Below are 115,343 nucleotides of genomic sequence, written 5' to 3'. Positions count from 1 at the left end.
CCGAATGGTAGTGTGGAAAATATCGCAGGTATTGTGAATGAAAGAGGAAATGTCCTTGGTATGATGCCTCACCCGGAGCGAGCGGTAAACGAATTGATGGGTGGAAATGATGGCTTAGCGTTATTTCAATCAATCGTCAAACAGTGGAGGGAATCTCATGTCAATCTTGCTTGAACCGAATCCGGAGCAAATAAAGGAACAAAAACTATATGCTCAAATGGGGATGTCTGATGAAGAATTTGAACTGGTAGAAAAAATTCTAGGCAGACTTCCAAATTACACGGAAACAGGATTGTTTTCTGTGATGTGGTCCGAGCATTGCTCCTATAAAAATTCAAAGCCTGTTTTACGTAAGTTTCCAACAAAGGGTCCTCAGGTTCTACAAGGTCCTGGTGAAGGAGCAGGAATTGTTGATATTGGAGATGGTCAAGCGGTTGTTTTTAAAATGGAATCTCATAACCATCCCTCTGCTATCGAACCTTACCAAGGAGCAGCTACTGGAGTAGGAGGAATTATCCGAGATGTATTTTCCATGGGTGCTCGTCCTATTGCATTGTTGAACTCTCTGCGTTTTGGAGAGCTGAAAACTCCTAGAGTAAAGTATTTGTTTGAAGAGGTTGTCGCGGGAATTGCTGGCTATGGGAACTGTATAGGTATTCCTACGGTGGGTGGAGAAATTCAGTTTGATGACTGCTATGAAGGCAATCCATTGGTCAATGCTATGTGTGTTGGGTTGATCAATCATGAGGATATCCAAAGAGGCATAGCAGCCGGTGAAGGGAATATCGTCATGTATGCTGGCGCGAAAACTGGTCGTGATGGAATTCATGGAGCAACATTTGCTTCTGAGGAATTAAATGAAGACTCCGAGCAAAAGCGTCCTGCTGTCCAAGTTGGAGACCCTTTTATGGAAAAGCTTTTATTAGAAGCCTGCCTAGAAGTAATTAAATCAGATGCTATTATTGGTATCCAGGATATGGGTGCTGCTGGTCTTACTTCCTCTTCAGCAGAAATGGCCTCAAAGGCTGGTTATGGAGTAGAGATGAATCTGGATCTGGTTCCACAGCGTGAAACTGGGATGACGCCATATGAAATGATGCTCTCTGAATCTCAGGAGCGTATGCTAATCGTCGTTAAAAAGGGACGTGAAGTTGAAATAGTCGAAATCTTTGAAAAGTACGGACTTGACTGTGTTGCAGTAGGGAAAGTAACAAACGATAAAATGCTTCGACTTCTTCATAAAGGAGATATTGTGGCAGAGGTACCAGCTGATGCCCTTGCTGAAGAGGCACCTGTTTACAACAAGCCAACGAAGGTACCAGCTTACTTTGAAGAATTCCAAGCGATGGAGAATGAAGAGCCTAAGGTCTCTAATTATAAAGAAGCATTACTTCAGCTTCTTCAGCAGCCGACCATTGCATCAAAGGAATGGGTTTACGATCAATATGACTATCAAGTAAGAACTAGTACGGTAGTAACTCCAGGCTCTGATGCCGCAGTAGTACGTGTACGAGGTACAAATAAAGGCTTGGCTATGACAACAGACTGTAATTCTCGTTATATCTATTTAGACCCAGTAACTGGAGGAAAGATAGCAGTTGCTGAGGCAGCTCGTAACGTTGTCTGCTCTGGTGCGAAACCATTAGCGATAACCGATTGCTTAAACTTTGGGAACCCTGAGAATCCAGAAATCTTTTGGCAGTTAGATCAATCTGCAGAAGGAATTTCCGCAGCTTGTCTTGCTTTGGAGTCACCAGTAATCGGAGGAAATGTTTCCTTATACAATGAGCGAAGTGGCAGTGCCGTGTATCCAACTCCAACGATAGGGATGGTTGGACTTGTGGAGGATCTTGCTCATGTTACGACTCAAGTAGTTAAACAGCCTGGAGACGTTATCTACTTGGTTGGGGAAACGAAAACAGAATTTGGTGGCTCAGAGCTACAAAAGCTTCTGGAGAAAAGAATTTACGGAAAAGCTCCTTCCATCGATTTAGAGGTAGAGGCAGCTCGTCAACAAGCTATATTAAAAGCGATTCAAGCAGGAATCGTCCAGTCTGCTCATGACGTAGCAGAAGGTGGACTTGCTGTTGCCCTTGCCGAGAAAACGTTCGGGGCAAAAGGGCTTGGATTAGAAGTGACACTAGAGGGATCAGTAGTTACAGCTTTATTTAGTGAATCTCAATCTCGATTCTTACTAACGGTGAAGCCGGAAGAGGCTATATTATTTGAAGAAATGGTGACGGATGCGGTGAAAATTGGAAGTGTCACTAATACGAGCGAGCTTGTTATTTCTACAACGGACGGGGCTGAATGGATACGTGGTTCTGTAGAAGAATTCCATGCTGCTTGGAAGGGAGCAATACCATGCTTACTGAAATCAGAGGCTTAAATGAGGAATGTGGCGTTTTCGGTATTTGGGGACACCCCCAGCCTGGTGCCATGAGCTATTATGCATTACACGCTTTACAGCATAGAGGGCAAGAGGGTGCTGGTATTGTCGTGACAGATGGAAAGTACCTTCGTGCAGTAAAAGGAGAAGGGCTGGTCAATGATGTATTTTCTAATGGGAAGCTAGAGTTATTGGACGGCCATGCAGCTATTGCACATGTTCGTTATGCAACAGCAGGTGGTTCTGGTATAGAAAACGTACAGCCACTATTATTCAATTCAACTACCGGAAGCTTGGCGATTGCTCATAATGGCAATATCGTGAATGCTACACGCTTAAAGCGAAACTTAGAGCAACAGGGCAGTATTTTTCAAACGACCTCCGATACAGAGGTGTTAGCTCATTTATTAAAAAAGAGCAGACTGCCATCCTTTGAGGAACGTGCGAAGCAGGCACTTCGATTAATTGAAGGAGCATTTGCTTTCTTGATTCTCACAGAGGACGGCATGCTCGTTGCACAGGATCCACAAGGGATGAGACCGTTGTCGCTTGGCAAGCTGGGTGCTGCTTGGGTAGTAGCTTCTGAAACAAGCGCCTTCGATTTAATTGGTGCAGAGCTGATTCGCTCCATTGAACCTGGTGAACTACTAATTATCAATGATGAAGGTTGTCGCTCAGAGCGATATGTTGAGAAAAGGGATCGTGCAATTTGTACGATGGAATATGTCTATTTCTCACGACCAGATTCCGATATCGATGGAATCAATATTCATATGGCTAGAAAGCGTCTGGGAAAACAGCTTGCTAAGGAAATCCACATAGAAGCAGATGTCGTTACTGGAGTACCGGATTCCAGTATCTCAGCAGCCATTGGTTTCTCGGAGGCGACTGGCATTCCGTATGAATTAGGGTTAATTAAAAACCGCTATGTTGGTAGAACATTTATACAGCCTTCTCAGGATTTGCGTGAGAGAGGGGTAAAAATGAAGCTATCGCCAGTTCGTCAGGTAGTAAAAGGGAAGCGAGTGGTAATGGTCGATGACTCGATTGTTCGTGGTACTACTTCCAAACGTATAGTGAACATGCTGAAGGAAGCTGGAGCGAAGGAAGTTCATGTAGTCATAAGCTCATCGCCTCTTAAAAACCCTTGCTTCTATGGTATCGACATTAGTACAGACTCTGAGTTAATCGCAGCAAACCATAATATTGAGGAAATGTGCGAGTTAATAGGAGCAGACTCTCTTTCCTTTCTTTCTGTAGAAGGAATGGTGGAGGCAATCGGAAGACCACAGGGAGAACGAAACTGTGGACATTGCTTGGCATGCTTCACGGGAGAGTATCCGACAGATATATTTCCAGATACAAAATTACCGCATGAAAAAGAGCTTGTTCGATAGGAGGAAGTACGGTGTCAAAGGCATATGAAAAGGCTGGAGTTAACATCGAGGCTGGCTATGAAGCAGTAGAAAGAATGAAAGTGCATGTCGAACGTACGGCAAGAAAAGGAATCATGGGGGCTTTCGGAGGCTTCGGAGGAATGTTTGATTTGTCCTCATTGAATTTTAAAGAACCTGTGTTGATTTCTGGGACAGACGGGGTTGGAACAAAGCTGAAGCTGGCCTTTATGACGGATAAGCATGATACGATAGGCATTGATTGTGTAGCGATGTGTGTGAACGATATTGTTGCCCAAGGAGCAGAGCCTTTATTCTTCTTAGACTATGTGGCAGTTGGGAAGGCTGTCCCTGCACGTATTGAACAAATCGTCAAAGGAGTTGCTGATGGCTGTGTACAATCGGGTGCTGCTTTGATTGGTGGAGAAACAGCTGAAATGCCAGGTCTTTATGAGGAAGATGAGTATGATTTAGCTGGTTTTGCAGTTGGCGCTTGTGAAAAATCAAATATCGTAACAGGTGACCGTATTCAAAAAGGAGATGTCTTGATAGGCCTAGCCTCTAGTGGCATTCACTCCAACGGTTATTCATTGGTTCGCAAAATAGTATTTGAAGAAAATGGCTTAGAAGTAAATTCCATAGTGGATGGATATGAAACATTAGGGGAAATTGGTCAAGCTTTATTAACCCCAACCAAGATCTATGCAAAGCCTGTCATGGCCATGCACCAGGAGCTAGATATACATGGGATGGCACATATCACCGGCGGAGGATTATATGAAAACCTACCTCGTATGATGCCGGACGGCTTAGCGGTAGAAATAGAGCTAGGATCATGGGATGTACTGCCGATTTTTCATTTCTTAAAGGATAAGGGACAGCTGGCGGATAAAGACTTATATAATGTTTTTAATATGGGAATTGGCTTTGTAGTCGCTTTACCAGAAAAAGATGTAGAACGTGCATTAGCAATAGCAGAAGCTCGTGGAGAAAAAGCCTATGAAATCGGTCGAGTGGTAGCTGGTAAGGGTGTATTGTTTAACGGCTCTCATGATGGGAGCTTAGTGAAATGAGTCAGGGACCAAGGTTTGCGGTGTTTGCCTCTGGGAGTGGCAGTAACTTTCAAGCAATAATAGAGGCCATGAATAAGGGAGAGCTAAGTGGGGAGCTAGTACTAGTAGTTTCTGATAAACCAGATGCCTATGTACTGGAACGGGCAAAAACGACTGGAGTAGAAGCGATAGCGATATCTCCGTCCTCCTTTCCTTCCAAGGAAGCATATGAGCAAGGTATCTTAGAACAGCTTCTCGAAAGGGACATTGAGTGGATTGTGCTCGCAGGGTACATGCGATTAATAGGGGAGGTTTTATTAACCACCTATGAAAATCGCATCGTCAATATCCATCCATCCTTGCTACCGGCTTTCCCTGGGAAGGATGCAATTGACCAAGCGCTGAAGCATGGAGTAAAGGTCACTGGGGTTACCGTTCATTTAGTGGATAGCGGGATGGATACAGGACCTATCTTAGCCCAGCAAGCTGTTGAGGTTGTGTTGGATAATAAAGAAGCAACAGAGAAAAGAATTCATGCGGTGGAGCATGAACTGTACGCAAAGACATTACAACATTTGTGGGGTCGTTAGAAAGAGAACATTCATGAGGGACTATGAGGACAAGTGTGTCTTATCTTTTCCCTTTTTTCATTCTTGACCATGTATATGTATTTTGTGTATTTCTAAATTAAAGGAGGAAACAATGGTGTCTAAACGTGCATTGGTTAGTGTGTCAGATAAATCAGGGATTCTTGAGTTTGCAAAAGAGCTGGAGACGCTTGGTTACGAAATATTATCTACAGGCGGGACTGCTTCTTATCTAGAACAGAATGGAGTAGCAATCACACCTGTTGACCAGGTAACAAATTTTCCAGAGATTTTGGATGGTCGAGTAAAAACATTACACCCAATGATTCATGGGGGCTTACTTGCCAAGCATGGTGATCCGTCTCACCAGCAACAGCTTACGGAACATAGCATCACTCCGATTCAACTTGTTTGTGTAAATTTATATCCTTTCCGTGAAACTATTTCAAAGCCAGGAGTTACCGTAGAGGATGCAATCGAAAATATAGATATTGGTGGACCTTCTATGCTTCGCTCAGCTGCTAAAAATCATCAATACGTGACAGTTCTTACGGATAGTAAGGATTACGAGGAAGTTATTGCTCAACTAAAGGAAACAGGGGAAACAACCTTTGAAACTCGACGTAGACTAGCAGCAAAGGTTTTTAGACATACAGCCTCTTATGATGCACTCATAGCAGATTATATGAACAATTTGACTGGGGAAGACTTCCCGGAGCTTTTAACACTTACATATGAACGCAAGCAAGCACTACGCTATGGAGAAAACCCACATCAGCAGGCGGCATTCTACCAAAAGCCACTTGGCTCTGATTTTTCAATTGCCTCTGCTAAGCAGTTGCATGGGAAGGAGCTCTCCTATAACAATATTCAAGATGCAAACGCCGCTATTCAAATGGTGAAGGAATTTGAGTTACCTGCAGCCGTTGCGGTGAAGCATATGAACCCATGTGGCGTAGGAACAGGAAATTCCATCTCTGCTGCTTTCCAAAAGGCATACGAAGCTGACTCTACTTCTATTTTCGGAGGCATTGTGGCACTAAATAGAGAGGTGGATGCTTCAACAGCGAAGCAATTAGCTGGCATCTTTTTAGAAATCATTATTGCTCCTTCCTTCTCAGACGAAGCAATTGCCATGCTTACTGCAAAGAAAAATATTCGTTTATTGACTATCTCTTACGAACAGTCCAAAAAGGATAAATGGAATACTGTTTCTGTGGAAGGTGGCCTGCTTATTCAATCTCCTGATAGTTATGGATTGCAGGAAGCTGAGCTTAAAGTGGTAACAGACCGTGAACCGACAGAGGAAGAGTGGAAAGCAATGACACTGGGATGGAATGTTGTAAAACACGTGAAATCTAATGCCATTGTGGTAGCGACAGAGGATATGACAATTGGCATTGGTGCGGGTCAGATGAACCGAGTTGGCTCTGCAAAGATTGCACTGGAGCAAGCTGGAGAGAAAGCAAAGGGAGCGGCACTAGCTTCAGATGCATTTTTCCCAATGAATGATACCGTAGAAGCAGCTGCAAAGGCAGGTATTACGGCAATTATTCAAACTGGTGGCTCTGTGAAGGATCAAGATTCTATCAACAAAGCAAATGAATATGGAATTGCAATGGTATTTACTGGGGTACGTCATTTTAAACACTAAGGGGGCAAATGTATGAAAGTGCTTGTAGTTGGTAGTGGTGGTCGTGAGCATGCGATTGCTAGGCAATTTAAACATGCTCCTTCTGTAACGGATGTCTATGTTGCCCCAGGAAATATAGGGATGAGGGATGTTGCAAATCTTGTGCCGATCGATGCATTGGCTTTTACAGAGCTAGCAGCCTTTGTGAAGGAGCATGCAATTGATATAACCTTTGTTGGTCCCGAGCAGCCGCTAGCGGAGGGCATTGTGGATTATTTTCAATCTCAGGGATTGACTATCTTTGGCCCAACAAAGGCTGCAGCACAAATTGAAGGCAGTAAATCCTTTGCGAAGGAACTAATGAAAAAATACGGTATACCAACAGCCTCGTACGAAACCTTTACAGAGGTGGCAGCAGCCAAAGCATACATCGAACAGATGGGAGCACCAATAGTAATCAAGGCAGATGGATTAGCTGCTGGAAAGGGAGTAGTTGTTGCCACGACCAAAGAAGAGGCTTTCCATGCGGTGGACGAGATGATTGGTAATCAGCTATTTGGAGAATCCTCCTCTCGAGTGGTAATCGAAGAATTCTTAGACGGGGAAGAATTCTCTTATATGTCTTTTGTACATCAAGGACAGATTTATCCAATGGTTATCGCACAAGATCACAAGCGCGCATACGACGGGGATTTAGGACCGAATACTGGGGGGATGGGAGCTTACTCCCCAGTGCCTCAAATTTCAGATGAAGTGGTGAAAGAAGCTTACGAAACGATTGTAGTCCCTACTGTCCGAGCTATGGAGGAAGAAGGAATTCCATTCACCGGAATATTGTACGCAGGGCTGATTCTAACTTCCGAGGGTCCTAAGGTTATTGAATTTAATGCTCGCTTTGGGGATCCTGAAACGCAAGTAGTATTGCCGCGTATGACAAGTGATTTTGGAGAGTTTATGAAAGCTCTCATGAACGGTGATCCCTTTCAACTTGAGTGGTCAGAGGAAGCAATGCTGGGAGTTGTAATTGCTGCAGAAGGCTATCCGCTGAACCTTAAGAAGGGAGCAGCCCTCCCAGATTTAAGCGGGCTAGACGAGCTAGACATTTTCCATGCAGGGACACAGCTCCAAGGTGAGCAATATATTGCCGAAGGGGGGCGTGTCATTCTAGTTGCCGTAAAAAGCAAAACTCTACTAGAAGCGCAGCAACAAGTTTATAAAGGCTTGGCTACATTAAAATGGGATGGCCTTTTCTATCGTAAAGATATTGGCTGGCGAACGTTTCAATAATAGATTTAAAAAAGGCATCAGCGGTGATGCCTTTTTATATGGATACATAGCTATTTCAAGCGGACCTAGGCTATGCCCTTCCACCAATTTGAATGAGAGTAAGATCTGGCTAACCGAGAATAAATATGGGCCGAACGAGAGTAAACCGGCTATTTGAGAGTAAATCCCGTCCGAACGAGAGTAAGTTCCCGTCGAACGAGAGTAAAGGAAAGCCAACCGAGAGTAATTCCACAACCGATTCAAAGCGGACCTAGGCCATGCCCTTTCACCAATTTAACCGAGAGTAAAGTTGGGCTATCCGAGAATAAAACCCAGCCGACCGAGAGTAAACCGGCTATTTGAGAGTAAATGCCGTCTATCCGAGAGAGAATCCCGGCCGAACGAGAGTAACGGAAAGACAACCGAGAGTAACACCACAACCTGTTTCAAGGGGACCTAAGCCATGCCCTTGCACCAATTTAACCGAGAGTAAAGTTGGGTCATCCGAGAATAAAACCCAGCCTAAAGAGAGTAAACCGGCTATTTGAGAGTAAATGCCGTCTATCCGAGAGAGAATCCCGGCCGAACGAGAGTAACTATCCACCGAACGAGAGTAACGGAAAGCCAACCGAGAGTAACGCCAAAACCAAATTCAAACCTAGGCCGATATACTTCGGAATGAGCACGTTGCTACCCATATAATCATGTATAATAAATTTAGCGAATATTCTATAAGAGGTGAAAAGTATCGTGCTGGTTACAGACTTAGTTGAGCTAGAAGAATCCGGAGTAGACGGCAATGGTTGTTACTGCCTTCGCAGTAAAGCAAAATCTGTTGGATACCAAAACAAAAATAATTGGGTAAAAAGAATGTTTCAGGATGGCCTTAAATATGTAAAACTAATGGAAGATGGAAAACCTCTAGGTTTCATAGAATACATCCCTATTGAGCATTCCACCAGAGTGGTATTTGGAGAGAATTATATAGTTATCCATTGTCTTTGGGTGCAAGTAACAGGAAAAGGACATGCATCCAGACTGATTCAAAAATGTATTCAGGATGCAAAGGAACAAAAGAAGAATGGAATCGTTGTGGTGACAAATTCTACTACCTCTTGGACACCGAGTAAGGAAATCTTCCTGAAAAATGGGTTTCATCAAATAGACCATGCTCCTGGTGATTTTGAGCTGCTAGTATATAAGTTTGGGGAGTCTGAAGATCCCTACTTTCCGACGGATTGGAAAGAGAGATTGCGTCGCTTTGAGAAATTGACGATTTTAAGGACACCGCAGTGCCCATTTTTAGACATAGCAACTGACAATGTCTTAGAAGGGGCTAAAAAACTAGGGATAGCAGCGAGAATCATAGAGATAGAAGATAGAGAGGAATTGCTTAAGCTGTCTCCTACACCGTATGGAGTTTACGGAGTGATTTTTAAGAATAATCTCCTGACCTACCATAGATTAACGGTTCACTCTGCCATGAAAAAGTTAAAGTGGCTGCTGTAAACCTTCACGCTTTCCGTACAGGATAGTACTATCTAACAATTTTACAAATTTGTACATCTTTTGTCTGATATCTTATCAGAATTTACTAAAAATACAATTCAGTGCTTTGCTTTGCTAAAGTACTATGCTACTATTATTTTTATGAATAATAGTAGAAAGGAGTAGAGGCCATATGCATTACCCGCTTTGGAAAATCGAAGAGATTCGAGACCAGCTTGAAGTTATCAATAAATCAAAAGCTCCGGATATCCTCATTAAAAATGCTACATACCTGCATAGCCATTTAAAAAAATGGATAAATGGAAACATATGGATTAAAAAGGATCGTATTGTATATGCAGGCTTAGAAATGCCACTTATAACCGAGCAGACAGAAGTATATGATGCGGCAGGACAAAAGGTTGTACCTGGCTATATCGATCCTCATGTACACCCCTTTCAATTGTATAATCCACAAACTTTTTCTGACTATGCAGCTCAGTTAGGCACGACGACGTTTATTGCTGATAATTTATTTTTATTCTTAATGCTTGAAAACAAGAAAGCGTTTTCAATTATGGATCAGCTTCAACGGTTACCCTTTTCTTTTTACTGGTGGGCTCGCTTTGATTCCCAAACAGAGCTGGAGAACGAGGAACAGCTTTTTAACTCCAAGACAGTTGGAGACTGGATTGAGCGTCCTGATGTGATAATGGGGGGAGAACTGACAGGGTGGCCAAGGCTTCTTTCTGGTGATGACCAGATGCTTTATTGGATGCAACAGGCTAAGAGAAATGGCATGAAAATTGAAGGGCATTTTCCAGGTGCATCTGAAAAAACATTGGCAAAGATGAGATTACTTGGAGCTGATGGTGACCATGAATCGATGACAATCGAGGAAGTAGAAAGAAGAATTTTGCATGGATATGCTGTGACTCTTCGCCACTCTTCTATCAGACCAGATTTACCTAATCTATTGAAAGATATTTTAGAGAAGGATTTACGCATCTTCGATCATGTCATGATGACAACGGATGGTTCTACTCCTTCCTTCCATCAAGATGGCTTGATGGATAAGTGTATCCAAGTTGCATTAGATGCAGGGGTATCTCCAATAGATGCTTATTTGATGGCTTCCTTCAATCCTGCGAAGTATTATAATATATCTAATTTACACGGGGTAATAGCGACTGGTCGATTTGCTAATCTAAATTTCTTGGAAGATGAAAACAATCCTGTTCCAGTTAGTGTGTTGTCTAAAGGAGTTTGGGTAAGGAAGGACGGTAAGAAGCTGAAGTGCTTTGATGAAATAGATTGGTCACATATCCCAAGCTTAAATTTAGACTTTAGCCTAACAGAGGACGATTTTCAGTTTTCTATGCCGTTTGGAATTGAGATGGTGAATGACGTGATTACCAAACCATATTCCATAAACGTAGATACAACGGACAATGAATTATCTACTAATCATGATGAAAGCTTCCTGCTTTTAATAGATAGAAATGGGAAGTGGAAGGTTTCTACATTGATTAAGGGCTTTGCGACCTCCCTTCAAGGCTTTGCATCCTCTTATTCTAATACTGGTGATATATTGCTCATCGGAAAAAATAAGAAGTGTATGCTACATGCATTTGAAAAGATGAAAGAAATGCAAGGTGGAATTGTCATTGTGGAGAACGAACATGTTGTTTGCTCTATTAATCTGCCAATCGGGGGAAGCTTATCGGACAAGTCTATGGAAGATCTCATGCAACAAGAGCTAATATTAAAGAGAGAATTAGCTGCAAGAGGCTTTAAGCATGGAGATGCAATTTATACGCTGCTATTTTTACAATCGACGCACTTGCCATATGTCCGTATTACACAAAGAGGAATATTTGATGTAATGAAGAAACAAGTATTGTTTCCAGCAGTAATGAGGTAGGAGGAAAACCTGTGTTAAAAAAATGGGGAATTGTGTTTGCTGTGAGTCTGCTTTTAGTAGGCTGTTCAAAAGATAAAATAGAAGAAGAAGCTGTGGAAGATGAGTTGGAAGAAGAAATAATAGAAGAGATAGAGGAAGAGAAGCCAGTTGTTTTGCCATACACTGCTCCATTCACTGGGGAAGGCTCAGAGGTTAAATTAACCCAGCGTCCAATTTTAGTGACCATTAATAACCATCCATTGGCTCGTCCTCAATCAGGATTGGAAGAAGCAGATATCATTTATGAGATGCTGGCAGAAGGGAATGTCACTAGATTTCTAGCCCTTTACCAAAGTGAGCTTCCTGCAGAGATTGGTCCTGTAAGGAGTGCTAGAGATTATTTTATTAATATTGCAAAAGGTCTAGATGCCTTTTATGTAGCACATGGGTATAGTCCTGATGCAAAAAGCATGTTAGAGTCTCGTGTAGTTGATCATATAAATGGAATGCAATATGATGGTATTCTATTTAAGCGGTCCTCTGAACGAAAAGCTCCACATAATTCCTATATTACAGGGGAGGATGTACTGGCTGGTGCAGAAAAAGTAGGAGCTTCTATGGAAATCGATAAGATTCCTTCTCTTTCCTTCTATGAATCGCCAGAGGGAGCGAAAATTGGCACTCCTGCTTCTAGTGTGACCATTCGCTATGGTTCTGGTACAAGCTTTGAAAATGAATATATCTATCAAGAAAATGAAGGAATATACCAACGAAAGTCTAATGGTGTTGTAACGGCTGATAAGGATTCTGAAACGCCATTAAAAATATCGAATGTCATTTTTATGGAAATGCCTCATCGGGTAATTGATAATGCAGGAAGACAAGATGTTACCTTAACAGGGGAAGGAAAGGCTTATCTTTTCCAAGCAGGTATTATGAAGGAAATTGAGTGGAAAAATATCGATGGTGTATTAATACCGATGGAAAATGGCGTACCAGCTAAGCTGGTACAGGGGCAAACGTGGATTAGCTTCGTTCCAACCAGTCCTGGCCTTTCCACCATGGTTAAGTATTTGCCATAGAAAGGGATGAAAGAAATGCAGATTGATAAAATAAAGGGGCCTCAAACAGACCAGCTATTTAAAGCAATACTACAACTGAAGGATATAGATGAATGCTACAGATTCTTTGATGATCTCTGTACAATTAGCGAGATTCAATCATTAGCACAACGGTTAGAAGTTGCACACTTGCTTCGTTTGAAAAAAACTTATGAGTCTATAAAAAAAGAAACAGGAGCAAGTACCGCTACCATTTCTCGTGTTAGAAGAGCATTCGACTACGGAAACGAAGGCTATGATGAAATGTTAAGTCGTCTTTATCCAGAAGAGCAAACCTTCCTGTCTAATAAGGAAGAGGAAAGAAAATAATAGCAACTTACTGAACAGCCATGTCTGTTCAGTTTTTTTGTTATAATAAAGTGATATTACAATACTAGACGTAGGTGAAAAAATGGACTATAAAGAATGGCGACATATATTTAAGCTTGACCCAGCAAAGGATATATCTGCGGATGACTTAGAGAAGGTATGTGAATCAGGTACCGATGCCATTATAATTGGTGGCTCTGACGGAGTAACATTAGACAATGTCATTGAGCTACTTATGAGAATTAGACGATATGCAGTGCCGGTTGCACTGGAGGTTTCTACAATAGAGAGTCTTACACCAGGTTTTGATTACTATTTTATTCCAAGTGTATTGAACAGCAATGATACAAAATGGGTGAAGGATCTGCATCATCAGGCGATGAAAGAATACGGCGAGCTGATGAACTGGGAGGAAATTATTCCAGAGGGTTATTGCATATTAAATCCTGCATGTAAAGCAGCGGCTTTAACAAGTGCTCAGCCTGTAAATGCTGTGGAAGACATTGTTGCGTATGCCCAAATGGTAGAGCATATGTTCAAATTTCCTATTTTTTATATGGAGTATAGCGGGAAATATGGGGACGTGGAAGCAGTGAAGGAAGTAAGGAAGCACCTGCAGCATACGAAGCTGTTTTATGGCGGAGGAATCTGTACAGAGGCCCAGGCAAAAGAGATGGCAAAGTATGCAGATACGATTGTTGTAGGAAATCATGTTTATGATAACCTAACAGAGGCACTAAGAACAGTGCAAGCAGTAAAAGGAAAATTGAGTTAGAAGCCATAGAGAGTTATAATGTTAAGAACAAATGTTCTGCAAAAGGAAGTGTTCGTATGGAGATAATTACCAAAAACCTCTTGCAAGGGATGAATCCGGAGCAAGAAAAGGCAATAAAGACAACAGATGGACCATTATTGATTATGGCTGGAGCAGGCTCTGGTAAAACAAGAGTCCTTACTCATCGGATTGCTTATTTGCTTGTTGAAAAGGAAGTTTATCCGTCTAAAATTTTAGCGATAACTTTTACTAACAAGGCTGCACGAGAGATGAGGGAGCGTATAGATAAAATCTTAGGTCCTGGCACGGGTGAAAGTATGTGGGTGTCTACCTTCCACTCTATGTGTGTTCGGATATTAAGAAGAGATATCGACCGCCTTGGTTTTTCTCGCAGCTTTTCTATTTTAGATACTTCAGATCAGCTAACGGTGATAAAAAATATATTAAAAGAACAAAATATAGACCCAAAACGCTATGATCCACGTTCTATGCTAAATGCTATCAGCAGCGCGAAGAACATTTGTATAGACGAGGAAACATATGAAGCCCAAATGAATGAGCATAATCCTTTTGAAAAGACTGTGGCTCAAGTATACAAGGCTTACCAAAAGCGTTTGCGTAAAAATCAATCGTTGGATTTCGACGATTTAATTATGACCACTCTTACTTTGTTTAAGCGTGTCCCAGATGTTTTAGAATACTATCAAAATCGTTTTCAGTACATTCATGTGGATGAGTATCAGGATACGAATAAGGCGCAGTATGAGCTAGTTCAACTATTGGCACAAAAGTTTAAAAACATTTGTGTAGTGGGTGATTCTGACCAATCGATCTATCGATGGCGTGGAGCAGACATTCAAAACATCCTTTCTTTTGAAAAGGACTATCCAGAGGCTGAAGTCATCATGCTAGAGCAAAATTACCGTTCCTCTCAGCGGATACTTCAAGCAGCAAATGATGTCATTTCAAACAACCAAAGTAGATACCCAAAGGTTCTGCGGACTGAAAATATGGAAGGCGAAAAGGTTGAGTTATTTAGAGCGACAGACGAGCAGCAAGAGGCTCAATTTGTAGTTCAAAAAATACAGGAACTAATGGAATTAGAGAATAGAACATTAAATGATTTTGCCATTCTCTATCGCACGAATGCCCAATCGCGTGTGATGGAGGAGGTATTGGTAAAATCTAATATGGCCTATACGATTGTAGGAGGCACGAAGTTCTATGATCGAAAGGAAATTAAGGATTTATTAGCATATCTTCGTTTAATCGCTAACAACGACGATGATCTTTCGCTATCCAGAATTATTAATGAACCTAAGAGAAATATCGGTGCTACATCCTTTGAGCGAATGGCAGTATATGCCTTGGAGCAGGATCGCTCTATATTAGATGCATTGAATGAAGTTGATTTTATGGGCTTGCCTCCAAGGGCTGTTAAATCAGTGGTAGAATTTCATTCTCTTATTAGAAATCTCACACAGATGCAGGAGTTTCTATCTGTAACAGAGATTGTGGAACAGGTGCTGGATAAAACGGGATATCGTGCAATGCTAAAAAATGAGAATACAATTGAAGCGGAAAGTCGATTAGAGAACATTGAGGAGTTTTTATCCGTTACCAAGGCCTTTGAAGAGAAGAGCGAGGATAAATCGCTTGTTGCCTTTTTAACCGACTTGGCTTTAATTTCGGACATCGATAAGCTTGATGAAGACCAGGATGTATCGCAAGGAAACATTATCCTAATGACGATGCATGCTGCTAAGGGTCTAGAATTCCCAGTAGTTTTTATTATCGGAATGGAGGAAAACATTTTCCCGCATTCACGCTCCATTGGAGACAACGAGGAAATGGAAGAGGAAAGACGACTTGCTTACGTGGGAATCACGAGAGCCGAGGAAAGATTATTCCTTACATGCGCACAAGCTCGTACTATCTTCGGGCGAGGAAGCTATAACAGTCCTTCTCGTTTTATAGGTGAGATTTCCGATGACATTATAGAAGTGGTTGGCTGGACAAGAGACTTCCGCAAAAACAAAACGAGAGAGGTCGAATCAGTTTCACCTACTACCTTAAGACGTGCAGTCTCTAGACCTGCTTATCAAACAACTGGTGGCGAGAAGATGGGCTGGAAGGTTGGAGACAAGGCGAAGCACAAGACTTGGGGAGAAGGTATGGTTGTTAGCGTTCGTGGGGAAGGTGAGAATACAGAAGTAGATATCGCTTTTCCGAGCCCTACTGGAATTAAGCGCCTGCTTGCTAAATTTGCACCAATTGAAAAAGTATAATCTTACTTAGCGGAGGAAAGCCCAATGGAGATGAATAAAATAGAACGTGTGAAGGAGCTTCACAAAATACTTCATGAATATGGATATGCTTATTACGTATTAGATGCACCTATCGTGCCTGATGCGGTGTATGACCAATATCTGCAAGAGCTTATTGCTTTAGAAAAGGAAAATCCTGATTTAATTTTCCCAGATTCTCCTACCCAGCGAGTAGGCTTGACCGTAAGTGAGGGTTTTAAAAAAGTAACCCACGCATATCCAATGCTAAGCCTAGCAAATGCCTTTGATGAGGAAGACCTCCGTGACTTTGATAAGCGAATTCACAATATAATTGGTAGGACTCCTACTTATATTTGTGAGCTGAAAATAGATGGCTTGGCTGTTTCTCTTCTTTATGAAAATGGACAGCTTATAAGAGGGGCAACTCGTGGAGATGGAACTACAGGAGAAGATATTACTAGTAATATTAAAACCATTCGAGCTGTTCCTTTACGATTGAAAGATGAGGTCACCATTGAGGCTAGAGGAGAGGCCTACATGCCAAAATCCTCTTTCCTCAAGCTCAATGAGGCTCGTGCAGAACGGGGAGAAGAGCTTTTTGCCAATCCTCGAAATGCAGCTGCTGGTTCCTTAAGACAGCTAGATCCAAAGATTGCTGCAAGCCGGAATCTTTCTGTCTTTATATACGGACGTGGTGGCAATGGAGAAGAGCTAGGCTTAGAAACACACCTAGAGGCTCTAGAATTTATGAAGACGTTAGGTCTACCAACTAATAAAGAAACGAGAAAATGTGAAACAATCGAAGAAGTTTTAGCGTTTATTGAAGAGTGGACTGAAAAGAGAAATGATATCCCGTATGAAATTGATGGTATCGTTATAAAGGTTAATAACTATGCGGAGCAGGAGGAGCTCGGCTTCACAGCGAAGAGCCCACGTTTTGCAATTGCCTATAAGTTTCCGGCTGAAGAAGTTGTCACAACTATATTAGGAGTAGATTTGACAGTAGGTAGAACTGGTGTGGTTACTCCTACTGCACTACTTGAGCCTGCGCAGGTGGCAGGAACTACCGTTCAGCGTGCATCCTTGCATAACGAGGATTACATTAAAGAAAAAGATATCCGGATAGGAGATCGTGTGGTTATTCGAAAGGCTGGCGATATAATTCCAGAGGTTGTGGAGGTTATCACTCAAGAACGTAAGGGCCATGAAGAGCCGTACATTATGCCGACACATTGTCCAGTCTGTGACAGTGAACTTGTCCGCATTGAGGAGGAAGTTGCATTACGCTGTGTGAATCCTCAATGTCCTGCTCAAATAACAGAGGGTATTTACCACTTTGCTTCACGTAATGCAATGAATATTGAAGGTCTGGGTGGAAAGGTCGTAGAGCAATTATATAGAGCGGAGCTTGTGAAGGATGTTTCTGATTTATATAAACTGACGGTAGAAGATCTTATTCAATTAGAGCGAATGGGTACAAAATCTGCAACAAATCTTGTTACGGCAATTCAAGGATCAAAAGAAAACTCGATGGAGCGAGTATTGTTTGGTCTTGGGATTAGACACATTGGAGAAAAGGCAGCGAAAATTCTTGCTGAAAAGTTTCATAGCTTCGATGCTTTGATGGCTGCTAATCGGGAAGAAATTACGGCAATCCATGAAATCGGAGAGAAGATGGCAGATTCTTTAGTGACTTATTTTGAGCAGGAGGAGGTTCGGGAGTTAATAGAACGTCTAAAAGCTGCAGGGTTACCATTAAGATACACAGGAAAAATTATTGATGTATCCGCATTAGAAAATAGCCCATTCGCCGGTAAGACAGTAGTGCTAACTGGAAAGCTGACTCAGCTGACACGAAACGAGGCAAAGGAAAAAATAGAATCATTAGGTGGCAATGTAGCGGGAAGTGTAAGTAAAAAGACAGATTTAGTAATTGCAGGAGAAGACGCTGGTTCAAAGCTTGAGAAAGCCACTAGCCTTGGAATTGAAATCTGGGATGAACAAAAGCTGCTTGACCACTTAGAGGAATAAAAGGAGTTTTTGACATGGTCAAAAAATTTATGGGGATGACATCCCTAGCAACTCTGCTATTCGTAACAGGTTGTACACCTTCTACGGATGAAGGGACAGAGGTACTTCAAACGGAGGAAGAGTCTAGAAAATCAGTCATCATCTCTGATGTGCAAATAGACGATAACTATTACAAAACACTTTTGCCATATGAAGAAAGTGCAAGTAGAGGTTTGGTAGTTTCCAATATGGCAACAAAATATGACATGAAGGAAGTTGAGACCGGCTTACTACGTCTTTCTCAAAACCAGTTTTCTCCAGATAATTACTTCTTTCAAGAGGGTCAATATTTATCAAAGGAGACCATTTCATCTTGGCTAGCAAGAAGTAACCAGACAAAGGACGGTTTAAATCCAGATGATATGGGGCTAACAGGAGAAGAAAAAGCAAAAAAAGCACCTGTATATGTTACCCATATAGTGGAGCAAAACTATTTAGAAAGAGTAGATGATACCGTTCGCCTTGCAGGAATATCTATCGGTGTTTCTTTAAATTCTATTTATTACTATACAAAGGAAGACTACGGTGCAACCTATGAGGAAAAGCTTTCAAATGAACAAATAAAAGAAAATGGCCAGAAGATCGCTAATGAGATTGTAAGCAGAATGAGAGCGATGGAAGGATTAGAGGATATTCCAATCGTTGTAGGGCTCTTCAAACAAAATAGTCGAAATGCAATTGTTCCGGGTACTTATTTTTCTTACGGAGTAGCTACCGGCTCAGGAATCTCCGAGTGGGAAGAGATAGATGAAGAATATGTGCTGTTCCCCACTTCAGATGCGGAAGAAAAATATCGTGATATCAATACAATGTTTAAGCACTTTAAGCAAGACATTGACGAATATTTTTCTAACTACACAAGTGTCATTGGTACGGGATTCTTTAAGGACCAAGGTCTTCAGGAGCTTGCGATTAACATCCCGATACAGTTTTACGGAACCTCAGAAGTAATTAGCTTTACACAATATGTAGCAGGCTTGATCCCAGCTCATTTTAAAAAAGAAATGAATGTAGAAGTTCAAATCAATTCCTTGGATGGAGCAGAAGCACTCCTTATTAAAAAGTCAGGAGAAGAAGAGCCTTTCGTTCATATCTACACCCAGTAGACATGAACAAGGGCGCTCTGTTCAATTAGTGCGAAAAATGATATGATATTTCTTATGTTTATCGAATTCGGAGGTGTAAAAAATGGCAAATATCTCAAAAGAGGAAGTTAAGCACGTAGCACACTTGGCAAGACTAGCAATTACAGAAGAAGAGGCAGAAATGTTTGCGGAGCAGCTGGCGGCGATTACAAAGTTTGCGGATGAATTAAACGAGCTTGACACTACTGACGTTCCACCTACAACTCATGTATTGCCACTAGTGAATGTTCTTCGTGAAGACACACCAGTACCAGGATTAGACAGAGAAAAAATGATGTTAAATGTAAAAGACCAAGAGAATGGTCACGTTAAGGTTCCGAAAATTATTGAATAAATGAGTAAGGAGGGTAACTGATGTCATTATTTAAACACTCAGCAAAAGAGCTTCAAGACTTAATTCAAAAGAAGGAAGTCTCCATTGAAGAGCTTACAGCTGAATCCTTTCAACGCATAGAAAAGCTTGATGGAGATGTACAAGCGTTTTTAGCGTTAAACGAAAATGCAATCGCACAAGCAAAAGAAATGGATCAAGTTCCATTAGAAGAGAGAGGTCCACTATTTGGTCTACCGATTGGTATTAAAGACAATCTAGTGACTGAAGGAATCGAAACAACTTGTGCTAGTAAAATCCTAGAAGGATTCAAACCGATTTATGATGCAACTGTTGTACATAAAGTGAAAGAAGCAGGGCTTATCAATATTGGGAAAATCAATATGGACGAGTTTGCAATGGGCTCATCCAATGAAAACTCTGCATTTAAAGCAACACGTAACCCATGGAATATCAATCATGTACCTGGAGGTTCTTCAGGTGGCTCGGCTGCTGCGGTAGCAGCTGGAGAAGTACCATTCTCCTTAGGCTCGGATACAGGTGGCTCCATTCGTCAGCCAGCTTCCTTCTGTGGAGTAGTGGGGATGAAGCCAACCTATGGCCGTGTTTCTCGCTATGGCTTGGTAGCTTTTGCGTCCTCATTAGACCAAGTTGGGCCAATTACTCGTAACGTAGAAGACAATGCATTATTATTAGAGGCTATTTCTGGCCTGGACCCTTATGATACTACCTCTGCTAATGTAGAAGTACCTAACTTCACAAAAGCATTAACTGGAGATATCAAAGGCTTACGCATTGCTGTTCCAAAAGAATATTTAGGAGAAGGAGTAGGAGAAGCTTCTAAGCAAGCAGTGCTTGATGCTTTAAAGGTATTAGAATCCCTTGGTGCAGTTTGGGAAGAGGTATCCCTACCTCATTCTAAATATGCTCTAGCGACTTATTACCTCCTTTCTTCATCAGAGGCTTCCTCTAACCTTGCACGCTTTGATGGTATCCGTTATGGCTTCCGTGCGGAAAATGTGGAAAACTTGATGGAGCTATATAAGCAAACACGTTCGCAAGGCTTTGGAAATGAAGTGAAACGCCGTATAATGCTTGGAACATATTCTTTAAGTGCAGGCTCATATGATGCTTACTATAAAAAAGCGCAACAAGTACGTACGCTAATTAAACAAGATTTTGATAATGTCCTTGAAAAATACGATGTCATTATCGGACCTACTACACCAACACCAGCATTTAAAATTGGAGAGAATATTAAGGATCCATTAACGATGTATGCAAACGATATCCTGACTATCCCTGTGAACCTTGCAGGTGTACCTGGTATCTCTATTCCTTGCGGATTCTCTAATGGTTTACCATTAGGTCTTCAAATAATCGGTAATTACTTTGATGAGGCTACTATCTATCGAGTTGCGCATGCCTACGAGCAAGCGACTAGCTTCCATAAACAAACTCCTCAAATTTGGGAGGGAATCAAACGATGAATTTTGAAACAATTATTGGTTTAGAGGTTCACGTCGAGCTGAAAACAGAATCCAAAATGTTTTCTCCATCACCAGCTCATTTTGGTGCGGAGCCAAATACAAATACTCATGTAATCGACCTTGGTTACCCAGGTGTTCTGCCAGTTGTAAATAAAACAGCTGTAGAATGGGGAATGAGAGCAGCACTTGCATTAAATATGGACATTGCGCCAATTACGAAATTTGACCGTAAAAACTACTTCTATCCAGACAATCCGAAAGCATATCAAATCTCTCAGTTTGATAAACCAATTGGAGAAAATGGTTGGATTGAAATTGAAGTAGACGGCAAAAAGAAACGAATTGGTATTACACGCCTTCACTTAGAGGAGGATGCTGGTAAACTTTCTCATGCTGGCGACGGTTATTCATTGGTAGACTTCAACCGTCAAGGGACTCCACTTATTGAGATCGTTTCAGAGCCAGATATTCGTACACCTGAGGAAGCTTATGCTTACTTAGAAAAACTGAAATCCATTATCCAATACACAGGTGTATCTGATTGTAAAATGGAAGAGGGTTCATTACGCTGTGACGCAAATATTTCCCTACGTCCTTACGGTCAAGAAAAATTCGGTACTAAAACAGAATTGAAAAACCTTAATTCCTTTAACTATGTTCGCCGTGGATTAGAGCATGAACAAGTACGCCAAGCAGAGGTATTGCTTGCTGGCGGTGTTATTCCACAAGAAACTCGTCGTTTTGATGAGTCTACTGGTAAAACAGTTCTTATGCGTGTCAAAGAGGGTGCGGATGATTACCGCTACTTCCCGGAGCCAGACCTAGTACAAATTGTTATTGATGATGCGTGGAGAGAAAGAGTACGCGCTGAAATTCCTGAGCTGCCAGATGCTCGTAAGAAACGATACATCGAAGAGCTAGGATTGCCTGCTTACGATGCAATGGTCTTAACACTGACAAAAGAAATGTCTGATTTCTTTGAGGAAACAATTGCGTTAGGTGCAGATGTGAAATTAAGCTCTAACTGGTTAATGGGTGAGGTATCAGCCTACTTAAATGCGGAGCAAAAGGAATTAAAGGACATCCAGCTCACTCCAGAAAATCTTGCAGGCATGATCAAGCTAATCACAGATGGTACCATCTCCTCTAAGATTGCGAAAAAAGTATTTAAAGAGCTTGCAGATAATGGTGGAAACGCAGAGGAAGTAGTAAAAGCGAAAGGCCTTGTTCAAATTTCTGACGAAGGTGCACTTCGCGAAATCGTTATTTCTACATTGGATGCTAACCCACAGTCCATCGAGGATTTCAAAAACGGTAAAGACCGTGCAATTGGCTTCCTAGTGGGTCAAATCATGAAAGCAACCAAAGGACAAGCGAATCCACCGCTTGTAAACAAGCTGCTTCAAGAAGAAATCGTAAAAAGATAATAGGGTGAGACCATTCGTCTGAGGACGAATGGTCTTTTTTATGATGGAGGAGATGTCCAAGTCCACTTGGGATTATTGAGGCGTTACTCTCGGATGGCGGGAAGATACTCTCGGATAGTAGAGGTTTACTCTCGTTCAAACGGACGATACTCTCGCATAGACCACTTTTACTCTTGTTCAGGAAGTTTACTCTCGTTCGGTCAGAATTTATTCTCGGATGGGAGTACTTTACTCTCGGTTAGAAAGGTGGGGGCATGTCCAGTGACCACTTGGGATTGATGGTGGCGTTACTCTCGGATAGACTCTTTTACTCTCTTTGAGGCGGACGACACTCTCGGATAGACTTCTTTTATTCTCGTTCAGGTTGTTTACTCTCGTTCGCTTAGAATATATCCCAATAGGGGTATGTTACTCTCAGATGGTTGGATATAAACATTTTTGCATAGTTTAAAATACTTTGATAGATATACTTATAAAGAGCGACATAAGTGCTAGGTAAAAAATCGTGCTCCAATAAGCAGGTGACACTCCGCTTGTAGATAGGTGTAAACCCTAATGAGTAGTTTAAATTAGCTATTTTTTACAATAAATATAGATTGAATATAAAGAAAATTCAATCAAGTTATTGACATTAAAATTCTTATAGATTATATTTTCCATACGGAATAATTTTATTCCAAAAATTTAAAGCTATTACAAAACCAGGTTTTATAATATAAAACGCAGATTTGTAAACTTAGCGTGATTTTATTAAAATTTTTAATGGAATCTTAGTTTTAAAAAAGAAAGCGATTTCATATTATAATGAAACCGCTTACAAATTAATTTTAATAATCAGCTCTAATTCTATAAGCCGTTAAGTAATTTGTTAGAAATCAGCATATAATCGGGCATAATTGGAAGAGTCCAGTTTGGAGACACCAGGATGGATCTGTAGCGGAATGGTAATTATAACCTATCAAAAGTCTGAATATTCTATATTGATATTCTATTAGAGGTGGTGACGTGGATGAAGTAAGCCCAGTTCAAAACTAGAGCAGGACACCTTGAAAGGTCTCTATTGAGCCAATTTTTTTTTGAAGAATATAAAAATGGCATTTTATATTATAAAACAAAGGGGAGTTACAAATGAAAAAAATATGGTTTTTAGGCACAGTATTACTTACAGCTCTTTTACTAATGGCTTGTGGTAACTCAGATTCAGAAACAAAAGCAGATGCTAAAGGCGAAGCAAAGACTTTAAAAATTAGTTTAGGATTAAATGACAAAACACCACTTTATCAGAGTTCGGTTAAATTTAAAGAATTGGTAGAGGAAAGAACGGATTCTTTAAAGGTAGAGGTTTATCATTCTGGGACCATTGCCGATGATCGTTCTGCAATTGAAATGCTACAATTTGGGACATTAGATATTACAATCCCATCAACAGCACCTTTTACAACATTTGTGCCAGAGTATGGAGTATTCGATTTACCCTTCTTATTAACCGATACAGATGTTGTGGATTCTGTATTACAAGGGGATTTCGGAAAAGAATTAGCAGAAAAAGCATCTTCCCAACAAGTATTACAGTTGGCATGGTGGGAAAATGGCTTCCGTCAACTAACCAACAGTAAGAAAGCTATTAAATCAATGGAGGATATGAAAGGTTTAAAAATTCGTACAATGGAAAATGAGATACATTTAGCCGCTTGGAAGGAAATGGGTGCTAACCCTATGCCAATGGCGTTCACAGAGTTGTTTACCGCTATGCAACAAAAAACGATTGATGGACAAGAAAATCCATATCCTACGATTCTATTAGAAAAATATCCAGAAGTACAAAAATATTTAACAGAGACTAATCATATCTATTCCCCATTTATTTTCTTAATCAGCCAAAAAACTTGGGATAATTTAACAGAAGAAGAACAGAAAATTATTGAAGAGGCTGCTTTAGAAGCTGGTGAGCATAATAGAGAATTATCACGTAAAACAGCAACGGAAGCATTAGAAGAGTTAAAAGGACAGATGGAATATACGAAATTAAGCGACACTGAAATCGAAAAATTAAAAGAAACTGTACAACCAGTTATTGAAAAATTTAAATCAAAAATTGGAGAAGAATTTGTTCAAAAATATATCGATGCAATAGAAAGTGCAAAGTAGTTTTCAAAAATGAAAGCTAGTACAAGTTTGCTAGCTTTCATTCACTTAAAATTTGTCTTTATACATAAAGAGAAAGAAGGGAAATAATGACGGTTATTAAATGGCTAGATGAAAATGTTGAACGCCTGTTATTACTTATCTTGCTGATAACTATGAGTGTTGTGACTATACTGCAAGTATTTATGAGGTATGTTCTAGAAAACTCTCTATCTTGGTCTGAGGAACTTGCTCGTTTTTCTTTTATATGGCTGGTATATATCGGAATCAGCTATGGAGTTAAAAAAGCAAGGCATATCCGAGTAGAAGCCTTGTTGGTAGTTTTAAAACCAAGAGGAAAATATGTTATTAATTTAATTGCTAATTTGCTATTTTTATTTTTTGCAGTATTCGCTGTATATTACGGCTTTACAATCTTTGAGGCTATTCATCAAAGTGGGCAAAGAGCTCCTTCTTTAGGTATACCGATGTCGATCATGTATCTAGGAATGCCGATAGGAATGCTATTAACCAGCATACGGCTTATACAAAGAATAGTCCTAGAAACGAAAGCTTTCAGAGAAGGTTATGAGCTTGTCGATACTGATATTCCAAAAATATAGGGGTGATATGAATGGGAGTAATACTGTTTATTTCTTTTGCAATTCTATTAGTTTTAACTGTTCCTATTGGAATAGCCTTAGGTTTATCTTCCATAGTTGCATTATTGGCAAGTGGAACTATTCCACTTGAATTTATTATGAAGGAAATGACAACCTCAACAAATTCGTTTCCTTTACTTGCGATTCCATTCTTTATATTAGCTGGAGAAATAATGGGGAAAGGTGGTATATCTACTCGGCTTATTGCTGTTGCTGAATCTTTAGTTGGATCAGTGACGGGGGGATTAGCTCTTACTGCTATTGTTACATGTATGTTTTTTGCCGCAATATCCGGTTCTGGGCCAGCTACTGTTGCAGCAGTAGGGGGAATTATGATTCCAGCGATGGTGAAAAAAGGTTATGATATTAAATTTTCTACAGCAGTTGTTGCTTCTGCAGGTTCAATAGGTGTAATCATACCTCCCTCTATACCGATGGTTATGTATGGGGTCTCTGGTAGTGTATCGATAGGAGATATGTTTATTGCTGGTATTATACCTGGAATCCTGGTGGGAATTGGTCTTATGATTTACGCATATTATTACTCCAAAAAAGCTGGATATAAAGGTTCAACTGAGAAAGTTTCTTTTAAGAATATTATTAGACAAATTTGGAGAGCGAAATGGTCGTTACTTATTCCGGTAATCATACTTGGAGGTATATACGGTGGTATTTTTACACCTACTGAGGCAGCTGCGATTGCAGTATTTGTAGGGTTTATAATTGGAGCTTTTGTCTATCGAGAATTAAAGTTTAAAGATATTACTGGAGTATTTATAGATTCAGCATTAATGACTGCTACCATTTTGATAATAGTAGGAAGTGCTACTGCTTTTGGAAAATTGTTAGCAATGGAACAAATCCCAAATAAAATAGCTGAAGCAATGCTATCTGTTTCTTCAAACCAGACGGTTATCATTTTGCTAATTATCTTGTTGCTGTTAATAGTTGGATGTTTCATGGATACAATTGCAGCAATTATTATATTAACGCCAATTCTACTGCCAATAGCAGTTCAAGTAGGGTATGATCCAATTCACTTTGGAATAATTATGATTGTTGCTCTAGCTATAGGGTTTATCACTCCTCCAGTGGGTGTAAATCTATTTGTTGGGGCTAGTATTTCCGGACTCTCCCTAGAAGCTCTATCGAAGAAAATAGTTCCATTCATACTAGTGATGACTCTCGTCTTATTAATCATCACGTTTATACCTTATTTATCGTTAGCATTCTTGAATTAAAAAGGGGGAATAGAAAATGCTTTTTCCGTATATTAATAGTCGGATTAATCCTTATAAGACAAATGTTCAAGGCAAAGCGAATGAGCCGATTACAGTTGCAGGGTTACTAGACAATGCTAAAAAGATTTTAGGTCCTTTCTATGAAGGAGGAGCTCCTGATTGGGCATTGGATGAAATAGTCAATCGTCTAGAAAATGATGCTCCCAGAATTGCCATAATTGGTGGTTCGGCTGACCATCCTGCTCACATTATGGATTATATGACTTCGTCCAGAGCAGCTATAAGAATATGGCAAAATGGCGGGGTTCCGTTTTATTTTTCTACTCCTGTAATGTGTGATGGGACAGCTCAATCCAATCAAGGGATGAGTTACTCTCTTCAAAGTAGAAATGCCGTAGCACAAATGATAGTCAATCAATTAGAAGCTCATAGTTATCATGGTGCATTTGTTATTCAAGGATGTGATAAGCAACCACTGGGTGTTGTAAGTGGTTTAGCTCACCTCGATAGACTAAGAAAATTTAGAGGAGATCCTTCTTTTTTTGCTACATTCGCTCCAGCCCATGTCTTAAAAGGAGGAACAATTCCAGAGGATGTAGTAGTTGCATTAAATGAGGTTTATAATAGAGCAGCTTCGATGGGTCATCAAGACATAGGTGATGATCTTAAGGATACGATGAGTTATATTTTGCAATGTTCCTCTAATACCTCGTTCCAAGGAGTTTTTGAAAGAGCGGTAGAAAAAAAGGTAATTACTGAAACGGAGCATAAATATTTTGAAAAGCGTTTAGCTGCAGCAACATGTGACAGCCAGGGTGGAGTTTGTGCCTTTAATGGTACTGGTAACAGCTCAAGACATTTAGTAGCAGGTTTAGGATTAGTACATCCTGATTTAGAGTTATTAGTGGAACCACCTAATCAAAAGCAGATAAATAACGCTATTGATGCAATGGCTACCATGATGAACAAGGAAGAGTTTGGAGTTGCGAGCCTAGTAGAAGCAAATATTAAAAATGCTGTGAGGATACATAGCGCATCTGGTGGATCCACTAACCTCATGATGCATATGGTTGCTGCTATGATTTATGCAGGTTTTAACTTTACATTATTTGATGTAGAAAAAATCTTAAAATCTCAACCTATTCCAGACTTATTTAATTACTCTTTAACAGAGGGAAGAGATATTTTTGCTTTAGCTATGCAGTGCTGTAGTGGTTCAAGTAGAGGGATGGAGACACTATTTTACGAGTTGCTTAACAATGGCATTAATATGAATCAAGATGCATTAACAGTAACAGGAACAACATGGAGAGAAAGACTGAAATATAGTGATAGTTTACCTGCTAGTAATGTAGAGGATAATCCTGTGATTCTAAATAATCCTAGAAGACCCTTTAGCGGTGTCGATGTTTTAAGAGGTAACTTTTTTGAAAGTGCTGTGGTGAAAATTAGTGGTATGCCAACTCCTCAGCTAGATCAATTTGATGACAAGATGGCTTTTGTCCTTTATTTTGATAATGAAGACGAAGCAAATAATTCTCTATTAGATTCAAATTATATTAATAGAATCAAAGAACAGGGATTATTCGAACATTCAAAAATATTGAGCCTAGTAAAATACAATGCTCCCGAAGAATATGATAGCTTGCTAGATAATTCTTATAATGAATTATTCGATTATATTACGAAAAAAGGTATTTTAAAAATTGCTGTTGTAATTGCAGGTCAAGGTCCAGAATCTTTTGGTATGCCAGAAATGTTCACCCCTATGCAGCATATAAACGCAAATAGAACGTTAAAAAGAATATGTACGATTATAAGCGACGGAAGGTATTCAGGTGTTACGTATGGTGCTGCTATAGGGCACATGACTCCTGAGGCATACAAGGGGGGGGGGATTGGCTACTTAAAAACTGGCGACATTCTTCATTTAGAATTACGAAAGAAAGAAATAAATTTGGTGAAATCTCTGAAAGAAGAAGTTGAATATGAAGAAGATATCTTGAAGGATTCCAGCCGTGAAACCTTATTTCTAGAACGAAATGGAAAAATGAAGATGAGACAAAAGCTGGTTGCAGCAGTAAATAGGATGGTTGGTCATACGGATGCCTCTAAAGGAGTAGTTCCTATTCAAGTTTATGAGGAAGCCGATCTAGAATATCATCATTAATTTTTCTACTTAAAAAGGAAGGTAAGAACTATGCCAATAATACAAGCGGTTGCTAGGGCTTTAGAAATACTAGAGATTTTTGATGAAGTAAATAAAGAGGTCTCTATCAAAGAAATTAGCATGAAACTAGATTTAAACAAGAGTACCGTTCACTCTCTTTTGAAAACACTGAAGCAATATGGTTATATTACACAAAATGAAGAAACAAGCGAATATTCCTTAGGCTGGAAGTTGTATGAAAGAGGAAATCTACTAGTAAATCAGATTGATATAAGAAGTATTGCTTCTCGACATCTTGAAAAACTGAATGAACTAACCGGAGAGACTGTCCATTTAGTTACAAGAATGGGGAAAGAGGCAGTTTATATTGATAAAATAAGCGGGCGCAATACGTTAGTGATTTATTCGAGAATCGGTAAGCGTGTTCCTTTGCACTCAAGTGCGGTTGGAAAAGTATTAACCGCTTACCTTCCTCTTTCTAAGTTAGAACAATTAATGAATCAATACGATTTTGAAAAGAGAACGAGAAATACAATTACAAACTATAATGACTATCTAATGGAATTGGAGATTGTACGAGAACAGGGTTATTCCATGGATGTAGAGGAGAATGAAAGTGGGATAATCTGTGTAGCCATGCCGGTGTTTGACTATTCTGGGGAAGTGATCGCTGCCATAAGTGTTTCTACACCTAAAGCGAATTTTTCTAAAACAAAGAAAAAAGATAACCTGCAATATTTAACGGATTGCGTCTCGGCAGTATCTAAGGAATTAGGATATCAGAAATGGGAGGAACGTGTCTAATGCGATTTATTCGTTATATTAATGAAAACGAGGATGTAGTTTCAGCAATAGTAACATCTAATTCAGAAGTTTATAAAATACCATTTAATAATTATGTGGAGTTTTATTATAGTTTGAAAAATCTCAATATCTCGTTAGAAGATTATATAAAGAATGAAGGATTGGTAGCTTTAAAGGGCTCGAATTTTGAAGATCTGAAACTAACAGTACCAATAGAATCGGAAGAAGTTTGGGCTTCTGGAGTTACTTATTTGAAAAGTAAAGATGCTCGAAATTATGAGGCTACCCAAGGGAAGTTTGACGAGGAGACCTTCTACGATAAAGTATACGATGCAGAGAGACCGGAAATATTTCTAAAATCAACTGCTAGAAGACTTGTTGGTCCTGATGACGAAGTATATATAAGAAGAGATTCTAATTGGCAAATTCCAGAGCCTGAGTTGGCGTTAATCATAGGTGAGAACAGTGAGATAATTGGATATACATTGGGAAATGATATGAGTTGTCGTGATATTGAAGGCGAAAATCCTTTATATTTACCACAAGCAAAGATATGGAAGAATTCATGCTCTCTTGGACCTGCAATATTAATCCCGGAGTTCATTGAAGATCCGTATTCTCTAGATATAAACTGTAGAATTTACAGAGAACAAGAATTGCTTTTTGAAGGTTCCGCTTTTGTTAATCAACTAAAGCGGAAATTAGACGATTTAGTACGTTATTTAACATATGATAATGATATATTACCTGGTACTGCACTTATGACTGGAACATGTATTGTCCCACCAAATGAGTTTACTCTTAAAGTTGGAGATCGAATTGAAATTTTCAGTAACAAAATCGGAACGTTACGTAATACGGTGAGCCAGAACTAAAGGAGGATCATTAAATGACAGAATACTCAAATTATATTAATGGAGAGTGGAGAAAGAGTAGCAGTGGAAAAAAGATAGAAAGTATTAATCCAGCTACACGAAAGGTTGTTGGTTATGTTCAATCTTCTACTGCTGAGGAGCTAAATGAAGCTATCAATTCTGCACATAATGCGAAAAAACAGTGGGAAAGCTTAGGTCAATTTCAACGCGGGCAAATCTTGTATAAGGTTGCTGCAAAACTAGAAGAAAACTTAGAGGATATTGCCAAGACGTTGACAGAGGAAATGGGCAAAACCTTTCCTGAAGCTATGGGTGAAACCCAAAGAGGTATCGCAATTCTAAAATATTACGGAGCTGAAGGAAGCCGAAAAGAGGGCGATCTAATTCCAGCTTCTGATAACAAAGCGCTCATGTTCACCAAGAGAATCCCTTTAGGGGTTGTAGGTGTTATTACGCCATGGAACTTTCCAGTTGCAATACCTATTTGGAAGATTGCTCCAGCACTAGTTTATGGTAATACAGTTGTCTTTAAACCGGCATCTGAGGCGGCTGTAACTGCTGCTAAGGTAATCCGGTGTTTTGCAGATGCAGGCTTACCTGCTGGGGTATTAAACTTTATCACTGGAAGTGGGTCATCCATAGGTAATGAGCTAATAAATAGCTCTAGAATTAACGGAATTACTTTCACCGGCTCTAGTAACACAGGGAAATTGGTTGCTGAAGCAGCTGCAAAAAATCTTGTCAAAGTTCAACTAGAAATGGGAGGAAAAAATCCTGTCATCGTTCTTAAGGACGCAGACATTAACAATGCAGTAGAAGCAGTACTAAGTGGAGCTTTTAAATCTACAGGCCAAAAGTGTACAGCTACTAGTAGGGTATTTATAGAGGAAGACATCTACGAAAGTTTTAAAGACCGCTTACTCAGTGAATCAGCAAAAATTACAATTGGTCCTGGTGTAGACAGTAATAGCTGGATGGGGCCATGTGCTAGTGAAAGTCAATATAATACTGTTCTTGATTATATTGATATAGGGAAAAAAGAAGGAGCCGAATTAATATTTGGGGGGCAATCACTTCAATCCGAAGCCCTGCCAGGATATTATGTAGAGCCAACTATTTTTGACAATGTAAAACCTAGCATGAGAATTGCTCAAGAGGAAATCTTCGGACCTGTGATTGCCTTGATTAAAGTGAAATCTAGTAACGAAGCCATTGAGTTAGCGAATGATGTGGAATATGGATTAAGTGCCTCTATATTTACGAAAGACATAGGTGCGGCAATGGACTTTATTGATGGAATAGAAGCAGGATTAGTCCGTATAAATGCTGAAAGCGCAGGAGTAGAATTTCAAGCACCTTTTGGTGGCATGAAGTCCTCTAGTACCGGTAGTAGAGAACAAGGAGAAGCAGCAAAAGAATTTTACACTAGTACTAAAACAGTATTTATTAAACGCGGTTAGGAGTTACATATATGGACGGAATAATTCCACCGATAGTCACTTTATTTAATGAGAATGGTGATATTGATAGCGATTTAAATAAAAAGATGGTTGATCATATTATTGAAAGTGGAGTACATGGAATTCTTCTACTAGGTAGCTCTGGGGAGTTTCCTTTTCTATCATTTGATGAAAAGAAGGCATATATTGCTGAGATGATTTCATACATCAATAACAGAGTACCGGTTATGTGTGGTGTAGGTGGGACGGTTTTACAAGAGATTATAGATTTGGCCAATTATGCAACCAGGTTAGGTGCTAAAGGAGTCATGGTGGTAAACCAATACTATTGGAATATGACGAATGAACAAATGGTTAAATTTTATAGTGAAATATCTAATCATGTTTCCAACGATATTTATTTGTATAATATTCCCCAATTAACAGGGCAGGAAATTCCTGTTGAGGTAATTGCTGAACTAGTAGAAAATTGTCCAAACATAAAAGGGATTAAAGAAACGGTGCCAACAATTGGCCGCATAAGGACTGTGATTGAGCAAATCACAAAAAAGCATCCTGGATTTAAAGTGTACTCTGCTTTCGATGAGCACATGCTTGATACTCAGCTTCTTGGTGCTGCTGGTAGTATCAATGGAACATCGGTATTTCTACCTGAGTTGTCTGTTCAATTGTATAATGCCATTCAAGATAAGGAACTATCTAAAATTCAAGCTATTCATCTAAAAATCTCTAAACTAATGGATATGTACACTTGGCATCCTAGTTTCTTTTTGACTATGAAGGAAGCTGTTCACCTGCGCTGGTTTCCGAATAGAAAAGTGGGTTATCGTCAACCATTCTTTAATTCTAATGATTTAATAAGAAATAAAATGAAAGATTTACTGCAAAATATTTTGGAATCTGAGGAGATAAGATGAACAAATCACAAAAACTATTAGAGAAACTAGGTTATCCCGTAAATGATTACGCAGAATTACCAACATCGGAAAAGCGTTTTTCAGACGGTGCACAATATCGAATAGAACTTCCAAGTGTGGAGGGACCTCTAGCTTTAAAAGAGACACTAAAAGCAATCGATGAATATGGACTTACTATTCATCGAATCTCTCAGGGGAGTGGGATCATGCTACAAACGGATGAAGAAATAAAAGAAATGTGTAAGCTAACTGCTGAGCGAGGGATGGAATTAAGCTTGTTCGTAGGGCCGCGTGGTACTTGGGATATTAGTGCTGGGCCATTGACAACAGCAGGAAAGTCTCAAGCGTTAAGACATGAAGGTGTAAATCAATTGGTATATGCGATGGAAGATTTAATTCGAGGAGCAGATTTGGGGCTAAAAGGTGCATTAATAGCGGATGAAGGTTTGCTATATATGACGAAAAAGATGAAAGAAGAAGGCCTACTACCGAGTGATTTTGTCGTAAAGGTATCTGTTCAAATGGGAGCTTGTAATCCTGTCTCTGTAAAGATTATGGAGGAATTAGGAGCTGATACATATAATGTTCCTTCATCTTTGACGTTGCAAAAACTTGCAGCAATAAGACAAGCTATAGATATTCCTATCGATATTTACATTGAAGTACCTGATAATTTCGGAGGTTTCTTACGCTATTATGAAATACCTGAGATTATTCGAGTGCTCTCTCCGGTTTATATTAAGTTTGGGTTACGTAACCACCTAGATGTATATCCATCGGGGACACAATGGGAATCTACTAACTTGGCTTTGGTTCGAGAAAGAGTGCGTCGTGCATCTATAGGAGTTGAAATGATTAAGCGATATTACCCAGAAGCCAAGAGTTCTGAACTTGGTGCATCAGGTTTAGGGATTGCTGAACTTAGTTAGGAGGAGTGACTGTTGAAATGGAAAGTAGTAATTACAGATTATGAACTTAACCAATTGAACTTTGAAGAAGCTGTATTCGCTGAAAGTGGTTTAGATATTGAGACTATTAAAGCCCAATGTCGGACTGAGGAAGAGGTTATGGAAGCAACAAGGGAAGCAGATGCCATTATCAACCAATATGCCCCTCTTTCCGAAAAGGTGCTAAGAAACCTTAAGAATTGTAAAGTTATCTCTAGATATGGAGTTGGCGTTGACACTATTGATTTGAAGGTTGCAAGGGAACTAGGTATTACAGTGTGCAATGTTCCTGATTACGGAATAGAAGAGGTTTCTAACCATACTGTAGCCTTACTTTTGTCATGGACACGTAAAATTGTCGAGTTAAATAACGCAGTTAAAAATGGCGTTTGGGATTTTAGTGTTGGTACACCAATCTACAGGTTTCAAAATCAAGTACTTGGGATATTGGGCTTCGGAAAAATTCCTAAAAAGGTAGTAGAAAAAGTTTTACCATTGGGTTTTAAAGAAATTCTAGTTTATGATCCATTTATTTCTGCAGAAGAGATGCAAACCTACGGAGTTAGAAAAATGGAGTTAAAGGATATTCTTCAGAATGCTGACATAATATCCATTCACGTTCCTTTGACTGAAAATACCAAACATCTAATTAATTTCGAAGTGCTGGAACAATTAAAAAGTGGAGTGTTTATAATTAACACTGCTCGTGGTCCGATTATACAAACGGAAGCTTTAGTCCATGGAATTAGATCTGGTAAAATAGCGGGAGCTGCTTTAGATGTGATAGAGATAGAACCAATCCCCTTGGACAGTGAGTTGATAACCTTACCTAATCTATATATAACTCCTCATAGTGCTTTTTATTCAGAAGAAGCAGTAGTAGAGCTAAGAACAAAAGCAACTCAAAATGTAGTAGAGGTTCTGAAAGGAATAAAGCCAACATATCAAGTCCAGTAAAGGAAAAACTTTTCGTACTACTAATTTCTAAAGAAAACTAATAGAATTAAATACTAATAGAAATGCAAGTGAGCACTTATAATTATATTTATAAGTGCTTATTATTTTTGTATTACTTTTATGTATAGTTTTCAAGAGTAATGGACACCTATTAGTTTCATCAACTTATTTGAATAACATTTTGAAAGAAAGTATACTTGATAAAAAGGGGGTAGTCAGATTGCAAACAGAACATGCGTATTTTGAAACTGCAAAACCATTGGATCGTTACATGGAGGACATGACTACGAAGAAAGAAGAGTCATTTGCGGTGTACAATAATTTTGATGTGCCGGCTGATGATGAATTTATTGAGATATTAAAAGTGAAGTCACCACATATACTTGTCATAACAGAAGACTGGTGTGGAGATGCCATGATGAATAATGCTATCTTACGTAAGATTGCTGAAGCTGCCGATATCGAGGTTCGGACAGTGCTTCGTGATGAAAATCTTGAGCTGATGGATCGTTATTTGACAAATGGTGGACGCTCAATCCCTATGTATCTATTACTAGACAAGGATGGAGAAGTACTTGCTAAATGGGGACCAAGAGCGGATAGTGTGCAGAGCTTTGTAATGGAAGGAAGAGCATCACTCCCAGCAAAAGAGGATGCAGCCTTTGAGGAAGCTCAAAAGAAATTTTACGATAATTTAATGCTTGAGTTTGTAAAGAATAAAGAATTCCACTTGGCTGTTTATGAAAGTATCCGTAACAGCTGGATGCAGGTTCTACAAAAATAAGAGTCGGCTATCGTCGACTTTTTTGGAATGTTGGAAACCTTCTAGGTGGTTTTACGGTCTTATTAATAGAATGAAATTGTAAAGAAGAAAGGAAATCAGTATGAAGCGTGCGAGGATTATCTACAATCCGACCTCTGGAAGAGAGCTTTTTAAGAAACATTTGCCAGAAGTGTTGGAGGAATTAGAGATTGCAGGTTACGAAACTTCTTGTCATGCAACAATTGGAGAAGGCGATGCAATAAAAGCGGCTGAAAAAGCAGTTGAAAATGGCTTTGATATTATCATCGCAGCTGGCGGAGATGGCACCTTGAACGAAGTGGTTGCTGGGGTAAGTAAGTTTGAAAAAAGACCAAAGATTGGTCTGATTCCTATGGGGACTACAAACGATTTTGCCAGAGCGGTACATATTCCCCGAGATATTGAGGCTGCGGTGGATATAATCATTAAGGGAGACTCTATACCTGTAGATGTCGGTTTAGTAAACGATCGATACTTTATTAACATCGCAGGTGGAGGAAGAATTACGGAGCTTACGTATGAGGTACCAAGTAAGCTTAAAACGATGTTAGGTCAACTTGCATATTACCTAAAAGGAATTGAGATGCTTCCTTCGATTAAAGCCTCTAAGGTACGTATTGAGTATGATGGAGAAGTATTTGAAGATGAGGCAATGATGTTCTTAGTAGGACTCACTAACTCAGTTGGTGGCTTTGAAAAGCTTGCGCCAAATTCAAGTATTAATGATGGGAAGTTTTCTTTATTAATATTGAAAAAGGTTAATGTAGCGGAATTCATTCGATTGGCTACGCTTGCACTTCGAGGAGAGCATTTAGCGGATCCACATGTGATCTATAAAAAAGCAAGCCATATAAAAGTGACGGCAGAAGAAAAAGTCTTGCTTAACTTAGATGGCGAATATGGTGGAGAAATCCCTGCAACTTTTCAAAATCTACATCGACATATTGAGGTTTTTGTTCCAATCAATGATATCCGAGAACAAGATAGACCTTAATCATATTAGCATTTACGATTTTATTGCTAAAAGTCGTAGGTGCTTTTTCTTTTATGCTAGTAAGGTATTACCATGTAAATTAATCATGCTTCAGAATAATAGCTTAACGGAAAAAATATTACCATTTCGTTACAAATTTTTATTTCAATATACAAAATATCTGTTTTATGAGACAATATTTTTGTAACAATTTATGATTTTATGTCAAAAACTTGGAGTGGTCGAATGTTTATAATTATTCGAGTCATTAACGGAACTACCGAGACATTGAAGAATTCAAACAGCCACGAGATGAAGATTTTTGATAACCCATACTCGGCACAGGTGTTTGCAAATCGTTTGAATCAAAACATAGTGCCTACTATGCAGTGGAAGGTTTTAGAGAAGAAAAAACTTAAACAATTTATCCAAGCAGAATAGTCTGCTTGATTTTTTTTGCCTAAAAATCAACTTTCCCCCCCAATTGCCCTATTTTTGATATAATGAATCTCATCATAAGAGAACGGAGAAATTACGTGAATACACCAGTAAAAAAGAATGATCGACTAACAGTTAGAATAGAGGATTTGACACATGACGGTTCTGGCGTGGCAAAAGTAGACGGCTACCCACTATTTATTCATGGTGGCTTGCCGGAAGAAACGGCAGAAATACACGTTCTGAAGACATTAAAAAATTATGGCTTTGCCAAATTAATAAACATTATCGACCCATCTCCCAATCGTGTAGATGCTCCTTGTCCCGTCTTTTACGAATGTGGGGGCTGTCAGCTTCAACACCTATCCTATGAAGGGCAGCTGAAGTACAAGGAAAACATGGTTCGCAATGTCATGCAGCGTCTAGGCAAAATTACAGCTCCAGTACTACCTGTTAAGGGGATGGACAAGCCTTGGGAATACCGAAACAAATCACAGATTCCTTTTGGCATGAGAGACGGAGAAGTGATTGCAGGGTTTTACCAGGCTAAATCACATAAGATTGCCGACACACCAACCTGCCTAATTCAAACTGATGAGGCAGATCAGCTGATGCGAGCAATAAAAGCAAAGGCATTGGAGCTAGATTTAATCCCATATAATGAAGAAACCAAAAAAGGACAGCTTCGCCATCTGATGGTCCGTAAAGGAAGAGCTACGGGCGAAGTAATGGTAGTGCTTATCACTAAGCATCCTCGTCTCTCAAAGAAAGACGAAATCATTCAGCTGATTCGTGAAATCGAGCCCAAGGTGACTTCTATTATGCATAATATTAACCCGAAGAATACGAATGTCATCTTCGGAGATGAGACAAAACTTGTTTGGGGCAAGCCTACCATTGAGGATAAAATCGGAGATGTTCGCTTTGAAATCTCAGCACGTTCCTTTTATCAGGTGAATCCTGAGCAAACCGAGGTGCTGTATAAACAGGCGCTTGACTATGCGCAGCTCACTGGAGATGAAACAGTAATCGACGCATACTGTGGAATTGGCACAATCTCTTTATTCCTTGCACAAAAAGCGAAGCAGGTATTAGGAGTAGAAATCGTACCTCAAGCGATAGAGGATGCAAAACGTAACGCTGAGCTTAACGGCTTTACAAACACTTACTTTGAGGCAGGTCCAGCCGAAGAGGTCATCCCTCGTTGGTACAAGGAAGGAAAGCAGGCAGACGTTTTAGTAGTAGATCCACCACGCAAAGGCTGTGACGAAGCGTTGCTCACAACAATTATTGAGCAGCGGCCAAAACGGGTAGTTTACGTGTCCTGTAATCCAGCAACTCTAGCACGTGATTTACGTATCCTAGAGGATGGCGGATATGAAACGAAGGAAATACAGCCAGTGGACATGTTTCCTCAAAGCACGCACTGCGAAGCGGTAGCGAAACTCTTTTTAAAAGTGTAAAGCCAGAATAAAGTTGTGGTAGAAAGAATAAAGTCATGACGAATTGAAAATAAAGATGTGCAAAAGGCATGAAACCAATTCAGAGCCAGGCAAGAAATAGGAAGGATGGGAACCAAGTTCCCATCCTTTTTCGTGTAATAAAAGAGAAAAAGGAAGGAAGAAAAGCGAGAAAAAACGAGAGGGAGAAAGGCTTGAGGAAAAGCAAGACGGGTTCAAATGAACCCGAAAAAAGAAGGGGGAAAGGGAGGGGGAAGGCAAGAGAAGAGCAGGACTTTATTATGAATAATAATAATGTGATGGCGGAAAAAAGAGAGAAAAAAATCGAGAAAATGACCGATTTGTGCAGGACTTTATTATAATTGGGAACGAAAGAATGCGGGTTCAAGAAGGATTTTTTAGCAGTACATTATTATGCTTGTACAAAAAGCAGAGGCTTAATATTTTGAGTAACCATTTCTTACCTTTAAATAAAACAAAAAATATGATTATTAAATACAAAACTATCATTTGTCCTTACAGGATGAATGGTGGTTTTTTGTTTACTGGAATGAAGTGAGCTAATGTAAAGCTCGGAAATATAGCCATGAATTACTACCAAAAAAATAGGAGATTCCCCTCGAAAGTTATAAAAAAACTGCTATGATAATAGAGTTTGATTTTAATGAGAGAGGAGATCTGTAGTTGAAAAATACAAGAAAAGTAGTGATATTTCTTATAATTTTGTTACTTACCACAAATTTCAACTTGGTGGTATCAGGTGCATCAAACATTAACCCCTTACCATTTGAAGATGCAAAGCTAGGTAGAAATAGTAACGCTTATTTATCTACATATTCAAATATCTCTACCCAAATGAAAAAAGACTTTATTCATAAAATTTCTACTCCTGCAATAGATGCAAGTGAAAAATGGGGAATACCTGCTAGTGCAATTATGGGCATGGCAATTCTGGAGAGTGGTTATGGAACAACAAGAATCGCTATACATGCGAATAATTTTTTCGGGATAAAAGTATGGGGTTATAACCCGAAAAACGCTTGGCAACTGAAAGGGCAACCAGATGAAGATTATGAGCCTGTACCTATTTTGGTGGATTATGGATATGACCGAAAAATATTTGACGAAAGTAAAAGAAGAGATAACTGGTATCGAAAGTTCAATTCTCATAAAGAAGCGATTGATTATTTAGCAGGAAACTTACTATTAAACCAAAGATATAGTTTCGCAAAAACAAACTATCAAGAAAGACTTAAAAAAGGCTGGAGCTTGGATAAAGCAGCGAAAGAATATCTATACGATATTGCCGAAGCCGGATACAATCATTTGGGTGGTGAATACTATCGAAATAAAGTAGGCAAGGTAATAGACGAATGGAATTTAACGCAATATGATAATAAAAAATTCCGAGATGTAGTAGGACATTGGGCAGAAAAAGAAATAATGTTTTTAGCAGAAAAGGGTTGGATTTCTGGCTACCCTGATGGAACATTTAAGCCGAATAAGCCAGTAACAAGAGCCCATGCTGCTAAAATTATCAGTAATTATTTAGGGCTTACTCCAACAAATGAAAAAATTTCATTTAGTGATGTCAATGGCGATCATTGGGCTGTAGATGTAATTCATTTAGTTGCTCAACATAAAATAATGAATGGAACTGGCGATGATCGTTTCGCTCCTAATGCCAATTTAACAAGAGCACAAATAGCACAAATACTTTATAACGCAGGTTTGTATGGCTCTTCTATAAATACACAAATGAATTCATTTATAGATGTAGGTCACAATCATTGGGCATACATAGCAATTGAAACAATGAAACAAGAAGGAATTTTAAATGGCTACTCTGATGGACGATTTGGTCCTAATAATTCCACATCAAGAGCACATATAGCAGCCATTATCTATCGATTACATGAAAAAGGGTTAAGTAAATAAAGTGAAACTTTGCCTTGGTGGGGGGGCTTTCCTCCCCCCACCAAGCATTAGTTGAACCAATCGGGCTTTTAGGGACAGTTGATCTCCCACTTAGCTGTCTCAGTTCTTTTGCCATCTTGAAGTGGGAGTCTTACTGTCCCTTAATGCGGGATAAAAGTATGGTAGTTTAAGAGGCACTTAATGGTGTCTCTATTTTTATGGTAAAAATTAATACTAATTATTATTGAAAATATAATATTTTTAAAAGATTATAGGATATTTCAATTCGTTATTCATTCTTTTCGCTTTACTTTTTATAGCAAAAAAATTTAGTATTTTAACTTCGTTATAATTATATATCCACGTAATTTTATTTATTTTCTATAAATTAACGAACGTTTTATATATATTTTTGTTAAATGTACGTATGTTATTGACAGTGTTAAATCTCGATGTTAATATGACTTTGTAAAAATTAAATACTATTCTCGTATAATGTTGGGGATATGGCCCGAAAGTTTCTACCAAGCTACCATAAATAGCTTGACTACGAGGTTGAGTATATAATCGAGAGAAAACTAATCTTTTTTCGTTATTTACCTTCCTAAAGTCAAGCACCGGTATAACTCGGTGCTTTTTTTAATTTTTACAGAGGATATAAACGAGATTTTATTGGAGGTATAGGTTATGAAAAAACTTAAAAAAATAGCGGTGGTTTTGATCATTGCTTTACTGACTGCTGTAATGGCAGCATGCGGAAATAAGGAAAACGCTGCAGATTCCGAAGCAAGTGGAGATGGGCTAAAAATTGCTATAGTTACAAGTCCTTCTGGCGTTGATGATGGCAACTTTAATGAAGATAACTATAACGGTATTTTGAGCTTTATTGAAAATAACCCAACAGCAACAGTGAAAGCTATCAGAGAAGAAACTGGAGATCCTACTGCAGCTGTTCAAGCTGTTGCAGATATCGTGGCAGATTATGATGTTATCGTGACACCTGGTTTCCAATTTGCCGGAATCTCCAGCATAGCTGTAGAGAATCCAGATAAAGTATTTATCCTGAATGACTCTGACCCAACACCCGTTGGCGATCAAAAAACATTCGATAATGTATACGCAATGAACTTTGCTGAACAAGAAAGCGGCTTTTTTGCAGGAATGGCTGCAGCGCTTGAAACAAAATCCAATAAGGTAGCGGTTGTAAATGGAATTGCTTATCCTTCCAATGTAAACTATCAATTCGGATTTGAATCTGGTGTAAATTATGTGAATAACGTTTATGGAAAAAATGTAGAAGTAGTTGAGTTATCAGGTTATGCAGGGACTGATGTAACAGGTGAAAATGTCGGAGGTAACTATGCAGGATCTTTTGCAGATGAAGCGACTGGCAAAGTAATTGGTAATGCGTTGATCAAACAAGGTGTAGACCGAATCTTTGTAGCTGCAGGTGGTACTGGCAATGGTGTATTCACAGCTGTTAAGGAAGCGAAAGGTGACGTAAAGGTAATTGGCGTTGATGTCGATCAATTTGATGACGGCGTAAACGGTTCTGAAAATATCGTGTTAACGTCCGCGGTAAAATTTATGAGCATGAATATTGAAAAGGCACTGAATAGCGTTGTTGACGGTAGCTTCAAAGGAGGAAACGTAGTCCTTTATGCTGATACAGATTCTACTGGTTTCATAAAAGAGGAGGGCCGTCACCAGTTATCAGAGGATACACTTACTAAAATGAATGAAGCTTACGAATTGGTGAAAGCTGGCACAATCGTACCAGCGTCTAACTTTAATGGTCATAAACCAGAAAAGTTCCCAGGGTTGTAACTTTCCATAATAATAAAACGAACAATTAGAAGTTTATTGCTCCTGAATTAATATCAGGAGCGGTAAGCTTCTAAATTTTTCCTTGCATATTAGCGGTGATAAAGGAGGAGAAAAATGTCTGATTATATTGTAGAAATGAAACATATAACCAAACGATTCCCTGGAATTGTTGCGAATGATGATGTATCCATCGGTATAAAAAAAGGAGAAGTTTTTGCTCTGCTTGGAGAAAATGGGGCAGGTAAGTCGACTTTGATGAGTATGCTTGGCGGCATGTATGAACCGGATGAAGGAGAGATATATATCCGGGGAGAAAAAGTGATTATTAGTTCACCTAACCATGCGGCGAAGCTAAACATAGGAATGGTTCATCAGCATTTTAAATTAGTCCCAGATTATACGATTACAGAAAATATTATTTTAGGTGTTGAACCAATGAAAAAATTTGCGGGTATCTTCCCATATGTAGATATCCGAAATGCCAATCGTAAAATTGAAGAATTGTCTAAAAAGTTTGCTTTGGAAGTTGATCCTAAAAAAAAGATAACGGATTTAACTGTCTCTATGCAGCAACGGGTTGAAATTTTAAAGGTGCTTTATAAGGAAGCAGAAATCCTCATATTTGATGAACCAACTGCAGTTCTAACTCCTCAAGAAATTGAGTTCTTGCTCAACGTTATTCAAGGCTTAAGGGATGCTGGCAAAACAATTATTCTAATTACACATAAGCTTGAAGAAATCAAGAAAGTGGCTGACCGATGCGCAGTATTGAACAAGGGCAGATTAGTTGATGTGCTAGATGTCAAGCAAACATCAATTCATCATATGGCTCGTTTGATGGTGGGCAGAGAGGTAAGCTTTGAAGCGGAAAAAGCTCCTGCTCAGTTTAAAGAGGAAGTATTAAAGGTAGAGCATCTGACTGTTAAAAATGAAGATGGGTTTGAAGTGGTAAAAGACGTATCCTTTACCATACGCGGTGGTGAAATATTTGCCATTGCCGGAGTTGCAGATAATGGTCAAGTGGAAATAGCGGATGCCATAGCTGGATTAAAGAAGGTGAGTAGCGGAAGCATAATTCTTGGTGGCAAGGACATTACGAATGAAACCATCAGAAATAGAACAGAGGATGGAATCTCCTATATACCTGAAGATAGACAAAGTTATGGTCTGTTTTTGGATTTTGATTTATCAACCAATCTGGCTTTAAAGCAGTATTATAAGAATCCTTTTTCTGTTAAAGGTATCTTGAATAAAGAAGAATTTGAGCAATTTGGCTCTCAATTGATAGATAAATATGATATTAGAAGTGGACAAGGTATCAAGACCCAAGTCCGTTCCATGAGTGGAGGCAATCAGCAAAAAGCAATCATTGCTCGTGAAATTGAGCTGCAATCCCCTCTCATGATTTTCGTTCAGCCGACACGAGGTGTGGACATTGGTGCGATTGAAAACATTCACAAAATGATAATTCAGGAACGAGACCGTGGAAAAGCGATTTTACTTATTTCATTGGAGTTGGATGAAATTATGAATGTAGCGGATACCATAGGCGTTATTTACAATGGTCAACTTCAAAAGATTGCTAGTAGAGAATCATTAACGACGAATGAAGTCGGTGAATATATGATGGGGGCAAAGCATGAGTAAAGATAAAAAGAAAAAAAGTTTAAAATATAGTCTTATTCGGCCAATAAGCAATGAGAAATGGCAACATATTTCCATTCCGTTAATCGCCATACTCCTAAGCTTTATTGCTGCAGCTATTGTTATACTTTTGATCGGCAAAAATCCTTTGCAAGCATTTTACAATTTGCTTCAAGGTTCAGGAATCTTGCCTAAGCCTTCTTACGCTGGCTATAAGAGTATGATTACTGACTTTCTGAGCTTATTAAATGCCATGACACCTCTTGTGTTTGCAAGTTTGGCAGTTGCTGTTGCTTATAGAGCAGGTCTCTTCAATATTGGGGTCTCCGGTCAAATGCTCGTCTCTGGTTTTTTGGCTACCATACTTGTTGGCTACAGTGGTTTAGATGCCTACATTGCAAAGCCTCTTGTATTAGTAATCGGGGTAATTGCTGGGGGACTGATGGGAGGACTAGTAGGATGGCTTAAATATAGATTTAATATCAATGAAGTCGTATCTACTATTATGTTGAATTATACGGCCCAATATGTCATTAGCTTTTTTATTCAGATGTATTATATCGACCCTGTCTCCAGACAATCTCAATATATATCAGAAGCAGCTAGATTGACTCTAGTGAATGTCGAGGTAGGAAATTTAAAAATGGACATTCCATTAGGCTTTATTCTAGCAATCCTTACAGCTATTTTAATAAAGTTTGTGATGGACAAAACGGTGGTTGGCTTTGAATTGAAGGCGGTAGGTTCCAACCGAAAAGCTGCAAAATACGCAGGAATCAATGTGGGAAGAAATACAATCTTAGCCATGGTCATTTCAGGAGGACTGGCAGGTCTTGCAGGTGTAACTTATTATCTTGGTTATTATTCTTCCATACAGCCAAAAGTGTTATCAAGTATCGGTTTTGATTCGATTGCTGTATCACTGCTAGGAAATTCTCATCCGATTGGCGTTATTTTTTCATCCTTTTTAGTATCTATCATTGATCAGGGAAGCACATACATGAGTTCACAGGCTGGAATCAGACAAGAAATATCTTCTGTGATTGTTGGATTGATCTTATTGTTCAGTGCATGTGGTGTGTATATGAAATATAAAGTTAGCCAATTGAAGGAAAAAGAAGTGGGGCGAAAGGAGAGTGAAGCATGATGGATACAATAATTATTGATGGTTTATCCTTTGCTCTTCCTCTTTTTATCATTGCAATAGGCGGTATATATAGTGAAAAGAGCGGGATTACTAATCTGGCGTTGGAAGGATTTCAAGGTTTTGGGGCATTCACTGGGGCACTGGCAGCTGTTTTAATAGCAAATTCTTTCGGCATGGATGTTCAAAATCTTTTTTATGTGGCATTACTATTTGCTATGCTTGGCGGGATGGCTTTTTCCGTTATTCATGCCGTTCTAAGTATTAAGTTTAAAGCAGATCAAGTAATCAGTGGTGTTGTGATAAATATTTTAGCGATGGCACTTACGACATTCTTAACGACACAGATTAATATGCTTGTCTTTGGAGCTGCTTCCGACAAATTTCAGCTAGGTGTATCGGAACGTTTCACGATTGAAGGGTTAGCCAATATACCGATAATAGGGGCTATTTTTACAAATGTATATCCATTTGAAGTAATTATCGTAGTGATTGCCATATTTGCCTGGTATCTTTTATATAAAACAAAGTATGGTATGCGCTTAAGAGCTTGTGGCGAAAACCCCCATTCTGTTGATGCCGCAGGTGTAGACGTATCGAAAATAAGGTTTTCGGCAGTTTTAGTATCTGGCCTATTATCAGGTCTGGGTGGTATATGTTTTGCCTATTCTATTTCGGCAAACTTTTCTTCAAGTATCTATATGGGATATGGATTCTTGGCAATTGCTGCATTAATTTTTGGTAATTGGAGGATTCTCCCTACTTTAGCGGCATGCCTTTTATTTGGATTTGCCAAATCAGGAGGAGCTTTTGTAGCTCAGTCAATGGCATTGCCAAGTAGTTTCACCGATCTATTCATGATTCTGCCTTATGTATTGACGTTACTGTTATTAATCTTCTTCTCTAAATCAAACCGTGCTCCAAGGGCATTAGGTGAAATTTATGATAAAGGAAAGAGGTAAATAGGAGTACTAGGCGGCATTTCCAAATAAGATGTAACGACAAAGAACGAATTTCCTATAGGGGAATTCGTTCTTTTCTCTATGACAGTACTTAAGTGAATAAAAGAATAAGGAATAGCAACTCTTATTGCTCTTGGATAAGAACCACTTTGTCATAGCCACATTCTTTACAAACCATGAGGTGTGGGCATATTTGATCTATAGCAGTATTGGGATAACCGTCCCCCATTTTGTTTGTTTCTTCATCATTATAATGACCATATGGATCTAAATAGTCAGACACTTTACCCCCGTCGTCTAAGAGTATATGACACTCTGGACAATCGATTTCCATTGTTTTTAGTGCATTACATAATGGACAAATAGCCATAAACACACCTCTTTTACATAGTAGCTTGCTCGAATATTTATAGAATATGCACTTATTGAATCTAAAGAGTTTGGATGATTTATGCCTGTATAAAAGAAAATAAATGAAACAAACTATCTAGAATTATATATACGATTAAATGAGGTGAACCAATATTTGCACAGGATTAAGTATTCAATCTCAAGAGGGTAAATGGTTTTTTGGAAGAAATATGGATTTAGCCTATTTTTTCAATCAAGCAGTGATGATAATACCAAGGAACTATAAACTTCAAGATAGAGTGTCTGGTAACAGCGTAACAAATAAGCGGGCTATCATTGGGATGGGGACGGTGATAGATAATCATCCCGTTCTAGCCGATGCTATGAATGAAGCTGGTTTAGCTGCTGCGGGATTAAATTTTGAAGGCTATGCGTATTTTGAGAAAGAACCCGTTGAAGGAAAGAATAATATTGCGCCATACGACTTTATCCAATGGGTATTATCAAATCATGAAACAGTGGAAGAAGTGAAACGTGCAATCGAGCAGCTAGAGCTGGTGGATCGTCCAATCAATGAAGACACACCAGTTCCAATGCTTCACTGGATTGTAGTAGATAAGACTGGGCAGTGCATTGTAGTAGAAAAGACAAAGGATGGATTAATTGTGCATGACAATCACCTGGGAGTTCTAACGAACAACCCTAGCTTTGACTGGCATGTAATAAACCTAAATGAATATCTACATGTAACCCCGGTATCTCCAAAAGAAGCAAAATGGGGTGATCAAAAACTAAAGGCGTTAGGCGTCGGAGCAGGAACATTAGGTATACCTGGGGACTTTGCTTCCGTTTCTAGATTTGTGCGAATTGCTTTTATTCGCTCGCATATGCCAAAAGTTGAAGGAGACGAGCAAGCACTCACCCAATTTTTCCACATGCTTGACTATGTGAAAATGGTCAAAGGTGGAGTCCTCACGGATGAAGGAGAAGAGGATTCAACGACCTATTCCTCTTGTATGGATCAAGAAAAAGGTATTTATTATTACAGAACATATGAAAATAATCGCATCAGTGCGATAAATATGCACAAAGAACAGCTTGATGGGGGAGAACTTAAAATGTTTCAATACCTTACTAGCCAAGATATCAATCATCAGAACTAATAGATGTAATGAAAATCCGCCTTAGTTGGATAACCCTAACTAAGACGGATTTATTAATGATAATAGCAATTCTTTTTTGAACTGCTTAATGAGTTAAATTATAGGCAATAAACTGCTGGATATAATTACTCATATTTTCATTATCTGAATCCTCATCCTGCTCTTTTAGAAGATTAATCTCTTTATTTAAAGTAGCCATTCTAACATCTAACGCAGCAGCTTGCTCTGCTACTTCCTTTAATCCTTGTCTAATATTTGGTGGTACCGTCTTGTTATATTTATAGAAAATCTTATGCTCAAGACTAGCCCAAAAATCCATAGCAATTGTGCGCATTTGAACTTCAACAAATACTTCACGTACACAATCTGTTAAATAAACAGGTATTTTAAAAATGAAATGCAGGCTTCGATACCCATTTTCTTTTGGATGTTTAATATAATCCTTTGTCTCGATTACCTTAATATCATGTTGATTGCACAATATATCTGCTATCCGATAAATATCCTCCTCGAACGAACAAATAATACGAATCCCAGCTATGTCACGAATTTTGTCTTCAATTTCTTGCATAGACCATGCTAACTGTTTCCGTTCAATTTTCTGTGCAATACTTCTAGGGGTTTTCAGTCGAGTTGCTATATGCTCTATTGGGCAATAATCATGAATTAATTGAAACTCTTCTAGCAGTATAGAGATTTTCGTTTTAATTTCTTCTAATGCAAACTTATAGCCTAGCATCATTTTAGCAATGTCTTTTCTCCCTGGATTTAGGATTCGCTCCATATGTCTACCTCCGAAAATACAACAAACCACATACAATCAGATGTTTGAATATCATCAGTCGCAAATGCTATTTCTCCCAGAATTATTATAACACTCTAAAACTGAATACTTATGTAATTGAAAAGTCCGCCTTTCCAGAATATTTAGTTGAGACAGGCTGCAGAAACCGGTGCAAGATAAAGTATGTAGAGGATGGTATAATATGGTTGTAATGTTAGATGGTGTTTCTAGCAAAGCAGGTTGCAACATCTTATTTTAACCGCATACAGAGAAGGGGATATAACATGAAGAAAATACTCATGATCATACTGATAATAGTACCACTGCATATGATATATTCAGCAGAGAAAGCTGACGCTCAAACAAAAACAAACTTCTACTATGAAATCTTTATAGGTCCAACCGGGTCAAAAGAAGTGGCAATTAATGGTGCAGATTATAAAAGAGATTTAATCATTCCTGAAACAATTGATGGTTTTCCTGTGACTGAAATATCCAGTGGTGCGTTTTATATCGATACTGAATGGTTTGATTATGACAGACCAGATGCTTATGAAAGAATCGTTTCCACTGTAAAACTCCCGTCTACTCTTCGCCATATTGGGGAACAAGCGTTTTTAGGAAATAGTATCAAGTCCGTTACATTACCCGAAAAATTAGAGTCTATTGGTGATGAAGCATTTGCAGAAAACCTGCTAGAAGAGCTTGTGATACCGGAGAGTGTGACTGCAATAGGTGAAGATATTGCGAGAGGGTACGGGAAAGAAGTTGTAGTCAAATACCCTGCACATCTCGACCGGACACCAGACGATCAAGACGGGGACTTTACTTTTAAAGTGATTGAGAGAAATGGTGTAAGAGAAGCGCAAATTACAGGTTATGAACCTGCTGAACCAACAAAGGTTTTAATAATTCCAAGTGTATTAAAAGGGTTGCCAGTAACAGCAATTGGTCCTTATGCATTTGCAAAAACGGAAAAAGAAGCTCAGGAGCGATTTACGGAGGTGCATTTCCCAGACAGTATTCGCTCAATCGGACCGTATGCATTTTCCTACGCTTTTGTAAAAGCTAGTGCACCGCTTCAGCTTCCTAGTAATCTAGAATACATTAGCAATAATGCGTTTCGCTATAACGGAGCAGCATTTGCCAACTATGCATTAGAGCTACCAGGAAAGCTGAAGAAAATTGATCACAAGGCATTTTTAGGAACACAAATGAAAAGTGTAACGATTCCTAATTCTGTGACTCAATTAGGCTATGAAGTGTTTTCGAGGTCGGAGCTAAAGAGACTCACACTAGGAAGTGGACTGCGCAGTATTCCAGCAAGAGCATTTTCGTCTAACCAATTAACGGAAATTGAGCTACCAGCACAGCTACTTTCAATAGAATTTGGATCATTTGAAAATAACAAATTAAAGAAGCTAATAATCCCAGCGAATATGCAGCAGATAAGGGACAATGCATTTAAAAATAACCAGCTGCAGAGCGTCACATTTCTGGGCAAAGATATACAGCTGTACCCTGGCTCCTTTAGCAACAATAAAATCTCCAAGCTTGTTTTACCTAAGTCTATTAAGAACATCCCAAACTGGGCGTTTGAACAAAATAATCTTACCAATGTTCAATTGCCAAACTCTATTACAAGAATTGGAGAAATGGCGTTTTATGGTAATCAGTTAACAGCTGTTAAGCTTCCTACAACTTTACAAACCGTGGAGTCTGGAGCATTTGCTATGAATAAAATAAGTAGCATCACGTTTCCTAAAAACTTGAAGACCATTGAGTCTGCAGCATTTGCGGATAATGAGTTGACAAAGTTAACCTTCCCAAAAACAGTACAGGAAATTGGCTCAGCTGCTTTTGCAGGTAATAAACTAACCTCTGTTTCGTTAAGATTTGGCTTAAAAAGCATTGGAAGAAATGCATTTGCAGATAACCGATTAGCAAGCATTATGATTCCGAACAGTGTGACGAATATCGAAGCAGAAGCGTTTAATAAAAATAGATTAACAAAGGTTCAGATGTCAAATAAGGTGACGGTTATAAAGCCTGGAACATTTGCGAATAATCGCTTAAAGACATTTACTGTCCCGTCGAACATCACCAAAATCGAAGAAGGTGCATTTTTTAATAATAAGCTTTCGTCATTTGTGATTCCTGCATCCGTCAGAAGCGTACCGTTTGATGCATTCCTTGTAAATCCTTTAAAAACGATTACCCTAAAAGGAAAAAATACAAAAATCATCAAATCAACGTCTATTAAGAACCTTGTATATGACTATCACCGCGGCATTAAACAAAATACATTAGTCAATTTGTATACAACTAAAAACTATTCAAAGGCATGGACAAATTGGAATAAGGTTGAAAAACAACCACGCACGCTTTATGTGAAGTGGAAATAAATAAAAAGAATGGGCGGGTTAGAAAGTGTGTGCTTTCTGACCTGCCCGTTTTATGGAAAACATATGTATAGCAGATAAGTTCGAGATACGAGAGGAGTTTTCAGGAGAACTAGAAGGATGTTGCTGGAGTTCTTATTTATCCTGCTGCTTTTAACCAAGCTTTGCGGATTGCAAAATATCTTCGAACTGCTTCATCCTCATCGATTATTCCACGTTCAAATTGAAGTAAGTCACTCTTTAATTCAATTTCTATATGTTCCAGTTTAATTTTCATTTGTGGCAAGTTAATGCGTTGATTAAAATAGGGCAGGTTATCTAGCAACATGTCTGCAAGCTCAGAAAAAATTAAAAGCAATGCCCAAATTTCTTTATGACCATGATATTTCAACCAAGATGCAATGGCAGAGACGGAAACAAGGGAAACAATGATCTTTAACCACACGGTAATTCTTAATGCTTTTTTAGCTTTTTTATCCGTTTCATGGATTAATGCCTTCATTTCTTCATCTGTTTCCGTGTACATTTTAATAATATCTATATTTGTAATGTCGCCCATTAAAGTCACCTCTGGTATATGTTCTACACATCAAATGTTTTTATACATATAATATAGTGGTGATAATATGAATATAGAGTTGATAGCAGTTGTTCTTGCAGTGGTTGCTTATGCCTTTTCGGAAATCGGAATTGACAATGACCTTCTCGTTATTATTTTGGTTGCAGTTTTACTCTTTGATTTAATTGATCTTGAAGAAACGCTCGAAGGAGAAGAAGGTTAACATGTCAAACTCGAAATCCATTCCTTGCTATACAAAAATTTATAAGTATAGTTTCGGGAATGCGGTGGCAGCTTGTCTTTTGGTTCAATCCTCATAAGCCAATACTAGTGAGGATGGAGAATGTTGAATGAGTGCAAACATCATTTAATATTCTTGCGATAGGGCTGAATAAATGGGAAATCCTTTATGATGGGTTTCCCATTTATTTATTTTAGATAAACCCGCACGTAGGAGATTATCCATCTATAATTAGTTGACGAGAAACATGTGTGAAGATAAATTAAAAAAGCTAGGTTATACTATGAGATGACATTATTTTATCTACTTAATATCCGGAACTTATTGTTTGGATGTTTCTAATAAATGAAACATGGAATTAATTGTTGAGAAGAGAGGACTTGAATAAAAGATGAAAGAAAATTTTTGGGCAGATTTGCCGAAGCCGTTTTTTGTGCTTGCACCAATGGAGGATGTTACAGATGTTGTATTTAGGCATGTTGTAGCAAAAGCGGGTAAACCGGATGTGTTTTTCACAGAGTTTACAAACACAGAGAGCTACTGTCATCCAGAAGGTCAAAAAAGCGTGCGAGGTCGTTTAATTTTCACAGAGGACGAACAACCGATTGTTGCACATATATGGGGGGACAAGCCTGAGTATTTCCGCCAAATGAGTATTGGTATGGCCGAGATGGGCTTTAAAGGAATCGATCTTAATATGGGTTGCCCAGTACCTAATGTAGCATCGAGAGGGAAAGGGAGCGGTCTCATCCTTCGTCCTGATGTAGCTGCTGAAATCATCCAAGCAGCCAAAGCAGGGGGATTGCCAGTAAGTGTAAAGACAAGACTTGGTTATTCGGAAATTGAAGAGTGGAAGGAATGGCTAGCCCATATTTTAAGACAAGATATCGCAAACCTTTCGATTCATTTACGTACAAGAAAAGAAATGAGCCAGGTAGACGCACATTGGGAGTTAATCCCGGAAATTAAAGAATTACGTGATCAAATTGCACCGCAAACATTGCTAACGATCAATGGAGATATTCCGGATAGACAAAAAGGTCTGGAACTTGCGGAGAAATATGGAGTAGACGGTATCATGATTGGTCGAGGTATATTCAAAAATCCTTTTGCCTTTGAAAAAGAACCGAGAGAGCATAGTAGTAAGGAATACTTAGATCTATTAAGATTGCAGCTGGACCTGCATGATCAGTACAAAGAAGAATTACCACGTCCTGTTACTGGCTTGCACCGCTTCTTCAAAATCTATGTAAAAGGATTCCGAGGTGCTGGTGAATTGAGAAATCAATTGATGAACACCAAAACAACGGATGAGGTAAGAGCATTGCTTGACGAATTTGAAGCAAACCATGATTTAAATGAATAGGCTTAACGAAAAGAACGGATTTCTATAAAATGAAATTCGTTTTTTTCTGTTTTATAAATTGTAATTCCGTATAACATTAATAGTACATATATCTAGCAGACAATTTAGGATGGTTAGTCCTAACTTGTCTGCTTTTTTATCATAGCAGGAGTGAACGATCCACTCACGACCGAGAGTAAAGCCGACCCTGGACGAATAGCGGATCTAGGCCATGCCCTCCTCCCAATTTGAATGAGAGTAAATAGTCCACGAATGAGAATAAATCCCGCTCGACCGAGAGTAAATCGGCTAAATGAGAGTAAAGGTGGTCTATCCGAGAATAAATCACTCGCGAACGAGAGTAACTCCCAGCCGACCGAGAATAAACTACCCACGACTGAGAATAAAGCCGACCCTGGAAGAATAGCGGATCCAGACCATGCCCTCCTCCCAATTTGAATGAGAGTAAATCAGCCATGAGTGAGAATAAATCCCGCTCGACCGAGAGTAAACCGGCTAAATGAGAGTAAAGGTGGTCTATCTGAAAGTAAATCATCCATGAGTGAGAGTAACTCCCAGCCAACCGAGAATAAACCACCCGCGACCGAGAGAAAAGCCGACCCTGGAAAGAGTAACCCGCTATCAAAGAAGGAATCCTTATAAACGAGACTATCTATCTCTAGTAAGCTCTTAGATATCAATCGTCTAGTATTTCTTCATTGACATTATACCCTATAGGGTATAATGTGATGGTAAAGATATATTTAACTCTAAATAAATTAGGAGGCTACATGATGAGAAAAGTAGTGATTATTGGAGGAGTTGCAGGAGGTGCTTCTGCAGCTGCACGAATCAGGCGTTTAGATGAGCAAGCAGAAATAGTGATGTTTGAAAAAGGACCACATGTGTCATTCTCCAATTGTTCCTTGCCATTTTATTTAAGTGGAGTCGTACAAGATAGTAAGCGACTATTAATGATGACCCCAGATTCGTTTGAAACGAAGTATAATATTGACGCAAGAGTAAATAGCGAAGTAATCGCGATTAATCGTGATGAAAAGACGGTGACAGTGAAGCATGTACTGACAGGCGAACAAACGACAGAATCATATGACAAGCTTATTTTATCGCCTGGCGCTAGCCCAATAGTGCCAAATCTTCCTGGAACGGATTTACCTCATGTTTTCACTGTTCGTAATGTAGTGGATATCGAGCGTTTACATAATGCTATTGTGGAAAGAAATGCAAAAAGCATAGCGGTGATCGGTGGCGGATTTATCGGTGTGGAAGTAGCGGAAAACTTACGTTTAGCTGGTCGTTCTGTATCATTAGTGGAATTTGCACCGCAAATTTTAACTCCTTTTGATGACGATATGGTGCAAATCTTACATAAGGAAATGGTCGACCAAGGTGTCCAGCTAGTGGTGGAAGACGGCCTAAAAGAAATAACACCAACAAATATCAAGTTAAACTCTGACAACATAATTGAAGCAGATATTGTCGTGTTAGCGATTGGGGTACGCCCTGAAACATCGTTAGCAGCCGAAGCAGGACTAGAGATTGGGGAAACTGGAGCAATAAAGGTCAACCAAAACTATCAAACAACGGACCCTCATATATATGCAGTAGGGGATGCCATTGAAGTGTATCATCGCTTGATGAATAAGCCTACACGTTTAGCTTTAGCTGGTCCAGCTCAGCGTCAAGCACGTGCAACAGCGGATCACATATATGGGATTCCGGCTATAAACAAAGGTGTTATTGGGTCCCTAAGTATTCAAGTGTTTGATTATGCAGCTGCCTCAACAGGCTTGAATGAAAGAACTGCAAAACAAATAGGATTGCCGGTCGATGCGGTGTATGTAATCGCACCAGATAAGGTAGGGTTAATGCCATCAAGTAATCCACTGCACCTCAAACTAATTTATGAAGTGCCAACTGGTCGGATTATTGGGGCACAAGCAATCGGTAAAGGAAATGCAGATAAACGTATTGATGTAATAGCGACACTCATTTCAATGAACGGAACAATAGAAGATTTAAAAGAACTTGAGCTTTCCTATTCACCAATGTTCTCCACTGCAAAAGATGTAGTCAATTTAGCTGCGTTAGTGGCAACAAATATTATGGCAGGACGATTTAAACAAGTACGAGTAAGTGAAGTTCGTTCGTTAGTAGAAGCAGGAGCATTTATTGTAGATGTTCGAGAGCCAAATGAGTTTGCAAATGGAGCGATAAAAGGAGCAGTAAACATTCCGTTAAGTCTGCTGCGCGACCGAATGCATGAGATTCCAAAAGACGTACCTATTTATGTACACTGTCGTTCAGCGCAACGCAGCTATAATGCTGTGATGGCTCTTGTTAATAGTGGCTATGAAAATGTTTATAATATCTCAGGCTCGTTTTTAGGTATTTCTTTATATGAATATTTCCGAGATCAATCATTAAAACGAGAGCCAATCGTGACGCAATATAATTTCAAGTAGTACTTGATGCTGGCAAATGCTCAGGGAAAAGGAGTTTAAGATGAATTATTTAACAATCGGACAACTAAACATTCCAGTAGCTTGGCTGGCATTTTTTATTGCTGTACTTTATAGCGATTTTCGGAGCAGGAAAGCAGATCCTTATACAAATAAAACAATCGAACAGCTGATTCTCCTTTATGTAATTGTCTGGAAGGTTAGTTATCTCCTCTTTTCCTGGTTCGATTTTGTCAAAGCTCCTTTATCACTCCTTTATTTTGATGGTGGTGATAAAGGACATCTATTAGCACTTGCATTGGTTGCGGTCACTTTGTATAAAAAATGGGACACACTTGATTGGCAAATGCTTTGGGAATATTGGGCTCGCTTTATAGCAGTTTACCAAGTAATCAATTATAGCTTTCAAGAACAGTGGATTGTTGCAGTCATATGGGCACTCCTATTCCTAATGGTCGAATGTAGATATAATGGCTGGCTATTATTAGCACAGTGGCTTCCGTTACTTTGGTTAGGTGGCTTCGAATCTGGCTCAACACAAATTCACGCAGGCGTTTTATTGACGATCATATTGAAAATAAAACAGGCACAGCACCTCGCGATTATTGGAGTGTTAAGTTTAGTTGCCGTCATGTTGACTGATATCCCAAAGAAATCGGACTTAAAGGAAAGAGTAGCATTAGAGTTACTTACGGCTACTGGGGATGAGTACCGTCTGGCAGAGCAAGAGCAAACAATAACGGTCGTTAACTTCTTTGCAACTTGGTGTCCTCCTTGTAAGGCAGAAATGCCACATTTACAAAGCTTTGCTGAAGATTTGCCGGGCAATGTTGAATTGATTGGAATTAACTTAGCTGCCCGCGACAATGGAGCGGAGGCATTAACTCAGTTTATGGAAACATATGAAGTCACTTATCCAATTTTATTAGACGAAAAGGATGAGGTAGGCACCGCATTTCAAGTGATGTCTATTCCAACAACTGTGCTCTTAAACGAGGACGGACAGGAGCTAGACAGGATTGTTGGTCCTATAAGTGAACATGCTTTACGTGACTTAGTTGAGCAGTATCAATCCTTGTTAAAATGATTAGGATCATAAGCAAAGTTGCTGTTATTTTAAACAGGCGTCTCTGTGACCATGCCAGGATTAATGCTACATGATATCTTTCAAAGAAAAAGCTGAAGCTCGGCCAAAAACATTCCTTTTTTGAATGGGTATATATCCTTTTTCGATTTACTTATTAAAATTTCAGGTTAGTAGGAAATACTATTGGTTCGTAGCAGCGTCGGCGACTCCAGCGAGAGCAGGGAGCTGGCTTACCTAGCGGAGGGAAAACTAAGAACGTCACATCGTGTGACAACGTTTTCCTGACCAACTTCCTATTGGCCTCCACTCCAAGCGTCCGACGCAGCGGAGAACCTAAGGTTCCATTAAATCTAAGAATCTTAAGTGTTTTTTCCCTAATTGCTCCCCCCTCCTCTTATCTTCAACAAATCTTTCATTTGACACATACCAATGGGGGTAGTAGTATTATAATCAAATAAATAACTACTAATTCACCATTAAGAAATGAATAGGTAGAAAAGAGGTGAGATAATGCAATACGATACAAAAATCACAACAAGGGTAAAAAAGATAGAAGGCCAACTTAGAGGCATCTTGCGTATGATGGAAGAAGAGAAGGATTGTAAAGAAGTCATTACGCAACTAAGTGCTGTTCGCTCTGCTGTTGATCGCACAATCGGTGTTATTGTCACAGATAACTTAGTCGAATGCTTATCAAAAGAAGATGCTAAATCACTGGATAAGAATGCGATGGTAAAGCAAGCAGTAGATCTATTAGTAAAGAGTCGATAAGACTTTTTATTTTTAAACAAAATAATACCCATGGGGGTAAGGAGAAGTTTATGGAGAAGAAAAGAACAACAATCGTTTTATTTAGTGGAGATTATGATAAGGCGATGGCAGCTTACATTATTGCAAATGGTGCAGCAGCTTACGACCATGAGGTAACAATCTTTCACACATTCTGGGGAATCAATGCGTTACGCAAACAAGAGCCAATTGAAGTGAATAAAGGATTTTTAGAAAAGATGTTTGGTAAAATGATGCCACGTGGAGCTGAAAAGCTTGGCTTATCCAAAATGCAAATGTTAGGGATGGGACCAAAGATGATTAAGCATGTGATGAAAAAGCATAATGCTTTAACTCTTACACAGTTAATTGAAATGGCTCAAGAACAAGACATTAAACTAGTAACTTGCACAATGACGATGGATTTGCTTGGAATACAAAATGAAGAGCTTTTAGACGGTGTAGAATATGCTGGCGTAGCTGCTTATTTAGCGGATGCAGAAGACGGCAACGTCAATTTATTCATATAAGAGGTGACATATGGAAACAGCAATTTTAATAGGTGTCCTACTTGCATTTATTGCTTGGCGGATGATTCCGGCAAAAGGTGTGAAACAAATATCAACGACACAGTTAAAAACAATAATAAATGACAAAGAAAAGGTGTTTATTGATGTGCGTACACCTGGGGAATATAAATCGCGTAACGTAAAGCAATTTAAAAATATACCACTCGGTTCTAATTTTTCAAAGCTACCGAGGGATAAAGAAATTGTCGTTATCTGTCAAAGTGGAATGCGTTCCAAACAAGCTTGCAAGCAACTGAAAAAATTAGGCTATGAAAAAGTCACAAATGTCCGTGGCGGTATGAGTGCTTATTAGGAGGAATAAATGATGAAAACAATCTCACCAACAGAAGTAAAGCAAAAATTAGAAGCTGGAGCTGATCTAAATTTAATCGATGTTCGTGAAGTGACAGAAGTGGAAGCGGGGCATATCCCAGGCGTTACAAACATCCCGCTTGGTTTACTTGAATATCGAATGCAAGAGTTGGATAAGAATACTCCGTATATAATGGTATGTCGTTCAGGTGGACGAAGTGGTCAAGCAACAGCTTTTTTAGAAGCACAAGGATTTGATGTAACGAACATGACTGGCGGAATGCTAGAGTGGACTGGGGAAGTAGAATAATTTTTTTACAAACATTTATACCCCTGGTGGTATTGGAGGAGGAAACAGATGATTAAATCAGATGTACAATTAGACGCAAAAGGGCTGGCTTGTCCAATGCCAATAGTAAAAACTAAAAAAGCAATGAACAATCTTACTGAAGGACAAGTTTTAGAGGTTCAAGCAACAGATAAAGGTTCCATAGCAGATTTAGCTGCTTGGTCCAAAGTTGTTGGTCACCAATATATAGGCACAAGAGAAGAAGGTGGGGTACTGTTCCACTATATTCGAAAAAGTAACCAAGAAACAAAGGAAGCAGAAAAAACATTTGAGCATACCGTTTCCAATGAGGATGCCGTAAAAGGGGAAGGCTTGATTTTAGACGTAAGAGAAGTAGCAGAATATGCGTTTGGTCGTATTCCTGGAGCAAAATCGATTCCATTAGGCGAACTAACGGAGCGGCTAAACGAGCTTGATCAAGAAAAGCCTATTTATGTCATCTGCCGTACAGGTACAAGATCAGACCTAGCTGCGAGCCAATTAGTAGAAGCAGGTTTCAAGAATGTTAAAAACGTTTTACCGGGTATGAGTGAGTATAAAGGCGAGCTAGAAAAAGACATGGATTGATATACGAAAGAATTGTATTTATTGGTTCGGGTAGTTACACTATTCGAACCAAAAAAATGAACGAAATTATACCTATGGGGGTACAACAAATGACGGTTACAGCTTGGACTGCAGCTCAGGTTGCACGCAAAGTAATAGATGACAAAGAATTATTTATCTTAGATGTACGTAATACAGATGCATTTGAAGATTGGAAGATTGAAGGACATAGATTTGACTATTTAAATATTCCTTACTTTGATTTATTAGATGGTGTAGAAGAGATTCTACCAAAGATTCCGCCTGATAAAGATGTGCTGGTCGTTTGTGCAAAAGAAGGCTCATCCATTATGGTGGCAGAAATGCTGTCAGAGGCAGGGTACAAAGTAGGTTACCTAGAGGGTGGGATGAAGTCTTGGTCCATGTATCTTGAGCCTATTAAAGTAGGAGATCTTACTGGAGGCGGTGAATTGTATCAATTTGTCCGCTTGGGAAAAGGTTGTCTGTCTTATATGGCTATTAACGGTGATGAAGCAGCAATCATCGATGCTGGAAGGCTTTCAGGTATATTTATCCAATTTACAGAAGATAAAGGCGTAAAGATTAAGCATGTTTTTGATACACACTTACACGCAGATCATATTTCAGGTGGTCGTCATATTGCTAGCCAAACAGGTGCAACGTACTACTTACCACCGAAGGATGCAGAGGAAGTTGTTTTTGAATACACACCTCTAACGGATGGTTTAATCGTAAAACTAGGTGCTTCGCAGATTGAAGTAGGAGCGCTATATTCACCAGGTCATACGATAGGTTCTACCTCATTTGTTATCGATGAAAAGTACTTGCTGACTGGTGATATTTTGTTCGTTGATTCCATCGGCCGTCCTGATTTAGCGGGTCTGGCAGAAGATTGGGTGGGAGACTTGCGAGAGACATTATATAGCCGTTATCGCACATTGGCAGATGATTTAATCGTGCTGCCGGCCCACTTCATGATTATAGAAGAGCTAAATGAAGATGGAACTGTTGCAAAACGATTAGGAGATTTATTTGCTGAAAATCATGGATTGAATGTAGAGGACGAGGAAGTCTTCCGTTCGATGGTAACGGACAACTTACCACCGCAACCAAACGCATATCAAGAAATTCGACTCGTAAACATGGGAAAAGATACACCAAGTGATGAGGAACAAGTAGAAATGGAGATTGGTCCAAATCGCTGTGCGGTAAGGTAATTAATCTATCAGTTTGCTGAAGCTTATCACTCATTAAATGAACCTAAAACGGAAAAGAGGAAACAAATATGAATATCACAAAAACTTTAGATGCAAAGGGCTTAGCTTGTCCAATGCCAATCGTACGCACGAAAAAAACAATCGATTCCATGAATTCTGGGGAAGTGCTTGAAGTATTAGCAACGGACAAAGGAGCTTTAAATGACTTTGCAGCTTGGGCAAAATCTGGCGGTCATACCATCCTCGAACAAAAAGAGGAAGACGGAGTGCTTACCTTCTATATTCAAAAAGCATAATAGCGTAAATAGCGAGTGGAGTAGAGTCCTACTCGCTTTTTTATAAGAAAGAAGGGACACAATATGGATATTTCTATTACATTTATAACTGTTATTTTTGCTCTTGGGTTTATAGGATCCTTTATCTCCGGAATGCTAGGTGTTGGAGGGTCTATCATTAAATACCCAATGTTATTATACATCCCACCAATGTTTGGTTTGGTGGCATTCACTGCCCACGAGGTTTCTGGGATTAGTGCTATTCAAGTATTTTTCGCATCGATTGCAGGGGTGTGGGCATACCGAAAAAGTGGTCTCCTCCATAAAGAACTCATCCTTTATATGGGTGTTTCAATTTTAATAGGGAGTTTTATTGGTAGCTATGGTTCAGGATTTTTATCAGAAGAAGCCGTTAATATCGTATACGGTCTCCTTGCCGTAATTGCCGCGGTGATGATGTTCATCCCGCGTAAAACGGTAGAAGATACAACTGTCGTTACTTTTAATAAATTACTAGCAAGCATATTAGCTTTTATTGTGGGAATTGGTTCAGGTATTGTAGGAGCAGCAGGTGGCTTCTTATTGGTTCCGATTATGCTAACCGTATTAAAAGTTCCTACAAGGGTGACAATTGCTACAAGTTTAGCCATTACGTTTATTTCCTCCATTGGGGGAAGTATAGGGAAAATTATTACAGGTCAAATTGACTATTGGCCAGCATTTATCATGATCATTGCTAGCATCATTGCAGCGCCTCTTGGAGCTAAAGCTGGACAAAAAATGAATGTGAAAATATTGCAATGGCTACTTGCCATTATGATAGCAGCAACAGCAGTAAAAATATGGATAGATATATTATACTAACTAAATGTGAAGTCATTTTCACAATATAGGTGAATAATCGTCAAATATTTATCATTTTGAGCAAGCATTTAGCGTTTATAATGAAAACTGCAGATACTATCATTTTGGAGGAAATTCAATGAAAAAGTTATTGTTTGCAGTACCATTGTCGCTTATGTTATTTGCATGTGGAGATAATGCTGTGCAAGAAGAGTCTAAAGAGGAAGATACGTCTAAGGAAGTAACAGTAGAAAACAAAGATAACAAGTTATCAAAAGCTGAACAAACAGAGTGGACAGCTGATGAGCGCTTACAAGAACCGACAGAAGAAGTAACTTGTTTCATGTGTAACATGAAAGTGTATACGAAGAATCATGAACAAGGAATTTTTTCTGCCCAAGCAATTCGTGAAAATGGAGAGATTGTGTTCTATGATGACATAGGTTGTTTGTTAAATGATGAGTATGTGAATGGAGTAGAAAATGAAAAGTTTGTACGTGACTATCATACATTAAATTGGTTTAACGTAGAGGAAGCGTATGCAGTAAAAACAGATTTGAAATCTCCAATGAACTGGGGATATATATTCTTTAAATTTGAAGAAGATGCAAATACATATATAGCTCAAAACGAAAACGTTGAGATTGTGGCGATAGATGAAATCCGTACACAAGCAATCGAGCGTCATAAGAAAAAACAGATGAATAGTGAAGGTCATAATCATCATTCAGACAAAGATACGATGTCTTCCGATGGTTCACCTGAGTAGGGAAACAAATGAAAAAGTGGAGTATTGCAATTTTATTTGGCTTTCTATTAGGAGGAATTTCCGCTCCAATAATCTTTGAGGCAAGTACGGATCATCATCATCACGAAACACCAACTTTTGTACGTCCAGAAATAAAGAAGAATAACGGCAAAAGTCGGCTGCAAAAATTAATAGACCAGACTGAACCAGGAGGCACGCTTCTCTTAGAAGAGCGTGTGTATCGTGGTTCTATATCTATTACAAAGCCTATTACAATTAAAGGCGTTGATGGGACTGAAATTCATTCCCTAGCTACTGCTTTAACAGTTTCAGATACGAAGGATGTAGTTCTCGAGAATATCAAGTTTCAAGCTGAGGAAAGTGCAATTGTAGTCAACGATGTGAAAGATATAACTTTTAACAATGTGCAAATAGATGATGCAATGTCCGGTATGAAAATAAACAATAGTGAAAACATTCATCTACTAAATGTACAGGTGATGGGCAAAGAGGGTCATTTTTCTACGAAGGATCATGCTGTTGCTGTCTATAACTCAGAAAAAGTTACTGTTACTGACAGCAATATTGATAACACAATGGACGGTATTTATTTAGAGAGTGTAAACGACATTCGCTTGGAGAATAATCACGTTAAAAATAGCCGTTATGCTATGCATATGATGTATAGCAATAATATAGAGCTACTAAATAATGAATTAACGAACAATATGACAGGCTTTATGATTATGATAGCGAATAACGTGCAAATAGAAAGCAATGTAGTAGCTAAGAATAATACACTCAATAGTTTAGGTGTCTATGTCTATGATGTGGAAAGCCTGAAATTTATAAACAATGAGTTACGTGAAAACACGATTGCAATGGATATACAAAATGCGCGTGAAATGGTGGTAGAACAGAACTTGTTTTCAACGAATGGCACCGTCTTGCAAGTAAAGCGCTCAGGAGAATTACTCATCCAGAACAATGAATTTCACGGGAATATTTTAACCGCCCGTACAGACCATCATGGGGTCAAGCTGCAAAGGAATTATTATGATGACTATGATGGAAAGGACTACGATGGGGATTTAATTGGAGATACCAATTATTTAGCGACAAACTCATTTGGACAATGGATGGTGCGAAAGCCTGTCTACCAATATTTTATAGAGTCTCCTAGTGTCGTTACTTTAAACATGTTGGACACAGAAGTAACGGATAACCAAACAAACGTTATTGTAGACGATCAACCTCTCATTCTAAAAAAGCCGTTCGAAATGGATATAGATATTCATATTTGGCAGTTACTAATCAGCAGCGCCGTATTAACAGGTATGTTGACCGTAAGGAGAAGATTGACATGAGATTATATAAGTGGATTGTTTTAGTTGTATCAGTTTTCATTTTATCAGCATGTAGTGAGGAAACTTTTGAACCAAGAGATATTAACCCAGAGGTCGATGTTTGTCATATATGCAATATGAGCATCACGCATGTTGACTATGCCGCGCAAATTGTGTTGAAAAATGGGGATTACGTAGTTTTTGATGATATAGGCTGTTTAATGGAGTATGTGTTAGAGAATGGGGAAGAGAAAGTCGGCGCTGGTTATATACGAGACATGAATTCTTCCCAGTGGTTAAATATTGAAGATGCAGTCTATGTATACTCCAAAGATTATTGGACACCGATGAACTATGGGGTTGTGGCATTTAGCTCTTTAGAGGAAGCAAATGAATATATGGAAGAGCAGCCTGGAGAGCTTGTACCTTATGAAGAGCTACTTACTTTTAATTGGGGAGTACATGAGCACTAATGAACAGTCAAATGATTTTATTAGAATGTAAGCAGCTTTTACGCAGCAGGTGGATACAGATTGTAACGGTTTTATTTTCGGTAGTATTTACAGCGATCTTAATGATTCAGCATATGGCTCTACCAGAAACGAGTGGCTTTACGTGGCAAACTGCATCCTTGATCAATATTTTACTGTTTTTACTACCTTTATTTATGCTGACAATTGGAAGTATGAATATAGCAAGTGACAAAGAAACAGGCTGGTTAGGATTGCTGAGAACCTATCCACTTACAATGGGTCAATATGTGATAACAAAGTATATCTCTCTTTGTTTCGTTTTCGCAGGTATTATTTTGTTTGTATTTGCGGTCGCACTCTTTGTAGGTAGTTTTTTTGGAGGAGTTAAGCTTCCTTTATTTGCAATTGGCATTACGGCACTTATGCTGATCCTTTTTAATGGAGTAAGTATCCTTGTAGGAAGCATGGCGAAAAGTCGATTGCATGCATTAGCAATGGGACTTGGCGTTTGGTCAGTTGTTACGCTGTTATTTTCCTATATTGTGATGGCTATTGGGACAGTTACGTCAGAAAACTTTTTACAAAAGCTTGTTGTTGCCACTATTCATCTTAATCCACTTGAATGGGTACGTTTTGGATATTTTGTGTTCTCCAAGCAAACAGCGGTTTTAGGACCAGCTTTTTATGATATATCGAAGTTTTACTCCTCTGCACCTGGGGTAATCTTTTTTGTTCTTATCTCCATCCTCTGGGTTGTAGGTACGTTACTTGCGGCAACAATTATGTTAAAGATAAGAGGGAAAAAAGCATGACAGTACAATTAAAGCATGTGACAAAGGCGTTTAAAGGAGACAGAGGCGTATTTGATGTAAATATAACCCTAAAGCCAGGTCATATTACGGCGCTTGTAGGGTCCAATGGTGCAGGGAAAAGTACAATTATCAATATTCTAACCAATTCATTAAAACCAGATCATGGGGAGATTCTGCGAGACTCACACGAAGTGCGATTTATGCCAGATGATATTGAATTTCCTAGTACGTTAACAGCAGAGGAGATTATTCAATTTCTAGGAGATTTAAAAAATGTCTCAAGGGAGCAGCAGATTGCATTATTAGAAAAAGTAGGATTAATAGAGGCAAAAAAATTAAAAGTTGGCCAGTTTTCAAAAGGAATGCGACAACGATTAAATCTAGCACAAAGCTTAATGGGGGACAGTCAACTTTATATTTTAGATGAACCTACTAATGGGTTAGATCCTTATTGGATTGCCCGGCTAAAGGCGATGCTAAAGGAAGAACGTAACAACCAGCAGATTGTTCTTTTTTCCACACACTTACTAAGCTTCGCAGAAGAAATTGCCGATCAGGTGATTCTCATCCATCAAGGCCGTATAATAACGGCTGGGGAAATAAAACACTTATTGAAAGAGGGGAATTGTGAGACCCTCGAGGAGCTATGGCTACAAAAGACTGAACAAGAAACGAAAAAATAGCAGGTGAGCATATCGCTAACCTGCTGTTTTTATATAGAGAGAGTAGTTTTTACATTTTTACAGTGCCTTTATCCATGTGGACGCCAAGCTTATCTAAAATAAACGCATAACATTCTGCTTCTTCACGGAGTTGATTAAAGCGTCCTGATGAACCGAAGTGTCCAGCTCCCATATTGGTCTTCAGTACAATGGTGTTGTCATCCGTTTTCATGGAGCGTAATCGAGCCACCCATTTTGCCGGTTCCCAATAAGCAACACGTGGATCATTTAAGCCAGTGGTAATGTACAAATTTGGGTAGTTTTTTGCTTCTACATTATCGTAAGGGCTATAGGACTTCATATAATAATAGTAATCTTTCTCCTTTGGATTTCCCCATTCTTCCCATTCCAATGTAGTAAGAGGAATAGATTCATCCAGCATAGTGGTCACGACATCTACGAAAGGCACTTCAGGAACGATGACTTGAAATAGCTCTCCCGCCATATTTGCTACCGCACCCACAAGCAAGCCTCCCGCACTGCCCCCACGAGCAGCCATTTTGCTAGAAGAGGTATACCCCTGTGCAATCAAGTGCTTTGCTGCTGCAATAAAGTCAGTAAATGTATTGCGTTTTTGTAGCATTTTTCCGTCTTCATACCAGGTACGTCCCATTTCAGAGCCACCGCGCACCTGAGCGGTAACAAAGATAATTCCTTTTTCTAATAAAGGGAGGCGATACGGGCTAAAATATGGGTTACTACTGTAACCGTAAGAGCCGTATGCTGATAAAATGAGCGGTGCTGGACCAGAATCAAGTGCACCTTCTTTATACACAACCATTAAAGGAATGCTTGTCCCATCCTCAGCCTCTGCCCATATCTGTTCCTGCTTGTATTGGGAAGCATCATAATCGCCACTGACTGGAGCAACCTGTAGACGATTTTTCTCGCCAGTGAACAAATTTAGCCCAAAAATAGTTTTGGGAGTAAGTAACGATTCGTACTGGATTAATATCTCTTCTGCATCATAGCTCTGTCCATTTAAAAGAGACAGTGTGTAGAGGGGCTCCTCCCATTCTAATTGCTCCAGTTGACCGTTTCGTAACACCCAAGCCTGTGTTAAGCCGTTCTCTCTTCCCTCGATAAGAAGAGCATTTTTAAATGGATACATGGATTGAAGAAAATGGTTTTCATTATACTCCACCACATTTTCCCGCATAGAAAAATTATTGATTGGACAGCGCTGGAGCTGGAAATTCACAGCATCTTCATTTGTAAGGATAAGGAGATCATCTCCCCAATGCTCGAGGTCGTAAATAATGCCATGACGTCGCTCGTCAAAAAGCTGTATTGGTGATAACGGGGCATCGGCATGTATCAAGCGTACCTCTGTTGTTGTGCTTGAATTAGAATAGACAAATATAAACTTCTCGCTCAGTGATTTAAAGATAATCAAGGAAAACATCACATCTGTTTCCTCATACAGCAACTCATCACTAGCCGCATCACTTCCTATCCGATGACGCCAAAGTCTATATGGTCGTTGAAGCTCGTCCACGGTAACATAAAAAATATAGTCTCCACAGGAACTCCACTCTACACTGCTATACAAATAGACATTTGAAATGGTGTCTGGCAAAAGCTCACCAGACTCTAAGTCTTTTATGTATAACATATAGCGATCAGAGCCATCACGATTCTCTAAATAAGTTAGTTTAGTATGGCTTGTATGTAACCGCCGTTCGGTTACGTTGAGGTAATCATTACCACTAGCCAAATCGTTTACATCAAGAATTATTTCCTCTTCTACTTCTGGTAAAAGTGCTCGACTGCTGGCTTTTTTTCGAGCATAAATGGGATATTGCTTATCTTTGTCCAAACGAGAATAGTAGAAATATGGTCCATGCTGCACCGGAATTTTGGTTTCTGTTTCAGGTACTCGAGCTTTCATGCTCTCAAAAATTTCTTCCGTATGTTTTGCAAGTGGCTTCATCACTTCGTCATAATACTGATTCTCTTCCTCTAAATACTGGATAACCTCTTGATTTGTGCGATCCCTAAGCCAGTAATAATCATCCTCCCGAATATCTCCGTGTATCATATGGGAATAGGGAATACGCTTTGCTACAGGTATTTTCATGAACATTCTCCTTTCTCTAGGGATACTTTCGTGATAATGAAGTAGAAACCCTCTTTTATATCTACATTTATTGGTTCATAAATAAAATTATGGAATTAGACTTACAGCATCCCTTGTCATTGGTTATATGCTGTATGATCCCTATTTGTAAAAATTATCTTACTATTATAATGGATATTCTCTCTCTTTCGTGTATATTAAGAATAAATAACAGAATAGTACGCGATAAAGGCTCACTATTAGAAAGGGATGAACGATGAAAAAAATTATTTTGTCTACAGAGAGTGGAGCAGATTTACCGAAAGACCTAATGGAAAAACATCAAATAAAAGTTGTACCAATGCATGTTGTAATGAATGGGAAGGATTATTTAGATGGAGAGGTTTCTGTAGAGGAAGTTTTTGATTATCATAGTCGCACGAAGAAAATCCCATCAACCACTGCAACTAATGTGCATGAATACCAGGAGTTATTTTCTAGTATTAGAGCGGAGTTTCCCGAAAGTATTATTATTCATATTGGATATACTTCTAAAGCTTCTGCATCCTTTCAAAGCGCCGTAATTGCAGCAGAGGACTTTGACGACATCTATCTTATTGATACATTAAATGTTACGGGAGGTTTAGCTGCCGTTGTGTTGTATGCAGCCTCTATCTTGGAAGAAGAACCTTCTATTGATCACGTTCATTTAATAGAAAAAATAGAAGCTATTGTTCCAAAAACGAGGCTTGCTTTTATCCCAGGGAGTTTGGATTTCCTTAAAGCCGGTGGTCGGGTAAGCAATATTGCTTATATCGGAGGGGCATTGTTAAAAATAAAGCCTTGTATCGAATTAAAGGAAGGAAAATTAGTTTCTACTAAAAAATATCGAGGAAATATGAGTGTGGTTGCTGAAAAACTTTTGCAAGATTATTTAGACCAATACGATATTAATAGAAACCAACTGTATCTAATTTATTCTATCGGACTAGATGAACAAATTAAGAGAAAAATAGAGGAAATGGCTAAGAAGAGTGGTTTCGAAAACATACGATGGATGCAAGCTGGCGCAATGATTTCTACCCATGCTGGTCCTGGTGGGTTCGGAATAGCAGGAATAGAATATTAAAAGTTGTACAGTACAGCTAGGATTTAAATAGAAAAAGAACGTGTTCCTGTAGTCAGGAATACGTTTTTTCCTTTTGCTTTGCTAATAAAAAATAGTGAAATTTTGAAACCTTTTCATGGCAAATGATACTCTAAGTATGTAGAAGGAGGGGAGAAAATGGAGCAGCTTATTACAAAGGCGATACAAGGTGATATAGATGCATTTGATCAGCTATTACAGCTAGAGAAGCCACGACTCTTGGCAAAAGCTTTTAAGCTAACAGGAAACCGTACAGATGCTGAGGATATTGTACAAGAATCAATAATTAAGGCATTTGAATCTGTTCATCAGCTGCGACAGCCTCATTATTTTTCTACCTGGTTATTTAGAATTCTAATACATGAGAGCTATGCTTTCTTTAAAAAGCGAGAACGATCATTAGGAATTGAAGTTAAGCTAAGGAATAATGCAGTGGTAACAGCAAGACCAGACCTATCTTCATTTGACTCCTTATATGAAGCTTTGTCCTCCTTAAAAGATGAGTACCGTACGGCAATCGTTTTGCACTATTTTTATGACTTTTCGATTAGGGAAATTTCATCTATGCTTGATAAACCAAAGAATACTGTAAAGACATATTTATTCAGAGGACGGAGAGAGCTAAAGCAACAGCTACAGCAAAAACTAAATCTCTCGATAACGAGTAAGGAGATGGCAAGTATGCTAAAGGAAGATTTGTCCAAGTTAGCAATCAGCTTTGTAGAGGTTCCAAAGCATCTAGAATTAGTAGTGGAGGATTATCAGTCAGATAGAGCTACTTATATATGGGCAAACAACAATCTGGATGACGGAGCTTCGGTGACTTTGGATTCAAATGGTCGATTAATAGTATTAAATAAGATTCCTTCAAACAAACAAGAAGGAAAAGTAAGCTTTCAAGATCAACAAAATATTGCTGAACAATTTCTGATAGCTCAGCACCCAGAGGCTCTTTCCTATTTAAAGCTAACCTCCTTTATTGAAAAGAAAGAAAGTACCCTATTTTTTTACGGGCAGCTAGTTGGTGGGATTCTGTTAGGAAAATTTCAAACAAGTATTGAGGTGAGTGATAATGGTGAAGTGATATCCTTTTATTACAAAGGCTACACGAAAACACCTCCAAGTATGCCTGATACCTTTATAGAAAAGAATAAAGTTCTGGACCAGATTGTAAAAAAAGAAACATGGCAATTGAAGTCTTACTATTTATCGAAGGATACATATAACGTGGAGAAATCAGCGGTATTCAAAATATATACAAACAGTTCGCTTTCCCAGCTATTTAATGCTAATACTGGCAAGCCAAACTACCTCGAAGATGAATATGATGCTGAAGTGACAACAATTCCTATTTCCAATGTCCAACCAATGAAAATGTCTAAATCTATTAAAGAGATAGTAGGTATTCCTGATTTGATGGTGTTAAAACGTGAACAGGAAACGGACAATGAATATTGGCAGGTATGGGGGGATGAAGAAGAAAATGACACTTCAGACCGCTCGTTTGAAGGATTCTTTCGCAATCAAACAGAAAATACAGTAAAGCTTAAAATGGATAAAGAAACGAAGCGGCTAAAGGAGTTCGTTTGGTTTAAGAGGCGAGAGGGCAATCTCCAGCTAAGCTATGAGCAATGTAAGCAAGTGGCATGTGCTTTTATCGCAACGTATTTTGCGAAATTCTTGCCATATGTACACTTACAGGTAGAAGAGCCATCCTTTAATAATTCAAATAGAGCATTTTTTAGATTTCCATTACATGATAGGAGTGGAATGCCAATAGAAGGAGAGAGCTTTTACATATCGGTGAACCGAACAACGGGTCTTAATGATATGTGTAATGGACCAGCTATACCAATCGAATGCTTGGAAGCCGACTGTAATCAACCTGTTTTACCAATAGAGGAGCTACAACAAGCCTTTGGAAAAATCGACGCCTGCTTAACTTGGTCTGTTAATTATGAAGCTGAAGAGCCCTTTGAAGAATTAAAATATATGGTTTGTCATGCTGAGTCTAAGAGAAGGATTGTAGGTATCAATGCTATTACAGGTGAATTAATTACTTATCAATTTTAAAAACGAATTTTTTTGTTTTTAATGGAATAAGTAATGAAAAGCTGTACATATTAATCAAGAGTTCACTTTGAACCATAGGAGGCGGAACGAATGAGCAAGATGGATTTAGATCCGAAATCTCAGAAAATCCACCATAACTGGACACGGTCGAAGCATCAAAAATCTCAAGTAAATGGGGAAACAGAGGTAACTCTTCATAACCAGTTACTAAGAATTGCTGCGAAAGCTAAACAGTTTTAACTATTGTCTTAAGTGAATCATACCTCCATAAAAGCTTAGACTTTTATGGAGGTATCAATTAGTTAAAGGTTCTACAATTTGTGTGGTATTCTATTGTTAGCAGTGACGAATTCCATTCTTATATAATAAAGCGAAAGTAAAAGATTAAGATCCTGTTCTTACTTTGAATGTTTCATTACATAGCCTAGAATCCAGATTGGGAAAGTGATAATCAAAAATAATGTATAAAGAATTACTCCAACATCGCTTTTTTGTTTTTTCATTAATGTACCGTCCTTTTTATCTACTTTAACTATTTCGATATAATAATATTCTTATAAATTGTCATAAAAGTCTATAGAATTAAGGAATATTATTTTTTTATTTTTATTAGTAAACTTTTGATTATCTTAAGTTGGGCTGTATAGAATTCCAATAACCCATTTCTTGCAGTTACTAAAAAGGAAGATTTTTATAGATTCTTATTTTCATATAGAAACAGTGATGGTATATAAAATGAAGGGAGAGAGAAACATGGATTTAGACTTTTTTTGGCTAGCGATTGGGATTGCTTTAGCCGGATATTTTATAGGTGAGGGCTTAAAGGGCTCAAAAAATCATAAAAGCATCCTAGAGGAGGGAGAGGAATACGATGCCCATGAGCTCATCAGGCAAAGCGATGTCCATTATTTTATGGGGATATCCAAGGAGGATGCAGCAAAACTGATTGAAGAGCACCCAGACATCCCACATATTTTGATAAATAACCATGTTTACTATCCAAAGGCAAAATTGCGAGAGTGGTTACTTGCTTTAAATAAATGAAACAAAGTATGAATTCTCTTAGTAGGATTCATGCTTTTTTATTGTCATAAAAACAGAAAGTCTAAATGCGGTGGTTATCCATTCATATACTACTATATGCGATAGATAGTAGGTGACGAATATGAATAACCGAGATCCAAATACAAGAAATGATAACCCGACAAACCAAAACAATGATCGTACAGAAGGGAGTTCTATGCCAAACTGGGATAATTTAATGTTCAGTGTAACTCCAAATAGTACGACATCATTTACCAGCTCCGGAAATTCAAGAATCGCTGCTATCGCAGGAGGGTGGATGGAGGCTGTTGGTACCATTATCGCTGCTATTGGAAATACTCCATCTTCTATTTTTTCTCAATCAACGTTAAATGGTTTTCGCTTAGTTGGAAATACATTACAGGCGAGTGGAAGCGCTCTAGTAGCAGAAAATCAAGACCTATTGCTCGATGTAGTAGGGGATCTGATACAGGCTGCAGGAAATATAACTGTTATAGCTTCTATATTGGATGAGAACGAGCAATCGAGCCAGGTTTTAGGTACACAGGGAAATCTTCTGCAAATATTAGGTGCAGGCATATCCCTTAATCTGCAGCCAAATCTATCCTTTCCGGAAGTTATGGATAATATCGGCAATATTATTCAAGTAATAGGGAATACGATACAGGTATTTTCGAACACTGACACGGAAGAAGGAGTAACGATGAATGCAGTAGGTTCTTGGGTGCAAGCAGTTGGGGCTGTAATTTCAGCTATTGCAGGTGACTATGAATACTAAAAATGCATAGATTTAAATTATTGTTTTTGCGGAGGACTTGCCTTTTTAAAAGTCTTTAGGGAGAAGTATTATTATTAATTGAGTTACTAAAATAACACTCTCTTTTTATATTGTCTTGATTCTATGATAAGTTTCATATTCCCATGGCTCGTCGTAAGTGGTCTGTCTTCAAATGATTTTGAGGCGGGCCCTTTTTTTCTCTGGAATATTGAATCTCTCATTCACATATCTTAATTGTATGGAAAAAGAGATTTGCATGGAAGGGTGTGAGATTACTAGAAGGAATAAATATTAATTTCCTAGCCAAAAGAGTTAGAACACTACGAATATCTCTCTAAACTCTCGATAATGGAGGATTACTAATGAATGCTACTAAACACAAACAACATGTACAAGCAATAAAGAAAGAACTAGATGCGAAGCCTAGAGGGTTGACAGAGGATGAGGTAAGAGAAAGACAGCGGAAAGACGGATTTAACGAGCTTCAGGATGGAAACAAGAAAAGTGTTGGGCAGATTTTTCTAGAGCAATTTAATGATTTTTTAGTCATCATTTTAATTGTAGCAGCGGTTATTTCAACCTTTTTAGGGGAGATTATGAGCTCCTTTGTCATTCTAATTGTCATTCTCTTAAATGCAGTCTTAGGGACAGTACAGTTTATGAAGGCAGAAAAATCATTAAATAGTCTAAAAGCGATGGCTGCACCTGTTGCGAAGGTAATTAGGGAGGGAGTCATGAAGGAAATTCCTGCTAGAGAGGTAGTAGTAGGAGATATTCTTCAATTAGATACTGGTGACTTTGTGAGTGCAGACGGTGTTCTCATAGAGTCTCATGGCTTGCAAGTAAATGAAAGTCATTTAACAGGTGAATCTGATGCAGTAGATAAGATCACGGATATGAAGGGGGAAAAGATTCACTCTCTTGGTGACCAGAAAAACAAAGTATTCTCAGGTAGCTTTGTGACAAGTGGGCGTGGACGAGCTATTGTAACCTCCATAGGGATGAAAACGGAAATAGGGAAAATTGCAAATCTATTAGAAACTGCCCAAGAAAAGAAGACTCCTCTTCAGTTAAGTCTTGATGATTTCGGGAAAAAGTTGGCGATTGGAATCATCCTTATTTGTGCGTTTATATTCATCTTAGATATAATCCGTGGCAGAGAGCTTGGAGATTCTTTTATGTTTGCGGTATCCTTAGCCGTCGCTGCTATTCCAGAGGCCTTAAGCTCTATCGTAACCATCGTTCTTGCTTTTGGTACACAAAAGATGGCAGAAGAGAATGCAATTGTTCGTAAGCTTCATGCGGTGGAAAGCCTAGGAAGTATTTCTGTGATTTGTTCTGACAAAACCGGAACACTTACGCAAAATAAAATGACTGTCCAAAAAATATTCCTTAATGAGGCTGTTATTTCTCAAGAGGACTGGAAGCTTGGTAATGAACTGCAAAAGACATTTATGCATATGTCATTACTCTGTAATAACTCCATCAAAAACGGAGATAAGGAGATTGGAAGTCCGACTGAGCTTGCATTAGTAAATTGGGGAAGAAAATCTGGAATGGACGAGGAACAGGTAAGAGGAACATTTCCAAGAGTAAAGGAAGTCCCTTTTGATTCTACCCGAAAACTAATGAGTACTGTAAATAAGATCGGTCATCGTTATTTGATGATTACCAAAGGAGCAGTTGATGTATTACTCCCTCGTATAGATAAACTGGAGACTGGACAAGGAGTAGCTTTCATAAGTCAGCAGCAACGCAATCATATTAATCGAGTGAATGACGAATTATCAAGTAAAGGATTACGAGTGTTAGCACTTTCATATAAGGAAGTTAGAGACGGTGAAATAAGCGAGGAAGATGAGAAGGATTTAACCTTTATAGGTCTGATTGCGATGATAGATCCACCTAAAGAAGAGACAAAGCAAGCAGTAGAAGATTGTATTCAAGCAGGAATTCGACCAGTGATGATTACAGGTGATCATAAGATAACTGCAATGGCAATTGCAGAGCAAATAGGAATATTAAAGGATCCTTCTGAAGCGATAGAAGGAAAGGATATTGAAGGATTATCCGATAAGGAATTACGGGAGCTTGTTGGTCGTGTTTCTGTATACGCACGAGTTACACCCGAGCATAAAATTAGAATAGTGAGGGCTTGGCAGGAGAAAGGAAATATTGTAGCGATGACAGGTGATGGTGTAAATGATGCACCAGCGCTGAAGCAAGCTGATGTCGGAGTCGCTATGGGAATTACAGGTACTGAAGTTGCGAAGGATTCCTCATCCATGATTTTAACAGATGATAATTTCTCTACTATTGTTCGAGCAGTTTCGAACGGTAGAAGTATTTATACAAATATAAAAAATGCTATTTTGTTCCTTCTCTCTGGAAATGCAGGGGGGATGTTAGTGGTGCTTTATGCTACTTTATTTGCATTACCAGCACCATTTGCACCGGTACATTTATTGTTTATTAATCTATTAACAGATAGCTTACCTGCTATAGCGATTGGCTTAGAACCGCATAATAAAAAAATAATGAAAGAAAAGCCGAGGAAAATGAATGAACCCTTACTCAACAAGCAGCTTGCTTTACGAGTTGGTTGGGAAGGGCTCGTTATCGCAGCCGTAACTATTCTTGCCTTTCAAATTGGTTTACAAAGTGGAGATGCATTAGTAGCTAGCACCATGGCTTTTGCAACGTTATGTTTATCTAGGCTTCTTCATGGATTCAGTTGTAGAGCGAGAGAATCCGTTTTTGAATTAGGTCTCTTCTCCAATATTGCTGTCATCGGTGCCTTTTTGATTGGTTTCATTTTGTTAAACGTGGTGTTAAGCTTCGAGCTGTTAGAGGTAGCGAGAATTAGCCAATCTCAATTAGTAGTCATTTATGGTCTAGCCATCTTATCCTTTGGTATCATTCAGCTAGAGAAAGTTCTAATAAAAAGAAGAGAAATAAGTGAATAGACTTTAAACAAAGTTGGATGTGGCTTAGCCGTATCCAACTTTTTAACTAGGGTAAATAAAGTGTAGTAGTAAAAAATGGGTATAAAGTATTTGTTGAACAACAAAAATCATATAAATATCTTTTTGTTTACATATATAGCTCTATAAACACAAAATTTTTTTGATACTTTGTGATTATTTGAACATTCTTTCTTGTGTCGATATTCATATTGTGAAAGAAAATATATAGGAGGTAAGACATGAAAATAGCAAACTTAGATAAACAGTTTATAGGTGGAGAATGGGTTGATGGTGGAAGCAGCAATGTACTAAAAAATATTAATCCATATAACGATGAAGTTATCAATACATATAAGCTAGCCAATGTACAAGATATAGACAGTGCTTATCAGTCAGCTCAACAAGCCAAGTTAGAATGGGATAAGGTAAACCCTTATAAAAAGCGTGACATACTGGAAAATGCAGTTCGCTATATTGAGGACAATGAGGAAGAAATTGTCTCCATTATTATGGCTGAATTAGGCGGTACAAGATTAAAAGCAGCATTTGAAATTGGATTAGTCAAAAATATCATCAAAGAAGCTGCAACCTTCCCGCTAAGAATGGAAGGAAAAATTCTCCCATCTACCATTGATGACGTGGAGAATAGACTTTACCGTATTCCAGCAGGAGTAGTGGGAGTCATCAGTCCGTTTAACTTCCCATTCTTCCTTTCTATGAAATCTGTTGCACCAGCTTTAGGAGCAGGAAATGGAGTAGTGTTAAAGCCGCATGAGGATACACCAATCATGGGTGGAACTCTAATTGGGAAAATCTTCGAAGAAGCAGGAGTACCAAAGGGTTTAATAAATGTAGTGGTAACTGATATCAAAGAAATTGGGGATGCATTTGTAGAGCATCCAATTCCAAGAATTATTTCGTTCACTGGCTCTACACAAGTGGGAAGCTATATTGGACAGCTGGCAGTGAAAAACTTCAAAAAGCCATTACTAGAGCTTGGCGGAAACAGTGCATTCATCGTATTAGAGGATGCAGATATTGATTATGCAGTAAATGCAGCAACGTTCAGTAGATTTACACACCAAGGGCAAATCTGTATGTCGGCAAACAGAATTCTTGTACAGAAATCTATTTACAACGAATTCATAGAGAAATATGCGAAAAAGGTTTCTTCTCTAAAAGTAGGAGATCCAACAGATCCAGAGACAATCATTGGTCCAGTAATCAACGATCGACAAGCGAAAAATCTATCAGCATTAATTGAAAAAGGAATCGAGGAAGGTGCGACACCTCTTGTAAAAGGTAACATTAAGGGAAGACTTTTTGAGCCAACAATTCTAGCAGATGTGACGACAGATATGACAGTTGCACAGGACGAGTTATTTGGACCAGTCGTTTGTGTTATTCCCTTTGAAACGGAAGAAGAGGCAATCGACATTGCGAACAATACTCGCTTTGGCTTAAGTGGTGCTGTTCACACATCTAATCTTGAGCGCGGAGTGGAATTAGCAAAAAAAGTTCATACAGGTATGATTCATGTAAATGACTTAACAATAAATGACGAGCCAATCGTTGCATTTGGTGGAGAAAAACAATCTGGTCTGGGACGCTTAAATGGTGAATGGAGTTTAGAGGAATTTACAACGTTAAAGTGGATCTCCGTGAACTATGGGAAAAGAATCTTACCTTACTAAGAGGAAACGAGGGGAATCACTATGTCCGAGCATGAAGTAATCAATGCGTTTGTGAAGGTTGCTCCACTTCTAAATAGTTTAATTCAAGATGATATTACTATCGGAATTTATGATACAGAAAAGTTGATTATTAATATTCCTGCAAAAACCTTTGCTTTAAATGTAACCCCAGGAGATCCGCTGATGGAAGGGGATATTGTCACTAACGCTATCCGAACAAACAGTCAGCTATCTGCGATTCTACCAAAGGAACTGTTTGGGTTCCCGCTCATTGCGCGTGCGATTCCTTTGCATGATGAGGAAGGAAATGTGATAGGTGGGGTAGGAATCGGTACTAGCTTAGAAAGAGCAAATAAGCTATTTGAAATGGCTGAGAGTTTTTCTGCAATTGTAGAGCAAACAGCAGCATCTATTGAAGATATTAGTGACTCGGTTACACGGTTAGCTGACAAAGTAACAGATGTAACTGGACAAATGAAGGATGTTAGCTCTAGCGCAGAGGAAATTAGTGAAATATCTACAGTCGTAAAGGGAATTTCTGAGCAGAGTAACCTGCTTGGTTTAAACGCTGCCATCGAGGCTGCACGTGCAGGTGATGTAGGTAAGGGATTCTCCGTTGTTGCGAATGAAATACGGAAGCTTGCGACGAATTCGAAAGAAAATGTAAATCAAATCAACGGTATTACGAAAAATATTCATGGTCTTCTATTAACGTTAAATGAAGCCTTCTTAGAGATTAACACCTTAACGGATACACAATCTGGCTCTATTCAAGAATTTTCTGCTACCATCCAAGAAATAAGCTATAAAGCACAGGAATTAGCACAGCTAGCAGAAGAATCTCTCTTTGGGGATAAAGGAAAAGAGTAAATGTGGGCTGGATACAAGATTCACGGTTTTATTATATTGTGCATAGAACCTTCTAAATAATCCACACTAAAGTTGCTTTTTAAACTTATCTTTAGGAGGATTCATATGCCAAACAGAAAACCAAATCCAGATGACAGATCAGATAACGCTCAAAAAATAAAAAAAATCATCAAAAATACGGAAGAAAATTTACATGAGGCAGAAATTAGCATGGAGTTTTCCAATCCATCTGAACGCCAGATGATTGAAGAGAAAAATGAGCGACGCAAACAGTCGATGGAATCGTTAAAGGCAGAAATGAAGGATGAGCTTAATAAGTAAGGATATTGCCTAGAGGCTTTCGAGCTTCTAGGCTTTTCTTTTTATCCTTTTTCTATAAATCAGGTGTGTTACAATTTTTTAAATACAATGAACAGTGGAGGTGGTATCATGCAATTGACAATCCGTGCAACCGGGCAAGACGTGCAAATTATTTCATATCTACTTGCAAAGAACCCTAATAATATATATGAGCGAAGCAATAATGGACATTTGGTCAGAATGTTTTTTAGCAAGTTTTTAGAGGAAGAAGTGGAGGTAACTTTTTTTGTGACACCGGATCCTATTGAGCTTTCAAGAAATAACTCTCAAGCTTATGATATTACTTCTTACATCAATGATAGAGAATTTGTGGTGAGCAGTATTTTTTGCACTTTCATACGCTCGGCAATAGGAACAGCTCTAAATGGGAAACCAAAAGAGGAATACGCACAGTGGGTAGGACATTCATTCCCATTAGAATTCGGCTTTGGCCCACTTGCTTCCAACCTCTCTGATCAGCAAATAAAAGATTTGTTTGAGCCACTAGGATACGAGGTTGGAATAACATATGGGAATACAAACTATCAGGTAAATTTAAGAGAAAAAAGCTCAGCAAGATACATTTCTATAAAAGGATTCACCACATTGCAAGATGGGTTAAGGCAGTTATTTGTCTTAATTCCCGTCTTAGATGACTACAAGCACTATTATATTGATGAGAAGGAAGTAGAGAAGATCGAGAGGTATGGAGAAGGCTGGCTTGAAAAACATCCGCTTAGAGAATTTATACTTCGGAAGTCGCTTCGTTTCCAGGAACTATACAACCTTATATCGTTAAATGATTCTAAATCAGTAGAGGAAGAAAATCCGAAAGTCCGCTTGAACGAGCTTCGTTATCAGAAAATAATTGAATGCATTCATGATTTGGATAATAAAGCAACGGTAGTCGACTTGGGAGCTGGCGAAGGGAAGCTATCTGTGCTTTTAGGCTTCGTACCAGGCGTGAAGGAAATCCTTGCTGTGGAGCCTTCCGAATCGGAGAGAATCAAAGCATTAAAACGTTTTGAGGAAGTAAAGGAGATGGAAAATTTCCTTTCTCCAAATGCAATCATGGGTTCTTTATTTTATTATGATGAAAGACTGGTAAATAAAGATGTTATCGTCCTTTGTGAGGTAATCGAGCACATTGACGAGGAGCGCCTTCCGAAGGTTATGAGCACCATATTAAATGAGTATCAGCCAAAGGCATTGATTATCACAACACCAAATAGGGAGTATAACCAGGTGTATGAAATGGAGACAGAGCATCGACATGATGATCATCGTTTTGAATGGAATCGAGAAGAATTCCAATCATGGTGTAAAAAACAAAATCTAGGTGCTTATGAATTATCATTTGAAGGAATAGGTCAAGAGCATAACTTATACGGTCACCCAACACAGCTTTGCTTATTTAAGAGAAAGGAGTGTGAATAATGGATATCAACATACCTTACGGTGGAATTGTTTTATTGATAGGGCCATCTAATAGCGGAAAAACCACGCTTTTGAAGCGCTGGGTACAAGAGAGCCAGATACTGCAGTCTGAGATTGTTAGTTCAGATGACTTTAGAGTCTTGGTTAGTGATAAAGACTTTATTGACTATAACCAACGATCAAAGGAAGAAGCAGATAGTCTTTATGATGAATACTTGCAAATCTCTAAGGAAGCTTTCATGTTAATGGATGATGTAATTGAAAAGAGAGCTAAACTAAATAAAGTCACCTTTGTCGATGCAACTCATCTACATCCTGATGATCGAAAAAGATATAGAGAAATCGCTCGCCGCCAGCATGTACCGATTACAGTTATTATGTTTGATGTAGAGCAAGAGATTTTGCTGCAACGAGATGAAATGCGTGAGAATCCAAGAGGGAAGCGTAGAATCAAACAGCAGTTCCAGACGTTCAAAAGAGAAAAGCGTTTTATTAAGAAGGAAGGATATAAAGCGATTTATATAGTTCGTGAGGAGGAGATAAATCTCAAAAGGATTAGCCAAAATCCATTATATATAGACGTCTCAAATGGGATTGATATTATTGGAGATATCCATGCTTGTTATGATGAAATGATTCAGCTTCTCGATAAGCTAGGATATCGAAAGAATGAAGAAAACTTATATATTCACCCAAAGGGAAGAAAATTTTTATCCCTTGGCGATATTATGAGCCGTGGTCCCAAATCATTAGAAACGGTGCAGTTCTTTTTGCGTCATATTCAAGCGGGGCTAGCCTACATGATTGATAGTAACCATGGGTGGAAAATAGCTAGATGGTTAGATGGCAAGAAGGTTACGTTGAGTCATGGGGATGAAAAGGTTGCAGAGGAATTAGAACGATATGAGGAGAGCGTTGGGGGAGAACAAGCTTCTGAATTGAAGCATCATCTAAAAACTCTTCTGTTAAATGCTCCATCTCATTATGTGTTAACGAAAAACAATGTTCCGACACTGGTATGCACGCATGCAGGAATCAAAGACGAATTCATAGGGAAGCAATCACATGATATCAGTGATTTTTGTCGATACGGGGATACAGCGGGACTTGATGCTAACGGGAAACCGATTCGAAAGGATTGGACAACCGATCATCAAACTAGTCTGATGATCGTCTGGGGTCACGATCCTAAGTTAAAGCCTCTTGTGATAAATAATACGGTGAATATTGACCAAGGTGTAGTGTTTGGTGGAGAGCTGACTGCATACCGTTACCCAGAAAAAGAATTTACATCAGTGAAGGCCCACATGGATTACTCGAATGCAAAGGACAATCCTTTAGTTGAAATGAAACAAAAACGCCTGAATCCCCCTAATATTGCAAAGTTCATAAATGGATTTACTGTGATGACAGAAGAATACGGGGAAATTAAAGTACTGAAGGAATATGCGATTCCAGCTCTTGATACGATATCTCACTATACGATTCCTATAGAAGAGCTAGTATATATCCCACCAACGATGAGTCCAAGCCCCAAACCTTCTGTTTTAGAGGATTATCTAGAGCATCCTCGAGAAGTCATTGACTATTATCGTAGCATGGGTGTCGAGCGGATGGTTGCTGAAAAAAAGCATATGGGCAGCCGTGGGATTCTCCTGCTATTTAAGGATATGCAAGCTGGGCTTCATACTATCGGAAAAGAAACACTTGGCGTCATTTATACAAGAGCTGGTAGACGGTTTTTCTCTTCGGAAGTTGAAATGGAAATTTTACAAAGATTAAACGCAGCTTTGTTAGTCAGTGACTATTTTGAAAAACATCAGACGGAATTCATCCTAATAGATGCAGAAATTATGCCATGGAACTTGAAAGCAAAGGAACTAATTAGCATTCAGTATGCTCATGTGGCGGAGAATGCTATATTGGACCGAACAATTTTAACAGAGAAGCTGAAAAAAGCGGTTGTTAGAAATGAAAGCTTGAAGGGCTGGTTAGAAGAATATGAAGAAAAGCTAGACAATGCACATATTTTTAAGGAGGTCTTCCAAAAATATTGTTGGAATGTCGAGGATATAAATAAAATTCAAATAGCGCCTTTTCATATTTTGGCACATAGTAATCAAACCTTTTTTCACAAGCCGCATACTTGGCATATGCAGATGAATAAAGAGTTAGCCACGCTGGTAGATTTGTTCGTAGAGACAGAATATATGGTAATCGATGATGAGGCAAGTGAAGAAAAAGTGATTAAGTGGTGGACTGACATAACGAGTGACGGACATGAAGGAATAGTAATTAAGCCGGAAAATTATATTACAACCTATAAAGGGAAGCTCGTACAGCCTGCTATAAAGGTGAGAGGGAAAAAATATTTACACATTATATATGGGATGGATTATTTATTACCCGATAATCTTGCTAGATTAAAAAATCGAAACACCACCAAGAAACAAAGGCATGCTTTGAAAGAATTTTCGTTAGGGTTAGAAGGGATTAATCGTTTTGTAAACGAAGAGTCTATTGAGAGAGTACATGAGTGTGTGCTTGCTACGATTGCAATGGAAGCTGATCCGGTAGATCCGAGATTATAAGGTTACAGAAAACTCGTTCAAGTTGAGCGAGTTTTTTGGTGTGTTCAGCCTCGTTGTCACTTAAGGTAGAAAGAAAGTCGACCTCCTCTTCGTCCCCCATCTGCTTGTCGGGACAGCTCCGGAGCTTGTGATTTTCTTTGTGCTAATCTTGATTTAGATGCCATAGTTTGTTTAACGGGATTTGTTTATATGCTATACCAAGTTTATCTTTTAAAAATGTCTCTAGTACATCATCTATTGGTCCGATATAAAAATTAACCACAATATCACAATGAGCTAGTGCAAGATGGTTTGTTGCTTGCTTAGAAAAATCACTTAATAGTTCAATGTGTTGATCCCTTACTAGATTTTCCGAGTAAACGGAGATTCTCACAAAATTTGCTCGTAAGTCCTCTTCCGAGATTGGAAGATATCTTCCAGCATGAAAATCCTTCTGTGTAGGAGGTCGATGTTCATCAAAGATGAACACACGATAAATCACTTTTTCTATATGAATATCCCAAATTTCTAGATTCGTAAAGCGTAGGACACGTTCAAAATAATCAATCATTGCGATCTCCTTTCTCCCTAAATATTTTCATTATAACCGGACGGTCTGCATGAATGTAATGTGTAATTCAGACAGGGAGAAATTTTCCGATATTTCCTCACCTAAAATAAATTTATTCATTCCACTTAAAAGCATAACTCTTAAATCTCTCGAATAGTTTAAGAGAACATATAAAATAGGTGGAATGATAATATGAAAACAATCGTTATTTACTCGTTGAGCCTTATTTATCTTTTATTGTCCTTAAGAATAGATTCGATAGGCATAATGGGAATCTATATTGTCGTTTCTATCTCTCTTTTCTTTTGGGGAAATTATGAAAGGCTTAAGGTAGTGAAGAAAAGAAAAGAAGAAGTAGAGCGGGAAAAAGAAGAAATGCTTAGTGATATTGTACACACACATAGTGTTGTTTCAGGAGACTCTTTACAGGCTTTAATGCTAGATGAAAATTTACATTTATTTTTTTATGCAGAAAAGGAAGAAGAGGATGAGCCTTTTCAAGTTAAGAAGTTTACTTTTCCACAGGTATTAGAGGTGGCCATTTTTGAGGACGGAGAGCTTCTAGCTATTCACCCGAAGGATGGAGTTATTTCAGGTGAAATAGAGATGGATGAAGAAATGGATAAGGAATTGGATGAAGAGTATGAAGAAATAGAGGATGAAGAGGATTCTCCAATACTTAGCCTGCGTATAGCAGTGGATGACTTATCTACGCCAATACTTGAATTTATTTTTGTCGAAGAGGACCCACCTACAGAGGAAGAATACGAAGAAAAGCTAGAAGAATGCAGAGCTTGGTACCAAAAGATGAATGTGATTATACGAAGAAACGAGCGACTTCGTAAAAAATCCTAACCCATAAATCGTTTTATCTCAATCTCAAAGGGAAGTAGAACAAAGAGAACGATTTACTAGGAGGGATTACGTGAGTAAAACAATCTTCATAACAGGGGCAGGCAGTGGACTTGGAAGAGGAGCAGCAATTGGTTTAGCGAAGAAAGGCCATCGATTGATTGCCACTACAGAAACGACATCCCAAAAGACAAGCCTTTTAAGGGAAGCCGACGAGTTAGGCTTAGATATGGAAATATTTAAGCTGGATATACAAAATGCTCGTGATCGAGCTCAAATAGATGAATATAATTTTGATATATTTGTTGCAAACGCTGCTATCAATGAAGGTGGGCCATTAGCTGAGGTCCCGATGGACAGAGTTCGAGAATTATTTGACGTAAATGTATTTTCTACACTTGAAACAGTCCAACACGCAGCACGTAAATTTGTGGAAAAGGGCAAAGGGAAAATCATTTTCATGAGCTCAATGGCTGGGATATCATCAACACCATATGTTGGTCCCTACACAGCGACAAAACATGCAATTGAGGGCATCGCCAAGACATTGCAAGCAGAATTAGAAAAACACGGGGTACAAGTAGCTACGATTAATCCAGGGGCATATAATACTGGCTTTAATGATAGAAGCTCGGAGGAAATATACAAATGGTATGATGAGGGGAAACATTTTACAAGACTTCAGGATATGAAGGAGCAAGAGAAAATGTTGGAGGACCAATACGATCCTCAGGATATGATTGAAAAAATGATTGAAATCATTCCGCTTAATCACCATAAGTTCCGAACTGTATGGCCGGAAGAAATGATTGATCAGCTGAAAGACGCAGAAAAAGAGCGTTGGGACATGGAGATATAATAAAGGTTGGAGAATTTCATATACTTTTTATGCCAAACCGTTCATTGTCGAGGACAGTGACGGTTTGGCATTTTTTATGTGAGCTTAGATAAAAGGAATTTTTTTGTAGCTATCGAATAATGATAGAGAAAGGGGTGGAAAGATGGAACCGAGATTTGAAATGTTTTCAGGAGTACATATGATGATGTTTCTTTTACTCGTAATGCTGGGTATTTTATTGTTTATTTTCAGAAAGAAATTATCAGTTTTCTCCCCTAAGCGACAATTAATCGAACGCTTGGTTGCAGTGTCATTGCTCGTTATGGATTTTTTCTATCATGTTTGGCTTATCCAATCAGATAGGTGGCAGCTAAGCAGTGCTTTACCACTGGAGCTCTGCAGTTTAAGTCTGTTATTAACGATTGTATTGCTATGGACAGGTAACCGTAAAATCTACCCATTTGTTTTCTTTGCTGGAATTGGAGGAGCTCTCCAAGCGGTTGCCACCCCTGTTTTAGATATGGGCTACCCACATTTTCGTTTTTTTCATTTCTTTTTTACGCATTTCGGTATTATACTAACAGCTCTTTATTTTACTTGGGTAAGAGGCTATCGCCCAACCTTTAAAGGTGTTCTATATACTTTGCTTGTTTTAAATGTACTTCTGCCAGTTATTTTATGGATCAATAAGCTGGTAGGGGGGAATTATATGTTCTTACAACGTAAGCCTTCTTCTGGGAGTATTCTAGATTTTCTCGGCCCCTATCCTTGGTATCTTCTTTCTCTAGAAATTATAGCGTTTCTAATCTTTACGATACTTTGGTTAATATTTCGGACATATAAAAAAGATCCTGTATAAGGATCTTTTTATTCTAAAATTTTTTGTTCTTTTTCTAGATGATTGATTTTTTTCGTTAACGGAAGTGCTGCAGAGATGAGTAATAATCCTACTATTAGGTTAAGTGGAGAAATCCAAGCTGATATGTGAGAAAAACCTTGGATGACTAATATTAAGCCAATTAGAATATTTGGGGCTGCGAGACAAAGATATAAAGTACGTAGCCTTGAATAGTGTAAAATCTTCGATTGGATATCGGAGTATATCGTGAAACTGCCTTCCTTTGATTTTTTGCGGAAATAAACCCATTGCTGTAAAGAAGTTGCAACCACTTCTGCACCAGTTTCTTTCATGAACTCTAGGTACTCTTGGCTTCTTTTGTCCTTTATCGGATGCTCCAAATACTCCAAACGATAAATGTATTCCCCTTTAGGTGCTTCTTCAAAAGTATATCGACAAAACTTGAAAGAGGTTAGCGCCCAGCCTTTATCAGACATCTCGTTCAAAAATTTTTCCTCTTTCTCATGATCTACGAACACTTTCCAAACAACCTTTTTCATATAATTTCCCCCTTGTCTAATGTTTGTTTTCCATTTGTTAAAAGCTCGTTTAAACGCTCCATTTCTGAAACGACAATTTCCTTGCCTAATTCCGTAATTTCATAAACTTTCTTTCTGGAGTTTTCCTCTGTTTCTACCGGAACAATCCATTCCTTTTCCAGTAGGGTGTTAATCGCCCCATAGAGTGTTCCGGCTCCCAAGTTTACTCTTCCGTTGCTGAGTTCTGCTATATTTTGAATAATCCCATACCCATGCATGGGCTGATACAAGGATAGCAGTATATAGTAAACTGCTTCTGTTAATGCGGGTTGTTCATTTTTTGACATGTCATTTCACTCTTTTCTATATCGTTTGTTGATGTATCGTATATCGTTATATCGTCTACCGATATAAATAGTATATGCTGGAATTATTAGGAGGTCAATTAAAAAATAAAAAATTTTTAAAAAATGAAAACCTTTTTGTTGGAATTATGGTCTAATATATATGAAAGAAAGGATGAGACAATTTATGAAGAAAACCAATAAAGGAATTTCGGCTAAGATATCCCTTTTTATACTGGCCCTTGTGGTTTCTACTTTAGTGTTAGGAGCTTGCTCAGATGACGCTAAAACAGAAGAAGTGAACGACTCGGGAGAAATGATGGTGATGGTGAAACAGTTTGATCTTCAGTCAAATAGTTTAATTGTGGACGAAGTAGAGTGGATTGAGGAAAATGACAAAGATAGAATAAAAGAACTAGGCTTGGATGTAGAAAAAGATCTACCGACAGGTTATGTTGTTTATAATGAAACAGACAAAGCGGAAAATATACAGTTGTCAGAAGAAGCAGAGTATTTTTTAGTTGACTATGAGAACTTATCTTCCCCGAAAAAAGTAGAGGAAAAAGAATTTATTTCTCACGTAATGGCTGTTCCAGGCCCCTATGAGGTAACAATGAAAGACGGGAAGATCATAAAGATAGTAGAAAAATATCTTCCTTAATCTAGAAAGTAACGTGTCTGATTGATTCCAAAAAGCAATGGGGTACGACGATTGGGGAAAACTATTCCTTTTGTCTTATGCTCTAATCTTGTTAAAAATTTAGTAATCAAATTTTTAGTTTTAGTAGTAAACAATAATTGGTTCGTAAGAGGTTAGGACAGAAGGAATTCTTAAAGGTAAGAGAATAGAACAAAACCATTTGATTTGTTACACATTCTTTGTACGAGATTCTTATTAAAATTTATTCGTTGGAAGCTAGCACTAATGGTTCGGAACAGCGTCGGTGACTCCTGCGGGAACGCACGAGGGAGAGACTACAGGCTCGAGCCGTGCCCGCGGAAAGCATCCGACGCAGTGAAGAACCACACTTTGTAAAAGTAAGAAAGCACTTACGATTTTATCAAAAATATAAAATCGCAAGGTGCGGGTGCTGTCCTATTGTTTTGTCCCATGCTCATTTCTTTTATATGACCTGCTTTTATTTCCAATCAAATTTTATGGATTTCGCTTTTAAGATGTAGGTCCAAACAAGGATTGTTATGGATATAAAAATTAACATAGTAATCGCTAATCCACCTGTATAACTGCTCCATGCTAAAGAACCAACAATCATACCGATACTACCTAAAACGGCAAACCCAAAATTCATTACGGATGATGCTGCTCCGACATCTGTCTTCGTAGCAGATAGTAATAAATCTGAAATCAATGGTCGGAAATAAGAGGTTACGATTGAGTAAATAACGTAGGACAACAAGAAGATAACTGGGCCAGTTTTTCCTACTGTTAAAATTAATACAGCAGAAATAAGTGACAATATAATTCCTATATTAATAACCTTCTTCACAGAACCTGCTCCAAATCGCATATACATAATCGGTCCCAGAATAGAGGCAGCGGCATTCATAGCGAAAAACAGACTGAATGTTGTTTCTGTCACACCAAAGCCATCTATATAAATATAAGAGGCTAGCGCTAAGTATGCCATGAATGGTGCAGCTATAAATGCCCCTACTAATAACAAACTTAAAAAGTTAGGGTTTTTTGCCACTTTTCTTAATCCTAAAATAGATTGAATGGTACCACCTTGGTTACGTTCTTTCACTGGTAACGTTTCCTGTAATAAGATTGCCCCTACAAGCGAAATTCCTGTTAAAATTGCTAAAGCAATAAATGTCATTTTCCAATCAGCCACATTCAAAATCAATGCTCCTAAAAGAGGCGCAAGCATAGGTGCAGTTAAAGCAAGGGCTTGTGTAATAGACAGTGCCTTTGACATTGCTTTTCCTTCAAAGCTATCTTTTATCAATGCTGTTGCTATCGCTACCATCCCACCAGAACCAAATGCAGAGACGGCACGTGCAAGAATGAGTAATGTGATATTTGGAGCGAATGCACAAGCAGCACTAAAAACTAAGGAGATAGAAATACTAGTGATCAATATCGGTTTGCGACCATATTTATCACTCATCGGTCCTAAAAAAAGAATACCGATTGCCATGAATATAAAGAATACGGTCATCGTAAAGCTCATTAAAGTGGATGTTGTATGAAAATAAGACGTCATTTCTGGTAACGCAGGCATATATAAATCAGTCGATAATGGGGGAATCATCGAAAGAATGGAAATTAATGCGATTAAACCAGCATTTTTTAAATATTTTTGTTGCATAACTTTACTCCTTTTAATAATATAGCTAGCTATATAAGTGAAGAAAAAAACGTGCATTACACATGACGTAATGCATTTTTTGCCATTCGAGACATCATTGGTATTAGTATGTCCATCTCTTCTTTTGAAAACCCTTCAAATATCATTTTTTCAGTTTGACGAATACTATGATAAATTTCTTCTAGTGCAGCTAAGGCAACATCCGTCAATTTAATAATACGAGCCCTTGAATCATTAGGGTCTACCTCACGAACAATAAAATTCTTTTGCTCCAACCGATTTAATAAGCCTGTTACGGTAGGATTCGTATAATTTAACGCACGTTCAATATCACGTTGATGAAAAACTCGATCCTGTTCATGGGCAAGCAATATAATTACATCTGCTTGGCTTTGCGTCAAGCCAATTTGCTTTAAGTGTTCATCGCCGATACGTTTAGCCAGATGCTCAACCATTTTTAGATGTGTTAATACAGCGGGTTCTTGATAAGACTTTACCATTTTTATACCTCACTTATAGTTATCTACAATATAGCTAGCTATTTATTTTGTCAATATGATAATCCTTACTATCTTTTCCGACAATCTCCTGAAATATTAAATTCCCACTTAAATGCTGGTTTAGAAGCAAAAACTTCATCTCTAGTTTCATAAAAACCAGACTAACACATAATAGTTCATTTATTCACCAACCTAATAGACCAATCAATACTTTAATAGTAGAAATCAAGTATGAAAAGTTTACTGACTTCTGCTATCTTTTCTTTCGCATAATTACCAAACTAGACTTCTAACAGTAGGATAATTCTTTTAATAAGTTACCAACGGTTGAATTATTTTAATATTAACATAATGTTCTTCTACTTAAAATAGTCAACTAATCTCTACAGAATAATGAAAGATCCAGTAAAGGGGATACAAAAATAGGAAGAGAAGTAATGCTGCTCATTTTATATTATTGTTTCTCACTTTTGAATTTTGTTAAACATTTGACAAATAAAAAAGGAGAGGGTTATAGTATGTGTAACCGGTTACACATATTTAAGGGGGAGAAGGATAGCGGATGTCAGCGAATATTAGAGATGTTGCAAAGGAAGCTGGTGTTTCAGTTGCTACTGTATCCCGTTACTTAAATAAAAAAGGATATGTTGGTTCTGAAGCTAAGCAAAAGATCCATGATGCGATTGAAAAGCTAGGCTATAGACCAAACCAAGTAGCACGTTCATTAAGCACGAAACAAACAAACTTTATAGGACTAATTGTGCCAGATATTATGAATCCCTTTTTTCCTGAATTGGCAAGAGCAGTGGAGGATGTTGCATTATCCTATGGTTATACAGTTGTCTTGTGTAATTCAGACGAAAAACCCAAAAAAGAAATTCATTACATGGATACCTTAAAACAAAAATATGCAGCGGGGTTTATTGTAACTACCAATCACCTTCACGCTAGTCATTATAAGAATTTAGATATCCCAATAGTTGCGTTAGACCGAATGATTCATGAGTCTATTCCCACTGTTTCATCTAACAATATAGAAGGAGCATGGCTAGGCACCACCCATCTACTAGAGCAGGGGTGCAAGAATATTGTTTTTTTGAGAGGTCCATCAGGGCTTGTGCCCGCAGATGATCGGTATGCTGGTTTTTTAAAAGCAGTCAAAGGTAAAAATATTCAAACTCATATTGTAGAATGTCCTTTTCATTTTGAAGAGTCTGAACAAATCGTAAGGGAAGTTCTAACAAATATACCGGATATAGATGGTATATTTGCTAGTTCGGATATATCAGCAGCAGGGGCATTGAAGGCAGCTTATAATTTGGGAATCCATGTGCCAGGCGAGCTTCAAATAATGGGGTTTGATGGAATATCGATGGGATCAATGCTAACTCCAGGACTTACTACGGTAGCACAGGATATATACAAAATGGGTGCAATAGCAACTCGAATGCTTATCAAAACGATTGAAGAATTAGAGTTAACCGAACGAGTAATTCAACTGCCTGTTGAGTTAGTTGTGAGAGGGACAACAAGGAGTGAACAACAATGATTACGGTAATCGGTAGTATGAATATGGATATCGTCGTGCAAACCGATAATTTCCCCATTCAAGGGGAAACAGTTCTTGGACAGCTGTTTACGACTGTTCCAGGGGGGAAAGGCGCTAATCAGGCGGTTGCTGCAGCACGCTTAGGCAGTAATGTTAGGATGATAGCCAGTGTCGGAAATGACAGCTTTGGAAATGACCTGGTAGCAGACTTGCAGAGTAATGGTGTGGATACTACAGCGGTACAATATCAAGATGAAGTAGCTACAGGAATTGCCAACATCCTTATTTCGGATGGAGATAATCGAATTATTGTCGTTCCAGGTGCAAACTATGCATTGACGGAAGATACCATAAAGAGCCAGGAAAAGATTATTAAGAACAGTAAATTTGTCATAATGCAATTAGAGATTCCTATCTCTGTTGTTTCTTATACTCTTAAGCTCTGCAAGGAGTCTAACATTCCGGTTTTATTAAACCCGGCTCCAGCGAGCGGCTTCTTAAAAGAGTTTATGGATGATGTAACTTATCTCACGCCAAACGAAACGGAATGTGCTGCTATCTTTGGCGAGGATATAGAGACGGTTTTAGAAAAATACCCAAATAAGTTGATAGTAACACTAGGCAGCAATGGCGCTAGATTTTTTGACGGGAAAAAGCATGTAATCGTCGATGGGTTTACAAGCTCCGTGATAGATACTACGGGAGCCGGAGATACCTTCAACGGTGCTTTAGCCCATGCTGTGTCAAATGGAATGGGATTAGAAGAGGCAGTTCGGTTTGCAAATGCTGCTGCGTCTCTTTCGGTAGAAAAGTTTGGAGCACAAGGTGGCATGCCATCAGCCGAAGAGGTGGCTAAGAGACTAGAGGTGCAAAAGAATCTATGAAAAAACATGGCATACTAAACCGTGAATTAGCAGGTATTTTTGCGAAGCTTGGTCATACAGATCAAATTACGATTGCAGATTGTGGTCTGCCGATTCCAAAGGGAGTGCCTTGCATCGATCTTTCTTATAAGTTAGGAAAGCCTTCTTTTTTAGAAGTATTGGAAGCAGTCCTGGAGGATATGGAAGTTGAAAAGGTCTTTATTGCTACAGAAATGAAAATCCAAAATAAGAGTCTCTTTAAAGAAATAGAGCCAAGCTTCTCTAATGTAGAGGAAGTTTCACATGAAAAGATAAAAACGCTTACATATGATTCAAAGGTGATTATTCGAACTGGTGAGGCAACTCCTTACGCCAATGTAATTTTACAATCTGGAGTTATATTCTAAAGGTAGGTGAGCATGATGATTGAAATGACTGGGATATCAAAGGCCTTTAGTGGAAACGTAGTCTTAAAAGACGTACAGTTTGAGGTGAAAAAAGGAGAAATACATGCACTGATGGGTGAAAATGGTGCAGGGAAATCTACCTTGATGAAGATTTTGACAGGTATTTATACAAGAGATGCTGGTGAAATAAAGGTAAATGGCCAGCCTGTAGAGTTCCAAAATCCAAAAGAAGCTGAGAAAGCTGGAATTGCTGTCATACACCAAGAGTTAAATATTTTACCCGACTTAACGGTTGCGGAAAACTTTTACCTTGGGAATGAAAAAACGTTTGGTAAGACCGGTATATTAAAAACTAGTCAGATGAATAAGGAAGCAAAGGAAATTCTTAAGGGACTGGGTTTGGATGTTGATGTGACAACACTAGCAGGGAAGCTGTCAGTGGGGAAGCAGCAAATAATTGAGATTGCTAAAGCAATTTCTTCAAACGCAGAGCTCATCATAATGGATGAACCAACCGCGGCTTTGACTGATCGTGAAATTGAAACGCTTTTTAAGACAATCAAAGCATTACAGGCGAAAGGTGTTGCCTTTGTATATATTTCTCATAGGATGGAGGAAATTTTCTCAATCTGTGATCGTATTACTATTTTACGAGATGGAAACTATGTTGGTGTTCGAAAGATAAAAGAAACGACCTTTGAAGAAATTGTCCAAATGATGGTTGGCCGTGAATTAGGTGAACGTTTCCCAGAAAGAAACTCTCAAATCGGGGAAGTAAAGCTGGTTGCAAAGAACCTTACAAGTAACGGACTTTTCGAGGATGTCTCCTTTGAGCTTCGCAAGGGAGAGGTATTAGGAATAGCAGGTCTTATGGGAGCAGGGCGTACAGAGGTTGTACAATCTATATTTGGCTATAAAACTCTTACAAGTGGAGAGCTTCATTTAAATGGAAAACAGGTAAAAATAAAAAAACCAGAGGATGCTATAAAGCTAGGGTTTGGATATGTGACAGAGGATCGTAAGTGTGAGGGATTAGTGCTAGATTTCTCCGTAAGTGAAAATCTCAGTTTAACGAATCTTTCTACTATTTCTAGTAATGGAATAATCAAAGCAGAGAAGGAAAACAGCTTATATAACACCATGGTAAAACGTCTAGGCGTGAGAACATCTGGACCGGCACAAACAGTCAAATCACTTAGCGGTGGGAACCAGCAAAAAATCGTTATCGCGAAATGGTTGGGGATCAATCCTGATATTTTAATATTAGACGAGCCTACTCGAGGCGTGGATATTGGAGCAAAGAAAGAAATCTATTCGATTATTAATTCACTTGCAGAAAAGGGAGTCTCCATCATCATGATTTCATCAGAGCTCCCAGAAATTATCGGCATGGTTGACCGAGTGTTAATTATGCATGAAGGTAAGCTAACTGGTGAACTAAATAAAGACGAAATGACGCAAGAAAAAATTATGCATTATGCTACCGGGGGTGACAAAGTTGCTAAAATCTAAATCTACTAGCATCTTTCAAAAATTAGGGCCACTTATTGGTTTGCTTCTTATAGTCGTAATTATTAGTATTATGAGTCCAAACTTTTTGACGCTTAACAATCTATTAAATGTACTACGCCAAGTATCTATCAATGCACTGATAGCATTCGGGATGACTTTCGTTATTTTAACTGGAGGTATCGATTTATCGGTTGGATCTATTCTTGCTCTTACGGGTGCAATTACCGCCGGCATGATGGCTTCTGGTATGGATCCGATCCTTGCTATGCTATTGGGTCTATTGTTAGGAGCAGTATTAGGTGCTATTAATGGAATCATTATTTCTAAAGGAAAAGTAGCACCGTTTATTGCAACTTTGGCTACTATGACCATATATCGTGGGTTGACGCTTGTATATACCGAAGGTCGTCCTGTATCAGGTTTAGGAGATTCTGAGGTATTTACGCTAATTGGGAAAGGATATTTCTTTGGTATTCCAGTACCAGTAATCACAATGGCTATTGCTTTTGGAGTTCTGTATTTCATTCTGAAAAAGACAACTTTTGGTCGCCGTGTATACGCAGTAGGTGGCAATGAAGAGGCTTCTAAATTATCTGGTATTAAGGTAGATCGTATTAAAATTTATGTGTATTCGTTAACGGGATTGCTTTCTGCCTTGGCAGCAATTATTTTGACTTCTCGTCTAAACTCAGCTCAGCCCACTGCGGGAGATATGTTCGAGCTTGATGCGATTGCTGCAGTAGTTTTGGGTGGTACAAGCCTAACAGGCGGTCGAGGCTGGATTGTTGGTACATTGATCGGTGCGCTAATTATTGGTGTACTGAATAATGGTCTAAACCTAATTGGTGTATCCTCCTTCTTCCAACAAGTGGTGAAGGGTGCAGTTATATTATTTGCGGTTCTTTTGGATCGTAAAAAAACAGCTTAAAAGGAGTAGTTAACATGAAAAAACTTTATTTTGGCTTAGTAGTAATGGCTGTATTATTTCTAGCGGCATGTTCAACTGAGGCACCAGGCTCTTCAAAAGAAAATTCAGAATCTAAAGAGGGAGAGCTGACAATCGGTTTATCTGTATCTACTTTAAATAATCCTTTCTTTGTTACATTAAGTGAAGGTGCTGAAGCAAAGGCAAAAGAACTTGGCGCTGAGATTACAATAGTAGACGCACAGGATAATGCTTCCAAACAAGCGAATGATGTAGAGGATTTAATTCAAAGAGGTGTTGATTTAATTATTATCAACCCTACTGACTCATCTGCTGTAGTTCCTACTGTTGAATCTGCAAATGCAGCGGGTATTCCTGTTATCACGGTAGACCGTACTTCAGACGGTGGAGAAGTAGTAACACATATTGCATCCGATAATGCTGCTGGTGGAGAAATGGCTGGCGAGTACTTACTAGAATTGGTTGGAGAAGGCGCAAAAGTAGTAGAGCTTGAAGGAATTGCTGGGTCTTCTGCTGCACGTGAGCGTGGAGAAGGTTTTAACAAAGTAGCAGCTGATAAATTAGATATCGTAGCCAAGCAAACTGCTAACTTTAACCGTACAGAAGGATTAACTGTTATGGAAAATATTCTACAAGCTAATTCTGATGTCGTAGGAGTGTTTGCACATAACGATGAAATGGCTTTAGGTGCTCTTGAAGCAATCGAAGCAGCGGGTAAAGATATTGTCGTAATTGGCTTTGATGCTACAGATGATGCAGTAAAAGCTGTAGAAGAAGGGAAGCTTGCAGCTACGATTGCTCAAAAGCCAGAGTTAATAGGTGAAGAAGCAATGGAAGCAGCAATCAAATATCTAAATGGAGAAGAAGTAGAGGCTTCTATCCCAGTAGATTTGGAATTAATTAAAGAATAATAAATGAGGAAATTCGCTCTATACAAGGAGAAGTGTTGAGTAATCAGCGCTTCTTTTTTTATTTGAATCACAGAAGACCTATCGCTAGGTGAAATGGTCTAAATGTGTGAAAATAAATATATTACTTTATGTATGAAAAATTCAATAGAAAGAATTTAATAGCAATAAACACTGTTCTTTAAATAATACTTGATTTAAAATAGTATTTATAAATCTTTTAAAAAGGTAGGAATTGGAATGAAGAACAAGTACAGATTTGGAATACGTTCCAAAATTACTATCGGATACGTAGTAATCATTATTTGCTTACTAACAGCAGTATTGGTGTTAAATAGTCAGATACGTTCCTTACAGAAGGAACGAAATGATTTGATTGAATATAATACAAGCATGCAAACCTTAACGAATACGATTGAGAAGCATATAATGGACATGCAAGCAGGGCAACGTGGATACATAATTACTGGAAATGAATCTTACTTAGAACCATACAATCGAGCTTCCGAAGAATGGGAGAAACGATATCAAGAGCTTTATGCACTCATTGAAAATGAACCTGCCCAACTTAAACAGTTAGAGAAAGCGAAAGAATCTATTGAGGTTTGGATATCAGAGGCTGGAGAGAGAGCAATCAGTTTAAAAAGAGAAAACAACACGGAAGGCATCCAAGCTTTTTATGCGAATGATCTTGGGCGAGAATATATGAATTCCATTCGAGCACAATTTGATAGCTTCCGAAGTTCACAAATTGAGCTAACTCAAGCAAGAGCAGATGAGTTAGATGAAAGAAATAATTTATTAACAGTTGCGTTATTCGGTATATTAGTTTCCGTATCTGTTATTGCTATTATTATGGCAAGTCAGGTTTCAAAAGCAATTGTAAGAACTATTTCAGATGTAACGGATTCGATTACGAATATTACGACGGATTCAGCAAATCGTAAAGAAAGAATCATAGTTAAAACGAATGATGAAATTCGAGAACTTGCAATTGCCACAAATAATCTTCTGGATAAAATGGATAATCGGGAGTGGCTTCAGTCTAACATTGCAGAAATTGTAACTAATTACCAAGGTATTTCTTCTATTAATGCTCTTTCTAACATTTTTCTTTCTCAATTGGCAAAAATGACGGATTCCTCTTATGGAGCCTTTTATATTAGAGAAGCAAATGACCAGGATGTTTATTTCTACAAGAAAGCAGCTTATGCTGATAGCAGCTCAGAAGATGGTCTTGGACGAGATAGTTTCCGTCTGGGGCAAGGATTAATTGGACAATGCGCTAAGGATAAAAAAATCCTGCTATTCCATGATGTTCCTACTGACTATACTTTTGTATCAACAGGTTTGGGGCAGGTTCCCCCTTCTAGTATTTTAATAGTGCCAGTCTTATTCGAGGATGAGGTAATAGCAGTCGTAGAACTAGCAACGTTGAAGGAATATAGTGAGCTACACCAAGATTTAGTGAAGCAGGTAGTGGAAACTTTCGGTCTTTCAGTGAATAGTGTATTAGGCAGAATGGAAGTTGTTCGTCTGTTAAATGAGTCTAGAGCAATGACTGAAGAGCTTCAAGCGCAATCGGAAGAGCTTCAAACACAGTCGGAAGAACTACAAACGCAATCCGAAGAGCTTCAAATGCAAACAGAGGAATTAACACAGATTAATGAACAGCTTGAGGAAAGAACAAAGGATGCAGAAACTAAAACCGCTGAGCTAGAAATAATTCGCAAAGAATTAGAAGAAAAAGCAGAACAACTACTGCTTCACTCGAATTATAAATCAGAATTCCTTGCAAATATGTCTCATGAGCTAAGAACACCTTTAAACAGTATATTAATATTATCAGAAATGCTTTCTGAAAACGGAAAAGGTCGTTTAACAGAAGAAGAGATGGAATTTGCGAAGGTTATTCATTCATCTGGTGAGGATTTATTGTCGCTGATCAATGACATACTCGATCTTTCTAAGGTGGAGGCAGGGAAACTGGAGGTTTTATTCGAGGAGGTAAATCTCAATGAGCTACCTAATAATATGGAACGAACCTTCCAACCTGTTGCTCAAAGCAAAAGCTTAGAATTTAAAGTATGGAAAGATGATAATGTTCCAGATTTATTCTATACAGACGAAAAGAGATTCCAGCAAATCCTTAAAAACTTATTATCCAATGCCTTTAAATTTACGGAGGCAGGATTTGTGGAGCTAGTGATTAAAAGGGTAGATAAAGAAAAACAAACTAGAGAAATGAAGAAAACAAGTGAGGAATGGATTCAATTCTCTGTAAAAGATACAGGAATCGGTATTCCTCCTGAAAAGCATGAATTTATCTTCGAATCCTTCCAGCAGGCTGATGGGGCGACAGTTCGGAAGTATGGTGGAACAGGTTTAGGATTGTCTATCTGTAGGGAATTTGCTAAGCTGCTCGGCGGATGGATTACACTGGAGAGTACTGTTGGAGAGGGAAGTATCTTCACATTAGTAATTCCTAGTCTTCCAGACGGGCTTGATATTGAGCAACACTTAGAAATTCCAGAGGTTGCAGTCACTACAGTAGAAGAGGATTTAATCGTTACAAAAATTCCTACTTCTGAAAAGCTGGAGGATATACAGCTTCACCCAGAGGATACAGATGTTTTTGAAAATAAAAATATATTAATTGTCGATGATGACCATCGTAATATTTATGCATTGAAAACTGCTCTTGAAAGAAGAGGGATGAACATCCTTGTAGCAAGAGACGGACTAGAATGCTTAGATGTTATGCAGAGCAATGAGGAGATAGATATAGTTCTAATGGATATTATGATGCCGAACATGGATGGCTTCGAAACAATGTCTAAGATTAGAAATGACTTGCAAATGACAGACATACCAATCGTTGCACTTACTGCGAAGGCAATGAAAAATGACCGAGATAAATGCTTAGAGGCTGGAGCGTCTGATTACATTAGTAAACCACTAAATTTAGATCAATTATTCTCAGTTCTTCGAGTTTGGTTAGTCTCATAAGGGAGTTAAGAAATGGATAATCAATTTGAATATGAAAGTATAGAGTTCGAAGAGAAAGATATAAAGAGTCCCCATGAAAATATTGAAGTTGAATTATTGCTGGAAGCAGTATATCGACTATCAGGGTATGACTTTCGGCAATATAATCGTTCCTCTATATCTCGTCGAATATACAATCGTATGAAAATGAATGGTATTCCAACTATAACCCTTCTTTTAGATAAGGTAATTCATGAAGAAGGATTTCTGGATCTGCTTTTAAACGATTTTTCTATAAATGTGACGGAAATGTTCCGGAATCCTTCTTTTTTTAAAGCGTTTAGAGAGGAAATAATACCGCTTATACGCGACTATCCAGAAATTCGAATTTGGCATGCTGGCTGTGCTACTGGAGAAGAAGTATACTCCATGGCTATTATTCTTGAGGAAGAAGGTTTAAAGGATAAGTCAGTCATATACGCAACCGATATGAATGAGCAGGTGCTGGAGAAGGCTAGCAAAGGAGCGTTTCCTATCCAAAAGATGCAGGCATATACCAAGAATTATATGCTAGCAGGTGGAAATAAAGCTTTTTCTGAGTATTATAATACGGATAATCAGTATGCTTATTTTCATTCTGATTTATTGGAGAATATCATTTTTGCCCAGCATAATTTAGTTACTGACCAATCATTTAATGAATTTCACGTAATTATATGTCGGAATGTCCTGATCTACTTTACTACTGACCTGCAGGATCACGTACAAAAACTATTCTACGAGAGTCTTTGTCCAGGTGGTTTTCTTGGACTGGGAGATAAAGAAACGTTAAGATTTGCAGAAGTAATGCCTTTCTATAAAGAAGTAGTTGGAAAAGAAAGAATTTATCAGAAGGTAAAATAAAAGCGGCTTATCATAATGCCTGGTATAAAAAAGAGGAGAAAAGTTTTTACTTTCTCCTCTTTTTTACATGATAAATTATCACCGTCTATTTTTTTATTTCTGGTAACCTGTTCACCCGATTTCATAGCATTGCAAAAGCAAGCACTTCGATATTAATATCGTAAGTGCTTGCTTTTGTTTTCGGTATTTCATTGATACGATTAGGTTCAATGAAAAATGCTTATCCTTTACATTGAACCATTAGGACACACATGTCATCTGGTTGATTTACTTGTTTATCTATCGTAAGTAGGTTATCAATTAACGCTCGAGAATGTCCCCATTTTTTAGAGGCGAGCTCTCCAAGATGCTTTTCAGATTCGATTTCGCAGGGACCCATTGCCTCTAAGACACCATCTGTATAAAGGACAATTTGAATATCCTTTTCATAACGAATTATTACCTTTTTTACTTCGATATCATCAAAGAAGCCTACTGCGCAGCAGCCCTGATCTAGTGGTACGGTTTTTTCTTCATCTATTAGAGCAAAGCCTTGTGGATGACCGGCATTTACATACTCTATGGTTTTGTTTTCCGTATCAATCACCATATAGACTGCAGTAAAGTAATAGGGAATCCCTACTTTCTCATGATGTAATAGCAACATATATCTATTTAATTCCTTGATCACAAGCTCCGGTTCAACAAGTTGTTTAATAGATTCTCTTAATACAGAAGAGATGAACATACAAACAAGAGAGGCGGATATGCCATGCCCCATCATATCAAGTAGTATAACTGCATAACGTTTCTCGCTTATTTTATGCCAATAATACATATCTCCTGCTAGGTTGAAGGAAGGTAGATAGGAAACCTCGATTTGTATATCTTGCTCGTGTAAGGGGGGACTTAAAAGGCTTCTCTGAACATGGGTGGCAAGATCCAACTCATATTGAATTTTCTTTTCATGCTGGGTATGCCAGTCAAGCTCTGCTTTTAAACGTAATGCCGCCCGTATTCTAGCTAATAGCTCTACTTTATTGATAGGCTTTGTAATATAATCATTTCCACCAACATCTAATGCTTCAGCCAGCTTATTCTTATCTTCAAGCGCTGTTACAAAAATAATTTGGGTATCTTTAAATCGCTCGTTCTCCTTGACCAGTCTGCAGGCCTCTAGCCCATCTATTGATGGCATCATAATATCCAGCAAGATGAGATCAATCGCTTTATTGCTAGCATTTGGATTGTCCAGCTCTATGTAATCAAAAAGCTCTTGGGCGGATTGTAACGAAACTGTATCTTTGTATCCTGCACTATGCAGAATTTTTTCTATAACGAATAGATTGACGGTATTGTCATCTACCAGTAGGATAGTCATCGATATTTCCCCCTGTAGGTAATTTAAAATATTATTATGTAAATAATTACTCTAGTACTATTATACAAAAGATTAAAAGATATAGATATTTTAAAGCCTATCTACTATGTAATTTAAAAAAAGTAATAGGAAAAGGGAAGAAAAATTAGACGTTTTTGCCGTCAGAGATTCAGTATATATTTGAAATAAAATAAGAGAGTCACTCCTGGAGTATGATTTTTTCAGCATCCATTCATACTGTGAAAGAGGAGGTGTGAAACCTATGGCAAAAGACGTTCTTTGTGAAGTGAACAGCTGTAAGTTCTGGAGAGCAGGTAATAAGTGTAATGCAAAAGCGATTTATGTAGTAAGTCATAGTAGCAACAAAGCATCCACTAGCCAAGAAACAGATTGTAAAACTTTTGAACCGAAAGAGTAAATATAGGTTTCGGACTCTTCTTAGCAAAAGTAGACAAGTCACTTATGTGATCTTGTCTACTTTTCTTTTTATCAATTATGAATGCCTAGTCTCTATGTTGGCAGAGAAACTCTCGTTATTCCCCATTTGCTAGACGGGGCAGAACAGGCGCTTGCGCATTTATTTAGTATCCAGCTCCAGCGCCTTGCCCCTCGAGGTCAAATGTATCCCGGCTGTGGTGGCTGAGAAACTGCCTCCTCGCCGGGCTCCATTTGCTAGTCGGGACATAACAGGCGCTTGCGCATTTATTTAGTATGTGGTTACCTTGATGAAACTCTGGAAAGCTACTATCCATCTTTGCCACCAGGTAAAAGTATTCTGATACTCAGAAGCATCTAACGTATACATGGCATCTTCGTTGTTCCACAGTCTTTCAAAATATTGTTCCATCTCCAAAGCCAACTCACTATCGTTAGGAGCAATTACTCGGATATTACTTTCTAGGTTGTAATCATTTAAAGCTCTTTCCGTAAAATTTGCAGCCCCGTTTGAAATAATTGTATGGTCCTTTGTTTGAATCCAAATAGCTTTTGTATGGTATTGACCGATAACTGTGTTATACCAGCGGATATTCATTTTATTTTCTGTGTCCTCTAGGAGTTCCTGTACAACTGGTCTATTTGGAATACCAGATTTTTGTCTACCAAAGGAGTTTTCGTTTGGGTCAAGAATAAGGTTCACCTCAACTCCGCGGTTTGTAGCGTTTATTAGTTCGTCCATAATGGCTCTCTCCGAGAGGAAGAACATCCCTAGCCAGATTGTATCTCCTTGCTCTGCTTCCGATAAGTCACTTAAAAGGGCATCTAAGATTTTCTTTTCCGTTAGATATTGAACGGTATATTTTCCGTCCTCTTGTTTCGTTTCCACTCTAGGTAGTTTAGGTCCACCAGACATAAGAGATACAGCCTCTTCAGCCTTTAACATATCGTTTAGAACAGGACCTCCTAGCTTTAATGCGATGTTTCCGTGAAATCCGCTGGCATCATGGGGGTTAGCGGAACTGACAATCGCTGACTTTTCTGTTATAAGCACCTTCCGATGGTTTGCCTTAACATTTAAAAGTGTCATATAAGAGGCAATCGTCATTTTCGGAGCGTCACTTGCCATTGCATTGGCAATCCAGCCCTTTCCACCAAAATCAAACCATTGAAAAAATAATCGATAGATGCCAGAATAGATAGGCGTAGAATCCCTTAACGGATCTAAATCTGTATAGACTATTTCAACCCCTGCATCTCTCATTTTCTTAAACCACTCATTTTCATAGGAGCCATAGCCACGGTTTAATGGATCTGTTATGAAAACAATCGGCATATCTGGATTCTGCTTCTTTTTATTTGCAACAGTGGTAGATAATGTTTCAACTATAGGTGGAAAATCTTCCTCTTCATCGTAATAGCCATCTACAAGAAAAAAATCTAACACGACAAATTCCTCTGCCTCATTAATCGTTTTATAAATTTCTTCAAAAATATTATTCTCATGAACCATACCATTCCCTTGTTTATCCTGGGCATAGGTTAAATCCGTTAGAAATTGAATACTGTCGGTTTTGTGTAAATCTCCTGCATAGGAAATTCCATTGGGGAGCGGTTTATAGGTATGCCATAATATAAGTGCTATGTAACAAATGAAAAAAATTCCTATAAGAACCCAAGTAATTTTCCTTCGTCTACTCCATGGACTTTTCTGCTTACGAGCCATCATCTTTCCTCCTATTGTTCTCTTCAAAGAATATTCCCTTTATCCTATTAGGGCAAACCATATATAAATATTTTTGCTCAATCTTCTTTATGTCGTAGGTAAGTACTCTGAAATATTTTCTAAATAGTATTGAAATATAGTAAATTATCAATTAACATGATATTGATAATCATTATCATTCAATTGATATTAATTAAAAGGAGAGAGTAAAGGTGAAAGGTAAATACCGGTTGTTTGGAGTTTCGGTTTTATTGACCATCCTTCTTGCTGCATGTGGGGAAGAAGAAATGGCAGAAGTAGAAGTAAATACGGAAGCATCAGATATACAAAAACAAGAGGCAACAGAACAAACAATTACTTATTTAGGGACAGAGTATGTGTTACCAGCTGAGGTAAATAACATAGTAGCTGCAAGCTTGGAATCTATGGAGGACGCCGCAATTTTAGGTGTGAAGCCTGTAGGAGTTTTATCGATTGCTGACGCTATTCCAACTTATCTAGCGGAAGAATTAGAGGGTGCATCTTTAGTAGGAGATAAATTCGCACCAAACAATGAGGCTATTTTAAAGCTGGATCCTGATGTAATTTTAGGCTCTTCGAAACATGGTGAAGAGGTAGTAACATCACTAAATAAAATACAGACGATGATTCCTTATTCACATGTATCTACGAACTGGAAAGAGAACTTATTGCTACTAGGCCAATTATCTGGTAAAGAAGCAGACGCAAATACTATTATTAATGATTACGAGACAAAGGCTTCAGAGGCAAAGGAACAGCTTAGTGAACAATTAAAGGATAAGACGGTGCTTGTATTACGTATGAGACAAGGAAGCCTCAATGTATATCCAGAAAACATCTATCTAAATCCAGTTTTGTATGAGGACCTGGGTTTAGCTGTACCAGATGTGGTAGCAAAAGCAGAGGCTCAATCTGAATTAGCATTAGAAGGGTTAGCGGATATAAACCCAGATTATATTTTCCTTCAGTACGAAACAACGGAGAATAAAGATAACCCAACAGCGTTAGATGAATTATTAGAAAATCCTATTTTTAAAAGTATTGAGGCTGCAAAAAATGACCATGTGTTTGTGAATGCAGTAGACCCACTAGCTCAGGGAGGAACAGCTTGGTCAAAGGTTAAATTCTTAGATGCTGCAATTACAAATTTAACGAAGTAAAAGGTGCATACTATGGGTAAAAAAATTTCTGTCCCAGCAGTTATATTATGGTCCTCACCACTATTTATCATGCTGGTAATCATCTTATCTATTTTATATGGGGCAAAGGATATTAGTTTTATAACTGCTTGGCAGGCAATTTCCCAATTTGATGAGACAAATGTAGATCACCAAATAATTCGAACGTCCAGATTGCCGCGAGTAATCGCGGCTTTATTGGTTGGAGCATTTCTTGCGGTAGCTGGAGCAATGATGCAAGGAATCACACGTAATTATCTTGCCTCTCCATCTATCATGGGGGTCAATGATGGTTCTGCGTTTGTCATTACCCTTGCATTGGTATTCTTCCCTGGACTGCCAAACTCACAATTGATCATGCTATCTATGCTAGGCTCTGCAATAGGAGCAGGCTTAGTTTTTGGGTTTGGCTCTCTCATAAAGGGAGGACTGTCACCAGTTAAGTTAGCCATCATCGGCACAGTAATTGGTACGTTTCTTAGCAGTATTGCTTCTGCGATTGCCATGTACTATCAGGTTTCCCAAACAATTAGCATTTGGTATAACGCAAAAATACATAGTGTAAATCCGGATATGGTTCTTCTTGCTATTCCATTCGGAGGAATTGGTTTGGTTATCGCTCTTTTTCTTTCTAAATCTATCACCATTTCATCTCTTGGAGAGGATATTGCAGTTGGACTAGGACAAAAGACAAAATGGGTGAAGGCTGCAAGTATATTGGCAGTTGTCATGCTTACTGGAACTGCTGTAGCACTGGTCGGGAAGATAGCTTTCGTCGGATTGGTTATTCCCCACATTACTCGGTTTATCGTGGGGGTAGATTATCGTTTTATTATCCCATGCTCTGCGGTAATAGGTGCGGTGTTTCTTGCACTATGTGATGTCGCAAGTAGATTTATTAATTTTCCATTTGAAACACCGGTTGGGGTTGTAACTGCACTTATTGGTGTTCCTTTCTTTCTTTATTTGATTAGGACGAGAGGAGGTGCTAGTCGTGCATAACACACACACGCTGCGTTTTTGGACAGTATTCTTTTCTTTTATAGCTCTCTCTTTTCTTGCCTTTTATTTGCATATTACAAATGGTGCCTTTGATATGACGGTCTGGGAAGTAGTAAAAACATTATTACGAATCGATCCTAATGACAAATTCGATTTAGTGATATTTGATTTTCGGTTACCAAGAATTGTGCTAGCTGGCTTGGTTGGAATTGGCTTAGGGATAGCGGGGGCAGTGATTCAGGGAGTAACGAGAAATGGCCTTGCCGATCCTGGGATTTTAGGAATCAACGCAGGAGCAGGGGCGGCAATCGTGATTTTTATGTTCTTTTTTCAAATGTCACCAAGCAGTACAAGTTATTCTGTCATGCTCATGCCGTTATTTGGTTTTGTAGGAGGATCGCTGGCTGCTGCGATTATCTATCTGTTTGCTTGGCGGAACGGTGTACTAGATATGCAGAGTCTTATTCTCACAGGTATTGCAATCAGTAGTGGCTTTGGAGCCTTGTCCCTATATATTTCACTCAAGATGAACGCTAATGATTATGAGATGGCGGCAGTCTGGCTTTCAGGAAGCATTTATAGCGCTAACTGGAATTATGTAATGACCATATTTCCTTGGGTATTTTTCTTAGGAGCTTTTATTTACCGAAAAGCACATCTCTTAGATTATCTACAGCTAGAGGAGATAACCGTCAAAAGCTTAGGGATTTCTATTGAAAAGGAGAAATCCATTCTTTTATTGTGTAGTGTAGGTATTGTGAGTGCGTGTGTATCGGTATCTGGTAGCATCGCGTTTATTGGATTAATGGCACCCCACATAGGGAAGCGATTAGTCGGTATCAGCCATCGATTTGTCATTCCGATTAGTGCAGTGGTTGGAATGTTTCTGCTGATTGTTTCGGATTATATAGCGAAAACTGTCTTTGAGCCATCTGAGCTGCCAATTGGAATTGTCGTATCCATTATTGGGATACCTTACTTTTTATATTTATTGATTAAATCAAAGGCGTAGGAGGGACACCTAATGGACGCACCTGTTTTAAGAGTAGAGCGGGTAAGCTCTGGATATGAAAATCATGTTGTTCTTCATGAGCTAAGTGTCTCTATTCAAAGAGGGAAAATAACGACGATAATTGGCCCAAATGGTTGTGGAAAGTCAACCTTACTAAAGACAATCGGGAGAATCCTTAAGCAAAGTAGCGGGAAGGTCTTTTTACAGGATCAGGATATGAAGCATATCTCCACGAAAGAAATAGCAAAGCAATTGGCCCTTCTGGCGCAAAGCTCAGAGGCACCTGGACAGCTAAAGGTTGAAGAGCTGATATCCTATGGAAGGTTTCCGCATCGTAAGAATATGGGGACTCTTTCTAAAAAGGATCAAGAGGTTATCGATTGGGCAATGGAGCTGACAAAAACAACTGCTTTCAAAAATAGAGAAATCAGTCAGCTATCAGGAGGACAAAGACAAAAGGTGTGGCTCGCAATGGCTCTAGCCCAAGAAACCGATATCCTGTTATTAGATGAGCCTACCACGTATTTAGATATGGCTCATCAGCTAGATGTGCTATCAATTGTAGAAGACTTGAATAGAAAACATGGCTGTACAGTAGTGATGGTTCTCCATGATATTAATCACGCGTCAAGATTTTCTCATGAGCTGATTGCAATGAAGGATGGTGTTATTGCGGCAATAGGTACCCCTCATGAAATACTATCAAAAGAAGTAATGAGACAAGTCTTTCATATTGATGCAAAAATCATGACGGATGAAGAATTAGGGGTCCCAGTTTGCTATGGCTATAATATGTTGAAGGGAGAACGCTAAATGGAGAACATTTTCTTAGAGAACACCGTTCAATGGAGCTATCCTTCCATTACAAATGGTTACGTATATGAGATAAAGATATCTTATCCCACGGGACAGGTACCAGAGGATGGTTATCCTGTCTATTACATACTTGATGGCTCGATGTATTTTCATCTAGCTAGAGAGGTAGTGAGACTCCAATCCAAAAATACGTTAAAAACCTCTATTTCCCAAGCTATTATCATAGGAGTTTGCCATCAAGGAAACGAACAAGAGATAGCTAGGAAAAGATTTTTTGATTTTACTCCCCCTGCTGACAGCTATGTCTATCCTGATAGATTAATGGGGAGAGATTTGGGACCTCATGGTGGAGCGGAAGGATTTTTAACCTTTCTTTTGGAGGAGCTCATGCCTAAAATAGAATCGATGTATCCTATCAATAAGAAAAAGAAGGCATTGTTCGGTCACTCTTTAAGTGGATTGTTTACTGTCTGGGCTATGTTGACGAAGCCAAATCTCTTTAGACATTACCTAGCCATCAGTCCGTCTATCTGGTGGAACAATAGAGAATTATTACGATTTGCACAGTCATATGGGGGTAGTATGACGAATCTGTTTATGGCAGTGGGTAGTGAAGAATATTATATTCTGGATGATGCGAAAGAATTAAATTTCATTCTAAAAAATAAACACAATGTGGAATTACATATTGCTGAAGATGAAAACCATGCTTCCGTTGTACCTACAACACTAAGTAGAGCGTTTCGTTTTATAGGAAAGAATTAAGGCAGAGATATCTCTGCTTTTTTATTTTCAAAGGCTGTTTTCTAAAATAATGTTGTTATTTAACAAACAAGGAAAATATATATTATGATTATAATAAATGGTAAGAAGGTGTATTATGGAATTTATCGAGTCGATAGACCCCTTTTTAATGCAGTTGTTCATTGTCCCACTTATAGTAATTGGATTAGGTCTTTTAGCATCTATTCTTACTAAAAAGGTGTTTATTGCACCTTTGATAACATTATTATTAAATATTTTATTTGAAACTTGGCGTTCGAAATACTATTTTCAAATAAACGAAATCAATTACTCATCTTGGAATATTATTTTCCCAGTAATCTCATTAGTGTTTTCTTGGATAGTAGTGTCCTTTCTGAAACAGGAAAGCAAACAAAATTAGACAGATCGAGACCGTTTTGATAATTGAAAATATTCGGTTATTTATTTAGAATGAATTAAAGCGCTTCCAATGAGCTAGGAGTCTTTGGGCAAGTGAGCATAAGAACGTTTCTACCGGAATATATACATGGAAAAGGAGCTGGTCAAATGTTTTCACCGTTAACGCCGCTAGATTGGAAAAGAAGAGCCATTAAGTATTATCCAGATAAGCTTGCTGTAATTGATGAAGAAAAGAGATTCACGTATAAGGAATTTGGGGAGCGGGCAGACAGGCTTTCCTATGCATTAGCTGCAGCAGGTATTCAGGAAGGGGATCACGTTGCTGTAATGCTACCAAACACGCATTATATGCTGGAGTGCTTTTATGGAATATGTCAGCTTGGCGCGGTGATGGTACCTTTAAATTACCGATTATCTGCAGATGACTTAGAATATATTATCAAGCATAGTGACTCCAAGATGCTTATAGTGGATGAAGAATTTAGTAAGCCAATCGAGAAAATTAAGGACAATCTTCCATTTGATCAAATAATAGTAGTCAAAGTAGAAGGGTGCGCGAATGAGCTAAACGGTATTGACTATGAGGATTTCGTCGGTGCAGTCAACGAGCCAGTTACTTTTCCAGAAATAGACGAAAATCAATTAATAACGATCAATTATACAAGCGGTACTACTTCCAAGCCAAAGGGAGTTATGCTAACTCATCGAGGGAATTATTTAAATGCCGCTAATATTATGCACCATTTAAGCATCCAACATGATGATGTCTACCTACATACTCTACCAATGTTCCATGCGAATGGATGGGGTGGCGTTTGGGCCATTACTGCAGCCGGTGCAACCCATGTATGCTTACGGAAGGTAGACCCACCACTTATCATCGATCTGTTTGATAAGCATAAGATTACCCTGTTATGTGGTGCGCCAACAGTTGTGAATATGCTCGTAAATGAACCAAAGGCGAAGGAAGTAAAAATTACAACGAATCCACGTATGGCTACAGCAGGAGCACCTCCAGCGGCAGCTTTAATTGCCAAAGCACAGTCTGTCCTTGGTTTAAAAATGATGCACGTATACGGACTAACCGAAACTTCTCCGTTTATCTTATATTGTGAGTGGAAGCAAGAGTTTGATAGTCTCTCACCAGAAGAGCAAGCTACTATCAAGGCAAGACAAGGAATCGAGCTTGCCTTCAACGGGGAAACAAAGGTAGTTAGCCAAGAGGATGGAAAAGAAGTTGCTTGGAATGGGAAGGAGCTTGGAGAAATTATCACTCGTGGAAACGTGGTTATGAAGGGCTATTATAAGGATCCGGAAAAAACAGCAGAGGCAATCCGCGATGGCTGGTTCTATACAGGAGATCTAGCAGTGACACATCCGGATGGCTATATTGAAATTCAGGATCGAATAAAAGATATGATCATCTCAGGTGGAGAAAATATCTCTTCCACAGAGATAGAGGGAGTTCTTTACAAGCATCCAGCTATATTAGAGGTGGCAGTTATTGCTGTTCCAGACGAGAAGTGGGGAGAGGTACCGAAGGCAATTATCGTAAGACAGCCAGGTCAGGAAGTGTCGGAGCCGGAGCTTATTGAATACTGTCGCTCTAATATGGCACATTTTAAAGCACCAAAATCAATTGAATTCGTCGAGGCCCTTCCTAAAACTGCGACTGGAAAGCTACAAAAATTCCGTTTACGTGAAATGTATTGGAAAGGAAATAAGAAAGTGAATTAGTTTGTAGGGAGTTCTCCAAGAGTAGGGAGAACTCTTTTTTTATTAAGTAAAGATTTAGTTCCTATGTCTGGTAAACTGAATATAGACTAAGGGGGAATAAGAGATGAAACTAGTAGATATAACAAAGGATAACTGGCTAAAGACAGTGCTGCTAACGACCAACGAAAATGGCAAGGCCACGGTGATTGAAGAATTTGTCGCATCCAACGCCTTATCCATCGTGCAATCCATGTTTGAGACAGGATGGATCACGAAAGGTATAGAAGTAGAAGGCAAGCTAATCGGCTTTGCTATGTATGGGTTTGATGAAGAGACGTCTAATTATTGGATCTGTCGTTTAATGATTGACCATACAGCCCAAGGAAAAGGATATGGGAAAAAAGCGATTGGATTAATCCTTGAGGAAATAAAACAAATGGAAGGCTGCGATGCTATCTATCTTTCCACTGAGCCAGAGAATGAGAAAGCTATCAAACTATACGAGAGCTTTGGGTTTGTAAAGACCGGACAGATTAATGAAGGCGAAGCAGAGATGGTGTTGCAGCTATAAGTGTGAGGGGAAAAGGGCTTAGCGGCTCTTTTTTTATTGGATTTAGATGGAGAGGGTGGAGAAAGTCGTAAAATTTGGGCTCAATGTCGTAAAAACAGTAGAGTAAGTCGTAAAAAACTGCTGCCAAGTCGTAGTTCTGGTCTTTGGTCTAAAGAATATCGTAAAATTGTGGCTTGAAGTTGTAAAAACAGTAGAGAAAGTCGTAAAAATGAGCTCCTAAGTCGTAATTATTTTTCCAGGAGAAAAATGTTGTAAAAAGAGAAGGAAATGTTGTAAAAACAAAGGGGAATGTTGTAAAAATAACCATTAATGTTGTAATTTTATTTACTGATACAAATAATGTTGTAAAAAAAGGAGGTAATGTTGTAAAAATCAGCGAGAATGTTATAAAAACAAGCGAGAATGTTGTAAAACCCTTTAAGGTCTTAATTAATGACTAGTAAACAAAAAACCAACCGAAGTTGGTTTTTAAGAACTTTATTCCCCTGAAGTTAGATAGGCATCAAAGTTTTCAATCTTATCATACAACTCTACTCCACCACCGTCTTTAATTCCATTATAATTTCCTATTTTACCTGGTTCCTTTTCAGAGAATATAAATTCTTCTCTTAAGGTATGGAAGACTTGCTGCCCCTTGTTATTGGTTAAGGATACCTCTATGATTGGTCGATAGATGTTCGGATAGTTTTCGTCCTGCTTAACCGTAACCTTTTCTAATTTCATCTGTAAGCTATTGGTTAGTAGCCGGGCTTGATATTGGAATAATAAATTTGTGCCAAGGAAGCTTTCGAATTTTTCTTTCCTAATATATTCACCAAAACTTGCCTCATAATAATTCATTAAGGCTTTATATTCCTCTGAATTTAGAAGCACATCATAATCCTCTTGGCTTTCAACAACTGTTTCGCTTTGTAGGGTCATCCATTCATCTAGCAGCCGCTCATATTCCATATCAGGTCCATTGTATTGTTTTTCAAGAAAGCCCATAATTGCTTCTTCATTGGAAAGTGCCTCTGTAGATTGGTCTTCTTGAGAAAGGTATGCATCAAAGTTCTTGATCTTCTCATCAAGTTCTAGTGAACCTCCATTTATTCCATTATTATATCTTCCAATTTTATTAACTTCTTCACTAGAGAATATGAATTCATCTCTCATTGTATGGGAAATTTCCTGCCCCTTCCTATTAGTTAGGGATACCTCAATGATAGTCCTGTATATATTTGGATGAACTTTATCCTGCTCCATCGTAACTTTTTCTAAATTCATTTGTAACTCTCTATCTATAAGCAGGTATTGGTATCGGAAAAGTAAGTTTGTATTTATAAAGTCTAACAGTTTATCCCCCACAATGTATTCTTCAAATATATTTTCAATATATTTCATAAAGTTTGTATCCTCTTTTGATTTCTCTTGTTTTTCTTCTAAACTATTGCTTTCTAGTTTCAACCAATTTTTATACAGTTTTTCAAATTCAACATCAGGCCCATTATATTGCTTCTCCAGGAATCCCATAATCACTTCTTCCCTCGAAAGTGTATCACTTGTTTGCTCTGTTTCAGTAGGGAGTAGGTAAGTGACAAGTAAGAAGGAGGCAATTGCAATGAGAGCTAAAGAGATAACTGCCGGGAAAACTTTTCTTCTCTTAGGTTTGTTTATTTTTCCTTTTAATGCGAGCCAGCTGTTCTCCCGTGCATTAGAAGACCTATCAACATTTTTCATTTGCCCGAAAAGCTTATCGAATTCTTCGTTCGGTTTCATTGTCTTCACTCCTTCCTTTATGAAATTCTTTTTTTAAGGCATCTATTGCCCGAGTCAATTTCATTTTTACCTTAGCGTCTGTCCACCCTAGAATAAAGGACGTTTCCTGAATGGAGCATTCCTGAATCTTACGAAGAAGCAAAACTTCCTGATAATCTTTTTTTAACCTGCTCATGCAGGTGTACATTCTAACAAGCTCCTCATTTTTTTCTGCATGACTTTCTGGTGAAATTTCCTCCGGATCGTAGTCATGCTCTTTTTCAAAGCTAAAGAATTGGATTACTTTCTTCCTTCGGAAATGATCGTACGTTATATTCCTGGCTATTTTTAATAGCCAAGTTGGGATAGAAGACTGATGGTTAAAGTTTTCTAGCCCCTTATAGGCCTTATAAAATGTTTCTTGTGTCAGGTCCTCTGCCGTTTGTTTATGGCGAACGAGCATCCATATGTAGCTGTATACTCTGTCGCTGTGCTCTCTATATAGCTGTTCCATCTCCATCTTTTACCCCCCTTGCCCTTATAGACGAAGGTAAATCTATAAAGTATCGCTTTTATTTTACCTTTTTAGTATTTTTTTGTCATTTTATCACAAAAAAGGACCCGTCTGAAAAGTCATTTTGAGACGGGCCCTTTGCGACGAGGATGGTGGCATTTTAATGCGACCACAGGAGCAATGCTACATAGCATAGATATCTATTAAAGAAAGAAGAGGGTATCCCATAAGTTTTTACTTATGGGACACCCTCAATAACGACGGCGATTATTAAAATTGCTGCAAGTAAAGGCAGTCTGAAGTCTCATATAGTTTGCGACTAAGCGGGCGTGTCTTCCGGCTTCTGTGTGAGGATTTATGAGAGGATAAAGTCGATGAAGAAATTCTCGATCACATTCGCATCTGCTTCTCCCGCTGTCATAGCATTTATCATGCATCATACAAGCTGCGTCTACCTCATTCACTGGCGGACCAGGACCGTTACAGCCGGGACCGCACCAGTTATAGCCAGGTAAAAGGCAAAAACGTGGACCTCTTCTATTTCTGTGTGGCAAGCTCAAACACTTCCTTCATATACGGGATAATCTATAGGTTATGCGAGTTGTCCACTTCCCATATATACAAGCACCTACTCTAAAAAAATAAAATACTAGTTAGAGGTAACCACTAAAAAACGAACTGGCTTGTCGGTTAAGTTATACCAATAGTGAGGCTTGGTTGCGTCAAACATTTTAGATTGTTGTGCTCCTACCTGTTCTTTCTTGCCATCTATTAAAATGGTAAGTATTCCTTCCACTACAAAAATAAACTCATGTCCATTATGTGCAAATGCATTTCCTTCATTTTCGCCTGGCTGTAGCGTTACAAGGATTGGGGAAAAGCTACTGTCCACGATTCCATTCGAGAGATCCTGATAGAAAAATTGTTGTTTAATTATATCTAGATTGTCATTTGAAGGTTCTTCAGGGAAAAAAACAGCAGGATTTACTTGTAATGCATCTGCAATTTTCCTTAACGATTCTAATGTAACGCTAGATTTCCCATTTTCTACTTGAGACAGAAAGCTGATTGACACGCTTGTCTTCTCTGCTAGTTCCTTTAAAGTCATTTTCTTTTCTTTTCTTATTGTCTTTAAGACAGTTCCAATAGTGTTAGATGACATAAAACATACTCCCCGTTACTTCATTCTTACTATTCATCATACCGAGAAAATTAGAAACCCTCAATGTTGTACATAAAATATATTGACAGAATATTTTTATATCAATAAAATAACTACATGGGGATTTAAGTGTCACTTCAATTTTAGATAAGGGGAGATTTTATGGATGCAAAGCAAATGAGAAAAGTGTGGATTGCTAGTCTTGTAGGTAGCTCTATTGAATGGTTTGATTATTTTCTTTATGGAACAGTTGCAGCACTTGTATTTAATCAATTATTTTTCGTGACAGAAGATCCGACTGTTGGGCTGCTGCTTGCATATGCAACATTTGCTTTATCCTTTTTTATTCGTCCATTTGGCGGTATTATATTCAGTCATATTGGAGATAAGATTGGACGTAAGCAGACACTTGTATTGACATTAAGCTTAATGGGAGTTGCTACCTTAGGGATGGGGTTATTACCAACCTATCAAGCAATCGGAATATGGGCTCCTATTCTTTTGATTACGCTTCGTCTAATTCAAGGACTTGGAATAGGTGGAGAGTGGGGAGGAGCGCTCTTACTTGCTGTAGAATATGCCCCAAAAGAAAAACGAGGACTTTATGGGTCGATACCTCAAATGGGCGTAACAATTGGGATGGTATTAGGTACAGTGGCGTTATCTATCATGTCGCTGTTGCCAGAAGGTTCATTTATGACGTGGGGCTGGCGAGTTCCATTTATCATGAGTGCCTTACTTGTGATATTTGGTTTGTGGATTCGAAAAGGAATAGATGAGACACCATCCTTTAAAAAAGTGCAGGAATCTGGAGATATACCAAAGCTACCTCTGGCTGCTACGCTTAAATATCACTGGCGTGAGGTGTTAATTGCAATAGGGGCAAAGGTGGTAGAAACAGCACCATTCTATATCTTTGGAACGTTTATCGTTTCTTATGCTACTTCGACTTTAGGATTTTCTAGAACAGTAACGTTAAACACAGTCACTGTTGCAACCATTGTAACTACCATTCTAATTCCGATTATGGGGGCGCTATCTGATAGAGTTGGACGAAAAAAGGTGTATGTGGCTGGATCTGTTGGGATGATCTTATTTGCATTCCCGTACTTTTGGATGCTCCAACAACAATCCGTTGTACTTTTAGTCATTGCGACTATTATCGGGCTTGGTGTTATTTGGGCTCCAATTACAGCAGTTCTCGGAACGATGTTTTCGGAGATTTTTGATGCCAAGGTCAGGTATACCGGGATAACGCTAGGGTATCAAATTGGTGCAGCTTTAGCTGGAGGTACTGCTCCGCTTATAGCTACAAGCTTAATGCTGCAATTTAACGACTCCTATGTACCCGTTGCTTGCTATATTATCTTTACTGCCATAGTATCTCTACTTGCAATATGGGCGGTAAAAGAACGGAGCCAACAAGATTTGGATAATGTATCTATGGAGGATAACCATAACAAGCTGAAGAATAGTTCGAAGTTGAGTGAAGTATAAATAAATAATAGAACTCGTCTCATGCAAAAAGCAAGACGGGTTCTTTTTATAGGAGGACATCATGTTAGTCATCAATGAAAAAGAAATTATGAGCTTCTATCATATGAAAAATGCAATTGCCGATATCGAGAAAGTACTAAAAGCGAAGGAGAAGGA

The 115,343-nt window shown here is 38.5% G+C and carries 105 protein-coding genes and 1 riboswitch (1 of these 106 running past the window's edge); of the genes, 90 read left to right on the top strand and 15 right to left on the bottom strand.

Features of this window, described 5'->3' with window-relative positions:
* The 38 genes from purQ to AC1VU3_RS12410 form a co-directional block, all read left to right on the top strand.
* Positions 1–174: the 3' end of a phosphoribosylformylglycinamidine synthase subunit PurQ gene (purQ, locus tag AC1VU3_RS12595; RefSeq protein WP_482983661.1), read on the top strand. 510 nt of this gene lie to the left of the window's left edge; the window shows 174 of its 684 coding nt (coding positions 511–684); its start codon lies beyond the left edge, outside the window; it ends in the stop codon at positions 172–174.
* Positions 158–2,389, top strand: a complete 2,232-nt coding sequence (gene purL / locus AC1VU3_RS12590; RefSeq protein WP_482983660.1) for a phosphoribosylformylglycinamidine synthase subunit PurL — start codon at positions 158–160, stop codon at positions 2,387–2,389. The genes purQ and purL overlap by 17 nt, the downstream gene beginning before the upstream one ends.
* Positions 2,365–3,786 carry an amidophosphoribosyltransferase gene (gene purF / locus AC1VU3_RS12585; RefSeq protein ID WP_482983659.1) on the top strand — a complete coding sequence of 474 codons (1,422 nt, stop codon included), beginning with the start codon at positions 2,365–2,367 and terminating at the stop codon, positions 3,784–3,786. The genes purL and purF overlap by 25 nt, the downstream gene beginning before the upstream one ends.
* 11 nt (positions 3,787–3,797) lie before the next feature.
* Positions 3,798–4,856, top strand: a complete 1,059-nt coding sequence (purM, locus tag AC1VU3_RS12580) for a phosphoribosylformylglycinamidine cyclo-ligase (protein ID WP_482983658.1) — start codon at positions 3,798–3,800, stop codon at positions 4,854–4,856.
* Positions 4,853–5,425 (top strand): phosphoribosylglycinamide formyltransferase, encoded by a 573-nt coding sequence (gene purN / locus AC1VU3_RS12575; protein WP_480388894.1) that lies wholly within the window; start codon positions 4,853–4,855, stop codon positions 5,423–5,425. Before purM ends, purN begins: the two co-directional genes overlap by 4 nt.
* 115 nt (positions 5,426–5,540) lie before the next feature.
* Positions 5,541–7,076, top strand: a complete 1,536-nt coding sequence (purH, locus tag AC1VU3_RS12570; protein ID WP_482983657.1) for a bifunctional phosphoribosylaminoimidazolecarboxamide formyltransferase/IMP cyclohydrolase — start codon at positions 5,541–5,543, stop codon at positions 7,074–7,076.
* A 12-nt stretch (positions 7,077–7,088) separates the two neighbouring features.
* Positions 7,089–8,342 (top strand): phosphoribosylamine--glycine ligase, encoded by a 1,254-nt coding sequence (gene purD, locus AC1VU3_RS12565; RefSeq protein ID WP_482983656.1) that lies wholly within the window; start codon positions 7,089–7,091, stop codon positions 8,340–8,342.
* A 729-nt stretch (positions 8,343–9,071) separates the two neighbouring features.
* On the top strand, positions 9,072–9,830 hold the full coding sequence (locus AC1VU3_RS12560; RefSeq protein WP_482983655.1) for a GNAT family N-acetyltransferase: 759 nt from the start codon (positions 9,072–9,074) through the stop codon (positions 9,828–9,830).
* Positions 9,831–10,002: 172 nt separating this feature from the next.
* On the top strand, positions 10,003–11,733 hold the full coding sequence (locus AC1VU3_RS12555; protein ID WP_482983654.1) for an adenine deaminase C-terminal domain-containing protein: 1,731 nt from the start codon (positions 10,003–10,005) through the stop codon (positions 11,731–11,733).
* A gap of 11 nt (positions 11,734–11,744) precedes the next feature.
* Positions 11,745–12,794 (top strand): DUF3048 domain-containing protein, encoded by a 1,050-nt coding sequence (locus AC1VU3_RS12550; protein ID WP_482983653.1) that lies wholly within the window; start codon positions 11,745–11,747, stop codon positions 12,792–12,794.
* A gap of 15 nt (positions 12,795–12,809) precedes the next feature.
* Positions 12,810–13,142, top strand: coding sequence for a YerC/YecD family TrpR-related protein (locus AC1VU3_RS12545; RefSeq protein WP_480388900.1), 333 nt, complete (start codon positions 12,810–12,812; stop codon positions 13,140–13,142).
* A gap of 82 nt (positions 13,143–13,224) precedes the next feature.
* The gene (gene pcrB, locus AC1VU3_RS12540; protein WP_482983652.1) at positions 13,225–13,917 is read left to right on the top strand and encodes a heptaprenylglyceryl phosphate synthase; all 693 of its coding nucleotides are present in this window, start codon (positions 13,225–13,227) and stop codon (positions 13,915–13,917) included.
* Between the two features lie 56 nt (positions 13,918–13,973).
* Entirely contained in the window at positions 13,974–16,205 is a 2,232-nt protein-coding gene (gene pcrA, locus AC1VU3_RS12535; RefSeq protein ID WP_482983651.1) for a DNA helicase PcrA, read from the top strand.
* Between the two features lie 30 nt (positions 16,206–16,235).
* Entirely contained in the window at positions 16,236–18,236 is a 2,001-nt protein-coding gene (ligA, locus tag AC1VU3_RS12530) for an NAD-dependent DNA ligase LigA (protein ID WP_482983664.1), read from the top strand.
* Positions 18,237–18,250: 14 nt separating this feature from the next.
* The gene (locus tag AC1VU3_RS12525; protein WP_482983650.1) at positions 18,251–19,381 is read left to right on the top strand and encodes a CamS family sex pheromone protein; all 1,131 of its coding nucleotides are present in this window, start codon (positions 18,251–18,253) and stop codon (positions 19,379–19,381) included.
* 82 nt (positions 19,382–19,463) lie between these two features.
* Positions 19,464–19,754, top strand: a complete 291-nt coding sequence (gatC, locus tag AC1VU3_RS12520) for an Asp-tRNA(Asn)/Glu-tRNA(Gln) amidotransferase subunit GatC (RefSeq protein WP_480388904.1) — start codon at positions 19,464–19,466, stop codon at positions 19,752–19,754.
* Positions 19,755–19,774: 20 nt separating this feature from the next.
* A complete protein-coding gene (gene gatA, locus AC1VU3_RS12515; protein WP_480388905.1) occupies positions 19,775–21,241 on the top strand; it encodes an Asp-tRNA(Asn)/Glu-tRNA(Gln) amidotransferase subunit GatA in 1,467 nt (488 codons plus the stop codon).
* Positions 21,238–22,668, top strand: coding sequence for an Asp-tRNA(Asn)/Glu-tRNA(Gln) amidotransferase subunit GatB (gene gatB, locus AC1VU3_RS12510; protein WP_480388906.1), 1,431 nt, complete (start codon positions 21,238–21,240; stop codon positions 22,666–22,668). Before gatA ends, gatB begins: the two co-directional genes overlap by 4 nt.
* A 1,128-nt stretch (positions 22,669–23,796) precedes the next feature.
* On the top strand, positions 23,797–24,816 hold the full coding sequence (locus AC1VU3_RS12505) for a TRAP transporter substrate-binding protein (protein ID WP_480388907.1): 1,020 nt from the start codon (positions 23,797–23,799) through the stop codon (positions 24,814–24,816).
* Between the two features lie 86 nt (positions 24,817–24,902).
* Positions 24,903–25,415, top strand: coding sequence for a TRAP transporter small permease (locus tag AC1VU3_RS12500; RefSeq protein WP_480388908.1), 513 nt, complete (start codon positions 24,903–24,905; stop codon positions 25,413–25,415).
* An 11-nt stretch (positions 25,416–25,426) separates the two neighbouring features.
* A complete protein-coding gene (locus tag AC1VU3_RS12495) occupies positions 25,427–26,695 on the top strand; it encodes a TRAP transporter large permease (protein WP_480388909.1) in 1,269 nt (422 codons plus the stop codon).
* Between the two features lie 16 nt (positions 26,696–26,711).
* Positions 26,712–28,865: a dihydroxy-acid dehydratase domain-containing protein gene (locus tag AC1VU3_RS12490; RefSeq protein ID WP_480388910.1), complete on the top strand. Its 2,154-nt coding sequence runs from the start codon at positions 26,712–26,714 to the stop codon at positions 28,863–28,865.
* A gap of 30 nt (positions 28,866–28,895) precedes the next feature.
* Positions 28,896–29,669 carry an IclR family transcriptional regulator gene (locus AC1VU3_RS12485; protein ID WP_480388911.1) on the top strand — a complete coding sequence of 258 codons (774 nt, stop codon included), beginning with the start codon at positions 28,896–28,898 and terminating at the stop codon, positions 29,667–29,669.
* Positions 29,669–30,544 carry a fumarylacetoacetate hydrolase family protein gene (locus tag AC1VU3_RS12480; RefSeq protein WP_480388912.1) on the top strand — a complete coding sequence of 292 codons (876 nt, stop codon included), beginning with the start codon at positions 29,669–29,671 and terminating at the stop codon, positions 30,542–30,544. Before AC1VU3_RS12485 ends, AC1VU3_RS12480 begins: the two co-directional genes overlap by 1 nt.
* A 14-nt stretch (positions 30,545–30,558) precedes the next feature.
* Positions 30,559–32,004 (top strand): alpha-ketoglutaric semialdehyde dehydrogenase GucD, encoded by a 1,446-nt coding sequence (gucD, locus tag AC1VU3_RS12475; RefSeq protein WP_480388913.1) that lies wholly within the window; start codon positions 30,559–30,561, stop codon positions 32,002–32,004.
* A gap of 11 nt (positions 32,005–32,015) precedes the next feature.
* A complete protein-coding gene (locus tag AC1VU3_RS12470) occupies positions 32,016–32,921 on the top strand; it encodes a dihydrodipicolinate synthase family protein (protein ID WP_480388914.1) in 906 nt (301 codons plus the stop codon).
* Entirely contained in the window at positions 32,918–33,850 is a 933-nt protein-coding gene (locus AC1VU3_RS12465; protein ID WP_482983649.1) for a U32 family peptidase, read from the top strand. Before AC1VU3_RS12470 ends, AC1VU3_RS12465 begins: the two co-directional genes overlap by 4 nt.
* Before the next feature lie 12 nt (positions 33,851–33,862).
* Entirely contained in the window at positions 33,863–34,825 is a 963-nt protein-coding gene (locus AC1VU3_RS12460; protein ID WP_480388916.1) for a C-terminal binding protein, read from the top strand.
* A 220-nt stretch (positions 34,826–35,045) separates the two neighbouring features.
* Positions 35,046–35,609 carry a thioredoxin family protein gene (locus AC1VU3_RS12455; RefSeq protein WP_480388917.1) on the top strand — a complete coding sequence of 188 codons (564 nt, stop codon included), beginning with the start codon at positions 35,046–35,048 and terminating at the stop codon, positions 35,607–35,609.
* 100 nt (positions 35,610–35,709) lie between these two features.
* Entirely contained in the window at positions 35,710–36,621 is a 912-nt protein-coding gene (locus AC1VU3_RS12450; RefSeq protein ID WP_480388918.1) for a diacylglycerol kinase, read from the top strand.
* 225 nt (positions 36,622–36,846) lie between these two features.
* Entirely contained in the window at positions 36,847–37,041 is a 195-nt protein-coding gene (locus AC1VU3_RS12445) for a hypothetical protein (RefSeq protein WP_480388919.1), read from the top strand.
* A 95-nt stretch (positions 37,042–37,136) separates the two neighbouring features.
* Entirely contained in the window at positions 37,137–38,501 is a 1,365-nt protein-coding gene (rlmD, locus tag AC1VU3_RS12440; protein WP_480388920.1) for a 23S rRNA (uracil(1939)-C(5))-methyltransferase RlmD, read from the top strand.
* Positions 38,502–38,569: 68 nt separating this feature from the next.
* Positions 38,570–38,860: a hypothetical protein gene (locus AC1VU3_RS12435; protein ID WP_480388921.1), complete on the top strand. Its 291-nt coding sequence runs from the start codon at positions 38,570–38,572 to the stop codon at positions 38,858–38,860.
* Positions 38,861–39,182: 322 nt separating this feature from the next.
* Positions 39,183–40,436, top strand: a complete 1,254-nt coding sequence (locus tag AC1VU3_RS12430) for an S-layer homology domain-containing protein (RefSeq protein ID WP_480388922.1) — start codon at positions 39,183–39,185, stop codon at positions 40,434–40,436.
* Between the two features lie 447 nt (positions 40,437–40,883).
* A riboswitch (purine riboswitch) is annotated at positions 40,884–40,985 on the top strand.
* Positions 40,986–41,102: 117 nt separating this feature from the next.
* Positions 41,103–42,242, top strand: coding sequence for a BMP family lipoprotein (locus AC1VU3_RS12425; protein WP_482983648.1), 1,140 nt, complete (start codon positions 41,103–41,105; stop codon positions 42,240–42,242).
* A 114-nt stretch (positions 42,243–42,356) separates the two neighbouring features.
* Positions 42,357–43,889, top strand: a complete 1,533-nt coding sequence (locus AC1VU3_RS12420; protein ID WP_482983647.1) for an ABC transporter ATP-binding protein — start codon at positions 42,357–42,359, stop codon at positions 43,887–43,889.
* On the top strand, positions 43,882–45,033 hold the full coding sequence (locus AC1VU3_RS12415) for an ABC transporter permease (RefSeq protein WP_482983646.1): 1,152 nt from the start codon (positions 43,882–43,884) through the stop codon (positions 45,031–45,033). Before AC1VU3_RS12420 ends, AC1VU3_RS12415 begins: the two co-directional genes overlap by 8 nt.
* Positions 45,030–45,992, top strand: a complete 963-nt coding sequence (locus tag AC1VU3_RS12410) for an ABC transporter permease (RefSeq protein ID WP_482983645.1) — start codon at positions 45,030–45,032, stop codon at positions 45,990–45,992. The genes AC1VU3_RS12415 and AC1VU3_RS12410 overlap by 4 nt, the downstream gene beginning before the upstream one ends.
* A 124-nt stretch (positions 45,993–46,116) precedes the next feature.
* Here AC1VU3_RS12410 and AC1VU3_RS12405 read toward each other — a convergent pair whose 3' ends face one another.
* The gene (locus AC1VU3_RS12405; protein WP_480388927.1) at positions 46,117–46,362 is read right to left on the bottom strand and encodes a hypothetical protein; all 246 of its coding nucleotides are present in this window, start codon (positions 46,360–46,362) and stop codon (positions 46,117–46,119) included.
* A gap of 154 nt (positions 46,363–46,516) precedes the next feature.
* On the opposite strand from AC1VU3_RS12405, the gene bsh reads away from it, so the two are divergent.
* Positions 46,517–47,506 carry a choloylglycine hydrolase gene (gene bsh, locus AC1VU3_RS12400; protein WP_482983663.1) on the top strand — a complete coding sequence of 330 codons (990 nt, stop codon included), beginning with the start codon at positions 46,517–46,519 and terminating at the stop codon, positions 47,504–47,506.
* Positions 47,507–47,591: 85 nt separating this feature from the next.
* On the opposite strand, the gene AC1VU3_RS12395 is transcribed toward bsh, so the two are convergent.
* Positions 47,592–48,290: a GTP pyrophosphokinase gene (locus AC1VU3_RS12395; RefSeq protein ID WP_480388928.1), complete on the bottom strand. Its 699-nt coding sequence runs from the start codon at positions 48,288–48,290 to the stop codon at positions 47,592–47,594.
* 284 nt (positions 48,291–48,574) lie between these two features.
* On the opposite strand from AC1VU3_RS12395, the gene AC1VU3_RS12390 reads away from it, so the two are divergent.
* A complete protein-coding gene (locus AC1VU3_RS12390) occupies positions 48,575–50,695 on the top strand; it encodes a leucine-rich repeat domain-containing protein (protein ID WP_480388929.1) in 2,121 nt (706 codons plus the stop codon).
* Positions 50,696–50,831: 136 nt separating this feature from the next.
* Here AC1VU3_RS12390 and AC1VU3_RS12385 read toward each other — a convergent pair whose 3' ends face one another.
* Positions 50,832–51,251 (bottom strand): hypothetical protein, encoded by a 420-nt coding sequence (locus AC1VU3_RS12385; protein WP_480388930.1) that lies wholly within the window; start codon positions 51,249–51,251, stop codon positions 50,832–50,834.
* A 67-nt stretch (positions 51,252–51,318) separates the two neighbouring features.
* Between AC1VU3_RS12385 and AC1VU3_RS12380 the strand changes: the two genes are divergently transcribed.
* From AC1VU3_RS12380 to AC1VU3_RS12300, 17 genes are all read left to right on the top strand, one after another.
* On the top strand, positions 51,319–51,474 hold the full coding sequence (locus AC1VU3_RS12380) for a hypothetical protein (RefSeq protein WP_480388931.1): 156 nt from the start codon (positions 51,319–51,321) through the stop codon (positions 51,472–51,474).
* Between the two features lie 409 nt (positions 51,475–51,883).
* Complete coding sequence (locus AC1VU3_RS12375; protein ID WP_482983644.1) at positions 51,884–52,858, top strand: tRNA dihydrouridine synthase; 975 nt, start codon at positions 51,884–51,886, stop codon at positions 52,856–52,858.
* Between the two features lie 770 nt (positions 52,859–53,628).
* Positions 53,629–55,323 (top strand): FAD-dependent oxidoreductase, encoded by a 1,695-nt coding sequence (locus AC1VU3_RS12370; RefSeq protein WP_480388933.1) that lies wholly within the window; start codon positions 53,629–53,631, stop codon positions 55,321–55,323.
* A gap of 40 nt (positions 55,324–55,363) precedes the next feature.
* A complete protein-coding gene (locus tag AC1VU3_RS12365; protein WP_480388934.1) occupies positions 55,364–56,407 on the top strand; it encodes a TlpA family protein disulfide reductase in 1,044 nt (347 codons plus the stop codon).
* A 510-nt stretch (positions 56,408–56,917) separates the two neighbouring features.
* Positions 56,918–57,178: a metal-sensitive transcriptional regulator gene (locus AC1VU3_RS12360; protein ID WP_480388935.1), complete on the top strand. Its 261-nt coding sequence runs from the start codon at positions 56,918–56,920 to the stop codon at positions 57,176–57,178.
* A gap of 50 nt (positions 57,179–57,228) precedes the next feature.
* Positions 57,229–57,705 carry a DsrE/DsrF/DrsH-like family protein gene (locus AC1VU3_RS12355; RefSeq protein WP_480388936.1) on the top strand — a complete coding sequence of 159 codons (477 nt, stop codon included), beginning with the start codon at positions 57,229–57,231 and terminating at the stop codon, positions 57,703–57,705.
* 10 nt (positions 57,706–57,715) lie between these two features.
* Positions 57,716–58,057, top strand: coding sequence for a rhodanese-like domain-containing protein (locus tag AC1VU3_RS12350; RefSeq protein ID WP_480388937.1), 342 nt, complete (start codon positions 57,716–57,718; stop codon positions 58,055–58,057).
* A gap of 12 nt (positions 58,058–58,069) precedes the next feature.
* Positions 58,070–58,366 (top strand): rhodanese-like domain-containing protein, encoded by a 297-nt coding sequence (locus AC1VU3_RS12345; protein ID WP_480388938.1) that lies wholly within the window; start codon positions 58,070–58,072, stop codon positions 58,364–58,366.
* Between the two features lie 48 nt (positions 58,367–58,414).
* A complete protein-coding gene (locus AC1VU3_RS12340) occupies positions 58,415–58,972 on the top strand; it encodes a sulfurtransferase TusA family protein (RefSeq protein WP_482983643.1) in 558 nt (185 codons plus the stop codon).
* 89 nt (positions 58,973–59,061) lie between these two features.
* A complete protein-coding gene (locus AC1VU3_RS12335) occupies positions 59,062–60,189 on the top strand; it encodes an MBL fold metallo-hydrolase (RefSeq protein WP_482983642.1) in 1,128 nt (375 codons plus the stop codon).
* A 68-nt stretch (positions 60,190–60,257) separates the two neighbouring features.
* On the top strand, positions 60,258–60,485 hold the full coding sequence (locus tag AC1VU3_RS12330; protein ID WP_480388941.1) for a sulfurtransferase TusA family protein: 228 nt from the start codon (positions 60,258–60,260) through the stop codon (positions 60,483–60,485).
* A 63-nt stretch (positions 60,486–60,548) separates the two neighbouring features.
* Positions 60,549–61,328 (top strand): sulfite exporter TauE/SafE family protein, encoded by a 780-nt coding sequence (locus tag AC1VU3_RS12325; RefSeq protein ID WP_480388942.1) that lies wholly within the window; start codon positions 60,549–60,551, stop codon positions 61,326–61,328.
* 118 nt (positions 61,329–61,446) lie between these two features.
* Positions 61,447–62,076 (top strand): nitrous oxide reductase accessory protein NosL, encoded by a 630-nt coding sequence (locus AC1VU3_RS12320; RefSeq protein ID WP_480388943.1) that lies wholly within the window; start codon positions 61,447–61,449, stop codon positions 62,074–62,076.
* 8 nt (positions 62,077–62,084) lie between these two features.
* Positions 62,085–63,422 (top strand): right-handed parallel beta-helix repeat-containing protein, encoded by a 1,338-nt coding sequence (locus tag AC1VU3_RS12315; protein ID WP_482983641.1) that lies wholly within the window; start codon positions 62,085–62,087, stop codon positions 63,420–63,422.
* Positions 63,419–63,874, top strand: coding sequence for a nitrous oxide reductase accessory protein NosL (locus AC1VU3_RS12310; protein ID WP_480388945.1), 456 nt, complete (start codon positions 63,419–63,421; stop codon positions 63,872–63,874). The genes AC1VU3_RS12315 and AC1VU3_RS12310 overlap by 4 nt, the downstream gene beginning before the upstream one ends.
* The gene (locus AC1VU3_RS12305; protein WP_482983640.1) at positions 63,874–64,686 is read left to right on the top strand and encodes an ABC transporter permease; all 813 of its coding nucleotides are present in this window, start codon (positions 63,874–63,876) and stop codon (positions 64,684–64,686) included. Before AC1VU3_RS12310 ends, AC1VU3_RS12305 begins: the two co-directional genes overlap by 1 nt.
* Positions 64,683–65,369, top strand: a complete 687-nt coding sequence (locus AC1VU3_RS12300) for an ABC transporter ATP-binding protein (RefSeq protein ID WP_480388947.1) — start codon at positions 64,683–64,685, stop codon at positions 65,367–65,369. Before AC1VU3_RS12305 ends, AC1VU3_RS12300 begins: the two co-directional genes overlap by 4 nt.
* Before the next feature lie 49 nt (positions 65,370–65,418).
* Here AC1VU3_RS12300 and AC1VU3_RS12295 read toward each other — a convergent pair whose 3' ends face one another.
* Positions 65,419–67,488, bottom strand: coding sequence for a S9 family peptidase (locus AC1VU3_RS12295; protein WP_480388948.1), 2,070 nt, complete (start codon positions 67,486–67,488; stop codon positions 65,419–65,421).
* A gap of 256 nt (positions 67,489–67,744) precedes the next feature.
* On the opposite strand from AC1VU3_RS12295, the gene AC1VU3_RS12290 reads away from it, so the two are divergent.
* The 11 genes from AC1VU3_RS12290 (at position 67,745) to AC1VU3_RS12240 (ending at position 82,406) form a co-directional block, all read left to right on the top strand.
* Positions 67,745–68,596 (top strand): DegV family protein, encoded by an 852-nt coding sequence (locus AC1VU3_RS12290; protein ID WP_480388949.1) that lies wholly within the window; start codon positions 67,745–67,747, stop codon positions 68,594–68,596.
* Between the two features lie 156 nt (positions 68,597–68,752).
* Entirely contained in the window at positions 68,753–70,687 is a 1,935-nt protein-coding gene (locus AC1VU3_RS12285) for a sigma-70 family RNA polymerase sigma factor (RefSeq protein WP_482983639.1), read from the top strand.
* A 90-nt stretch (positions 70,688–70,777) separates the two neighbouring features.
* Entirely contained in the window at positions 70,778–70,927 is a 150-nt protein-coding gene (locus tag AC1VU3_RS12280; RefSeq protein ID WP_480388951.1) for a YpzG family protein, read from the top strand.
* 513 nt (positions 70,928–71,440) lie between these two features.
* Entirely contained in the window at positions 71,441–71,731 is a 291-nt protein-coding gene (locus AC1VU3_RS12275) for a DNA-binding protein (RefSeq protein ID WP_480388952.1), read from the top strand.
* A 121-nt stretch (positions 71,732–71,852) separates the two neighbouring features.
* A complete protein-coding gene (locus tag AC1VU3_RS12270; RefSeq protein WP_480388953.1) occupies positions 71,853–72,509 on the top strand; it encodes a DUF6944 family repetitive protein in 657 nt (218 codons plus the stop codon).
* A 362-nt stretch (positions 72,510–72,871) separates the two neighbouring features.
* Complete coding sequence (locus tag AC1VU3_RS12265) at positions 72,872–75,475, top strand: cation-translocating P-type ATPase (protein WP_480388954.1); 2,604 nt, start codon at positions 72,872–72,874, stop codon at positions 75,473–75,475.
* A gap of 239 nt (positions 75,476–75,714) precedes the next feature.
* Positions 75,715–77,169, top strand: coding sequence for a benzaldehyde dehydrogenase (yfmT, locus tag AC1VU3_RS12260; RefSeq protein WP_482983638.1), 1,455 nt, complete (start codon positions 75,715–75,717; stop codon positions 77,167–77,169).
* Between the two features lie 21 nt (positions 77,170–77,190).
* A complete protein-coding gene (locus AC1VU3_RS12255) occupies positions 77,191–78,039 on the top strand; it encodes a methyl-accepting chemotaxis protein (protein WP_480388956.1) in 849 nt (282 codons plus the stop codon).
* A gap of 105 nt (positions 78,040–78,144) precedes the next feature.
* Positions 78,145–78,360, top strand: coding sequence for a small acid-soluble spore protein Tlp (gene tlp / locus AC1VU3_RS12250; RefSeq protein ID WP_482983637.1), 216 nt, complete (start codon positions 78,145–78,147; stop codon positions 78,358–78,360).
* Between the two features lie 108 nt (positions 78,361–78,468).
* Positions 78,469–79,815, top strand: a complete 1,347-nt coding sequence (locus AC1VU3_RS12245; protein WP_482983636.1) for a methyltransferase domain-containing protein — start codon at positions 78,469–78,471, stop codon at positions 79,813–79,815.
* A complete protein-coding gene (locus AC1VU3_RS12240) occupies positions 79,815–82,406 on the top strand; it encodes a polynucleotide kinase-phosphatase (protein ID WP_482983635.1) in 2,592 nt (863 codons plus the stop codon). The genes AC1VU3_RS12245 and AC1VU3_RS12240 overlap by 1 nt, the downstream gene beginning before the upstream one ends.
* Positions 82,407–82,548: 142 nt before the next feature.
* Here AC1VU3_RS12240 and AC1VU3_RS12235 read toward each other — a convergent pair whose 3' ends face one another.
* Complete coding sequence (locus AC1VU3_RS12235; RefSeq protein ID WP_482983634.1) at positions 82,549–82,956, bottom strand: hypothetical protein; 408 nt, start codon at positions 82,954–82,956, stop codon at positions 82,549–82,551.
* Between the two features lie 192 nt (positions 82,957–83,148).
* On the opposite strand from AC1VU3_RS12235, the gene AC1VU3_RS12230 reads away from it, so the two are divergent.
* The 3 genes from AC1VU3_RS12230 to AC1VU3_RS12220 all read left to right on the top strand — a co-directional run bounded on the left by AC1VU3_RS12230 (position 83,149) and on the right by AC1VU3_RS12220 (position 85,505).
* Positions 83,149–83,811 carry a hypothetical protein gene (locus tag AC1VU3_RS12230; protein WP_482983633.1) on the top strand — a complete coding sequence of 221 codons (663 nt, stop codon included), beginning with the start codon at positions 83,149–83,151 and terminating at the stop codon, positions 83,809–83,811.
* 70 nt (positions 83,812–83,881) lie between these two features.
* Positions 83,882–84,667, top strand: a complete 786-nt coding sequence (locus AC1VU3_RS12225; protein WP_482983632.1) for an SDR family oxidoreductase — start codon at positions 83,882–83,884, stop codon at positions 84,665–84,667.
* A 142-nt stretch (positions 84,668–84,809) separates the two neighbouring features.
* Positions 84,810–85,505, top strand: a complete 696-nt coding sequence (locus tag AC1VU3_RS12220; RefSeq protein WP_482983631.1) for a TMEM164-related integral membrane acyltransferase — start codon at positions 84,810–84,812, stop codon at positions 85,503–85,505.
* Between the two features lie 8 nt (positions 85,506–85,513).
* Here AC1VU3_RS12220 and AC1VU3_RS12215 read toward each other — a convergent pair whose 3' ends face one another.
* Together AC1VU3_RS12215 and AC1VU3_RS12210 are read right to left on the bottom strand one after the other, a co-directional pair.
* Positions 85,514–86,044: a DUF2812 domain-containing protein gene (locus tag AC1VU3_RS12215; RefSeq protein WP_482983630.1), complete on the bottom strand. Its 531-nt coding sequence runs from the start codon at positions 86,042–86,044 to the stop codon at positions 85,514–85,516.
* A complete protein-coding gene (locus AC1VU3_RS12210) occupies positions 86,041–86,370 on the bottom strand; it encodes a PadR family transcriptional regulator (RefSeq protein WP_480388964.1) in 330 nt (109 codons plus the stop codon). Before AC1VU3_RS12210 ends, AC1VU3_RS12215 begins: the two co-directional genes overlap by 4 nt.
* Before the next feature lie 184 nt (positions 86,371–86,554).
* Here AC1VU3_RS12210 and AC1VU3_RS12205 point away from each other — a divergent pair, with 184 nt between their 5' ends.
* On the top strand, positions 86,555–87,028 hold the full coding sequence (locus tag AC1VU3_RS12205) for a hypothetical protein (protein WP_482983629.1): 474 nt from the start codon (positions 86,555–86,557) through the stop codon (positions 87,026–87,028).
* A 478-nt stretch (positions 87,029–87,506) separates the two neighbouring features.
* Here AC1VU3_RS12205 and AC1VU3_RS12200 read toward each other — a convergent pair whose 3' ends face one another.
* Positions 87,507–88,700: an MFS transporter gene (locus AC1VU3_RS12200; RefSeq protein WP_482983628.1), complete on the bottom strand. Its 1,194-nt coding sequence runs from the start codon at positions 88,698–88,700 to the stop codon at positions 87,507–87,509.
* Positions 88,701–88,756: 56 nt separating this feature from the next.
* Complete coding sequence (locus AC1VU3_RS12195; RefSeq protein WP_480388967.1) at positions 88,757–89,200, bottom strand: MarR family winged helix-turn-helix transcriptional regulator; 444 nt, start codon at positions 89,198–89,200, stop codon at positions 88,757–88,759.
* Between the two features lie 562 nt (positions 89,201–89,762).
* Between AC1VU3_RS12195 and AC1VU3_RS12190 the strand changes: the two genes are divergently transcribed.
* The 8 genes from AC1VU3_RS12190 to AC1VU3_RS12155 all read left to right on the top strand — a co-directional run bounded on the left by AC1VU3_RS12190 (position 89,763) and on the right by AC1VU3_RS12155 (position 99,276).
* Positions 89,763–90,749, top strand: a complete 987-nt coding sequence (locus AC1VU3_RS12190; protein ID WP_482983627.1) for a LacI family DNA-binding transcriptional regulator — start codon at positions 89,763–89,765, stop codon at positions 90,747–90,749.
* Positions 90,746–91,633 (top strand): ribokinase, encoded by an 888-nt coding sequence (gene rbsK / locus AC1VU3_RS12185; protein WP_480388969.1) that lies wholly within the window; start codon positions 90,746–90,748, stop codon positions 91,631–91,633. The genes AC1VU3_RS12190 and rbsK overlap by 4 nt, the downstream gene beginning before the upstream one ends.
* Positions 91,630–92,019: a D-ribose pyranase gene (gene rbsD / locus AC1VU3_RS12180; RefSeq protein WP_482983626.1), complete on the top strand. Its 390-nt coding sequence runs from the start codon at positions 91,630–91,632 to the stop codon at positions 92,017–92,019. Before rbsK ends, rbsD begins: the two co-directional genes overlap by 4 nt.
* Positions 92,020–92,034: 15 nt before the next feature.
* The gene (locus AC1VU3_RS12175) at positions 92,035–93,531 is read left to right on the top strand and encodes a sugar ABC transporter ATP-binding protein (RefSeq protein ID WP_480388971.1); all 1,497 of its coding nucleotides are present in this window, start codon (positions 92,035–92,037) and stop codon (positions 93,529–93,531) included.
* The gene (gene rbsC, locus AC1VU3_RS12170) at positions 93,518–94,459 is read left to right on the top strand and encodes a ribose ABC transporter permease (protein ID WP_480388972.1); all 942 of its coding nucleotides are present in this window, start codon (positions 93,518–93,520) and stop codon (positions 94,457–94,459) included. The genes AC1VU3_RS12175 and rbsC overlap by 14 nt, the downstream gene beginning before the upstream one ends.
* 14 nt (positions 94,460–94,473) lie before the next feature.
* The gene (gene rbsB, locus AC1VU3_RS12165) at positions 94,474–95,388 is read left to right on the top strand and encodes a ribose ABC transporter substrate-binding protein RbsB (RefSeq protein WP_480388973.1); all 915 of its coding nucleotides are present in this window, start codon (positions 94,474–94,476) and stop codon (positions 95,386–95,388) included.
* A 237-nt stretch (positions 95,389–95,625) separates the two neighbouring features.
* The gene (locus AC1VU3_RS12160) at positions 95,626–98,394 is read left to right on the top strand and encodes an ATP-binding protein (protein WP_480388974.1); all 2,769 of its coding nucleotides are present in this window, start codon (positions 95,626–95,628) and stop codon (positions 98,392–98,394) included.
* 12 nt (positions 98,395–98,406) lie between these two features.
* Entirely contained in the window at positions 98,407–99,276 is an 870-nt protein-coding gene (locus AC1VU3_RS12155) for a CheR family methyltransferase (protein WP_480388975.1), read from the top strand.
* A 220-nt stretch (positions 99,277–99,496) separates the two neighbouring features.
* On the opposite strand, the gene AC1VU3_RS12150 is transcribed toward AC1VU3_RS12155, so the two are convergent.
* Positions 99,497–100,636 (bottom strand): SpoIIE family protein phosphatase, encoded by a 1,140-nt coding sequence (locus tag AC1VU3_RS12150; protein WP_482983625.1) that lies wholly within the window; start codon positions 100,634–100,636, stop codon positions 99,497–99,499.
* A gap of 262 nt (positions 100,637–100,898) precedes the next feature.
* Between AC1VU3_RS12150 and AC1VU3_RS12145 the strand changes: the two genes are divergently transcribed.
* Positions 100,899–101,054: a DUF1540 domain-containing protein gene (locus AC1VU3_RS12145; protein WP_480388977.1), complete on the top strand. Its 156-nt coding sequence runs from the start codon at positions 100,899–100,901 to the stop codon at positions 101,052–101,054.
* A gap of 288 nt (positions 101,055–101,342) precedes the next feature.
* Here AC1VU3_RS12145 and AC1VU3_RS12140 read toward each other — a convergent pair whose 3' ends face one another.
* Positions 101,343–102,797, bottom strand: coding sequence for a phospholipase D family protein (locus AC1VU3_RS12140; protein ID WP_480388978.1), 1,455 nt, complete (start codon positions 102,795–102,797; stop codon positions 101,343–101,345).
* 212 nt (positions 102,798–103,009) lie between these two features.
* Here AC1VU3_RS12140 and AC1VU3_RS12135 point away from each other — a divergent pair, with 212 nt between their 5' ends.
* The 8 genes from AC1VU3_RS12135 (at position 103,010) to AC1VU3_RS12100 (ending at position 110,277) form a co-directional block, all read left to right on the top strand.
* The gene (locus tag AC1VU3_RS12135) at positions 103,010–103,978 is read left to right on the top strand and encodes an ABC transporter substrate-binding protein (RefSeq protein WP_482983624.1); all 969 of its coding nucleotides are present in this window, start codon (positions 103,010–103,012) and stop codon (positions 103,976–103,978) included.
* Positions 103,979–103,990: 12 nt separating this feature from the next.
* Positions 103,991–104,998 (top strand): FecCD family ABC transporter permease, encoded by a 1,008-nt coding sequence (locus AC1VU3_RS12130; protein WP_480388980.1) that lies wholly within the window; start codon positions 103,991–103,993, stop codon positions 104,996–104,998.
* Positions 104,991–106,010, top strand: a complete 1,020-nt coding sequence (locus AC1VU3_RS12125) for a FecCD family ABC transporter permease (protein WP_482983623.1) — start codon at positions 104,991–104,993, stop codon at positions 106,008–106,010. Before AC1VU3_RS12130 ends, AC1VU3_RS12125 begins: the two co-directional genes overlap by 8 nt.
* A gap of 12 nt (positions 106,011–106,022) precedes the next feature.
* Positions 106,023–106,823, top strand: a complete 801-nt coding sequence (locus tag AC1VU3_RS12120; RefSeq protein WP_480388982.1) for an ABC transporter ATP-binding protein — start codon at positions 106,023–106,025, stop codon at positions 106,821–106,823.
* Positions 106,824–107,591: an alpha/beta hydrolase gene (locus AC1VU3_RS12115; protein WP_480388983.1), complete on the top strand. Its 768-nt coding sequence runs from the start codon at positions 106,824–106,826 to the stop codon at positions 107,589–107,591.
* 115 nt (positions 107,592–107,706) lie between these two features.
* Entirely contained in the window at positions 107,707–107,991 is a 285-nt protein-coding gene (locus AC1VU3_RS12110; RefSeq protein WP_480388984.1) for a hypothetical protein, read from the top strand.
* A gap of 146 nt (positions 107,992–108,137) precedes the next feature.
* Positions 108,138–109,727, top strand: coding sequence for a long-chain-fatty-acid--CoA ligase (locus tag AC1VU3_RS12105; RefSeq protein WP_482983662.1), 1,590 nt, complete (start codon positions 108,138–108,140; stop codon positions 109,725–109,727).
* A 103-nt stretch (positions 109,728–109,830) separates the two neighbouring features.
* Positions 109,831–110,277, top strand: a complete 447-nt coding sequence (locus AC1VU3_RS12100; protein ID WP_480388985.1) for a GNAT family N-acetyltransferase — start codon at positions 109,831–109,833, stop codon at positions 110,275–110,277.
* Between the two features lie 477 nt (positions 110,278–110,754).
* Here the strand turns inward: AC1VU3_RS12100 and AC1VU3_RS12095 are convergent, their stop codons facing one another.
* The 4 genes from AC1VU3_RS12095 to AC1VU3_RS12080 form a co-directional block, all read right to left on the bottom strand.
* On the bottom strand, positions 110,755–112,035 hold the full coding sequence (locus tag AC1VU3_RS12095; RefSeq protein WP_482983622.1) for a hypothetical protein: 1,281 nt from the start codon (positions 112,033–112,035) through the stop codon (positions 110,755–110,757).
* Positions 112,010–112,534: an RNA polymerase sigma factor gene (locus AC1VU3_RS12090; protein ID WP_482983621.1), complete on the bottom strand. Its 525-nt coding sequence runs from the start codon at positions 112,532–112,534 to the stop codon at positions 112,010–112,012. The genes AC1VU3_RS12095 and AC1VU3_RS12090 overlap by 26 nt, the downstream gene beginning before the upstream one ends.
* A gap of 245 nt (positions 112,535–112,779) precedes the next feature.
* The gene (locus tag AC1VU3_RS12085) at positions 112,780–113,082 is read right to left on the bottom strand and encodes a phospholipase (protein ID WP_482983620.1); all 303 of its coding nucleotides are present in this window, start codon (positions 113,080–113,082) and stop codon (positions 112,780–112,782) included.
* A 95-nt stretch (positions 113,083–113,177) separates the two neighbouring features.
* Complete coding sequence (locus AC1VU3_RS12080; RefSeq protein WP_482983619.1) at positions 113,178–113,690, bottom strand: helix-turn-helix domain-containing protein; 513 nt, start codon at positions 113,688–113,690, stop codon at positions 113,178–113,180.
* Positions 113,691–113,852: 162 nt separating this feature from the next.
* Here AC1VU3_RS12080 and AC1VU3_RS12075 point away from each other — a divergent pair, with 162 nt between their 5' ends.
* Positions 113,853–115,187 (top strand): MFS transporter, encoded by a 1,335-nt coding sequence (locus AC1VU3_RS12075; protein ID WP_482983618.1) that lies wholly within the window; start codon positions 113,853–113,855, stop codon positions 115,185–115,187.
* Positions 115,188–115,343 lie beyond the last annotated feature (156 nt).

Source organism: Psychrobacillus sp. Z16_25 (assembly GCF_056856695.1).
This window is presented reverse-complemented; position numbering and strand designations above follow the sequence as displayed.

What these genes read in the sequence shown, in the direction of transcription:
- AC1VU3_RS12110 (WP_480388984.1), top strand. Translation starts at nt 107,707, where the DNA reads ATGGAATTTATCGAGTCGATAGACCCCTTTTTAATGCAGTTGTTCATT.
- AC1VU3_RS12295 (WP_480388948.1), bottom strand. Translation starts at nt 67,488, where the DNA reads ATGAAAATACCTGTAGCAAAGCGTATTCCCTATTCCCATATGATACAC.
- AC1VU3_RS12120 (WP_480388982.1), top strand. Translation starts at nt 106,023, where the DNA reads ATGGACGCACCTGTTTTAAGAGTAGAGCGGGTAAGCTCTGGATATGAA.
- purL (WP_482983660.1), top strand. Translation starts at nt 158, where the DNA reads ATGTCAATCTTGCTTGAACCGAATCCGGAGCAAATAAAGGAACAAAAA.
- yfmT (WP_482983638.1), top strand. Translation starts at nt 75,715, where the DNA reads ATGAAAATAGCAAACTTAGATAAACAGTTTATAGGTGGAGAATGGGTT.
- AC1VU3_RS12075 (WP_482983618.1), top strand. Translation starts at nt 113,853, where the DNA reads ATGGATGCAAAGCAAATGAGAAAAGTGTGGATTGCTAGTCTTGTAGGT.
- AC1VU3_RS12270 (WP_480388953.1), top strand. Translation starts at nt 71,853, where the DNA reads ATGAATAACCGAGATCCAAATACAAGAAATGATAACCCGACAAACCAA.
- AC1VU3_RS12245 (WP_482983636.1), top strand. Translation starts at nt 78,469, where the DNA reads ATGCAATTGACAATCCGTGCAACCGGGCAAGACGTGCAAATTATTTCA.
- tlp (WP_482983637.1), top strand. Translation starts at nt 78,145, where the DNA reads ATGCCAAACAGAAAACCAAATCCAGATGACAGATCAGATAACGCTCAA.
- AC1VU3_RS12375 (WP_482983644.1), top strand. Translation starts at nt 51,884, where the DNA reads ATGAAAGAAAATTTTTGGGCAGATTTGCCGAAGCCGTTTTTTGTGCTT.
- rbsD (WP_482983626.1), top strand. Translation starts at nt 91,630, where the DNA reads ATGAAAAAACATGGCATACTAAACCGTGAATTAGCAGGTATTTTTGCG.
- AC1VU3_RS12370 (WP_480388933.1), top strand. Translation starts at nt 53,629, where the DNA reads ATGATGAGAAAAGTAGTGATTATTGGAGGAGTTGCAGGAGGTGCTTCT.
- AC1VU3_RS12405 (WP_480388927.1), bottom strand. Translation starts at nt 46,362, where the DNA reads ATGGCTATTTGTCCATTATGTAATGCACTAAAAACAATGGAAATCGAT.
- gucD (WP_480388913.1), top strand. Translation starts at nt 30,559, where the DNA reads ATGACAGAATACTCAAATTATATTAATGGAGAGTGGAGAAAGAGTAGC.
- AC1VU3_RS12220 (WP_482983631.1), top strand. Translation starts at nt 84,810, where the DNA reads ATGGAACCGAGATTTGAAATGTTTTCAGGAGTACATATGATGATGTTT.
- AC1VU3_RS12340 (WP_482983643.1), top strand. Translation starts at nt 58,415, where the DNA reads ATGATTAAATCAGATGTACAATTAGACGCAAAAGGGCTGGCTTGTCCA.
- AC1VU3_RS12435 (WP_480388921.1), top strand. Translation starts at nt 38,570, where the DNA reads ATGAAACCAATTCAGAGCCAGGCAAGAAATAGGAAGGATGGGAACCAA.
- AC1VU3_RS12290 (WP_480388949.1), top strand. Translation starts at nt 67,745, where the DNA reads ATGAAAAAAATTATTTTGTCTACAGAGAGTGGAGCAGATTTACCGAAA.
- AC1VU3_RS12410 (WP_482983645.1), top strand. Translation starts at nt 45,030, where the DNA reads ATGATGGATACAATAATTATTGATGGTTTATCCTTTGCTCTTCCTCTT.
- AC1VU3_RS12365 (WP_480388934.1), top strand. Translation starts at nt 55,364, where the DNA reads ATGAATTATTTAACAATCGGACAACTAAACATTCCAGTAGCTTGGCTG.
- AC1VU3_RS12215 (WP_482983630.1), bottom strand. Translation starts at nt 86,044, where the DNA reads ATGAAAAAGGTTGTTTGGAAAGTGTTCGTAGATCATGAGAAAGAGGAA.
- AC1VU3_RS12145 (WP_480388977.1), top strand. Translation starts at nt 100,899, where the DNA reads ATGGCAAAAGACGTTCTTTGTGAAGTGAACAGCTGTAAGTTCTGGAGA.
- pcrA (WP_482983651.1), top strand. Translation starts at nt 13,974, where the DNA reads ATGGAGATAATTACCAAAAACCTCTTGCAAGGGATGAATCCGGAGCAA.
- AC1VU3_RS12300 (WP_480388947.1), top strand. Translation starts at nt 64,683, where the DNA reads ATGACAGTACAATTAAAGCATGTGACAAAGGCGTTTAAAGGAGACAGA.
- AC1VU3_RS12330 (WP_480388941.1), top strand. Translation starts at nt 60,258, where the DNA reads ATGAATATCACAAAAACTTTAGATGCAAAGGGCTTAGCTTGTCCAATG.
- AC1VU3_RS12315 (WP_482983641.1), top strand. Translation starts at nt 62,085, where the DNA reads ATGAAAAAGTGGAGTATTGCAATTTTATTTGGCTTTCTATTAGGAGGA.
- AC1VU3_RS12545 (WP_480388900.1), top strand. Translation starts at nt 12,810, where the DNA reads ATGCAGATTGATAAAATAAAGGGGCCTCAAACAGACCAGCTATTTAAA.
- AC1VU3_RS12265 (WP_480388954.1), top strand. Translation starts at nt 72,872, where the DNA reads ATGAATGCTACTAAACACAAACAACATGTACAAGCAATAAAGAAAGAA.
- rbsK (WP_480388969.1), top strand. Translation starts at nt 90,746, where the DNA reads ATGATTACGGTAATCGGTAGTATGAATATGGATATCGTCGTGCAAACC.
- AC1VU3_RS12115 (WP_480388983.1), top strand. Translation starts at nt 106,824, where the DNA reads ATGGAGAACATTTTCTTAGAGAACACCGTTCAATGGAGCTATCCTTCC.
- AC1VU3_RS12450 (WP_480388918.1), top strand. Translation starts at nt 35,710, where the DNA reads ATGAAGCGTGCGAGGATTATCTACAATCCGACCTCTGGAAGAGAGCTT.
- AC1VU3_RS12350 (WP_480388937.1), top strand. Translation starts at nt 57,716, where the DNA reads ATGGAAACAGCAATTTTAATAGGTGTCCTACTTGCATTTATTGCTTGG.
- AC1VU3_RS12485 (WP_480388911.1), top strand. Translation starts at nt 28,896, where the DNA reads ATGCCAATAATACAAGCGGTTGCTAGGGCTTTAGAAATACTAGAGATT.
- AC1VU3_RS12155 (WP_480388975.1), top strand. Translation starts at nt 98,407, where the DNA reads ATGGATAATCAATTTGAATATGAAAGTATAGAGTTCGAAGAGAAAGAT.
- rbsB (WP_480388973.1), top strand. Translation starts at nt 94,474, where the DNA reads ATGAAAAAACTTTATTTTGGCTTAGTAGTAATGGCTGTATTATTTCTA.
- AC1VU3_RS12230 (WP_482983633.1), top strand. Translation starts at nt 83,149, where the DNA reads ATGAAAACAATCGTTATTTACTCGTTGAGCCTTATTTATCTTTTATTG.
- AC1VU3_RS12150 (WP_482983625.1), bottom strand. Translation starts at nt 100,636, where the DNA reads ATGACTATCCTACTGGTAGATGACAATACCGTCAATCTATTCGTTATA.
- AC1VU3_RS12130 (WP_480388980.1), top strand. Translation starts at nt 103,991, where the DNA reads ATGGGTAAAAAAATTTCTGTCCCAGCAGTTATATTATGGTCCTCACCA.
- AC1VU3_RS12395 (WP_480388928.1), bottom strand. Translation starts at nt 48,290, where the DNA reads ATGGAGCGAATCCTAAATCCAGGGAGAAAAGACATTGCTAAAATGATG.
- pcrB (WP_482983652.1), top strand. Translation starts at nt 13,225, where the DNA reads ATGGACTATAAAGAATGGCGACATATATTTAAGCTTGACCCAGCAAAG.
- AC1VU3_RS12175 (WP_480388971.1), top strand. Translation starts at nt 92,035, where the DNA reads ATGATTGAAATGACTGGGATATCAAAGGCCTTTAGTGGAAACGTAGTC.
- AC1VU3_RS12505 (WP_480388907.1), top strand. Translation starts at nt 23,797, where the DNA reads ATGAAAAAAATATGGTTTTTAGGCACAGTATTACTTACAGCTCTTTTA.
- AC1VU3_RS12445 (WP_480388919.1), top strand. Translation starts at nt 36,847, where the DNA reads ATGTTTATAATTATTCGAGTCATTAACGGAACTACCGAGACATTGAAG.
- AC1VU3_RS12490 (WP_480388910.1), top strand. Translation starts at nt 26,712, where the DNA reads ATGCTTTTTCCGTATATTAATAGTCGGATTAATCCTTATAAGACAAAT.
- AC1VU3_RS12205 (WP_482983629.1), top strand. Translation starts at nt 86,555, where the DNA reads ATGAAGAAAACCAATAAAGGAATTTCGGCTAAGATATCCCTTTTTATA.
- AC1VU3_RS12345 (WP_480388938.1), top strand. Translation starts at nt 58,070, where the DNA reads ATGAAAACAATCTCACCAACAGAAGTAAAGCAAAAATTAGAAGCTGGA.
- AC1VU3_RS12080 (WP_482983619.1), bottom strand. Translation starts at nt 113,690, where the DNA reads ATGTCATCTAACACTATTGGAACTGTCTTAAAGACAATAAGAAAAGAA.
- AC1VU3_RS12480 (WP_480388912.1), top strand. Translation starts at nt 29,669, where the DNA reads ATGCGATTTATTCGTTATATTAATGAAAACGAGGATGTAGTTTCAGCA.
- AC1VU3_RS12305 (WP_482983640.1), top strand. Translation starts at nt 63,874, where the DNA reads ATGAACAGTCAAATGATTTTATTAGAATGTAAGCAGCTTTTACGCAGC.
- AC1VU3_RS12240 (WP_482983635.1), top strand. Translation starts at nt 79,815, where the DNA reads ATGGATATCAACATACCTTACGGTGGAATTGTTTTATTGATAGGGCCA.
- AC1VU3_RS12160 (WP_480388974.1), top strand. Translation starts at nt 95,626, where the DNA reads ATGAAGAACAAGTACAGATTTGGAATACGTTCCAAAATTACTATCGGA.
- AC1VU3_RS12355 (WP_480388936.1), top strand. Translation starts at nt 57,229, where the DNA reads ATGGAGAAGAAAAGAACAACAATCGTTTTATTTAGTGGAGATTATGAT.
- AC1VU3_RS12465 (WP_482983649.1), top strand. Translation starts at nt 32,918, where the DNA reads ATGAACAAATCACAAAAACTATTAGAGAAACTAGGTTATCCCGTAAAT.
- AC1VU3_RS12140 (WP_480388978.1), bottom strand. Translation starts at nt 102,797, where the DNA reads ATGGCTCGTAAGCAGAAAAGTCCATGGAGTAGACGAAGGAAAATTACT.
- purF (WP_482983659.1), top strand. Translation starts at nt 2,365, where the DNA reads ATGCTTACTGAAATCAGAGGCTTAAATGAGGAATGTGGCGTTTTCGGT.
- AC1VU3_RS12090 (WP_482983621.1), bottom strand. Translation starts at nt 112,534, where the DNA reads ATGGAGATGGAACAGCTATATAGAGAGCACAGCGACAGAGTATACAGC.
- AC1VU3_RS12470 (WP_480388914.1), top strand. Translation starts at nt 32,016, where the DNA reads ATGGACGGAATAATTCCACCGATAGTCACTTTATTTAATGAGAATGGT.
- AC1VU3_RS12425 (WP_482983648.1), top strand. Translation starts at nt 41,103, where the DNA reads ATGAAAAAACTTAAAAAAATAGCGGTGGTTTTGATCATTGCTTTACTG.
- AC1VU3_RS12420 (WP_482983647.1), top strand. Translation starts at nt 42,357, where the DNA reads ATGTCTGATTATATTGTAGAAATGAAACATATAACCAAACGATTCCCT.
- AC1VU3_RS12190 (WP_482983627.1), top strand. Translation starts at nt 89,763, where the DNA reads ATGTCAGCGAATATTAGAGATGTTGCAAAGGAAGCTGGTGTTTCAGTT.
- AC1VU3_RS12415 (WP_482983646.1), top strand. Translation starts at nt 43,882, where the DNA reads ATGAGTAAAGATAAAAAGAAAAAAAGTTTAAAATATAGTCTTATTCGG.
- AC1VU3_RS12390 (WP_480388929.1), top strand. Translation starts at nt 48,575, where the DNA reads ATGAAGAAAATACTCATGATCATACTGATAATAGTACCACTGCATATG.
- AC1VU3_RS12095 (WP_482983622.1), bottom strand. Translation starts at nt 112,035, where the DNA reads ATGAAACCGAACGAAGAATTCGATAAGCTTTTCGGGCAAATGAAAAAT.
- AC1VU3_RS12235 (WP_482983634.1), bottom strand. Translation starts at nt 82,956, where the DNA reads ATGATTGATTATTTTGAACGTGTCCTACGCTTTACGAATCTAGAAATT.
- ligA (WP_482983664.1), top strand. Translation starts at nt 16,236, where the DNA reads ATGAATAAAATAGAACGTGTGAAGGAGCTTCACAAAATACTTCATGAA.
- AC1VU3_RS12285 (WP_482983639.1), top strand. Translation starts at nt 68,753, where the DNA reads ATGGAGCAGCTTATTACAAAGGCGATACAAGGTGATATAGATGCATTT.
- AC1VU3_RS12100 (WP_480388985.1), top strand. Translation starts at nt 109,831, where the DNA reads ATGAAACTAGTAGATATAACAAAGGATAACTGGCTAAAGACAGTGCTG.
- AC1VU3_RS12325 (WP_480388942.1), top strand. Translation starts at nt 60,549, where the DNA reads ATGGATATTTCTATTACATTTATAACTGTTATTTTTGCTCTTGGGTTT.
- AC1VU3_RS12210 (WP_480388964.1), bottom strand. Translation starts at nt 86,370, where the DNA reads ATGTCAAAAAATGAACAACCCGCATTAACAGAAGCAGTTTACTATATA.
- gatA (WP_480388905.1), top strand. Translation starts at nt 19,775, where the DNA reads ATGTCATTATTTAAACACTCAGCAAAAGAGCTTCAAGACTTAATTCAA.
- AC1VU3_RS12495 (WP_480388909.1), top strand. Translation starts at nt 25,427, where the DNA reads ATGGGAGTAATACTGTTTATTTCTTTTGCAATTCTATTAGTTTTAACT.
- AC1VU3_RS12500 (WP_480388908.1), top strand. Translation starts at nt 24,903, where the DNA reads ATGACGGTTATTAAATGGCTAGATGAAAATGTTGAACGCCTGTTATTA.
- AC1VU3_RS12555 (WP_482983654.1), top strand. Translation starts at nt 10,003, where the DNA reads ATGCATTACCCGCTTTGGAAAATCGAAGAGATTCGAGACCAGCTTGAA.
- gatC (WP_480388904.1), top strand. Translation starts at nt 19,464, where the DNA reads ATGGCAAATATCTCAAAAGAGGAAGTTAAGCACGTAGCACACTTGGCA.
- AC1VU3_RS12525 (WP_482983650.1), top strand. Translation starts at nt 18,251, where the DNA reads ATGGTCAAAAAATTTATGGGGATGACATCCCTAGCAACTCTGCTATTC.
- AC1VU3_RS12255 (WP_480388956.1), top strand. Translation starts at nt 77,191, where the DNA reads ATGTCCGAGCATGAAGTAATCAATGCGTTTGTGAAGGTTGCTCCACTT.
- AC1VU3_RS12310 (WP_480388945.1), top strand. Translation starts at nt 63,419, where the DNA reads ATGAGATTATATAAGTGGATTGTTTTAGTTGTATCAGTTTTCATTTTA.
- AC1VU3_RS12380 (WP_480388931.1), top strand. Translation starts at nt 51,319, where the DNA reads ATGAATATAGAGTTGATAGCAGTTGTTCTTGCAGTGGTTGCTTATGCC.
- AC1VU3_RS12360 (WP_480388935.1), top strand. Translation starts at nt 56,918, where the DNA reads ATGCAATACGATACAAAAATCACAACAAGGGTAAAAAAGATAGAAGGC.
- AC1VU3_RS12385 (WP_480388930.1), bottom strand. Translation starts at nt 51,251, where the DNA reads ATGGGCGACATTACAAATATAGATATTATTAAAATGTACACGGAAACA.
- AC1VU3_RS12105 (WP_482983662.1), top strand. Translation starts at nt 108,138, where the DNA reads ATGTTTTCACCGTTAACGCCGCTAGATTGGAAAAGAAGAGCCATTAAG.
- purD (WP_482983656.1), top strand. Translation starts at nt 7,089, where the DNA reads ATGAAAGTGCTTGTAGTTGGTAGTGGTGGTCGTGAGCATGCGATTGCT.
- AC1VU3_RS12335 (WP_482983642.1), top strand. Translation starts at nt 59,062, where the DNA reads ATGACGGTTACAGCTTGGACTGCAGCTCAGGTTGCACGCAAAGTAATA.
- AC1VU3_RS12195 (WP_480388967.1), bottom strand. Translation starts at nt 89,200, where the DNA reads ATGGTAAAGTCTTATCAAGAACCCGCTGTATTAACACATCTAAAAATG.
- AC1VU3_RS12275 (WP_480388952.1), top strand. Translation starts at nt 71,441, where the DNA reads ATGGATTTAGACTTTTTTTGGCTAGCGATTGGGATTGCTTTAGCCGGA.
- gatB (WP_480388906.1), top strand. Translation starts at nt 21,238, where the DNA reads ATGAATTTTGAAACAATTATTGGTTTAGAGGTTCACGTCGAGCTGAAA.
- AC1VU3_RS12320 (WP_480388943.1), top strand. Translation starts at nt 61,447, where the DNA reads ATGAAAAAGTTATTGTTTGCAGTACCATTGTCGCTTATGTTATTTGCA.
- AC1VU3_RS12280 (WP_480388951.1), top strand. Translation starts at nt 70,778, where the DNA reads ATGAGCAAGATGGATTTAGATCCGAAATCTCAGAAAATCCACCATAAC.
- purN (WP_480388894.1), top strand. Translation starts at nt 4,853, where the DNA reads ATGAGTCAGGGACCAAGGTTTGCGGTGTTTGCCTCTGGGAGTGGCAGT.
- AC1VU3_RS12200 (WP_482983628.1), bottom strand. Translation starts at nt 88,700, where the DNA reads ATGCAACAAAAATATTTAAAAAATGCTGGTTTAATCGCATTAATTTCC.